This window comes from Streptomyces sp. NPDC054794, assembly GCF_053611585.1.
On the sequence record NZ_JBSHAQ010000013.1, the window covers coordinates 1 to 111,779 of the forward strand.

General features: G+C 69.5%; 109 protein-coding genes and 4 pseudogenes (1 of these 113 running past the window's edge). 60 read left to right on the forward strand and 53 right to left on the reverse strand.

All coding sequences use genetic code 11. From position 1 onward, the window contains the following. Window positions 1-182: 182 nt before the first annotated feature. The 5 genes from ACWGKT_RS15720 to ACWGKT_RS15740 all read left to right on the forward strand — a co-directional run bounded on the left by ACWGKT_RS15720 (window position 183) and on the right by ACWGKT_RS15740 (window position 4,457). The gene (locus ACWGKT_RS15720) at window positions 183-1,487 is read left to right on the forward strand and encodes a PP2C family protein-serine/threonine phosphatase (RefSeq protein ID WP_453274032.1); all 1,305 of its coding nucleotides are present in this window, start codon (window positions 183-185) and stop codon (window positions 1,485-1,487) included. 235 nt (window positions 1,488-1,722) lie between these two features. After that, window positions 1,723-2,076 carry a TraR/DksA family transcriptional regulator gene (locus ACWGKT_RS15725; RefSeq protein ID WP_453274033.1) on the forward strand — a complete coding sequence of 118 codons (354 nt, stop codon included), beginning with the start codon at window positions 1,723-1,725 and terminating at the stop codon, window positions 2,074-2,076. 61 nt (window positions 2,077-2,137) lie between these two features. Next, complete coding sequence (locus tag ACWGKT_RS15730) at window positions 2,138-2,737, forward strand: 2'-5' RNA ligase family protein (RefSeq protein WP_453274034.1); 600 nt, start codon at window positions 2,138-2,140, stop codon at window positions 2,735-2,737. Between the two features lie 101 nt (window positions 2,738-2,838). After that, window positions 2,839-3,645: a hypothetical protein gene (locus ACWGKT_RS15735; protein WP_453274035.1), complete on the forward strand. Its 807-nt coding sequence runs from the start codon at window positions 2,839-2,841 to the stop codon at window positions 3,643-3,645. A 167-nt stretch (window positions 3,646-3,812) separates the two neighbouring features. Then, complete coding sequence (locus ACWGKT_RS15740) at window positions 3,813-4,457, forward strand: hypothetical protein (RefSeq protein WP_453274036.1); 645 nt, start codon at window positions 3,813-3,815, stop codon at window positions 4,455-4,457. A gap of 8 nt (window positions 4,458-4,465) precedes the next feature. Here ACWGKT_RS15740 and ACWGKT_RS15745 read toward each other — a convergent pair whose 3' ends face one another. From ACWGKT_RS15745 to ACWGKT_RS15755, 3 genes are all read right to left on the reverse strand, one after another. After that, the gene (locus ACWGKT_RS15745) at window positions 4,466-5,389 is read right to left on the reverse strand and encodes a GNAT family N-acetyltransferase (RefSeq protein ID WP_453274037.1); all 924 of its coding nucleotides are present in this window, start codon (window positions 5,387-5,389) and stop codon (window positions 4,466-4,468) included. Window positions 5,390-5,428: 39 nt separating this feature from the next. Next, a complete protein-coding gene (locus ACWGKT_RS15750; protein ID WP_453274209.1) occupies window positions 5,429-5,692 on the reverse strand; it encodes a hypothetical protein in 264 nt (87 codons plus the stop codon). Between the two features lie 200 nt (window positions 5,693-5,892). Continuing rightward, complete coding sequence (locus ACWGKT_RS15755) at window positions 5,893-7,128, reverse strand: glycosyltransferase (RefSeq protein WP_453274038.1); 1,236 nt, start codon at window positions 7,126-7,128, stop codon at window positions 5,893-5,895. 189 nt (window positions 7,129-7,317) lie between these two features. Between ACWGKT_RS15755 and ACWGKT_RS15760 the strand changes: the two genes are divergently transcribed. The 3 genes from ACWGKT_RS15760 to ACWGKT_RS15770 all read left to right on the forward strand — a co-directional run bounded on the left by ACWGKT_RS15760 (window position 7,318) and on the right by ACWGKT_RS15770 (window position 10,090). Continuing rightward, window positions 7,318-7,752, forward strand: a complete 435-nt coding sequence (locus tag ACWGKT_RS15760) for a hypothetical protein (protein WP_453274039.1) — start codon at window positions 7,318-7,320, stop codon at window positions 7,750-7,752. A gap of 111 nt (window positions 7,753-7,863) precedes the next feature. Continuing rightward, window positions 7,864-8,460: a DUF6348 family protein gene (locus ACWGKT_RS15765; RefSeq protein ID WP_453274040.1), complete on the forward strand. Its 597-nt coding sequence runs from the start codon at window positions 7,864-7,866 to the stop codon at window positions 8,458-8,460. 94 nt (window positions 8,461-8,554) lie between these two features. Then, window positions 8,555-10,090, forward strand: a complete 1,536-nt coding sequence (locus ACWGKT_RS15770; RefSeq protein WP_453274041.1) for a PQQ-binding-like beta-propeller repeat protein — start codon at window positions 8,555-8,557, stop codon at window positions 10,088-10,090. Here the strand turns inward: ACWGKT_RS15770 and ACWGKT_RS15775 are convergent. The 3 genes from ACWGKT_RS15775 to ACWGKT_RS15785 all read right to left on the reverse strand — a co-directional run bounded on the left by ACWGKT_RS15775 (window position 10,067) and on the right by ACWGKT_RS15785 (window position 11,952). After that, window positions 10,067-10,504 (reverse strand): hypothetical protein, encoded by a 438-nt coding sequence (locus ACWGKT_RS15775; protein WP_453274042.1) that lies wholly within the window; start codon window positions 10,502-10,504, stop codon window positions 10,067-10,069. The genes ACWGKT_RS15770 and ACWGKT_RS15775 overlap by 24 nt on opposite strands. A 94-nt stretch (window positions 10,505-10,598) precedes the next feature. Then, on the reverse strand, window positions 10,599-10,955 hold the full coding sequence (locus ACWGKT_RS15780; protein ID WP_453274043.1) for a S24/S26 family peptidase: 357 nt from the start codon (window positions 10,953-10,955) through the stop codon (window positions 10,599-10,601). A gap of 430 nt (window positions 10,956-11,385) precedes the next feature. Further along, window positions 11,386-11,952, reverse strand: coding sequence for an RICIN domain-containing protein (locus ACWGKT_RS15785; protein ID WP_453274044.1), 567 nt, complete (start codon window positions 11,950-11,952; stop codon window positions 11,386-11,388). Between the two features lie 290 nt (window positions 11,953-12,242). On the opposite strand from ACWGKT_RS15785, the gene ACWGKT_RS15790 reads away from it, so the two are divergent. From ACWGKT_RS15790 to ACWGKT_RS15805, 4 genes are all read left to right on the forward strand, one after another. Then, window positions 12,243-13,043, forward strand: a complete 801-nt coding sequence (locus ACWGKT_RS15790) for a thioesterase family protein (RefSeq protein ID WP_453274045.1) — start codon at window positions 12,243-12,245, stop codon at window positions 13,041-13,043. Window positions 13,044-13,141: 98 nt separating this feature from the next. Then, on the forward strand, window positions 13,142-13,531 hold the full coding sequence (locus ACWGKT_RS15795) for a hypothetical protein (protein ID WP_453274046.1): 390 nt from the start codon (window positions 13,142-13,144) through the stop codon (window positions 13,529-13,531). A gap of 311 nt (window positions 13,532-13,842) precedes the next feature. Further along, entirely contained in the window at window positions 13,843-14,466 is a 624-nt protein-coding gene (locus ACWGKT_RS15800; protein WP_453274047.1) for a DUF6230 family protein, read from the forward strand. 118 nt (window positions 14,467-14,584) lie between these two features. After that, entirely contained in the window at window positions 14,585-15,067 is a 483-nt protein-coding gene (locus ACWGKT_RS15805) for a DUF6114 domain-containing protein (protein ID WP_453274048.1), read from the forward strand. A 148-nt stretch (window positions 15,068-15,215) separates the two neighbouring features. Here ACWGKT_RS15805 and ACWGKT_RS15810 read toward each other — a convergent pair whose 3' ends face one another. Together ACWGKT_RS15810 and ACWGKT_RS15815 are read right to left on the reverse strand one after the other, a co-directional pair. After that, complete coding sequence (locus tag ACWGKT_RS15810) at window positions 15,216-16,421, reverse strand: cytochrome P450 (RefSeq protein ID WP_453274049.1); 1,206 nt, start codon at window positions 16,419-16,421, stop codon at window positions 15,216-15,218. Window positions 16,422-16,470: 49 nt separating this feature from the next. Beyond that, a pseudogene (locus tag ACWGKT_RS15815) lies at window positions 16,471-16,674 on the reverse strand (DUF1259 domain-containing protein); the annotation flags it as partial. Between the two features lie 151 nt (window positions 16,675-16,825). On the opposite strand from ACWGKT_RS15815, the gene ACWGKT_RS15820 reads away from it, so the two are divergent. Then, window positions 16,826-17,086, forward strand: a complete 261-nt coding sequence (locus ACWGKT_RS15820) for a hypothetical protein (RefSeq protein ID WP_453274050.1) — start codon at window positions 16,826-16,828, stop codon at window positions 17,084-17,086. Between the two features lie 79 nt (window positions 17,087-17,165). Next, window positions 17,166-17,393 (forward strand): hypothetical protein, encoded by a 228-nt coding sequence (locus ACWGKT_RS15825; RefSeq protein WP_453274051.1) that lies wholly within the window; start codon window positions 17,166-17,168, stop codon window positions 17,391-17,393. Window positions 17,394-17,406: 13 nt separating this feature from the next. On the opposite strand, the gene ACWGKT_RS15830 is transcribed toward ACWGKT_RS15825, so the two are convergent. Beyond that, entirely contained in the window at window positions 17,407-17,637 is a 231-nt protein-coding gene (locus ACWGKT_RS15830) for an MmyB family transcriptional regulator (protein ID WP_453274052.1), read from the reverse strand. Here ACWGKT_RS15830 and ACWGKT_RS15835 point away from each other — a divergent pair. Next, the gene (locus ACWGKT_RS15835; RefSeq protein WP_453274053.1) at window positions 17,606-17,911 is read left to right on the forward strand and encodes a dihydrofolate reductase family protein; all 306 of its coding nucleotides are present in this window, start codon (window positions 17,606-17,608) and stop codon (window positions 17,909-17,911) included. The two genes, ACWGKT_RS15830 and ACWGKT_RS15835, sit on opposite strands and share 32 nt — an antisense overlap. Before the next feature lie 185 nt (window positions 17,912-18,096). Here the strand turns inward: ACWGKT_RS15835 and ACWGKT_RS15840 are convergent, their stop codons facing one another. Next, window positions 18,097-18,948, reverse strand: a complete 852-nt coding sequence (locus ACWGKT_RS15840) for a helix-turn-helix transcriptional regulator (protein WP_453274054.1) — start codon at window positions 18,946-18,948, stop codon at window positions 18,097-18,099. Between the two features lie 143 nt (window positions 18,949-19,091). Between ACWGKT_RS15840 and ACWGKT_RS15845 the strand changes: the two genes are divergently transcribed. Both ACWGKT_RS15845 and ACWGKT_RS15850 read left to right on the forward strand, forming a co-directional pair. Beyond that, window positions 19,092-19,985, forward strand: a complete 894-nt coding sequence (locus ACWGKT_RS15845) for an NAD-dependent epimerase/dehydratase family protein (protein WP_453274055.1) — start codon at window positions 19,092-19,094, stop codon at window positions 19,983-19,985. 200 nt (window positions 19,986-20,185) lie between these two features. Beyond that, entirely contained in the window at window positions 20,186-21,073 is an 888-nt protein-coding gene (locus ACWGKT_RS15850; protein ID WP_356146856.1) for a prohibitin family protein, read from the forward strand. 177 nt (window positions 21,074-21,250) lie between these two features. Here ACWGKT_RS15850 and ACWGKT_RS15855 read toward each other — a convergent pair whose 3' ends face one another. The 5 genes from ACWGKT_RS15855 to ACWGKT_RS15875 form a co-directional block, all read right to left on the reverse strand. Then, a complete protein-coding gene (locus ACWGKT_RS15855) occupies window positions 21,251-21,943 on the reverse strand; it encodes an ANTAR domain-containing protein (protein ID WP_453274056.1) in 693 nt (230 codons plus the stop codon). An 89-nt stretch (window positions 21,944-22,032) separates the two neighbouring features. Beyond that, window positions 22,033-22,404: a nitrile hydratase accessory protein gene (locus ACWGKT_RS15860; protein ID WP_453274057.1), complete on the reverse strand. Its 372-nt coding sequence runs from the start codon at window positions 22,402-22,404 to the stop codon at window positions 22,033-22,035. After that, a complete protein-coding gene (gene nthA, locus ACWGKT_RS15865) occupies window positions 22,401-23,003 on the reverse strand; it encodes a nitrile hydratase subunit alpha (protein WP_453274058.1) in 603 nt (200 codons plus the stop codon). The genes ACWGKT_RS15860 and nthA overlap by 4 nt, the downstream gene beginning before the upstream one ends. Continuing rightward, window positions 23,000-23,671: a nitrile hydratase subunit beta gene (gene nthB / locus ACWGKT_RS15870; protein WP_453274059.1), complete on the reverse strand. Its 672-nt coding sequence runs from the start codon at window positions 23,669-23,671 to the stop codon at window positions 23,000-23,002. Before nthB ends, nthA begins: the two co-directional genes overlap by 4 nt. 158 nt (window positions 23,672-23,829) lie before the next feature. After that, window positions 23,830-24,576 (reverse strand): hypothetical protein, encoded by a 747-nt coding sequence (locus tag ACWGKT_RS15875; RefSeq protein WP_453274060.1) that lies wholly within the window; start codon window positions 24,574-24,576, stop codon window positions 23,830-23,832. Between the two features lie 206 nt (window positions 24,577-24,782). Here ACWGKT_RS15875 and ACWGKT_RS15880 point away from each other — a divergent pair, with 206 nt between their 5' ends. From ACWGKT_RS15880 to ACWGKT_RS15895, 4 genes are all read left to right on the forward strand, one after another. After that, a complete protein-coding gene (locus ACWGKT_RS15880; protein ID WP_453274061.1) occupies window positions 24,783-25,262 on the forward strand; it encodes a MarR family winged helix-turn-helix transcriptional regulator in 480 nt (159 codons plus the stop codon). 354 nt (window positions 25,263-25,616) lie between these two features. Next, window positions 25,617-26,522: an NmrA family NAD(P)-binding protein gene (locus ACWGKT_RS15885; protein WP_453274062.1), complete on the forward strand. Its 906-nt coding sequence runs from the start codon at window positions 25,617-25,619 to the stop codon at window positions 26,520-26,522. A 185-nt stretch (window positions 26,523-26,707) separates the two neighbouring features. Further along, window positions 26,708-27,169, forward strand: a complete 462-nt coding sequence (locus ACWGKT_RS15890; protein ID WP_453274063.1) for a hypothetical protein — start codon at window positions 26,708-26,710, stop codon at window positions 27,167-27,169. 298 nt (window positions 27,170-27,467) lie between these two features. After that, window positions 27,468-27,932, forward strand: a complete 465-nt coding sequence (locus ACWGKT_RS15895; protein WP_453274064.1) for a VOC family protein — start codon at window positions 27,468-27,470, stop codon at window positions 27,930-27,932. A 47-nt stretch (window positions 27,933-27,979) separates the two neighbouring features. On the opposite strand, the pseudogene ACWGKT_RS15900 reads toward ACWGKT_RS15895, so the two are convergent. Then, window positions 27,980-28,804 (reverse strand): annotated as a pseudogene (locus ACWGKT_RS15900) (SDR family NAD(P)-dependent oxidoreductase); the annotation flags it as partial. A gap of 69 nt (window positions 28,805-28,873) precedes the next feature. On the opposite strand from ACWGKT_RS15900, the pseudogene ACWGKT_RS15905 reads away from it, so the two are divergent. Further along, a pseudogene (locus ACWGKT_RS15905) lies at window positions 28,874-29,434 on the forward strand (TetR/AcrR family transcriptional regulator); the annotation flags it as partial. 129 nt (window positions 29,435-29,563) lie between these two features. On the opposite strand, the gene ACWGKT_RS15910 reads toward ACWGKT_RS15905, so the two are convergent. Then, entirely contained in the window at window positions 29,564-30,757 is a 1,194-nt protein-coding gene (locus ACWGKT_RS15910; RefSeq protein WP_453274065.1) for a hypothetical protein, read from the reverse strand. Between the two features lie 1,113 nt (window positions 30,758-31,870). Here ACWGKT_RS15910 and ACWGKT_RS15915 point away from each other — a divergent pair. Continuing rightward, window positions 31,871-32,443 (forward strand): dihydrofolate reductase family protein, encoded by a 573-nt coding sequence (locus tag ACWGKT_RS15915; protein ID WP_356146825.1) that lies wholly within the window; start codon window positions 31,871-31,873, stop codon window positions 32,441-32,443. A gap of 69 nt (window positions 32,444-32,512) precedes the next feature. Here ACWGKT_RS15915 and ACWGKT_RS15920 read toward each other — a convergent pair whose 3' ends face one another. Beyond that, window positions 32,513-33,292 carry a DUF427 domain-containing protein gene (locus ACWGKT_RS15920; protein WP_453274066.1) on the reverse strand — a complete coding sequence of 260 codons (780 nt, stop codon included), beginning with the start codon at window positions 33,290-33,292 and terminating at the stop codon, window positions 32,513-32,515. Window positions 33,293-34,238: 946 nt separating this feature from the next. Between ACWGKT_RS15920 and ACWGKT_RS15925 the strand changes: the two genes are divergently transcribed. The 3 genes from ACWGKT_RS15925 (at window position 34,239) to ACWGKT_RS15935 (ending at window position 35,826) form a co-directional block, all read left to right on the forward strand. Continuing rightward, a complete protein-coding gene (locus tag ACWGKT_RS15925; protein WP_453274067.1) occupies window positions 34,239-35,099 on the forward strand; it encodes a D-alanyl-D-alanine carboxypeptidase family protein in 861 nt (286 codons plus the stop codon). A gap of 251 nt (window positions 35,100-35,350) precedes the next feature. Beyond that, entirely contained in the window at window positions 35,351-35,608 is a 258-nt protein-coding gene (locus ACWGKT_RS15930) for a hypothetical protein (protein WP_356146816.1), read from the forward strand. Beyond that, a complete protein-coding gene (locus tag ACWGKT_RS15935) occupies window positions 35,605-35,826 on the forward strand; it encodes a hypothetical protein (protein ID WP_453274068.1) in 222 nt (73 codons plus the stop codon). The genes ACWGKT_RS15930 and ACWGKT_RS15935 overlap by 4 nt, the downstream gene beginning before the upstream one ends. Here the strand turns inward: ACWGKT_RS15935 and ACWGKT_RS15940 are convergent. The 4 genes from ACWGKT_RS15940 to ACWGKT_RS15955 all read right to left on the reverse strand — a co-directional run bounded on the left by ACWGKT_RS15940 (window position 35,802) and on the right by ACWGKT_RS15955 (window position 39,043). Beyond that, window positions 35,802-36,263 carry a hypothetical protein gene (locus ACWGKT_RS15940; RefSeq protein WP_453274069.1) on the reverse strand — a complete coding sequence of 154 codons (462 nt, stop codon included), beginning with the start codon at window positions 36,261-36,263 and terminating at the stop codon, window positions 35,802-35,804. The two genes, ACWGKT_RS15935 and ACWGKT_RS15940, sit on opposite strands and share 25 nt — an antisense overlap. An 8-nt stretch (window positions 36,264-36,271) precedes the next feature. Then, window positions 36,272-36,802, reverse strand: coding sequence for a peroxiredoxin family protein (locus ACWGKT_RS15945; RefSeq protein WP_453274070.1), 531 nt, complete (start codon window positions 36,800-36,802; stop codon window positions 36,272-36,274). A 48-nt stretch (window positions 36,803-36,850) separates the two neighbouring features. Beyond that, window positions 36,851-37,426, reverse strand: a complete 576-nt coding sequence (locus ACWGKT_RS15950) for an RNA polymerase sigma factor (RefSeq protein WP_356146804.1) — start codon at window positions 37,424-37,426, stop codon at window positions 36,851-36,853. A 192-nt stretch (window positions 37,427-37,618) separates the two neighbouring features. Next, window positions 37,619-39,043 carry a dihydrolipoyl dehydrogenase family protein gene (locus ACWGKT_RS15955; RefSeq protein WP_453274071.1) on the reverse strand — a complete coding sequence of 475 codons (1,425 nt, stop codon included), beginning with the start codon at window positions 39,041-39,043 and terminating at the stop codon, window positions 37,619-37,621. Window positions 39,044-39,250: 207 nt separating this feature from the next. Here ACWGKT_RS15955 and ACWGKT_RS15960 point away from each other — a divergent pair, with 207 nt between their 5' ends. From ACWGKT_RS15960 to ACWGKT_RS15975, 4 genes are all read left to right on the forward strand, one after another. After that, window positions 39,251-39,685, forward strand: a complete 435-nt coding sequence (locus ACWGKT_RS15960; protein WP_453274072.1) for a glutaredoxin domain-containing protein — start codon at window positions 39,251-39,253, stop codon at window positions 39,683-39,685. A 550-nt stretch (window positions 39,686-40,235) separates the two neighbouring features. After that, window positions 40,236-40,601 (forward strand): DUF3566 domain-containing protein, encoded by a 366-nt coding sequence (locus ACWGKT_RS15965; protein WP_453274073.1) that lies wholly within the window; start codon window positions 40,236-40,238, stop codon window positions 40,599-40,601. 695 nt (window positions 40,602-41,296) lie between these two features. Further along, complete coding sequence (locus tag ACWGKT_RS15970) at window positions 41,297-42,301, forward strand: glycoside hydrolase family 3 N-terminal domain-containing protein (RefSeq protein WP_453274074.1); 1,005 nt, start codon at window positions 41,297-41,299, stop codon at window positions 42,299-42,301. A gap of 239 nt (window positions 42,302-42,540) precedes the next feature. Next, complete coding sequence (locus ACWGKT_RS15975) at window positions 42,541-43,521, forward strand: alpha/beta fold hydrolase (protein WP_453274075.1); 981 nt, start codon at window positions 42,541-42,543, stop codon at window positions 43,519-43,521. Between the two features lie 59 nt (window positions 43,522-43,580). Here ACWGKT_RS15975 and ACWGKT_RS15980 read toward each other — a convergent pair whose 3' ends face one another. Both ACWGKT_RS15980 and ACWGKT_RS15985 read right to left on the reverse strand, forming a co-directional pair. Next, window positions 43,581-43,805, reverse strand: coding sequence for a hypothetical protein (locus tag ACWGKT_RS15980; protein ID WP_453274076.1), 225 nt, complete (start codon window positions 43,803-43,805; stop codon window positions 43,581-43,583). A 203-nt stretch (window positions 43,806-44,008) separates the two neighbouring features. Next, a complete protein-coding gene (locus ACWGKT_RS15985) occupies window positions 44,009-44,812 on the reverse strand; it encodes an SDR family NAD(P)-dependent oxidoreductase (protein WP_453274077.1) in 804 nt (267 codons plus the stop codon). Window positions 44,813-44,950: 138 nt separating this feature from the next. On the opposite strand from ACWGKT_RS15985, the gene ACWGKT_RS15990 reads away from it, so the two are divergent. Further along, entirely contained in the window at window positions 44,951-45,289 is a 339-nt protein-coding gene (locus ACWGKT_RS15990) for an iron chaperone (RefSeq protein ID WP_356146781.1), read from the forward strand. A 72-nt stretch (window positions 45,290-45,361) separates the two neighbouring features. Next, on the forward strand, window positions 45,362-46,090 hold the full coding sequence (locus ACWGKT_RS15995; protein ID WP_453274078.1) for a DNA alkylation repair protein: 729 nt from the start codon (window positions 45,362-45,364) through the stop codon (window positions 46,088-46,090). A gap of 71 nt (window positions 46,091-46,161) precedes the next feature. On the opposite strand, the gene ACWGKT_RS16000 is transcribed toward ACWGKT_RS15995, so the two are convergent. Both ACWGKT_RS16000 and ACWGKT_RS16005 read right to left on the reverse strand, forming a co-directional pair. After that, window positions 46,162-46,602 (reverse strand): DUF6086 family protein, encoded by a 441-nt coding sequence (locus ACWGKT_RS16000; RefSeq protein WP_453274079.1) that lies wholly within the window; start codon window positions 46,600-46,602, stop codon window positions 46,162-46,164. A gap of 76 nt (window positions 46,603-46,678) precedes the next feature. Next, window positions 46,679-47,119, reverse strand: coding sequence for a DM13 domain-containing protein (locus tag ACWGKT_RS16005; RefSeq protein ID WP_453274080.1), 441 nt, complete (start codon window positions 47,117-47,119; stop codon window positions 46,679-46,681). A 78-nt stretch (window positions 47,120-47,197) separates the two neighbouring features. Here ACWGKT_RS16005 and ACWGKT_RS16010 point away from each other — a divergent pair, with 78 nt between their 5' ends. From ACWGKT_RS16010 to ACWGKT_RS16035, 6 genes are all read left to right on the forward strand, one after another. Next, complete coding sequence (locus ACWGKT_RS16010) at window positions 47,198-47,326, forward strand: hypothetical protein (protein ID WP_453274081.1); 129 nt, start codon at window positions 47,198-47,200, stop codon at window positions 47,324-47,326. A gap of 166 nt (window positions 47,327-47,492) precedes the next feature. Continuing rightward, window positions 47,493-49,643 (forward strand): protein kinase domain-containing protein, encoded by a 2,151-nt coding sequence (locus ACWGKT_RS16015; protein WP_453274082.1) that lies wholly within the window; start codon window positions 47,493-47,495, stop codon window positions 49,641-49,643. 253 nt (window positions 49,644-49,896) lie between these two features. Next, window positions 49,897-51,237, forward strand: a complete 1,341-nt coding sequence (gene lat, locus ACWGKT_RS16020) for an L-lysine 6-transaminase (protein ID WP_453274083.1) — start codon at window positions 49,897-49,899, stop codon at window positions 51,235-51,237. 29 nt (window positions 51,238-51,266) lie between these two features. After that, the gene (locus tag ACWGKT_RS16025) at window positions 51,267-52,820 is read left to right on the forward strand and encodes an aldehyde dehydrogenase family protein (protein ID WP_453274084.1); all 1,554 of its coding nucleotides are present in this window, start codon (window positions 51,267-51,269) and stop codon (window positions 52,818-52,820) included. After that, on the forward strand, window positions 52,817-54,997 hold the full coding sequence (locus tag ACWGKT_RS16030) for a thiamine pyrophosphate-dependent enzyme (RefSeq protein WP_453274085.1): 2,181 nt from the start codon (window positions 52,817-52,819) through the stop codon (window positions 54,995-54,997). The genes ACWGKT_RS16025 and ACWGKT_RS16030 overlap by 4 nt, the downstream gene beginning before the upstream one ends. 140 nt (window positions 54,998-55,137) lie before the next feature. Continuing rightward, window positions 55,138-55,602 carry a hypothetical protein gene (locus tag ACWGKT_RS16035; RefSeq protein ID WP_453274086.1) on the forward strand — a complete coding sequence of 155 codons (465 nt, stop codon included), beginning with the start codon at window positions 55,138-55,140 and terminating at the stop codon, window positions 55,600-55,602. Between the two features lie 113 nt (window positions 55,603-55,715). On the opposite strand, the gene ACWGKT_RS16040 is transcribed toward ACWGKT_RS16035, so the two are convergent. After that, window positions 55,716-57,383: a methyltransferase gene (locus ACWGKT_RS16040; RefSeq protein WP_453274087.1), complete on the reverse strand. Its 1,668-nt coding sequence runs from the start codon at window positions 57,381-57,383 to the stop codon at window positions 55,716-55,718. Window positions 57,384-57,436: 53 nt separating this feature from the next. Next, window positions 57,437-58,603, reverse strand: coding sequence for a 4-hydroxybenzoate 3-monooxygenase (locus ACWGKT_RS16045; RefSeq protein WP_453274203.1), 1,167 nt, complete (start codon window positions 58,601-58,603; stop codon window positions 57,437-57,439). A gap of 78 nt (window positions 58,604-58,681) precedes the next feature. Between ACWGKT_RS16045 and ACWGKT_RS16050 the strand changes: the two genes are divergently transcribed. Next, window positions 58,682-58,855, forward strand: a complete 174-nt coding sequence (locus ACWGKT_RS16050) for a hypothetical protein (protein ID WP_453274088.1) — start codon at window positions 58,682-58,684, stop codon at window positions 58,853-58,855. A gap of 17 nt (window positions 58,856-58,872) precedes the next feature. Here ACWGKT_RS16050 and ACWGKT_RS16055 read toward each other — a convergent pair whose 3' ends face one another. From ACWGKT_RS16055 to ACWGKT_RS16070, 4 genes are all read right to left on the reverse strand, one after another. Then, window positions 58,873-60,465 (reverse strand): FAD-dependent oxidoreductase, encoded by a 1,593-nt coding sequence (locus ACWGKT_RS16055; RefSeq protein WP_453274089.1) that lies wholly within the window; start codon window positions 60,463-60,465, stop codon window positions 58,873-58,875. After that, a complete protein-coding gene (locus ACWGKT_RS16060) occupies window positions 60,462-61,124 on the reverse strand; it encodes a DUF5987 family protein (protein ID WP_453274090.1) in 663 nt (220 codons plus the stop codon). Before ACWGKT_RS16060 ends, ACWGKT_RS16055 begins: the two co-directional genes overlap by 4 nt. Before the next feature lie 5 nt (window positions 61,125-61,129). After that, window positions 61,130-61,735, reverse strand: coding sequence for a hypothetical protein (locus ACWGKT_RS16065; protein ID WP_453274091.1), 606 nt, complete (start codon window positions 61,733-61,735; stop codon window positions 61,130-61,132). A gap of 134 nt (window positions 61,736-61,869) precedes the next feature. Next, window positions 61,870-62,676, reverse strand: a complete 807-nt coding sequence (locus ACWGKT_RS16070) for an AraC family transcriptional regulator (RefSeq protein ID WP_453274092.1) — start codon at window positions 62,674-62,676, stop codon at window positions 61,870-61,872. 102 nt (window positions 62,677-62,778) lie between these two features. Here ACWGKT_RS16070 and ACWGKT_RS16075 point away from each other — a divergent pair, with 102 nt between their 5' ends. Both ACWGKT_RS16075 and ACWGKT_RS16080 read left to right on the forward strand, forming a co-directional pair. Continuing rightward, complete coding sequence (locus tag ACWGKT_RS16075) at window positions 62,779-63,594, forward strand: sulfite exporter TauE/SafE family protein (RefSeq protein ID WP_453274093.1); 816 nt, start codon at window positions 62,779-62,781, stop codon at window positions 63,592-63,594. A 506-nt stretch (window positions 63,595-64,100) separates the two neighbouring features. Next, on the forward strand, window positions 64,101-64,622 hold the full coding sequence (locus ACWGKT_RS16080) for a transglycosylase SLT domain-containing protein (protein WP_453274094.1): 522 nt from the start codon (window positions 64,101-64,103) through the stop codon (window positions 64,620-64,622). A gap of 466 nt (window positions 64,623-65,088) precedes the next feature. Here the strand turns inward: ACWGKT_RS16080 and ACWGKT_RS16085 are convergent, their stop codons facing one another. Next, window positions 65,089-66,903 (reverse strand): sensor histidine kinase, encoded by a 1,815-nt coding sequence (locus ACWGKT_RS16085; protein WP_453274095.1) that lies wholly within the window; start codon window positions 66,901-66,903, stop codon window positions 65,089-65,091. Between the two features lies 1 nt (window position 66,904). Continuing rightward, window positions 66,905-67,612 carry a response regulator transcription factor gene (locus ACWGKT_RS16090; RefSeq protein WP_356146736.1) on the reverse strand — a complete coding sequence of 236 codons (708 nt, stop codon included), beginning with the start codon at window positions 67,610-67,612 and terminating at the stop codon, window positions 66,905-66,907. A gap of 330 nt (window positions 67,613-67,942) precedes the next feature. Here ACWGKT_RS16090 and ACWGKT_RS16095 point away from each other — a divergent pair, with 330 nt between their 5' ends. From ACWGKT_RS16095 to ACWGKT_RS16135, 9 genes are all read left to right on the forward strand, one after another. Continuing rightward, entirely contained in the window at window positions 67,943-69,358 is a 1,416-nt protein-coding gene (locus ACWGKT_RS16095) for a peptidoglycan-binding protein (protein WP_453274096.1), read from the forward strand. After that, window positions 69,355-70,110 carry an ABC transporter ATP-binding protein gene (locus ACWGKT_RS16100; protein WP_453274097.1) on the forward strand — a complete coding sequence of 252 codons (756 nt, stop codon included), beginning with the start codon at window positions 69,355-69,357 and terminating at the stop codon, window positions 70,108-70,110. The genes ACWGKT_RS16095 and ACWGKT_RS16100 overlap by 4 nt, the downstream gene beginning before the upstream one ends. A 59-nt stretch (window positions 70,111-70,169) precedes the next feature. Further along, on the forward strand, window positions 70,170-71,384 hold the full coding sequence (locus tag ACWGKT_RS16105; protein WP_453274098.1) for an ABC transporter permease: 1,215 nt from the start codon (window positions 70,170-70,172) through the stop codon (window positions 71,382-71,384). A 100-nt stretch (window positions 71,385-71,484) separates the two neighbouring features. Then, entirely contained in the window at window positions 71,485-72,069 is a 585-nt protein-coding gene (locus ACWGKT_RS16110) for a hypothetical protein (protein ID WP_453274099.1), read from the forward strand. 115 nt (window positions 72,070-72,184) lie between these two features. Then, window positions 72,185-73,450 carry a cytochrome P450, cyclodipeptide synthase-associated gene (locus ACWGKT_RS16115; protein ID WP_453274100.1) on the forward strand — a complete coding sequence of 422 codons (1,266 nt, stop codon included), beginning with the start codon at window positions 72,185-72,187 and terminating at the stop codon, window positions 73,448-73,450. A gap of 161 nt (window positions 73,451-73,611) precedes the next feature. Then, the gene (locus ACWGKT_RS16120; protein ID WP_453274101.1) at window positions 73,612-75,618 is read left to right on the forward strand and encodes an ATP-binding protein; all 2,007 of its coding nucleotides are present in this window, start codon (window positions 73,612-73,614) and stop codon (window positions 75,616-75,618) included. A gap of 350 nt (window positions 75,619-75,968) precedes the next feature. Continuing rightward, on the forward strand, window positions 75,969-77,462 hold the full coding sequence (locus tag ACWGKT_RS16125; protein WP_453274102.1) for an MFS transporter: 1,494 nt from the start codon (window positions 75,969-75,971) through the stop codon (window positions 77,460-77,462). 207 nt (window positions 77,463-77,669) lie between these two features. Beyond that, window positions 77,670-79,034 (forward strand): carotenoid oxygenase family protein, encoded by a 1,365-nt coding sequence (locus ACWGKT_RS16130; protein WP_453274103.1) that lies wholly within the window; start codon window positions 77,670-77,672, stop codon window positions 79,032-79,034. A gap of 180 nt (window positions 79,035-79,214) precedes the next feature. Beyond that, window positions 79,215-80,183, forward strand: a complete 969-nt coding sequence (locus ACWGKT_RS16135) for an alpha/beta fold hydrolase (RefSeq protein ID WP_453274104.1) — start codon at window positions 79,215-79,217, stop codon at window positions 80,181-80,183. Window positions 80,184-80,473: 290 nt separating this feature from the next. Here the strand turns inward: ACWGKT_RS16135 and ACWGKT_RS16140 are convergent, their stop codons facing one another. From ACWGKT_RS16140 to ACWGKT_RS16150, 3 genes are all read right to left on the reverse strand, one after another. Then, a complete protein-coding gene (locus ACWGKT_RS16140) occupies window positions 80,474-80,899 on the reverse strand; it encodes an OsmC family peroxiredoxin (protein WP_356146715.1) in 426 nt (141 codons plus the stop codon). 198 nt (window positions 80,900-81,097) lie between these two features. Beyond that, window positions 81,098-81,925 carry a class I SAM-dependent methyltransferase gene (locus ACWGKT_RS16145; RefSeq protein WP_453274105.1) on the reverse strand — a complete coding sequence of 276 codons (828 nt, stop codon included), beginning with the start codon at window positions 81,923-81,925 and terminating at the stop codon, window positions 81,098-81,100. A 392-nt stretch (window positions 81,926-82,317) separates the two neighbouring features. Beyond that, on the reverse strand, window positions 82,318-83,358 hold the full coding sequence (locus tag ACWGKT_RS16150; RefSeq protein WP_453274106.1) for an AraC family transcriptional regulator: 1,041 nt from the start codon (window positions 83,356-83,358) through the stop codon (window positions 82,318-82,320). A gap of 199 nt (window positions 83,359-83,557) precedes the next feature. On the opposite strand from ACWGKT_RS16150, the gene ACWGKT_RS16155 reads away from it, so the two are divergent. Further along, window positions 83,558-85,024, forward strand: coding sequence for an aminotransferase class V-fold PLP-dependent enzyme (locus ACWGKT_RS16155; protein WP_453274107.1), 1,467 nt, complete (start codon window positions 83,558-83,560; stop codon window positions 85,022-85,024). A gap of 38 nt (window positions 85,025-85,062) precedes the next feature. Here the strand turns inward: ACWGKT_RS16155 and ACWGKT_RS16160 are convergent, their stop codons facing one another. Continuing rightward, window positions 85,063-86,769, reverse strand: coding sequence for an ATP-binding cassette domain-containing protein (locus ACWGKT_RS16160; protein WP_453274108.1), 1,707 nt, complete (start codon window positions 86,767-86,769; stop codon window positions 85,063-85,065). Between the two features lie 135 nt (window positions 86,770-86,904). On the opposite strand from ACWGKT_RS16160, the gene ACWGKT_RS16165 reads away from it, so the two are divergent. Next, on the forward strand, window positions 86,905-87,303 hold the full coding sequence (locus ACWGKT_RS16165; RefSeq protein WP_453274109.1) for a hypothetical protein: 399 nt from the start codon (window positions 86,905-86,907) through the stop codon (window positions 87,301-87,303). Here the strand turns inward: ACWGKT_RS16165 and ACWGKT_RS16170 are convergent. The 7 genes from ACWGKT_RS16170 to ACWGKT_RS16200 all read right to left on the reverse strand — a co-directional run bounded on the left by ACWGKT_RS16170 (window position 87,290) and on the right by ACWGKT_RS16200 (window position 92,971). Beyond that, entirely contained in the window at window positions 87,290-88,021 is a 732-nt protein-coding gene (locus ACWGKT_RS16170) for a ferritin-like domain-containing protein (protein ID WP_453274110.1), read from the reverse strand. The two genes, ACWGKT_RS16165 and ACWGKT_RS16170, sit on opposite strands and share 14 nt — an antisense overlap. A 124-nt stretch (window positions 88,022-88,145) precedes the next feature. Next, window positions 88,146-88,940: an oxidoreductase gene (locus ACWGKT_RS16175; protein WP_453274111.1), complete on the reverse strand. Its 795-nt coding sequence runs from the start codon at window positions 88,938-88,940 to the stop codon at window positions 88,146-88,148. 30 nt (window positions 88,941-88,970) lie between these two features. Continuing rightward, window positions 88,971-89,591, reverse strand: coding sequence for an FMN-dependent NADH-azoreductase (locus ACWGKT_RS16180; RefSeq protein WP_453274112.1), 621 nt, complete (start codon window positions 89,589-89,591; stop codon window positions 88,971-88,973). A 190-nt stretch (window positions 89,592-89,781) separates the two neighbouring features. Then, entirely contained in the window at window positions 89,782-90,357 is a 576-nt protein-coding gene (locus tag ACWGKT_RS16185) for a TetR/AcrR family transcriptional regulator (RefSeq protein WP_453274113.1), read from the reverse strand. Window positions 90,358-90,423: 66 nt separating this feature from the next. Further along, window positions 90,424-91,275, reverse strand: a complete 852-nt coding sequence (locus tag ACWGKT_RS16190; protein ID WP_453274114.1) for an alpha/beta fold hydrolase — start codon at window positions 91,273-91,275, stop codon at window positions 90,424-90,426. Window positions 91,276-91,349: 74 nt separating this feature from the next. Further along, window positions 91,350-92,177: an alpha/beta hydrolase gene (locus tag ACWGKT_RS16195; protein ID WP_453274115.1), complete on the reverse strand. Its 828-nt coding sequence runs from the start codon at window positions 92,175-92,177 to the stop codon at window positions 91,350-91,352. 200 nt (window positions 92,178-92,377) lie between these two features. Further along, a complete protein-coding gene (locus ACWGKT_RS16200; RefSeq protein ID WP_453274116.1) occupies window positions 92,378-92,971 on the reverse strand; it encodes a TetR/AcrR family transcriptional regulator in 594 nt (197 codons plus the stop codon). Window positions 92,972-93,286: 315 nt separating this feature from the next. Here ACWGKT_RS16200 and ACWGKT_RS16205 point away from each other — a divergent pair, with 315 nt between their 5' ends. Next, window positions 93,287-93,799 (forward strand): hypothetical protein, encoded by a 513-nt coding sequence (locus ACWGKT_RS16205; RefSeq protein WP_356146687.1) that lies wholly within the window; start codon window positions 93,287-93,289, stop codon window positions 93,797-93,799. Between the two features lie 65 nt (window positions 93,800-93,864). On the opposite strand, the gene ACWGKT_RS16210 is transcribed toward ACWGKT_RS16205, so the two are convergent. Further along, window positions 93,865-94,821, reverse strand: coding sequence for a LysR family transcriptional regulator (locus tag ACWGKT_RS16210; RefSeq protein WP_453274117.1), 957 nt, complete (start codon window positions 94,819-94,821; stop codon window positions 93,865-93,867). Window positions 94,822-94,932: 111 nt separating this feature from the next. On the opposite strand from ACWGKT_RS16210, the gene ACWGKT_RS16215 reads away from it, so the two are divergent. The 3 genes from ACWGKT_RS16215 to ACWGKT_RS16225 all read left to right on the forward strand — a co-directional run bounded on the left by ACWGKT_RS16215 (window position 94,933) and on the right by ACWGKT_RS16225 (window position 98,549). Continuing rightward, window positions 94,933-95,976 (forward strand): zinc-dependent alcohol dehydrogenase family protein, encoded by a 1,044-nt coding sequence (locus ACWGKT_RS16215; RefSeq protein WP_453274118.1) that lies wholly within the window; start codon window positions 94,933-94,935, stop codon window positions 95,974-95,976. Window positions 95,977-96,041: 65 nt separating this feature from the next. After that, window positions 96,042-96,725 (forward strand): SDR family oxidoreductase, encoded by a 684-nt coding sequence (locus tag ACWGKT_RS16220; RefSeq protein WP_453274119.1) that lies wholly within the window; start codon window positions 96,042-96,044, stop codon window positions 96,723-96,725. A gap of 645 nt (window positions 96,726-97,370) precedes the next feature. Beyond that, entirely contained in the window at window positions 97,371-98,549 is a 1,179-nt protein-coding gene (locus ACWGKT_RS16225; RefSeq protein WP_453274120.1) for a hypothetical protein, read from the forward strand. Window positions 98,550-98,561: 12 nt separating this feature from the next. Here ACWGKT_RS16225 and ACWGKT_RS16230 read toward each other — a convergent pair whose 3' ends face one another. Then, window positions 98,562-100,025: an RICIN domain-containing protein gene (locus ACWGKT_RS16230; protein WP_453274121.1), complete on the reverse strand. Its 1,464-nt coding sequence runs from the start codon at window positions 100,023-100,025 to the stop codon at window positions 98,562-98,564. Between the two features lie 359 nt (window positions 100,026-100,384). On the opposite strand from ACWGKT_RS16230, the pseudogene ACWGKT_RS16235 reads away from it, so the two are divergent. Beyond that, a pseudogene (locus ACWGKT_RS16235) lies at window positions 100,385-103,200 on the forward strand (AAA family ATPase). A gap of 67 nt (window positions 103,201-103,267) precedes the next feature. On the opposite strand, the gene ACWGKT_RS16240 reads toward ACWGKT_RS16235, so the two are convergent. The 3 genes from ACWGKT_RS16240 to ACWGKT_RS16250 all read right to left on the reverse strand — a co-directional run bounded on the left by ACWGKT_RS16240 (window position 103,268) and on the right by ACWGKT_RS16250 (window position 105,015). After that, window positions 103,268-103,729, reverse strand: coding sequence for an SRPBCC domain-containing protein (locus tag ACWGKT_RS16240; RefSeq protein ID WP_453274122.1), 462 nt, complete (start codon window positions 103,727-103,729; stop codon window positions 103,268-103,270). Beyond that, complete coding sequence (locus tag ACWGKT_RS16245) at window positions 103,726-103,968, reverse strand: ArsR/SmtB family transcription factor (protein WP_453274204.1); 243 nt, start codon at window positions 103,966-103,968, stop codon at window positions 103,726-103,728. The genes ACWGKT_RS16240 and ACWGKT_RS16245 overlap by 4 nt, the downstream gene beginning before the upstream one ends. Before the next feature lie 63 nt (window positions 103,969-104,031). Further along, window positions 104,032-105,015 (reverse strand): zinc-dependent alcohol dehydrogenase family protein, encoded by a 984-nt coding sequence (locus tag ACWGKT_RS16250; protein ID WP_453274123.1) that lies wholly within the window; start codon window positions 105,013-105,015, stop codon window positions 104,032-104,034. Window positions 105,016-105,405: 390 nt separating this feature from the next. Here ACWGKT_RS16250 and ACWGKT_RS16255 point away from each other — a divergent pair, with 390 nt between their 5' ends. Next, the gene (locus tag ACWGKT_RS16255; RefSeq protein ID WP_453274124.1) at window positions 105,406-108,438 is read left to right on the forward strand and encodes a SpoIIE family protein phosphatase; all 3,033 of its coding nucleotides are present in this window, start codon (window positions 105,406-105,408) and stop codon (window positions 108,436-108,438) included. A 75-nt stretch (window positions 108,439-108,513) separates the two neighbouring features. On the opposite strand, the gene ACWGKT_RS16260 is transcribed toward ACWGKT_RS16255, so the two are convergent. Together ACWGKT_RS16260 and ACWGKT_RS16265 are read right to left on the reverse strand one after the other, a co-directional pair. Further along, entirely contained in the window at window positions 108,514-108,951 is a 438-nt protein-coding gene (locus ACWGKT_RS16260) for a class F sortase (protein WP_453274125.1), read from the reverse strand. 626 nt (window positions 108,952-109,577) lie between these two features. After that, window positions 109,578-109,961 carry a hypothetical protein gene (locus ACWGKT_RS16265; RefSeq protein WP_453274126.1) on the reverse strand — a complete coding sequence of 128 codons (384 nt, stop codon included), beginning with the start codon at window positions 109,959-109,961 and terminating at the stop codon, window positions 109,578-109,580. 283 nt (window positions 109,962-110,244) lie between these two features. On the opposite strand from ACWGKT_RS16265, the gene ACWGKT_RS16270 reads away from it, so the two are divergent. Beyond that, window positions 110,245-110,757 carry a TetR/AcrR family transcriptional regulator gene (locus ACWGKT_RS16270; RefSeq protein ID WP_453274127.1) on the forward strand — a complete coding sequence of 171 codons (513 nt, stop codon included), beginning with the start codon at window positions 110,245-110,247 and terminating at the stop codon, window positions 110,755-110,757. Beyond that, the gene (locus ACWGKT_RS16275) at window positions 110,732-111,127 is read left to right on the forward strand and encodes a hypothetical protein (protein ID WP_453274128.1); all 396 of its coding nucleotides are present in this window, start codon (window positions 110,732-110,734) and stop codon (window positions 111,125-111,127) included. The genes ACWGKT_RS16270 and ACWGKT_RS16275 overlap by 26 nt, the downstream gene beginning before the upstream one ends. 56 nt (window positions 111,128-111,183) lie before the next feature. Here ACWGKT_RS16275 and ACWGKT_RS16280 read toward each other — a convergent pair whose 3' ends face one another. After that, window positions 111,184-111,779, reverse strand: partial view of a cellulase family glycosylhydrolase gene (locus ACWGKT_RS16280; RefSeq protein WP_453274129.1) — the end only. The gene runs 811 nt beyond the window's last position; the window shows 596 of its 1,407 coding nt (coding positions 812-1,407); its start codon lies off the right edge, out of view — the gene reads right to left on this strand; its stop codon occupies window positions 111,184-111,186.

Genomic DNA, 111,779 nt, shown 5'->3' on the forward strand with positions numbered 1-111,779 from the left:
TTGTGTTGCCCCGCGCCGGGCCCCTTCCCCCCTGGGGGGCGCGGTCCCTTCGGGGCGCGCCGGGCGCCCCCCGGCGCGCCCCGGCGCGGGCCGGCGGTGTACCCCCCCCCGGGGGGCCCCCCCGGCGGACGGGTCCGGTCCGTCACCCTGCGAATCGGGGAATGTGGCCCATGGTGGATGAAATGGTGGATGAATACGACGTCGACGAGATCCTTCAGCAGGCTCTGGACCGGTTGACGGTCTTGGCCGACATCAACTCCGCCCTCGCCGGCACGATGGACGCGACCGAGGGGCTGCGCCGGGTGTGCCGGATCGTCGCCCACCGCATCGGCGACTCGTGCGTCATCGACCTGCTGAGCGAGGACAACGCGATCGATCGTATCCGCGTCATGCGCACGGCGGCGGGAGGCCAACTGCGAGAGGACGTGGCCCGGCTGCCGCGCCTCTCGGACACCGCCACCGGTCCACTGGCCCGCGTGCTGCGCGGCGCCGGCCCCCTGTTCCTCACCCGTACCGACCTGCGCCCGGGCCCCGAACCCGACGAGTGGGACGCGGCCCAGGCCCACTACTTCGCGGAGCAGGACGCCGCCAGCGCCGTCAGCGCCCCCGTGCGGGCGCGCCGGGAGGTCCTCGGCGCCCTCACCGTCTCCCGCTGCGGGAGCCATCCCCCGCTCGCCGCGGACTCCCTGCCCCTGATCGAGAACATCGTCCACCGCATCGGCCTGGCCGTCGACAACGCACGACTGCACCGGGAGATGGAACACATCGCCGAACGCCTCCAGCGCTCCCTGCTCCCCGAACTCCCCGTCGTCGACCACCTGACCATGGCCGCCCGCTACGTACCCTCGCACGCCACCGCGCAAGTGGGCGGCGACTGGTACGACAGCTTCCTGCTGCCCACGGGCGACACCACACTGATCATCGGCGACGTCACCGGACACGACCTCAAGGCCGCCGTCACCATGAGCTACCTGCGCAACATGCTCCGCGGCATCGCCAGCGACCGACAGGAACCACCGGCCAGGATCCTGCGCCGCCTGGACCTCGCCCAGCACAATCTCTACCCCGAGGCCACCGCCACCTGCATCTACGCCATCATCCACGGGCCGGAAGGCGGCCCCCGGCAACTCGACTACGCCCGCGCCGGCCACCTTCCGCCACTTCTGATCACCCACCAGGGAGACACCCACTACCTGAACGGCGGACACGGTCTTCCGCTCGGCGTCAGCACCGAGGTGCCGCGCTCCAGCGCCACGGAACCCCTCCCCGACCAGTCCGCCGTCCTGCTCTACACCGACGGGCTCGTCGAACGGCGGGGCGAACCCATGAACCGCAGCCTGACCCGCCTGCGCCAGCACGCCGCCGCCCTCGCCCGCGAAACCCCCGGGATCCTCTGCGACGAACTCCTGACCGGCCTGGCCCCCGACGGCACCGACGACGTCGCCCTGCTTGCCGTACGTCTCCCGCCGGCCGACCACCCTTCGTAGGGGCCGTGGGTCGGAGGGCTCGCGTGCGCTTTCACGGATCCCGAGGGGCCGGTCGCTCTGAGCGACACCGACTGCGACCTACCCCTGATCGACGTACGGAGCCGAAGCCTTTCTCCCGGGAATCCCGTTTGATGGGCCGGATAGCCGGAGTCGGCAGGGGTAGGCGTGTGAAGTGCATCGCTGACCTGACACCGGACAACGACCAGGAGTGAGCGATGTCGAACCCCCTGAACGAGTGACTGCCCAGGAAGCCGATCAGCAGGCAGCCCGCTTGGCGCTGACGGCGCAGGCCGACGGGCTGCGCCGCGAGCTGTCCGAACGCGACTCCGCGATGTCGGCCGTACGCGAGGAGTGCGATCCGGACCCGGCCGATGTCGGCCCGAAGGCGACCTCCCTTGAGCAGCTCCGGCTCCAGCACGACCGCGCCGGAGTGGCGCTCTCACGGATGCTCGCCGCACTGGATCGCCTCGACGGCCACGGCTTCGGCCTGTGCCTGGACTGCGGCCGCGCGATCGGCAGAGAACGCATGCGCGCCGTACCGCATGCGGAACGATGCGTGCAGTGCGAGGAGACCCGCTCCGGTCTCTGACGTCGACGGGGCCACAGAGTGTCCAGGTCGGTCTCCGGCCCCATTTTGCGACCATGGTGACGTGGAAGGGGATCCCGTGTTCGGCGGGGCCGAGCCGGTGGACGTGCTTGAGACGGCGCCGACGGCCCGGACGGCGGTGGCGTGGCTGCCGCCGCCGGACCTTTGGCCGGCGATCCAGGACATCCGCTGGGAGCACGATCCACAGGTACGACGATGGCCGCCGCACGTGAATCTGCTGTTCGGGTTCGTGCCGGAGGAGGAGTTCGCGCGGGCCGTACCGCTGCTGTCCGCCGCGGCGGCAGAGAGCACGGCGTTCACGGCGCGCCTGGCCGGGGTGCGGTACTTCCGGCACCGGCACTACGCGACCGTGTGGCTCGATCCGGCCGCGGCGGGCGCGGCGCCGTGGGCCCGTCTCCAGCGGGAGCTGGCGCTGCGGTTCCCGCTCTGCCAGGGGCGCGGCGGCCGGTTCACGCCGCATCTGTCCCTAGGCCGTACCCAGGACCCGAAGCACCTGGCAGCCGAGTGTGCCGTCCGGCTCGGCGCACCGTCGGCGGCGGTCGAAGAGGTGGTCTTGCTCTCCAGGCGCGGTGAGGGCCCCATGCGGCCCCGGGCCATGATCACGCTGGGCACGGGCGAGGTCCACGAACCCGTGCGCGCGTGACGCGCCGACTCCGGTCGGCCGGTGCATGCGGGTGAACTGGGCGGACGGTTGGGCGGCAGGGGGCAATAAACGCGGAGAAGCAGGCCGCCCATAGGAGAGACATGTCTCATCGCCAGCCGCCCGGGAGGCTCCCGCATACGCACCAGCCGGGACCCCGGCAGAACTGGTGGCGTCGTCACTGGAAAGCCATCACGGGCTTCATCTCCGCGGTGGCCGTGGCGAGTGTGAGCCCGCTGATCGTCGACGCGATCAGAGGTGCCACGAACAAGGTGGTCACGAATGTGGTGACGCACGGAGGGAAACCACCGTTCACGTTGACCACTCAAGTGGACGCGCCGGAGGACGCGGGATGCAGAACCTTCGCCTTCAGCTCCAATGCGCGGGTCTCGGTTCCTTCACCGACCGAAGAAGACCTGCACGAGTGGGCAACGCGCCAGGGCGGAGTAACGGCGGATACGACCACCATCCGACTCACCCTGCAAGGAAGATCCACGGACAGTGTCGTGCTGCACGCCATCCGGGTCGGCCTGGATGCGCGAAGGCAGGCCCGAGGCACCGCGTACTTTCCCCACGCGGTGGGCGGGGGCTGCGCAGGAATCCCGCAACGACGCTTCACCGTGAACTTGGACTCTCCCCAGCCAAGCGCGGTGCCGAGCGCCGGATATGACGGCTCCGCCGTCGACTTCCCGTACCGGATCTCATCAACGGAACCGGAAGTGATCGTGGTCCAGGTCGACACCGAAAAATGCGACTGCAGCTTCCACCTGGACCTTGACTGGACCAGCGGGGAACGCGAAGGGACGCTGCGAATCCGTGACGGGAAACAACCGTTTCGCGTGATCGGATCGCAGCAACTCCCGTTCTTTCAGTTGGACACGAACGGACGCTGGACACCGAGCGGGACCTGACAGCGGCACGTGGACGGCATGGCCGGCAACCTCGCCGGCAGCACGGCGGCGACTGTCACGGCCGCCGCCTGATTCACATACATCTGGTGCCAGTTCCTCCATTTCCCCACGGCAGCAGCTCAAAAGCGCATAACTTCCCCTCTCGTATGCATGTCACTGGGGGGTTCATGCCTGAGAGTCCGCAGCGTCCGCTGCGCCCGGATGAGGAAGATCTGGTCCGCTTCCACAGCGGCGACACGCTCGACAACATCCCGATCGTCTCCGTGTCCGCGTCGGATCCGGTGGGGCGGTGGTCCTGGCTTCCGCTGGCCGGCATGGCCGTCGCGGTCGCCGTGGTCAGCGGCTTCGCCGTGGCGGGAGCGATGCATCTCGCTGCAGACGACGGCAGTCGTACGGACGCGCAGGCACCTGTACAGCCAACCGAGGCCGGCACCGCCGATGCAAACCCCTCGTCTCCATCGGGCTCCTCGGTCAGTCCGTCGCCGAGCCTCAAAGCGGCTGCGCAGTCGCAACTCGAACAGGTCCGTGTCATCCAAGCCCCTGCCACCGGAGGCGACCCGGGCACCTCGTACTGCCTCGTGTACACCGGATCGGACGGCGGGGGCGTGAAGGATGCGATCCTCCTCGCGAATGCGCCCGCATATCAGTGCACGGATCTCCTTGCGTACGATCCTGACGGCGCGGGCTCGTTCTCTACAGATGTGCCGTCGTGCGAGCTGCCGGCCCGGGCAGCCGTGCTGAGCTTCGCTGAGAGCTCCGAATGGGCCGGCACCGTGTACTTCACCTGCCTGACCAGACATACGGGCGCGTGAGCCGACGTTCACCTCAGAAGATGAGCGGCACGGTGCACCCCAACGACTTCCGGGTCGGCCCGCGAGAAGTCGCGCAGCGTGAAGTCGTACAACGTGAAGTCGGCGACCGGGCGATACCCGATCCGCTGATAGAGGCCGTTGCTGGTGGAGTTGGCCAGGTCCGTGAACAGCAGGACCTCCGCCGCGCCCGCGTCCTGCGCGGCCCGGCTCACCTCGACCGTCGCCGCGCCCGCGTATCCGCGGCCGCGCAGGTGGGCCGGGGTGTAGACGGGTGCCACCCGGATCTGGCCGGCGACCATCGAGGTCAGGCCGGCCATGGCGACGGGTGTGCCATCTGGGGTCTCCCAGAACGTGGCGCCCCCGGAGGCGATGCGCGAGTCGGCCCAGGAGCCGGCGTCCGTGAGTGCGGCCTCTCCGATGGCGGCGGCGAACTCTGCGCGCCAGAGGATGAGTTGCTCGCGGTCCTGCGCACCCGCGACTCGCCCCCGGCCCTGCGGAAACGGTTCCGGTGGAGTGAGCGTGCCGAGGCGGTACAGGCGCTGCCGCTTATGTCGCGTCGTCGTCGCGCCCGTGTGCCGCTGCCACGCCTCGGCGAAGGCGACGGCGGTGTCGTGGTCCGCGCCGACACCGGGGAGAGGGTGGCCGAGACCGGCGAGGCGGGCGGCGAGAGCGTCGGCCTGCTCGGGGGTGAGGGGCGTGAGGTTCAGATGACGCGGCGGGGTGCGGAAGAAGGTGGCGCGCACCTCACCCCCTTGCTCCAGTCGGCCGAAGAGAGGGGCTTCGGGGCCGTACCCGTCCATCCCTCGTGTTCGCAGGGTCTCGGTGACCGTCAGATGGAGGGTGTGCAGCGCGGGGCGCGAGTGCAGGAAGTCTCGGGTACGGGCGAGGAAGTCGTCGAGGTCTTCGGTGAGGTGCCAGTCATCCGGGCGCATGCTTCATGATTTCTCAGGCTGTCCGCGTGCGCCTGCGATTTAGCGGCTGCCTCGCAGCCCCGGCTTCTCATCGATTGCGGACGCGGCCGCCGTCCCGGCATGGTGCGAGGCACCGTCCGCCCGTGCGGATCCCAACACCGACACGTCGGGATCGGCGAAGAAGTCGGCCTTCTCCGATCCGATCACTCCGCGCACGGTCTTCGTTGCCGTGCCCTTGTCCTCACCTTGTCGGCCTGCGACGACGGCGGCCACCACGCCACCGATCAGCAGAACCGCGAGGACTATTCCTGCGATACGTCTCACGCCGGGGAGCGTGCTCCCGGAATTCCACGTTCCCGGGTGTCCGGGGTGAACAGCAGGTAATCGGCCATTCCCGATATGCAACCGGAGTGGGCTGCTCCGGGAGTTGGGACCCCTTTGGGTCCCAAAGGGGTCCCAAAGGGGTCCCAAATGGGCCCGGATCGGGTGCGCTTACGGTCGTGGCCCTCGGCTCTCCGCGTGGTTCACGCCGATGCGGGCGGCCTTTCCCCGCTGACCGCGTCGATGAGCCTTTGCGCGGCCACCGTCGCCCCGTCCGTGCTCATCGCGCCGGCCGCGGCCCGCGCCCGCGCGCCGGTCTCGGGGCTCAGGACCGTGGTGAGCGCGGCCGACAGGGAGTCGAAGGTCGGCGTCGGACCGTCGTGTGCCGCGCCGATGCCCAACTCGGCCACCTGGGCGGCCCAGTACGGCTGGTCCGCGATCTGGGGCACCACCAGCTGAGGCGCGCCGGCCCGCGCGGCCGTGGTCGTGGTGCCGGCGCCGCCGTGGTGCACGACGGCGGCCACCCGGCCGAACAGCGCCTGCTGGTTGACCTCGCCGACGACGAAGCAGTCGTCCCGGTCGTCGACCAGGGCCAACTCGGCCCAGCCACGGGCGAGCAGGACGCGTCGGCCCTGCGCGCGGACCGCCTCGATGGCCACCCGGGCGACGTCCGCCGAGGTGTGCATGGCCATGCTGCCGAAGCCCACGTACACCGGCGGCGCACCGGCGTCCAGGAACGCCTCCAGTTCCTCGGGGAGCGGGCGCTCGTCCGGCAGGATCCACGGTCCGGACTGCACGAGGTCGAGGTCCGTCATGTTCTCCCACGGAACCAGGCTCGGCTCCGCCGCCAGCCACGGCCGGTCGGTGAAGACGTAGTCACGGACGTTGTCCAGCGGTGGCATGTCGAGCGCCGCTCGATGGCTGTTCTCCGCCTTGCCGTAGAGGTCGTTCACGCGCTGGGCGTCCTGCTCCCACAGCACCTTGAGGTCCGTCTCCTCCGGTGGGGACTGCCGACCCGGCCGCCGACCCGGAGGGAAATGGCTCGACGGCAGTCCGAGCGTGTGGAAGCACGCGAACACATAGCGGATGCCCAGATTCTCGGCCACCGACCGTGCGCCGGACGGCATCAGGCCGGTCGCCAGCAGCGCGTCACATCCCTCGGCGGCCGCGGTGAGCGTCTCGAACCGCGCGGCGACCAGTTCGGCCGCGAGCCGGAACGCGTACTCCGCCGACGGCGGCCTCTCCCCGGCCACCACGGAGCGCACCGTCGGGCCGAGCGGTACCAGCGGCAGGCCGACACGAGCCAGCAGCGCCACGAACTCCTCGTCCGGCGGCGCGCACACCCGCACCTGCGCACCGAGCCCGCGCAACGCCACCGCGAGTCCCACCACCGGCTCGACGTCCCCGCGCGATCCCCACGTCGACAACACCACACGCATGTCGCAAATCCCCCATATCCGCAGGTTCTGGCTTCGGTCGACCATCTTGCGGCACGACCGGGGCCTTGCCGCAAGCCCCCCGGTGCGCTATAAGTTGAGAGTGGCAAGGAGTCGGATCTCCTTGCCTTTGCTATTTGCGCACTTTGTCGCCCACTGCGGGTGGACTGTCTCCCTCCGAAGGCGCGACCTGTGAAAATCACCTCGGCCGCGGACGCCGACATGGAAATCTTCCTCGCCGTGCTGGGGGCGTACCTGGGAGAAATCGGTGCGGAAACGACGATTGATCTCTACGTAGACTTCGCTATCACTGAGCCTGAACCTCGCCGTCTCTTCGAGGAGCTGCGGGGTGTCGCCCGTGCTCAGAGCACGAACCCGGGACGCCGCCGCAAAGGCGACCTGTACATGGCCGTACCGCTGGATCTCGCCACGGAAGAGGGCGTCATCTACTTCTCACGACTCGCCCACCGCACCATCGACTGCGAGTCGGTCCTCGACAATCAGTTGATCTTCTCCACGGTGGAGAACGAGCGAATCGTGTGTCTGGAACTCCCGGAGCGGCAGATCGAAGTCCTTGAGCCGAAGGCCCGCCGAGCCGGCGCGACGACCCTGTCTCGCCTTGGCTGACGTGCACGTTGTCCAGCGCGGTTGAGGATGCGCGCGGCCGGCGCGACCTCCACCTCCACCCTGGCGATGACTCCCCGCATCGTCGTGGGGAGGCTGAGTAAGATCCACCGCATGCCCTGGATACGACGCCGTGCGCGTGCTGCCGAGCCGCCTGAGGAACGTCTGCCCGACCTTGAGTTCCTCGCCCTGGTGAAGGCGAGCCTTGAGGCGTACGCGCCGGGTGTCACAGAGGGCGCCGAGCTGAAGGGCAATTCGCTGCTCAGCCCGCGCGGATGGGCGGTGGCCGTGGCGCCGCCCCACCATGGGGGCGGCGGCCACTACGACCTCGTCGCGCTGCCGGACGTGACTGTCCAGCAGGACGTGCCGTGCTTCATGGACTGTGTCGTGGCGATGTCCGGCAATCCCCGGCAGGCGGCCGACGCGTGGGTGCAGACCGCCGGCGCGTGCCTGCTCGAACTCCTCGACCCGCGCGGCCGCTTCGCGGACCACGTGAGCCCCGTTGAGGAGCGCGGCGTTCCCGGCTGGCACTCGATCACCTCCGGTGCGGCCGGCTTCGGGCTCGAAGCCGCCGAGAACCGGCGCCTGCAGACGGCTCTGCTGCTTGCGAACGTGCTGTGCTCTCCGACGCCGGACGCCCGGAGGAGGCCGTCGCGCTCCTGGACCCGACCGTCCCGGCCCACCGGACCGCCCTCGGCACACACCTCATGAGAGCCGGCCGCATCAAAGAAGGCGTGGCCCTGTTCCACCAACCGCCAAGGCCCGTAGAGCCTTTCCGCTGGACCAGCGAGGATCCGGCGTTCCCATGACCATCTCGTTCCGCATCGGCCGAATCCTCGGTGACCGTCCCTTCGCCGAGGTCGGTGATCCCGTCCTCGCCGTCGATGACGAGGACCGTGGCCTGCTTGCAGTGGCAGGCACGTGCGTGGCTGTGGCGGGCATGCAAGAGTTCGGCAGTACAGCGCCGGTCGGCGTCTATGCCACCGATGATCTGGCGTGCCGGGCGCTTCTCCGCGCGCGCTACCCCGTGCACGCGATGGCTTTCCACCCCACGCTGCCCTTCCTTGCGGTCGGCACCGGTAATTACGACGGCGGCTACTTCTTCGAAGGGGAACTGCTGCTGCTGGACCTGGAGGCGGGCACGACCACCTCGCTCATCGAGCACGAGCTCGGACGCCAGGTCCTGGGCCTGGAATGGCTCAGCGAACAAGAACTACGGGTGCTGATGGCCCCGTCCGACGACTGGCAGGACAAAGACGCGTGGAGCGAGGGGCAGGTCGCGGTGGTGTACCGCCCCGACTGGAGGGCCGTACCGCCCCGGTCGCTCACCGGGCACGACCTGGCCGGACCACGGGTGGCTGCCCCGCGAGCCGACCGCCGAGATGATGCCCGCCAGACCGTCTCCGGTCTGAGTACGCACTGGGATCCGCGACGCAACGTCCGCGCGGTCGAGGCACTGTCCGACGGCAGGATCGTGGCGACGCTCGACGGGGTCCGGCTGGAGTCCTGGCTGCCCTCGGGGCAACGGCAGTGGGTTGTTCGTGACGACGCCGGCGGCGGCCGTGACGTGGTGATCGCCGGAGATGAGCGATCGGCTTGGGTCGGTCTGGTGCGGCCTCCGTGGGAGGAACGCGCGCAGGCCGTGCTCCGGCTCGCGCTCCAGGACGGAGCCCAGCTCGACCACCTCACTCCCTCCGGCTCGGTGTCCCTGGTGCGATGCGCTGACGGCCTGCCGGCCCTCGCACCCGCCGGGCAGAGAGGAGAGCGGAGCAGGCTGCGGATCCGGCGTGGCAGCCGGATCTACTTCCGGGAAACCGTTCGCGCGAAGGGCGAACAGCACCTTGGACCGGTTGAAACCTGGCTCGCGGCAGCGGAGTTGGAGTCCATACCGCTTGCCGAACGTCCGCGTGAGCCGACGGCAGCGGAGACCACTCGCTTGTTTCCCTACTCCTGGACGCCAGGTGAGTCCCACTTCGCCGGCCCCGGCGTGGAGACCTCGGACGGTGACCTGATTCATGCCGGCACCGTCTATCACGGCCACGGGTTGCAGCCCGGCGGCTCGTTCGTCGTACGGCGCGAGGTGACCGGCGGGCAGCCGACCTGGGTCTTTCGCGCAGACCGGAAGGCCACGGACCTCGATCACGACACGAAGACCGTCTACGTCACATACGACGACGGCGAGATCGTCGGACTCGACCTCCGGGACGGCAGCGTACGTTGGCGCCGACACCTCACTGTCGGCGCAGTCCCCGTCGTTGCGTCAGCCCTGACAGTTGCCGAGCCCGGACGACTCCTCATCGGCACCACCGATGGACGACTACTGGACTGCTCTACCGTCTAGGCGGTGCCCGCACTGTCCAGGCCCTGGCATCAGAACGCGTTGATGGCAGCAGGTGATGTCGGCAAGCTGGACGCAGAGCCTGCTGTAGTCGACGAGGGACCAGATCGCACAGCCCCATGTCAAGAGCGGTGCAACAGACGGAGGATAGTTAGGGGTTCGGCGCCGGGCCAGGTACTCCTCCAGGAGCCGACGGCTGTCGCTGAAGCTGTACGCCGTGTCGGTAAGGGACAATGCCTCACCCCAGCGACCAAACCCACCGTCAGCGACTTCGAGATACATCCGCTTGAGGAGCGGCGGCATCGGATGCCCGACGGCCTCCTCAAGTTCGGCCACAGCCTCAGGGGGCGCGGGCGGCGGCAGCTCGCCGTCCGCATCCTCTTCTCGGATCCTGTTGATGATCTCGTCGTCGGTCATACCGCCATGCGTAGCAGCTGCCACTGACAGCCTGATCATGCGAGGCGGGGTCGCGCAGCGCATCGCCTTCTGGACCGCCAGTGTGGGCCTGACGCTAGGCGGATGCCTGGTCAAGAGTCTTGTCCGTGGCGCCTGGCCTGGGGACACCGTCGACCGACACGCAGATGCCGAAGACGCGATCACGGCTGGTCCAGCCGTTGATGTGGCCCCGGTTGTTGCTGATCTGAACCCGCTTCCTGGCCGGGTCCACGGACGACACCAAGTGCAGGTACACCGTTCCGGCGACACGGGCCAGGACGATGTCTCCAACCTTCAGCTTTGACGGGTCGACGGGAGCGACGACCACCTGCTGGCGACTGTGAATCAAGGGGACCATCGAGGAGCCACTGGGCCGGAACTTCACGGTCAGTCCGCTGGAAACCCTGTCGGCCACTGCATCCAATGCGCCCATCTGTCGATCGTGGCAGACATGGCGGGCTCACCCCACCGATTTGTGTCCTGCCCTCTCATCAACGAGGCGAACGCTTCCGATGCGGAACCCGAATGTCGCCGTTCGCATGCTCGAACGGGAGCGCTTGTCTCCCGGCGTCGTGTCAGCGGCGCTGAGTGTATGGTCCGTGCGGGTCCACGGGATCAAGCGTCGGTGGAGGCGCTGGGAGGCCGAGTTCACCTGTCCGTGCTGTGGTGAGGGCTGGGCCCGGGACAGGCTGCAAGAGGCTCTGTCTCTGCTCCCGCCGAGAGCCGCCACGGACCTTCGAGTGCAGGTCGAGCGTCTGGACGTGATCCTGCTCGGGCGAACACACCATGAGCCTCTGGCTGATCCGGATTCGGCCTGGTGGCATCGTAGATGTCGACTGTGTCGCTGTCGCTGCCAGCAGCGATCACCAGGCGTCGTCGTTGTGGGCGAGCTTCCAGAGTCGGTCCGAGGACGGGTAGGCGGTGTCGAGGTAGAGCGTCTCGTATCTGTCGTTCTCGGCGTATTGCCTGATGGTCAGGGCGACGTCGCGGTTGAGGACCGGTCGCCAGATCCACCAACCGGTCTGGGTGTCACCGACTCGCTCCGCCTCAAGGCTCCACTTCTGATTGTCCGAGTCGTTGCAGGTCCTCACGGTCACGCCGCCACCGCGGGTGGGGTTCGTGTCGACCGGCTGAAGACACTTGTTCGCGGCCCGGTTCTTCAGCTTGAAGGTCCACTCGCCTTCCGCGTACGAACCGTGGCCGTCCCACGCCTCGGTGGTGAAGGCGAACGCGGGATCGCGCAAGGCGACCGGGACCGAGCCGTCGGTGACATGGTCCAGGAAGAGGGCCAGCCGACCGCCGCTCGCCTTGTTGATGAGGTCCTCGTTCGGGAAGTCGTCGGCGGCCGCAGGGGGCGCCGTTGTAAGGGTCAGCGCGGCGACGGAGATGCCAGTGGCGCAGGCGGACAGGACACGACGGCAAGCTGACATGGTGTTGTCGCCTTTCGCGGGACGTAGGGCTTGGCCAACAGGTCGTGAGGGTTCATTTCCGTTGTTGGGCCACATATCAACGTGGACGCGCCGCCGTTCACTTGAACGGAGTTGCGCCGGGCCACATGGCCTACACGAGAGTTGCACCGATCCGTGACGGCACGGGAAGCGCTGGTCCGGGGCTGCGGCAGGAGACGTCGGGGGCATGGAGCCGACCGACAGTCCTGCGGCGTGAGCAAGCGCTTAGTAGAATCACCGGCGGGTAGTCCACAGGGCAGGGAGGGGCAGTCGTGTCGACGTCAGAAGCCGAGGCCTTCTACGAGCGGGAGGCCGACGATCGGTTCCTCCCCACCGCCAACACCCGGGGACCGTGGGACGTCGGCTCCCAGCACGCGGGGCCGCCGGCCGCGCTGCTCGGTCTGGCCGTCGAGCAGCGGCCGGGCGGACGGCCGGACATGCGGGTCGCCCGGCTCACGTACGAGATCATGCGCCCGGTTCCGCTACAGCCGCTGGCCGTTGCCACGCGCGTGCTGCGCGCCGGGCGCAGCGTCGAGCTGGTGGAGGCGGCTCTGACACCCGACGGCGGGCAGGAGGTGATGCGGGTGACGGCCCTGCTGATGAAGACCGTGCCGGACTCGGTACCGCAGGTGTCACCGGGCCGGCAGGTGCCGGGACCCGGGGCCGTACTCCCGAAGGCGTTCTTCCCGGTCCCGTGGGAGCAGGGCTACCACACCGCCATGGAAGTACGCTTCGCCGCCGGTTCCTTCCTGGAGCCCGGGCCGGGCACGGCGTGGATGCGGATGCGGGTTCCCCTGGTCGCCGGAGAGGAGATCACACCGCTCAGCCGCGTGCTGACGGCAGCCGACTCGGGCAACGGTGTCAGCGCCGCTCTGGACTTCCACCGCTACGTCTTCATCAACGCCGACCTCACCGTCAGCCTGCACCGCCACCCCGAGGGCGAATGGGTCTGCCTGGACGCCCGGACCATGGTCGACGGCGCGGGCATCGGCCTCGCCGAGTCCGCCCTGCACGACGAGAAGGGCCCGCTGGGCCGCAGCACCCAGAGCCTGTACGTGGCCCCGCGTAGCTGACGCAGGCGGCCACGCACCGAGCCGGTGGCCGATGTACTCGGGTGGAACTGAGTACTTGCGCTCTCCCCGGCGACGGTACGAGCCGGAACGCTGGGGCTATGAGCCAAGGAACACTGAAGCCCGTTGCCCAGCTGTTGTCGATCCCCGTGCAGGCCGGGGTCACGGCCGCGTTGTGGGCTGCCTGGCTGGGCTGGGACCAGCATCGCGACGTGCACCCTGACGGTACGACGACCGGTCCGTACGAGGCGTGGCAGGTGATCGGGCTGGTGCTGACGCTGCTGGCACCGGTGTGCTGGGCGGCGGCTCGGCGATACTTCACGGGCGCTGTGCTCGGTACCACGGTGGGCCTGACCGTGGCGGCCTTCTACGACTGGTCGGACGACTCCAGCGGCCTGTTCGTGATCGGTGTGGGGCTGGTCGCGCTGGGAAGCCTCGTCGCGACTTCCGTGGTTACCGCGCTGATCGCCGCTGCCATGCGAGACGCATGACGGATCTGATCGCGATGGCGCGCCGCCCTTTTTTCGAAGCCAGGAGGGTGTGTTTATGGTGGGGCGAGCCAGGCAGCGGCTGGACTCGGTTCGGTTTCCGGCATTCCCCGTCACGGGACGTTGATTTCAGTCCAATGAATTTTTGCGAGACCTGTCATCCGAAGTGCCCAATAAAAGTTGCGCCACTCGAACGGCGGACGTGACATGCAACCGCTTGTCGTGTCCGGAAGCCTAGGATCCGTCACCGGACAGCGGGACATCGTCGCCTTGCCCGAGACGGGCGGGCCGATTCGAGGACCGAAGGAGACGGGATGTCGCATGGCGCAGGTAGAACTCGTTGGAAGCGCTTCGCGGCGATTCTGGTTCTCGGCGTCGCGTCCAGCGCGACGGTCGCCGTTGCCATGGCAGAGGGAGTACTCGCCGCCTCGTTCTTCATCTCCGGCCAGAAATTCCAGGTAGCCGCGGACAAGATGGTCACCCGAGGAGTCAGCATCTACGGCATGGTCGACGTGACCAGCCAGCGCGAACTCGTGCCCGTCGTCGTCACGGGAGCCCGGCACGCGAAGATCACCGGGCTGTGCCAGTCCGTTCTGATCGATGTGCCGGTGCTGGGCCCGCAGACGCTGCGGGTCACCGGCGGCAATGTACGGCCGGCACAGGCATCGAACCTGTTTCTCGACGCGACGAGCCAGACGGCCGATGAGGTGGATTTCACGAGCCTGGACATCGGCATCGCGACAGGGGAGATCACCAAGGGATTGATCAATCCCGGGGACAGGCACTCGCGGTTCTTCGACCCCAACGGTGTGGGCCAGCAGGCCGACTCGTCCACCCTGATCAATGTGCACTGGACCGCGGTCGCGGTCACCGCCGGCACGTTCAGCGTTCCCGGCCTGCGCACCCAGGTCGAGCAAGGCCGCCACGAGTGCTTCTGAGCCCACCACAGGGGCTTGTGAGCCTTGTGCGCGGAGTACGGGATGAGCGGGCCGCCGTCGGCCTCACACGCTCACACGCTCGAAGCGGACGCCGCAGTGCCGATCAGGGACGGGACACGTGATCACCAACTTCTTGGGCCGGAAACGCGAACTGCGCGTTGCGGCGGCAGACTTCCGATACAGGTTCAGAATCTGGCGAGGCGTACGACCCTTCTGGGCCGCGCTGTTCACGTTCATGGCCGGCCTGCCGATCCTGTATTGGCCTTACGCGCACCTGGACTTGAACGGCATTCCACTGGCCCTGTCGACTACGTCCGGCGCCGGATCCCTGGTGATCGGCCTGCTCTTCATGGTCCTCGGGTTCGGTCTCTGCTACCGCCCCGCACTTCGGGTATTCGCCGGCATCGCCACCCTGTTGCTCGCCCTCATTTCCTTTCCCGTGGCGAACTTCGGCGGCCTGTTCCTCGGACTGTTCTCCGGCCTGATCGGCGGCTCTCTGGCCTGTTCCTGGATGCCAGCCGTCTCCGCCGAGCCGTCGGCCACGACGACGGAATCCCTGTCCTCGGTCGACGCGGCAGCAGAGAGCCGACGAGACATCTGACAATGGCGCGACGCGCACCGTGGCCGCGCACTCGCCTCGCCTCACCCGGCCAGCGCCTGCCCGAAAAGGCGACACCGACCCTGCCCGACATCCCGGCCGCAGTGAGCGGCCCGGATGCGGCGCTGAGGTCGGTGTCGCCCCGGCGCTTCTACCAAGCCACCGGCAACTCCAGCGGAAAACGCCTGATCGTCGCCGTGTCCCACCGCAGCTCCTCCGGCGGCACGGCGAGCCGCAGCCCGGGGAACCTCTCCACGAGCCGCCCGATGGCCACTTCGAGTTCCGCCATGCCCAAAGGCATCGCGATGCACCGGTGGCCACCCCAGCCGAACGTCATGTGCGGAGCGCTGGGCCGGTCGGGGTCGATGACGTGTGGGTCTTCGTAGCGCTCGGGGTCACGGTTGGCCGTCAGGTACGACACGTGGACGAAGTCGCCCGCCCGGATGAGAGCACCGTCCAGCTCCACGTCCTCAAGGGCCACCCGGGGAATTCCGACCCCCTTGCGGAACGGGATGCAGCGGAGCATTTCATGCAGGACATCGGTCAGCGTCTCCGGCCGGCTCCTGAGGCGTTCCATCAGGCCGGGACGCGTCAGGAGCAGGTAGGTGATGTCGCTGATGTGGCAGGTCGCCGTGTCCTGGCCACTGAGCGCCAGCATCAGCGTCATGACCGCCAGTTCCCTGTCGTCGAGCTGCTCCTTGCCCTCCCGCGCCGCGGCCATGGCGCTGATGATGTCCTCGCCGGGCGAGTGGCGGCGCTGCTCGACGAGTTTGGCGAAGTAGGCCGTCAGGTCGGCCTTCGCACTCGCGGCGGCCTCCTTGTTGTCCGGGCCGACGACGAGGAGTTGGTGCACCGACTCCTGGATGCGGGGCCATTCCTCCTGCTCGATGCCGAGGAGGTCCAGGACGGTGTGCTGGGGAAGCGGGTCGGAGAGGAACTGGACCAGATCGGCCGGCGGTCCCTGTCTTTCCATGGCGTCGAGCAGGAGGTCCGTGAGCCGGGTGATCCGGGGCCGCATGGCGTCGACCTGCGGCTGAGTGAAAGCCTGTGAGGCCAGGTGGCGGACGCGGCTGCTCTGCGGCGGGTCCATCACGTTGATCGACTCGGGCGAGACGATGGGCTCCGGCGTCATGCGGGGGTAGTTGAGGCCGATGATGCCCGCCCGACTGAAGCGATGGTCGGTGGTCACCTGTTTGACGGATTCGAAGCCGGTGATCAGCCAGGCGTCCGCATCGCCGTAGGGGAGCCGGATGCGTGCGGGGGTATTGCGACCCATCAGGTCCGCGAGCACAGGGTCGAACTCCAGGGCTTCGCTGAAGTCGAATGGGCAGGTGATTGCCTCGTTGTTCGCGGTCATCGGTGGGCTCCTCCGGGATGGGTACGACGTTGGTGGCGTCCACAGCCCGGTGTATGGCCGCGGTGGGCCTGACGGGATCGCCGTCGGCCCAGTAGTGGACGAAGTGCAGGCGTGGTTCGTCGGTCGGGTTGTGTTCGGGCACCTCGACGAGTTCGACGCCGCCACACCGCAGGGCCGCGAGGACGGGCCGGAGACCTCGTTGGCGATCATCGAAGCACGAGAGACCGCATGGCTCGGTGACCAGCACCGTCACATGCGGCCAGCTGGGCTAAGCAGCTGCCGCCTTTGGAGTCGGGCGGGAGGGCAGCTCGCCGCGCGAGTCTGATCGCGTCCCTTCGGGCGGCCCAGGGTTCTGACTGGCGCTCACGCCAGAACACCTGTCCGCACGGTGCGATGATCTGCGCATGGACTTCGTGGCCGAGCTGGCGGTACTGGCGGTGACAGGAAGAATGGGATCCCTGAGCTACGGTGCTTCCCTGCCCGACCTGGTCGCCGCCTACGGCGAACCCGTGGCGTACGGGCGCGTCCACAAGCAGTCCCGCCGGCCGCACTGGTTCGGCTTCGGCAGCCTGCAGATGGTCTTCTGCCGATGCCGCCGACTGGACTCCATGATCATTCCAGCCTGGCGCGAGGAGCTGGAACTCCCCGGTCCCCGGCCCCGGTGAGCTGCGAAAGGTCGACTCCCGCATCACCGAAGGGGCCCTGGCCGCCGCGATCACCGACGTCGGCGGTCGCTGGCGGACCGTGGAGTACGAAAACCTCACGAACCAGCGGAGCCTGGAGACCGAACCGATCAACGACGTACGTGTGGGTTTCGCCTTCACCGACCGGCAAAGCTACGACTCGCCGCCGCTCGACGACTGGATCCTGAACAAGGTCGATGTCCGGGGCTTCGCCCACGGCCCATGCCCCGAACCTGATCGCAGCCTCCCCGACGACGGCTACGGCGTCCAGGAGCCGTCCGGCAGTTGATGGGCTGAGCCGGTCACAACCTGCTCTCTGACATCGCGTCCCGTTCCGGCCCGATCGTGGCGGACCAGCTGGCCAGCAACTTCAGGGCGTCCTCGGCGGCTGATTCGGGTGGCGCGCTGTAGACGACCACGCTCAGGCCGCTCTCGTCCGGCAGGCTCATGGTCTCCTGATCGAGTTCCAGGTCGCCGACGACCGTACGACGCGGGCGAGGAGTGCTGGGGCGACAACCCGCCGTTCGGGACACCGGTCTTCGTGCTCACGCACCGTCATCGGCCGACCCTGGTCAACGAGGTGGCACCACCTTCACCTTCGTCACCGACGGCATCCACAGCGCCCTCGACCAGGCGAAGGCTGCCGCCGGCGACAAGAACGTCGACATCGCGGGCGGTGCGAGCACGGTGCAGCAGTACCTCGGAGAGGGGCTCATCGACGAGCTGCCACTGCACGTGGTGCCCCCCCCTCTTGGGCGACGGGCTGCGGCTCTTCGAGGGACTGGGCGCCGGTCTGCGACGTCTTGAGCCGATCCAGATGGTCGACACACCCCTCGCCACGCACCTGAAGTACCGCTTCGTGAAGTAGCCGCTCACGGACAAGGCCCGCCACGGACCGGCCACCCGCCCCTCAGCATCCCTGCCCCCCTGGCGTTACCCCTCCCAGCAGCGTGACGTGCCAGGATCCCGATGAGAACCGCACCGGCCCGGCCTCAGGCAGGGACGTCCATGAGTTGGGTGCCGATCACCTTCAGGAGCTGCAGGTTCTGGTACGCGCTGGAGCCCGGCTCGGCGGTGAAGAGCACCACTTGTTGGTCGCGGTCCGGGACGCTGAGGATGTCGAAGTCCAGCTCGATCCGGCCCACTTGCGGATGGTGGAAGACCTGCTGCGCGTGGTGGTCGATCTGGAGTTGCTGCGAATTCCAGAGCTCGGCGAACTCCGTGCTGCCGGCCAGGAGTTCGGCGATGAGGGAGCGAAGCTCGGCGCTGTCCGGGTACTGGGTGGTGGCCACCCGGAGATAGCTGACGGCACTCGTCAACAGGCGCCCGCGGTCGGTGATCCCGTACGCGTCGCCATCGCCGTCCGTCCGCAGGAAGATACGGCGCAGGATGTTGCGGTCCGAAGCCCGAACGGCCGAGAAGTCCTCGAAGAGGTCGGCGGCCAGCGGGTTCCACGCGATGATCTGGCAGGTGTTGTCCACCACGAGAGCGGGTGTGTCGGCGAGGCGTTCCAACAGGGCGGTGGTGGAGGGGGCGACCTCGCGCGACGGCAGCCGGTCCCGATCGTGCTCCAACTCGCCGGCCAGGGAGAAGAGATGTGCCCGTTCCTGATCGGACAGGCGCAGCGCACGAGAGATCCCTTGGAGCACCTGGCGCGAGGGGTGCCGTCCACGGGCCTGCTCCAGGCGGCTGTAGTGGTCCGTGGAGATGTGAGCGAGCTGGGCGACCTCCTCCCGCCGCAGCCCCGGCGTGCGGCGCCGGGACCCCCGCGGCAGACCGACATCCTCCGGCCGAATCTGCTCTCGCCGGTTTCGCAGGAACGCGGCCAGCGCGTGCTTGTCCATGGCTCCACGGTACGGCCTCGCCTCGCCGCGGACGGCGGCCAGCCACGGACCGGCAGTCCCTGGATAAGCCCTCGCCGGCCCTGAACGCTGATCAGCGGTGGCCCCGCAACCGACGGCCGCCGTTGACAACGAAGGACATGATCATGCGGATCTTTCTGACAGGCGCGAGCGGCTACCTCGGCGGGGTCGTCACCGAGCATCTGATCGCCTCCGGTCACCAGGTGAGGGCACTGGCCCGATCTCTTGCGGCGCGCGACCGAGTCACGAAGCTGGGCGCGGAGGCGGTGCCCGGGAGCCTCGCGGACACCGACACGCTCCGCCTCGCCGCCGAGGAAGCCGATGCCGTCGTACACGCCGCGGTGGACTTCACCCATCCGGCCATGCATGAGGTGGAGCAGCCCGCGCTCGCGGCCATGCTCGCCGGACTGAAGCCGGGCAATCCATTCGTCTACACCAGCACGGGTCTCGTCTACCCCGACGGACATGGCGTGGCGGCCGACGAGGACACCCTGGTGGAACCCGAACTGTCGGCCCAGCCGTACAAAGTGCTGGGCGAGCGACAGGCACTGGCTGCCGAGGGGCCGGCGGTCACGGTGATCAGGGCCGCGCTGATCTACGGACGAGGCGGCACCGCGCTGCTCCAGGGGCTGATCGCGAACGCGCGGGAGCAGGGAGTCACCGCCTACATCGGCGACGGCAACAACGAGTGGAGCTCGGTGCACGTCGACGACCTCGCCCGCCTGTATGTCGCCGCGCTGACCAGGGCCGAGCCGCGACTTGTCGTCAACGCCGCATCCCGGAGCGGTGCCTCCATGCGGGAGATCGTCGAGGCGGTGGCCCACATCACCGAGGGCCGCGCGCTGTCCATCACCATGGAGCAGGCCCAGCAGAAGATGGGCCCCTTCGCCGGCGTGCTCACCCGCTCCTCCCTGATGGATCCCTCCCGCGCCGAGCAACTGCTCGGCTGGAAGCCGTCCGAGCCCAGTCTCCTGGACGAACTGCGCTCCGGGTCGTACGCAGCTTCCGCCGGCCGCTGACCACAATCGGCCGCGTTCCCCAACGCGTTGCCCGCACCAGGGGAGCGCGGTATCTTCCCGGCTCCGGTCGGCGGGTTGCGTGATCCGCACTGTTCCGAACGACCCACAGGGGTCGCGTACGGGATCGTCACCGGGGCTCGTTACCATGCGCTACCGGTCGCGCCCGAGGCGGAGCAGACCGTTTCCGGAGGGGGATACCTGTGTTCGTGCTGTCCATCCTGCTGCTCATAGCGGCGGTCGTGCTCTTCTTCGTCGGTCGCGCACGCTCGGCCGGGAGTTGGAAGCTCGGGGCCGTGCTCAGCGCCGTGGCGGGCGTGCTGGCCGGCGTCTTCGCGTGCGTCTATGTCGTGAGCGCCTACGAGGTCGGCGTTCCGGTTACCTTCGGCAAGGTCGGCACGCCACTCACGTCCGGCATCCACGTGAAGTCGCCGTTCACCGAGGTCACTTCGTATTCCACCCGTCCGGTGGACCTCAACCTCTATGACAAGGACGTGGTCGAGGTCCGCTCGTCGCAGGGCGGTGTGCTGTACGCGGACGTCACCATCAAGTGGGCCGTCATTCCGGGGAAGGCGGTCGAGCTGTACCGGCTGGCGGGCAGTGAGGACGCCATCCAGGCGCGCCTCGTGCTGCCGGACAGCCGCGAGATCATTCGAAACGTCTTCGCGAAGCACACCAGCGAGGAGGGGTACGCCTCTGCCCGCGAGCAGATCGGCTCGGAGATCGAACGGCTCATCAAGGAGCGCCTGGCCCCGCGCGGGATCGACGTCACGGCCGTCAACCTGCGCAATGTGAGGCCGTCAGACAAGCTGCAGGATCAGATCGACAAGAAGATCCAGCAGGAGCAGGCCACCGAGCGGGCCGTCGAGGCGTCGCGGACGGCCAAGGCTGAGGCGGAGCGCAAGCGGATCGAGGCGGAGGGCATCGCCCGCGCCAACAAGATCATCGAGAAGTCCCTGAGCGACAAGGTGTTGTACAACCAGTGCCTGGATGCCTACCGGGAGGCCGCCAAGGCCAACCCCGTGTACGCGGTGCCGTGCGGTACGGACTCGGGCGGCACGCCGGTCATCGTGAACAACAGCAAGAACTAGTCGGCACCTCGGCTACGCCCGACAGGGTCATCGAGGCGGGGGGGGGGGGGACATGTCTGAGCCGCGTGGCACGGGGGACTCTGTCGGCAGGCCGGGTCGGCGGCGGTCCCCTGGGGGCCGGCCCGGCTGAGGTTCCCCCGGTCCAGGCAACGTGCTGGGGGAACCGCTGTACGTCGGTCACAGAGCGCCGGTCTCGCATATGCGGCCGGCGACGTCGCGGAGTTTGGTGTTGGTCTCCTGCGAGTAGCGCCGCAGCACGTCGAAGGCCTGCTCCTCGGTCAGGTTCCGGCTGCCCATGAGGATGCCCATGGCTTCTCCGATGGTGTGGCGGGTGGCCACGGCCCGTTCCAACTGGGCGTGGGTGCGGGCGCTGGAGAAGGCGACCGCGGCGTGGGAGGCCAGCAGCCAGTCGGCGGTCTCGCTGGTGCCGGTGAACGCGCCGGGCCGGCGGGAGTAGATGTTGAGCGCGCCGAGGTCCTCGTCCTCGGTGAACAGCAGAAAGCCCATCATGCTGCCCAGGTGCAGCCGGCGTGCATGGGATGCGTAGTCGGGCCAGCGCGACTCCTCGGTGGTGAAGTCGGCGATCCTGAAGACGCGGTCGTCGCGATGGTCGCGGGCCGCTTCGAAGCACGGTCCCTGGCGCAGCCGCTCCTGGAGTTGGTCGCTGTCGATGACCACCTGGTCGGTCGGGGCGAGAGTCTCCACGCGTGTGCCGTGCAGGACCAGAATGCCGGCGGCATCACAGCCGTCGACCAGTTCGGTGGCGGAGTGGGTGATCCGCTCCAGAGTGGCCTGTACCGAGTCCTGTGCCAGCAGGTCACGTGCCATGGTCGCCATCTGCTCGGCGAACGTACGCCAGTCCGTGTCCATGCTGTCCTCCGCTACCGGTCCGGGCAGTCCCTTGCCTCCCTACCCGCCCTCCACCACGTCATGGCACGGTGGCGCGCTTGGGCCGTGGGTCAGTGCGGGTGATCGTGATGCTCGTCGTGGTCATGGTGGTCATGGTGGTCGTGGCCCGGGGGACGTTGTGCGAGGTCTTGGGCGCGGGTCGTGATCTCGTCCCTGGACACGGTGCGCATGTCGGCGAGTACGTCCTCCAGGGCGGCCAGCCAGAGCCGGTAGTAGTTGTACGGCTCGTCCGCCGCCGAAGCCTCCCACGCCGCGATCCGGGCGATGAGCGCGGCCTGGAAGTCCGGCCAGGTGAAGGCGCCCGCCTCGTACAGCGTGACGGCCATGCCGAAGGCACGGCTTTCCCACGGCTCGGCGAACACCAGCTCACCGTTGGAGCGAGGCGGCGCGGCCGGTCCCACGATGTCCAGCGGCGCGCTCACGGTGCCTCCACCTTGGCAACGCCGACCATCGCGTCCCGGGTCACCAGCGGCACGAGTTCTTCCTCGGCGAGGTGCTCGGTACCGGCCGGCCGCTCGGGCAGCACCAGCCAGCGCACCTCGCTGGTGGAGTCCCGGACGGTGATCTGCACGTCGTCGTCGAGTCCGAGTCCCATCTCGGACAGCACCGTGCGCGGCTCCCTCACCACCCGCGCACGGTAGGCGGGGTCCTTGTACCAGCTCGGCGGCAGGCCGAGCACAGGCCACGGGTAACAGGAGCACAGCGTGCACACCACCACGTTGTGGGTGGTCGGGGTGTTCTCCACGACGACGATGTGTTCGCCCTGCGGCCCCGAGAAGCCCAGTTCCTTGATGGCCGCGGTCCCGTCCTGGAGCAGGCGCTGCCGGTAGTCCGGGTCGGTCCACGCCTTGGCGACCACCTTTGCCCCGTTGAGCGGGCCCACGTTGGTCTCGTACTCGGTGATGATCCCGTTCATCACCTTCGGGTCGATCAGGCCCCGTTCGGTGAGCAGTTGCTCAAGCGCCTCGGTGCGCAGCGCGACGGGGACGGTCTCGTCCTGGCCGCCATGGGTGGTGGTCATGCGGTGGTCTCCAGGTAGCTCTCGTACATCTCCACGGTGAGGGCGAAGCGTTCGGCGTCGGCGCCCCACACTTCGCGGGAGTCGAACCGCACCGTGTAGACGTACTGGGGGTTCTCGCCCAGGAAGTGCGCGTTGGTGTCGGGCAGTACGTGGGCGGGCTGGATGACCTCGACGACGCCGATGTGTCCCCGGACGTAGCCCGGCAGCCGGGTGTGCCCGGGTACGGACACGTTCTTGGCGCGTACGCGCCCTCCGACGGCGAAGGCCGGAGCGGTGTCCACGGAACGCAGCGAGCCTTCCGCGGTGGGCGCGTAGTGGGGTCTGGCGGGCTCGGGGATCGGCGGTTCCGTGACGTGTTCGCCGCGCAGGTTGCGCGCACGGGCCTCGATCGCTCCCGGCGCCAGGATGGAGCGCTCGGTGAGCATCAGCTCGCCGCCGTTGAACCAGCGCCCGAAGTAGCCGTCGTCCAGGTAGGCGGCTCGGTCCAAGCGCTCCAGCGCGTGCCGGAAGGCGTCCGTGTTGACACCGCCGCAGGCGAGGCGGCTGGAGAGAATCGCCAGCGCGAACGCCTTGCGCTGCCAGTCCTCCGCGAAGACCGGTTCATCAGGTCTCGGTGGATGAACGGGCCCCCATCCCTGGGTGCCGCCCATGTCGGCAATACCATCCATGGCATAACCTCTCATTTGCCCGCAATAGCAGACATAACAACTCGAATTCTATTTGGCTCACGCCCGCGGCGTCACGGCGCGAGCGTGCTCCGATCCGCTGGTTGGGGTCTCTGTCGCCGAGGTGCCGACCCCTTGCCTCCACTGCCGAATCCGTTGGTCTACTTCACGACGCCGAGGTTCGTACCCCAGAGCTGGCTGTCGGGGACGTGGGCCGGGTTGCCCATCAGCTTGCGCACCTGGATCTGCGCAGGCAGATGCTTGTTCGAGCGTGCGTGGCTCCAATGGCCGTGATTTCCGCGACCATGGCCCCAGTGGCCGAGGCCCCGCTGGGCGTGGCTCTGGTAGGTCATCGCGAACGGGTGCCTGAAGTCCGACGTGGATCCGTTGACCAGCGGGAAGTAGTTGTCGGCCGCGGTCGCGGGCGAATCCTGGGTGTCGAGGATCCACACCGTCTTGCCCGGAAGGCCGCACGACTGCAGGGTGAGCCCCTCGTTCTGGTACGCGGTGGTGGCAAGGCCCACGCACAGGCCGCTGGCCTTGCCGAAGGGGGCGTACTGGATCTGCGCCGCGCGGAGGTCGCCGTAGTGGCGGTTCACCTCGGACGAGACCAGGTGGGCCTTGTAGAAGTCGGACACCTTGCCGACGCGGGGGAGGAAGTCCTCCGCCGGGTTGGAGCTGCTCGCGCGCTGCAGAACCGTCGGCTGGCCGACCTTCGCCACCCCCTGGTGGACGGTCTCGACGAAGCGCGGGTGGTCCGCGGTGCCGAGCTTCTTGTTGTAGATGTCGATGCAGTGTTCGCCGCACTGCGGAGTCGCCGCACTCGCGGACACCGTCCCCGCGGCGATGGCGCCGCCGACCAGCAGGACTGCCGCCGCGGCGGAGAACCCCTTGTTCTTGATGGACATGGTCGATTCCCTCTCATGAAGCGCAGCCGCACGCCACGTGCGGCTGCTGTGCTGTGGCGGGACGGCTGGGGCGTGCCCACCAGCCGATAGGAGCATATGCTCGTATTGGGATCGTCGGCAAGGGTGAGTCGCCGCGTCGACCTGTTCATGGATCACCGTAGATGCGTCTGACCTGGCGCTTTGCGATGAGAGTATGTGCTCCTATCATGAGTGGAGACGCTCGGGAGGGCATGATGGTCGCTACGCCGGCGAACGCCGAGGATTCGTGCAATAACCTGGCTCTTCGCAAGGCGGCCCGGTACATCGGCGCGACGTACGACAAGGCTCTGGCCTCGGTCGGTCTCCGTGCGACGCAGTTCAGCATCCTGCAGAAGCTCAGTGCCCATGGGGAAATGACGATCACCAATCTCGCCGAGATGATCGCCATGGACCGCACGACGATGGCTTCGAACCTCAAGCCGCTGGCGCGGGAGGGTCTGGTGACCGTCGAGCCGTCGGCGGCCGATCGTCGCGCCCGGATCGTCACGATTACGCCGGAGGGCGTCTCCCGGATGAAGGCGGCGCTGCCGCTGTGGCAGGAGATGCAGGCTCAGTTCGAGGAGCGCTTCGGGGTCGACGACGCGGCCCGCTTGCGCGCGGCCCTCGAAGCTGTTCTCCAGACCGGCTTCACACCTTGGGCTGAGTGAGATGCGCCTCCTGCGGCACCGCTGCTCGGTGTAACCCGGCTGCCGGTGGGGGCGTCGGCCGTCGTGGGCTGCCGGCTGTGATCCGGGATCCCCTCTTGCCTCCTCGTTGATACGAGCATATGCTCCTATTGAGGGTTGCGGCCCTGATCCCGCAGTGGGCCCCGTCGCCGCCATCCGCCATCCGCCATCGCTTCTCGCGAGGGCGAGGGCCCGTCAGCGCCGGCTGCGCTGCCCCCACTGGCTGTTGCTGGAATCGCCGCCCGGTGGAGCGGCATCCGTATCCCGCACACGCCTCGTACGCACACGCCCCGTGTGATCGACGTTCACCCCCCAGTCCCAGAAGGAGCTCCAGCCATGGATGCCAGCACACTCGTCCTCATCGCCAACGCGGGCGGCGTCGGCCGCACGGTCCTGGAGCAACTCCGTGCGGACGACGTGCCGGTGCGCGTGATGGTCCGACAGGAGGACGACCGTGCGGCCGGGCTGCGTGCGCTCGGCGCGGAGGTGGTCGTCGGTGATCTCACCCGGCCCGAGACTGTCGCCGCAGCCCTGGAGGACGTCGGGCGGATGTACTTCGCCATGCCTGTGTCGCCCGACCATCTGCTGGCAACAACGGTGGTGGCTTCCGTGGCCCGCGCATACGGGAAGCTGGACGGCCTGGTGGGCCTGTCGCAGATGACGGTGTCCCAGATGACCGCCACCAGCACCGGCGAGTCGCATCAACAGCGGCTGCACTGGCTGGCGGAGCAGGTCCTGAACTGGTCGGGCCTGCCGGCCATCCATATCCGGCCGACGTCGTTCCTGGACAACCCTCTGTTCACCACGCTCGCGGCACGGTCGATCCAGACCGATGGCACCATCTCACTGCCCTTCGGCACCGGGCGCACCTCGCCGGTGTCCGTGGACGACGTCGCCCGAGTAGTGGCCACCGTGCTGCGTAGCCCGGCCCCGCATGTCGGGCGCGTCTATGAACTGACGGGGCCCCGCACCGTCGACATGGCAGAGATTGCTCAGGAATTCTCGCGGGCACTGGGGCGTCCGGTGTCCTATGCGGACGTGCCGTTGGACCGGTGGCGGGAGGAGATCCTCGCGAAGGTGGGCCTGCCGCCGCACGTCGAACAACACATCGCCACCATGGGTCGTCTCCATCAGGAGAACCGCTACGACCGCACCTCCGACGATGTGGAACGTGTGACGGGCGTACCCCCTCAGACGATTGAGGCTTTCGTGGCCGCGCGCAAGGACTTCTACCTGGGCTGAGTACGAGGGGGCGGAGCCGACGGTTGCTCGGACGCCGTACCTCGGTCCCTTCCTTTGACGATGCGGCTGGCAGGGCGAGTTGCCGCCACGCAGTTGGGGACGGCAAGTGGAACGGGGGGACGCGCACGAGTGCCCCTTGCCACACTGTCCCCGATTCTGACCAAGCACGCTGTGCGGGTTGGGCGGTGAGTGTGAGGGAACGGCGGCCGACGCGATGGCGTCGTCTCGCGGCGCTCATGGTGTTGGCTGCGGTACTCCTCGCCGGGGCTGCCTGGCGTCTCACCGACCTGTACAACGCGGAGCCCGAGTTTGCTGTCGTCTCCTCCAAGTCCTCCCTCCTCGGGACCTGGAAGACAGAGGACGGCAACACCGGGCAGGTCGAGCTTGCCGCCGACGGACGGTTCTCTGCCGTTGAGCTGCCAGTCGATACCTCGTCGGGCGGGGCGCTCACCGGCGCGGGAAGTTGGTCGCTCGATGACCGTGGAGGGTCCGTGATTCTCACGCCGGATCATCGTACGGCGGGCATGAGCCAGGACGCCGACCTGGCTGTCGTCCGCGCCGACGGCCACGTGAAGCCATGTGTCACCTCTGGTTCGCCGGGAGTCCTGTGCGACGCGCTGCTGCGGCTTGCCGCGGGGCCACGGTGACGCAAGGGCTGACGGGGCACTGGCACTGCTGCTGGTTCGGCGGCCGGTCACGCTCGACATCGCGGCAACCGCGCTGCTCATTGTGGCGGCCGTCGTAGTCGGCATCGACGGCAGCGCTCGATTCCGGGCCTGGGGCCTGCGCCGGGTTGCCCGGCGCTGACACCAGTTGCCTCAGAGTTGTTGGCCGAGTTCACCGAGCAGCGGGTGTTCGTCGCCGATCGGCGCTTGACCTCAAGTCGGGTTCAGCTTCTACGTTCGTGGCCGTCGGTAGCCATCAGCCAACCCGGGAGGCATTTCCATGGCCGCGACCACCGTTCCCGAGCATTACCGCAACGCCGTGATCGCACACGTGATGATCGATGGGGCCGCGAAGGCGATCGGCTTCTACAGCAAGGCGTTCGGGGCCGAGGAACTGTTCCGTGTGGGCCGGCCGGACGGGCGCATTCTGCACGCGGAGATCAGCATTCAGGGGTCCACCATCATGCTGGGCGATGCCGAGGGTCCGATATTCGCCGCACCGACCAGCCTCGGCGGTACGACCGTGGGGTTGCACGCCTTCGTCGAGGATGTCGACGTACTTGCGCAGCGGGCCGTCGCTGCCGGCGCGGAACTTCTGCAGCCGCCGACCGATCAGTTTCACGGCGACCGCACGGCCATCCTGCGGGATCCCTACGGACACGTCTGGGTCTTCCTGACCCACGTAGAGGACCTGACCCCGGACGATATCGCTCGTCGGGCTCAGGCACTCATCGCTGAAAGCTGAGTCATCGGACTGGTGCTGGTGACGCGCGGCCGAAAGAACTCCACGCTTCACGGGAGTTGTGCGGGGTAGGGCTCGTCGAAGTCGGCCGATCGGTTCACCTTCTCCCAGGTGGTCGCCTCCCTGAGCTGGCCGTGGGAGTAGTCCAGCGCCATGGTCACGGCGTTCACGCCCAGCAGGAGATGGCTCGGGATCTCGTCGCGGCGTACGGTCCGCACGATGATCTCGGCTGCCCGGCGAAGGTCTCCGGCCGCGCCTTCCGCGGCCTGTCGCACACGGCGGTTCATCGCGCCGACCGTCTGGTCGTAGGCGTCGGGGATGTCGTGGACCGTCATGGACGAGCCGGCCCAGTCGGTGGCGAAGCCGCTGGGTTCGACGACCATGATCCGCACGCCGAACGGCGCGGTCTCCGTGGCGAGGACGCGACTGAACCCGTCGACCGCGAACTTGGCCGCTTGGTACGAGGCGATGCCCGGCGATCCGCCGACCCGCCCCCTGACGGAGGAGAACTGCACGACGGTGCCCGCCCCCTGCCGACGCAGGGTGGGGAGCGCGGCCTTCGTGACGTTGTAGACGCCCCAGAAGTTCGTCTCGAACTGGGCGCGGTAGTCGGCGTCGTCCGCGGTCTCGATGGGCGACACGTTCGCGTACCCGGCGTTGTTCGCGATCACGTCGACGCGCCCGAAGCGTGCGACGGCCGCCTCCACGGCCTCGCGGGCCGTGTCCGCACTGGTGACGTCCAGAGTGAGGGGGAGGACGCGGTCGCCGTACTCACTGAACGCTTCCGCGAGGGCCTCGGGGCGCCGGGCCGTGGCCACGACACGGTCGCCGGCCTCCAGGGCGGCGGCGACCAGCTCGCGGCCGAGGCCGCGGGCTGGTCACCGAGCACCTGAGCTGGCGCTGGGTGTGCTATGTCAACCTGCCCGTTGGCATCGTCGCCCTACGTCACCTTCACCGAAATCGCCGCGGTCGTGGGCATGCACAAGTCAGCGCTGCTGCGTTACTTCGAGACGAGAGAGCAGGTCTTCCTCGAACTGACCGCGGAGGGCTGGCGGCAGTGGTCCGCCGACCTGCGCGGCGACCTCGAACGCCGGGCGCACGCCACGCCGGCCGAGGTCGCCGAGGTCATCGCCGGCACGCTGGCGGCGCGCCCCATGTTCTGCGACCTGCTCGCCCAGGCGCCCCTGAACCTTGAGCGGAACGTGTCGATCGAGTCGGTGCGGTCCTTCAAGCTGGTGACGCTCCACGAGATCGAACTGATCGACGGCGAACTGCACCGCCCGCTGGGGCTGATCGAGCTGCAGACCGTCGACACCATCGCCACGGCGACGAGCCTGGCGGGGACGCTGTGGCAGATGGCCACTCCCGGCCCCCGCCTGCGAGAGCTCTATACCAGCGACCCCCGGCTCAGTCATGCCGTCATCGAGGTGGAACCCCGCCTGATCCGCGTCCTCGCCGCTTTTCTCACCGGCCTCGGCGTGGGGTCGCGCGCCGCGAACGCCTGAGGCGTGTGCGCCGTCTCCTCGGCTGCATCGAGGCCCAAGGAGCGACGCCGATGGGGGCTGGGGGGTGGGCGGGGTGTCGTACCGAAGTCCGTCGGGCCATTGCCTGGGCCCGACGGAGGTGAATGGTCGTCAGGTAGCCTTGCCGGGAAGGGTGTTGATGTCGATGACGGCGCGTTGAAGGTCGCTCTGCGGCCTGTGGCCCAAGTCGTCGATCGCAACGATGTTCATGTTGCGGGCCAGTTCAGCTGCTCGCCAGTCCGTCCGCAGCTTGGTGACCAGCTGAGGGTTCAGGCCATTCGCGAGGTACATGAGGTAGTTGTCCCGGACCGAGGCGGGGAAGAACGGCGACAACAGCCGGATCAGGAACAGCTGCGGTATCTGCAGATCCGGCTGGACGATGCTCGCCAGCACGAAGAACCGGCCGGCGTCCGCCCCGGGGTCGCGGGCGAGGGCAGCCTGGTTCAGGGACAGCGTCTGGTCGTAGATCGGCTGTGGCGGGCTGCCGTTGAAGAAGGCCTTGAGGATCTCCCACCAGGACGGATCGCCGGCCGGGTAGCTGCCGCGGTCGGAGATGCTGTCCGCGTGCCAGGCCCACGGCTGGTCGAGCGCCGTCGACGAGTCGACGAGTACGACGTTCTTGCCGGCCTTCACGAAGTCGCCGTAGGTGGAGGTCGGGGACAATTCGGTGCGCGTGGCCACGCGGGAGCCGAACAGGTCCCGCAACCTGGTCAGCGGCTCCTTAGCGTCGGCGCCCGCCGGGACAGCGGCAGACACGTTGATGATGACGACCTCCGAAGGGTGGTCGTCGATCCAGCGCTTGATCGAGGCCGCCTCGCCCGAAGCCTCGTCGAAGAACAGCCCTCCCATCGGGGCGCCGTGGAAGGTCCTCCACTGTCCGCCCTCGAAGCACAGCCGCAGATCGAGATAGCGGGCGCCCTCGTCGAGCTGGTCGGTGAGACTGCCACTCTGGGCCCGCGAGATGCTGGCGGCCAGGCGTGGGTCCAACTTGGCGACGTTGTAGGACCAGCCACTGGTGCACAGGCCGGGGTCGGCCGGGATGCTCCAGCTGCCGGAGTCGTGACTGCCGGGCATCGCGATCCGGTTGAGCGGCTGGTTGTCGAGATAGCCGTGCATGTCGCCCATCCAGCGCGACAGGTCCACCGTCGCGGCCGAGGCCCGACCGCCCGTGGCCCGACCGGTCGACGCGGCGGAGGCCGCCTGCGCCGGTCCGCTGCCGATCACGACGGCCGCGACAGCGACCATCAGGGCGACCAGAGCGGCCGCCGAACGCCGTAAGCCGGTGCTGTCCATTCCACGTCTCATCTTGGTACGCCCTCCTTGGGGGAAGAGGCCGAAGTCGGGCACTGAGGGTAGAGGGCGGTGGACGTCATGCCCAGAGAGTCTTCGCAACCAGTAGCTGGGCGAGCAGAAGAATGGCCAGGGCGAGTACGAGAACGGCCACGGCGGGCCCGATAACGGCCAGGGCGGGCCTATGCATCCGTGGCGGCGCCTGCTTGGCTGTCCTGTCGGTACCTTCCTGGTCGTTCGAACGAGCAAGAGCTCTCTGTGCCGTCCCTGACAGCCGACGCGGGCATGGAGAAGCTTCGGAGGTGTACGAATTTCCCATAGTTGGCAGGTTCACAGCATTCGGAGCTCGTCCGGTGCCGAGTGATCTCGGATCTGACAGACACGGAGAACCGGAACCGGGCGGGCTGTTGCACCGCCGTGACGTGCGCAGGCTTTGCCCTGAACTCCCGTATGCGTATCGCTACGACTGCCACTAGGCCGTTCTCGCGTAGTGGGTAGCGGTGCGCCGGCACTGCTTTCACCGGTTGAGGTGCTGCTCGACGGTGTTGCGTGGGCGTCTGCGGATTGCGGAGGGCGCTCGTCGGCACATGGGCCTGCTTTCGCTGGCCCCGGCGCGCTGGCGGGCGGCCCGGACCTGGGCCCACCGATGGCCCGCATCCGTCCCGTCTTGCGCCCGCCGAGCGCCCGCCGACGGGCACAGACCCCGTCAGTCCCTAGGTCGGTCACCGGCCGTCCCCCATATGGGTCCGATGGGCTCGCGGATTCCTGGGTGGACCGTCTCCACGGGGTACGGCCCGTATCTCGGGACCGTGTCAGCGGTCACCAGGTGCGCCGCATGCGGGATGGAAGCCATCAGCGTCAGCACAGACCCATCCGACAACTCAGTTTTTCTTGACAATTTTTTTTGTCGGTCCCATGCTGGGACCATGCTCGACGTCAAGGAGCCTGGCTCGGCCTGGTCGAGCGGGCCGAGGACCGACGCGAGGGCGGCGTGACCGGGCGGGTCCACCGGGCGGTGGTCGGCGCGCTCCTGGCCGGGGCCTCGCGGACAGGAGCTGCCGCCTCAAGCACGGTCGAGGCACACGACGAGCAACCGAAAACCGGACACGAGACTTCAAGGAACCCCAGATGCGTACTCTGATCAGCACCGCGTTCATATCGCTCGACGGCGTCGTGGAGTCCCCGGGTGGCGAAGCCGGCTACCGGAATGCTGGATGGACTTTCAAGGACGTCGAGTTCCTCCCCGAGGCATTCGACATCAAGGGAAGGGAACAGCAGGAAGCCGCCGCGATCTTGATGGGCCGGGTCAGCTACGAGGCGTTCAGCCCGGTGTGGCCGGACATGGAGGAGTTCGCCGACTACAAGGTGATGCCCAAGTACGTCGTCTCCACCACCCTCACCGAGGACAACCTGGTCTCGAACTGGGGCGAGACCACGATCCTGCGCTCGCTCGACGAGGTCGCGGCACTGAAGGAGACCGAGGGAGGCCCGATCATCGTCCACGGCAGTGCCTCCCTGAACCACAGCCTTTCGGACGCGGGCCTGATCGACCGCTACCACCTGCTGGTCTTTCCGCTGCTGCTCGGCGCGGGCAAGCGTCTGTTCAGCACCACGGACAAGGACACCCAGAAGCTGAAGCTGGTCGAGCACGAGGTCTACGCCAACGGGCTGCAGAAGAACGTCTTCGACGTAGTTCGTTGAAGTGCGTGCGGTGCTCAAGGCGTCGGGAGAGCCGTGCCGTCGCCTGTCGACCGTCGGCGCCGTGCGCGTTCAGTCCTTCGAGGCAGGGAAGAAGTGCGTCGTGGGACGCTCCAGGCGCTCGGAGTCCAGGACGATGTCGACCTGCTCGTTGTAGAAGGCGACCAGTCCGGCGATCGGCATCAGCTGCCGCGTGGGGAAGTCGTAGGACCAGGCCAAGTCGGGATGGATCCGGTCGCCCGTACGGACGGACCAATAGGCGCTGGTGACGCCCTTGTACGGGCAGGCGGTCACCGTGTCGGTCGCCATGAGCTGCCGGAAGTCGATCTGCCCGCGGTCCAGGTAGTACCGCGTCGGGAGCCCCGTCTCGAACACCATCACCGATGAAGGGGCCTCGGCGAGGACGACTCCTTCGAGTTCGACGCGGATGGGGCGCGTAGAACGCAGCGCGTCGACGCGTACGTACGGATTGCGGGGATGGACGAAGACCTGTTCGTCCTCCTCGTACCACGCGTCCAGCGAGTCCCAGTCGAAGCGGACGGTTCCCGCCAGGCCCTCGATGGGGGAGTCGCGCAGCAGCTTGGCCGCGCGAGGGCGGCGGATGTCGCCGAACTGAAGGGCGTGTACCTCAACCGTGCCCCGGGCGCTGTGCTGGATGCGGCCCTCGCTGACGAGTAGGTCGGGGTTGATGTCCTCAAGGGGGATGTAGTACTGCGGGTAGTTGCTCCACTCCCACACGTACCGCGCGCGGGACGTATCGATGACGGTCTCCGACGCCAGTAGCGCGCGGATTCTGCGTGGTACCGGCTCCACGTGATTGACCGGGGCGATCATCGCCGGGTAGGCGGTCATGGCTGTCTCCTCTCGCTCGCCCGGCGTCGCGCGAGCGGTGGCGGCCGGGCCTTCATGCGTGGGGTCAGGCGTGGTGAAGAGCGATCGCACCACCAGTGTCAACCTCCACAGCCGACGCCGAGCCCAGCGTCTGGTCGGGCCGGAGGTTCCGCTCAGTATGAGAGCGAAGCCGGGAGTCGGTGATACGGCCCGGAAAACGGCCGTGGCCGGGTGTCGCCCAGGCGCTCGTGACTGACGTTAGTGAGTGATGGGCGTTGTGGGCGCCGCCGACCGGCTGAGGTCAGTGTTCGGTAAGTTCCGGGCGCGATGTGCGGCGTCGCGATTACGGAACGTGTTCATCGGCACTTCGTCAGGCTGCCTGGGCACGGACGGCTCGGCTGCCGTGCGCCTGGGCGCCCGCGTCAACTCGATGACGGCTCAGATCGCACCCCTCCGTAGTCGACGGTGTCGCCCTGACGCATCCGAGGCCGGAAGGTTTCCGATCATGACGAAACCCTGACGGACTGGTCCCATTCCTGTTTTTGCTGCCCTCGATGTTGTGAGATTTCAGCGCGGTCGGCGTGAGGCGAGGCCGGGCGTGATGAAGATCGGGGGAGTTGTGCGGCGAGGCGTGAGACGGGGCCCTGGGTGTCGCAGATGCTGAGTGAGTTCGTCATCGATCTGGCATGTCTGGGCGCTGACGGGATTTCACAGGAGCAGGTGTCGCGGCCCAAGGCGCTCTATGGGCGCGGCGTTTGACCGTGCTTCGACTTCGTGTTCCCGGCCGGCGGGCGGGCGACGTCGCGGCGATCCGGCGGAGGCTCCTCGCGGCGGGGGCTTCCTGCTCGGGCCCGCCGTGTGCCGCTCTGGTGGGTCTCGCCTCCGGAGCTCCCCTTCCCGGAGTCCGACTTTTTCCATTTATGAATTCGGAGCAACGACTGTGATACGTAGCATCCGCAGCGGGCGCATGAGCCTCGCCGTCGTCGGGACGACCGGCGCCGCCCTGGCCGCCGTTCCGGTGGTCACGCTGGCTCTCACCGCCGCGGCCGTCAAGCTCCCGTCCGTCAGCGCCAAGGGTGTCTACCTCGCTGACGGCGAGAGTGGCAGTCAGTTGTTCGGGAAGGCCGCGGACATCAAGCGGCCGATGGCGTCCACCACCAAGGTCATGACCGTCGCCGTCGTCCTCGACACTCCCGGTCTGAACCTGAATCGCACGGTCACCGTCAAGCAGGCCTACCGGGACTACGTCGTTGCCCAGCACGGCAGCACCGCCGACCTGCGCACCGGCGACAAGTTGAGCGTGCGTCAGCTGTTCTACGCGGCGCTGTTGCCCTCCGGCAGCGACGCGGCGTACGCCTTGGCTGACACCTTCGGCAGCGGCTCCACAGTCTCGGCGCGCACCAAGTCGTTCATTGCGAAGATGAACCAGAAGGCCGTTTCACTCGGCATGACGAAGAGCAGGTTCGATTCGTTCGACGGCCTGTCCACGGCGGGTAACAACTACACGACGCCGAAGGACTTGACGAAACTGGCCGCGTACACGGTCAAGAACGCCACCTTCCGTACGGTCGTGAAGACCAAGGAGACCACGCAGACGGCGATCGCGAGCAACGGCCGTACCCGCACATACACTTGGTACAACAGCAACAAACTGCTCGGCTCCTACAAGGGCATCATCGGCATCAAGACCGGCACCGCCACCGCTTCGGGTCCCTGCCTGGTGTTCGCCGCGACCCGTGGCGACAGGACGCTGATCGGCACGATCCTGAACGACGCGAAGCGCTACCCCGACGCCGTGAAGCTGCTCGACTACGGCTTCAAGTCGTAGTCCGGGAACGCGATGTGCCCGCGTCCCACTACCGCCGGCGAGCGAGGCTTCGGCAAACCCAGAGTGCAGGGAGCTGTTCACGGGACCTTCGCCAACTTCAGTTCCCCTGGTCACCAGGGGTGGTGTGACTCCTCGCCCAGGTACTCGGGCTGGTGGCGGGCGGTTGTCACGCGTCTTGATCGTCGGGCGCCGGTCAGCGTTGGTCTGTTCGTTCCAAGGTCGGGGGCGGGTCGGGTCCGTAGGCTCGCGGAATGACGGAGATCAGCGAGGTCGCCGCCCGCCGGGCCGAACTCGACCAGGAGGAGAGCCTGGTCAAACGGCTGGAAGAGGTCCGTGCCGAGCGCGAGGAACTCGCGGTGGCGATGCGTGTCTGGGAACGGATGCACGCCCAGCTCGCGGCGGAGAAGCCGCCATCGCAGGCGGTGACGGCCCAGGTGGGCGGCTCATCCCGCACCGGGAGCCCGGCTCGGGCGAAGAGGCCCTGCCGCCGGACTATCAGCGGAGCATGAAGAACGTGCGGGACGCGGGCGGCGCGGTGCGGGTCAAGGACGTCGGCGCCGAGCTGGGCCTCGACGTCGCGGTGAAGGCCCGGCTGGGGAGGCGAGGTCGTCCTGATCGACGGCACTCTCATCCTCACCGACCGCCGCACCGGCGCCGACAACCGGCCCGACTCGTCGTGATCGAGCCGGGCCGGGTCGCGGCTCACGGCAACATCCGGCTCAGGTGAGCCAGCCCCACTGCACCGGCCAGGGGAAGGAAGCCGAAGGCCCCGGCCGGGACACGATGCTTCCAGCCGGGGCCTTGCGACCGGCGGATGCCGCGGACTGTGACCAGTCCTCGCAGGTCCGGTTCCGCATCCTGGGCCACCCGATGCACCTCCCGCCCGGATCGTACGGACGAGCGCCTCGCACACGCCGGGGAATCCGCGAAACCGTGATCACCGATACGGTAGACGATCTTGAGTTTCGACAACCGTCCCAGGATGCCGCCCAGGGCGTCGTCGTCGACATAGAGCCCGGCCGGCGGGACCACGGGGTCCTGCTGTCGGGTCAGGTCGTCACGGCGGCCAAAGACCGCGTAACCCTCACTCAAGGCGCACCGGGTGGCGCGAGCAGCCGCGACTGTGCGATCGCCCGCCGACGCGTCTTGATTCGCCGACGACATGAGACGTCTTACCTGTTGGGCGCAGCGCTCCCCGGTCGGGGATGCGCGGCGAGGTCATCGCCCTGCTCCATACGCCCCGGGGCGCGCAGGGCGACAAGAGCTGCGGTGATTGCTTTCCTGTCGAGGCCGCCGGTCGGCATGGTGGCGCCGTGGGCGTGGCGGACGATGCCTTGGGCGTCGATCAGGATGCTGCCGGATTGCAGCATCGAACCGAACATCTTCCTGCTCAGGCCGATCGTCTCGTGCGGGGTACCGCTGCGGCCGGTGAGAACGGTGAACGGGATCCCGTGCTTCACCTTCCACGCGGCCGCCGTCTCCCGGTCCTCGGGCACCGCCAGCAGCACATGGACACCGGAGGCCACCAACTCCTCGGCGCTCTGGGCGAGTCCGCGGACATGACGGTTGCACACGGGGCAGGACGTCGACCGCAGGAAGTAGAGCAGCACCGCGTGCTTGCCCCGGTAGTCGGAGAGGCGGACGGTCTGCCCCTCGGTGTCCTCCAGCATCATCTGCGGGGCCGGCGATCCGGATGTGAGCATGGCGAAGCTTCCTTTCGCGCTGGGGTTGTGAACAGCAGTCGGTTCGGGTCACACGCGCGTGGTTGCGGAGCCGAGGAGGTCTTCGCTGCCCTCGGCCGCACCCCGCAAGCTGAGCCGGAGCGCGGTCCGGGCCCGGTGCAGTTGGGACTTCATCGCCGGGGTACTCAGACCGAGCGCCTCGGCGACCGTCCGTCCCGGGTGGCCCAGCACGTCGCGCATGATCAGCACGCGGCGCTGGAGGTCCGGCAACGCCCGGATCGCCTGCGCGACGCGCTCGGCCTCCAACCGTGCGAGGACCTCGTCCTCGGCCGACGGCGCGGCGTCGGCACCACGCTCGACGTCGTGGTCGAGCAGCCGTTGGACACGGCGCAGGCACTCGTGCTTGACGATCCGGAACATCCAGGAGGCGAGCGCCGCCGAGGCGCGCAGAGTACCGATCCTGCGATAGAGGACGATCAGCGCTTCCTGCGCGGCGTCCTCGGCGTCCTGCGGAGACGCGCACAGATGCTGGGCGAAGCTCCGCACGTGCGGGTGTACGTCGTGCACCAGGGCGGCGATCGCGTCCGCGTCGCCGCCCTGAGCGGCCTCGATCAGCTGCTCGCTCGCCCAACCGCGGTCAACCACGGCCACCTCCGCACTGGCGCAGCGCATCCATCCCGCTTCTCCCTCCTGATGTCACGGTAATGTCCATAAGAGGGCCGGGGACCGCGAAAGGATTCACCCGGGCCCGGAGGCAACACGCCGGCAATCGCTACAGCGGATCGCAGGCACGGGCGACACCCTCGCGGACATGCTCCGCGTGACCGGGTCCGATGCTCAGCCCCTGTACGTCTCCAGCAACCGCAGCCAGACTTCGCTGACCGTCGGATAGGCCGGTACCGCGTGCCACAGCCGGTCCATCGGGACCTCACCGGCGATCGCGACCGTCGCCGCGTGGATGAGTTCGCCGACACCCGGCCCGACGAACGTGACGCCGAGCAGGATCTCCCGGTCGAGGTCGACGACCATACGGGCCCGGCCCGTATAGCCGTCGGCGTAGAGGCCGGAGCCCGCGACGTTCGCGAGGTCGTAGTCGACGGCGCGCACTCGGTGGCCCGCCGTCTGGGCCTCGGCGAGCGTGAGACCCGCGCTGGCCGCCTCCGGGTCGGTGAAGACGACCTGGGGGACGGCGCCGTGGTCGGCGGTCGCCACGTGGGCGGCCCACCGGTCCGACGCCTGGAGCGGGACTCCCGCGGCACGCGCGGTGATCGCGGCGCCCGCTGTGCGGGCCTGGTACTTGCCCTGGTGGGTGAGGAGCGCGCGGCGGTTGACGTCGCCGATGGCATAGAGCCACTCGCTGCCCTCGATGCGCAGGGTGTCGTCGACGCTCAGCCATGAGCCCGGCTCCAGGCCCACGGACTCCAGGCCGATGTCGTCGGTCCGCGGGGCGCGGCCCGTCGCGAAGAGGATCTCGTCCGCCTCCAGCGTCGAACCGTCGTCGAGGGTGACCGAGACGGTGGCGCCGTTGCGCTCGACGGCAGTCACGGACACGCTGGTGCGCACGTCGGCACCCGCCTCGCGCAGCGCGTCCGTGACCAACTCCCCGGCGAACGGCTCCATGCGGCTCAACAGGCCTTTCTCACGCACCAGGACCGTCACCTGTGACCCGAGCGCCTGCCAGGCCGTGGCCATCTCGGTGCCGACGACGCCACCGCCGACCACCACGAGGCGGGCGGGCACATGGTCGGCGCTGGTGGCCTCGCGACTGGTCCACGGCTTGGCGTCGGCGAGGCCCGGCACGTTCGGCAGGGCCGCACGAGTGCCGGTGCAGACGGCGACGGCGTGCCGGGCGCTGAGCGTGGTGACGGTGCCGTCGGCGGCGGTCACCGTGACCGTCCGCGGTCCGGCGAGCCGGCCGTGGCCGCGGTACAGGTCGGCGCCTATGGACGCGATCCAGGCGGCCTGGCCGTCGTCCTTCCAATGAGAGGCGTAGTTGTCGCGGTGGGCGAGCACGGCGGCGGTGTCGAGGGGGCCCTGGACGGCATGGCACAGGCCGGGGACGCGCCGCGCGTCCGCCCGTGCGATCACCGGGCGCAGCAGTGCCTTGCTGGGCATGCAGGCCCAGTACGAACACTCTCCGCCGGCAAGTTCGCTCTCCACGATCGCCGTGCTCAGTCCGCCGGCCCGTGCCCGGTCAGCGACGTTCTCGCCGACCGGTCCCGCTCCCAGCACCACAACGTCGTAGACAATGGCTTCAGTCATGCGGACGAGTCTGGCCGTACGGGCACACGGACTGGCGGCGGATCTCCTTACGGTTCGTGGACATCGCAGTTCCGGTGGGGGACTTGGGCCGGGCCACATCGGGGGGTGCGTCCACGGAGAACATGACGCACATGACGCCATTGACCACCACGCCACAGCCGATGCCGGCCGCGGCGCCGTGGCAACTCATCGATACCCTGCGCCTTCATGAAGCGCGCTTGGATCTCGCCGTTGCTGCTGGTGCTCTGCGGCTCAGTCGTTGCGACTGGGCTGATCCTCAGGGGAAACCTCGGTGCTGCCGTACCACTCCTTTTCGTGTTCGTGCCGCTCGCGGTCGTGAACTCGCCTCTGCTCTTCCCGAGGTCGATCGGCGCGCTGGAGGCACAAAGCCGTAGTGCCGTCGACGGCCGACCGGTCGTCTTCTGGCGGCCGGGCTGCCCGTACTGCCTGCGGCTGCGCATCCGGTTGGGCCGTAGTGCCCACCGGTTGCATTGGGTCAACATCTGGCGTGACCCTGCCGGAGCGGCAGTGGTGAGGGCCGCCAACGATGGCAATGAGACCGTGCCGACCGTCGTCGTGGCGGGCCGGCCGCACACCAACCCCGATCCTGCATGGGTGCGTGAGCAGCTCTCCTCCGCGTGAGACAGCGCCACACGCCCTTGCTACAACGGCGTCAGGGAGCTGTCTCACGCCACGCCTCACGGCCCGGCCTGGTCTGACGTTGGCCACACGGCCCCGGACGCCCCCGCTGGCCTGCATCTTCGTCCCCTGACTCACCCGTCTGAGGGTGCACGATGGCAAAAAGGTCTATACCGTCTTTTTGTGGACGGCAGGCCTCAAAGGTCGACTGCTGTGGTCGATGGAGGGCCGTTCGACGGGGGACGGTGCCACCAAGCTGCCAGGCCGACGGGAGACAGGCATGAGCCGTGCCAAGCGCATGATCCGCAGCACCGGCCGCAGACCGGCGCCACCGACGCAAGGCGGTGGCCTCCGCCGCTCTTGGGGGAAGGGGGCGGCTGAATTTCAACGGATAGTGCTGCCCCCCGATGAGGCTCGGGCCCGGCCGGCGCCCGAGGCCCGCCCTGAGGATCGGGCGGAGCGAATGGGGCAGGGCGGCGTTCGTGCGTACACGGACCCCACGCCCGGCCCGCGCACGATGCGGCTGCGCATATCCGAAGGTGAACCCTGGTCGGTGATAGTGGCGAGCTTCCTCCTCCTGGCCGGACTCGGTGTGGTCGCGATCGCCACCACGATCGTCGTCTGGATCATGCTGGAGGTCATGGCCCCGAACGCACTGCCGTCGCTGACCACCGTCCTGACCATCGTGTTCGGCATCGTCGCCCTGGAAGTCGTCCTGGGCACATGCCTGGCGGCGCTGTGCACGTTCATCTACAACCTCTCGGCGCAGCACAAAGGCGGTGTCGAAGTCGCCCTGACGACGACCTCACCGATCCGACCCCGGCCGCCGCACAGGAGCTCCTGCAACTGGGCCGGGCCCGTGTCCGCACCCGTCGCCACCTGCGAAAGCACACCCCGCCCTGGGTCTCCGACGCCGTAGGACGCCTGCCCGCAGGCCGCCGTATTCGGCATGGCGGAACCCCCTCCCCGAGGGCTCAGCAGGCGGCCGACGCGCCGGGGCAGACGGCCGACGGCCGCGACACGCCGGGGGAAGTCTCCGACACGGCCTGATCGCCATCCGCCGGCCCCCGCGCCGTCCGTCCGCCCCCTCGGTCGAAGTCGACCACTGGGGTGCGGAGTTGGAGTCCGGCTTGGCCGGGGCCGGTGGGCCGCCGGGGCGGTGCGGACGGGCGGATCTCCACACGGTGGATGCCGAATTGGCCGCAGCCGCACTGCCGGAACCCCTGTTTCAGCAGGACTTGTACCACGTCGCTGTGCCGCGCGCACCAGGTCTGCGACAGCAGAGGCGCATGCCGTCGGATGGATGTACGTTTGGAGGTACTGGCTGCGTGACCGCTGTCGACGGCCGGGCAAGGGGCGCCCGGTCGGTGGTAAACGCAGCGGAAGGGGCTCCGCATGACATCGCGGCAGGCGCCATCCCCTGGCCCGAGGGGGAAGCGGGCAGTCTGGCCCGTTCCACTGCTCACGCTCTCGCTGGCGGCCGCAGGTCTGGGCGGTGCTTATACCTCGCATGCTGCGGCCGTATCGGAAGCACCCGCTTCGGCGACCGGGAGCACGACCGCGACCACGACCTGCGTGGACAAGGTCTTCGGTGCAATGACGGGGTCGCAGCGAGTGGGTCAGCTCTTCATGGGTGCCGTCGCCGCCTCGAATCCGGACCAGACGCGGATCCAGGTTCTGCGCCAGTACCATGTCGGGTCGGTCTTCCTGGCCGGACGGAGCAAGTCCGGTACGAAGGCGACCAGGACCCTCGTCAACAGCCTTCAGGCGAAAGCCGACACCGTGTCGGGGCACCGCGCAGGCCTGTTGGTCTCCACCGACCAGGAGGGCGGCCAGGTGCAGGTGCTGTCCGGTCCTGGGTTCTCGACCATGCCGAGCGCGCTGGTGCAGGGAACCTGGTCGACCACGAAGCTTCGTACCCAGGCCGCCGCGTGGGCGAATCAACTCAAGGCGGCCGGTGTCAATTTGAACCTCGCGCCCGTCGCGGATGTCGTCCCGGCCAGCTTGGGCAGGAACAACGCTCCGATCGGTCGGTACGACCGCGAGTTCGGCCACACAGCCGCGACGGTGACGCCCCACAGCAACGCGTTCGCTGCCGGCTTCGCCCAGTCCAACGTCCTGGCCACGCTCAAGCACTTTCCTGGACTCGGCTATGTCCGCGGCAACACCGACACCACGGCGAACGTGGTGGACTCCGTGACGACGAGCAAGAGCTCGAGCATCACCCCGTTCAGCTCGGGGATCAAGGCGGGCGCACCCTTCGTCATGATCTCGCTGGCCACGTACAGCAAGATCGACCCGAAGCATCGGGCCGTGTTCTCCTCCACGGTGATCCAGGGAGTGCTCCGCAAGACACTCGGCTTCAAGGGCGTGGTGATCTCGGACGACCTCGGGAACGCGGTGGCGGTGAAGGCCGTGTCCCCGGCGAGCCGCGCCGTGAACTTCCTCTCCGCAGGCGGAGACTTGGTCCTGACCGTCGAGCCGAACCTGGTCCCGGCCATGGCCAAGGCCGTGCAGACCCGGATGGCGCAGAACGCGACCTTCCGCGCGCAGGTGAACCAGAGTGTGCACCGCATCCTGGCCGCCAAGCAGAAGGTCGGTTTGCTGTACTGCGGCTGACCTCGCCGCCTGCGGAATGCTGCAACGGGCCGCAGGACATGACGGGAACCCCACCTCGCCCTGCGGTCGGATCGGCCCCCCAACAGCAGGAAGCGCCACTGAGGGCCGAGCTTGCTGAATCGGCAAACGGCGTCGCCTCCTCGGCAGAGTCCTGCGCATGATCGGCGGTGAGCCGGCGGACCGGTGGAACGGACCCCGTCCTGGCGCACGGCAGACCCGCGGTCCTGGAGGAGGGGCACATGTCACAGAGCGTCGGCGAGATCACCCACCGGTTGGTCTCCTCGCCGGGCGGCCGGATTCACCTCGCGGAGCTGGGAACCGGGCCGCTGGTGCTGCTCGTTCACGGCTTCCCCGAATCCTGGTACTCCTGGCGCCACCAACTGCCCGTGCTCGCCGCGGCGGGATACCGTGCGGTCGCCGTCGATGTCCGGGGGTACGGCCGCTCTTCCAAGCCGGTCGCGACAGATGCGTACCGGATGCTGAACTTGGTGGAGGACAACGTCTCGGTGGTGCACGGCCTGGGCGAAGAGTCGGCGGTGGTGATCGGCCACGACTGGGGCGCGCCCATCGCCGCGACCTCCACTCTGCTCAGGCCCGATGTCTTCCGCGCGGTGGGGCTGTTGAGTGTTCCCTACACCCCGCGGGGCGGGCCCCGGCCCAGCGATGTCTTCGCTCGGATGGGTGAGGACGAGGAGTTCTACGTCTCGTACTTCCAGGAGACGGGCCGCGCAGAGGCCGAGATCGAACCCGATGTACGCGGCTGGCTCGCCGGCTTCTTCGCGGCCCTGTCCGCCGACACCATGTCCGCAACCGGCGCTCCCGCTCCGCAATTCGTCAGCAGGCAAGGGACGTTGCGTGACCGGTTCCCCGCCGGTCGGCTGCCCGCCTGGCTGAGCGAGCGGGATCTCGACGTCTACGCCGGGGAGTTCGAACGCACCGGCCTTACCGGAGCCCTCAACCGCTATCGGAACATGGACCGTGACTGGGAGGACCTCGCCGCCTTCGACGGCGCCCCCATCACCCAGCCGTCCCTGTTCATCGGCGGCAGCCTGGACGTCTCTACGACCTGGCTGGCCGACGCGATCAAGGCGTACCCGGTCACGCTGCCGGGACTGGTCTCCTCCCACATCCTCGACGGCTGCGGCCACTGGATCCAGCAGGAACGCCCCGCCGAGGTCAACCGAATCCTGACCGAGTGGCTCGCCGCCCTGCCCGTCTGACGCGTGCGCCTGCACCTCCCATGGCTGCCAGGCGTTGGTGCGGAGCCGGCAATGCGGCTTCATGCAGGCTGGTCGGTTCTTGGGCGGGATCTCCACTCGCGGCGCAGGACGAAGGCCCGCAGGACCGCGACCGCGAGAAACACGAAACCGAAGGCGGCTCTTTGCCACTCTCCGGCAACGGCGAACCCGTAAAAGGCGAGGCCGGTGAAGAAGAGGCAGACGGAGATGAGCAGAGGTTCGCGGATATAGAACGGCAGGACACGAAGAATCAGGTTGATCAACATCGGGCAAGTCGATCAGGCGCGTGACCCTCGACGCAGTGGTGGAAGCCACAGTTCCGGAGGTGAAAGCGTCGGGCTGAGAGTTGGGGCTGCCCGATGTCGCAGACTCCGGCTCCACCGATACGGGCGGCCTCATCTGCGTCGGCGGGCGCCGACGATGGAGTCGGCGCCTCCCACACCTGGGACCACAGCCATTCCGCCCTTCGTCACGCCTGGTCGGCGGTGAGTCGGCCGACGGCTCGGATGACCTGCCGGCGCGTGGCCAGACGGCGGGCGAGGACTGCCATCACCCGGTTCATGCGTCCCGCGATGACGCTGGGTGGCGGATTCCGGCGGTCGAGGGCGGCCAGGGCGGTGCGGACGACATCGGCGGGGGAGGCGAGTTTGGTCCCGCCGGCGGCCCGGTCGGTGCCCACGACGTCGAAGAACTCAGTACGGGTGGCGCCGGGGGAGAGGGCCAGCACCCGCAGGCCGGTGCCGAGGGACTCCTCCCACAGCGCCTCGGTGAGGCTAAGCACGAACGCCTTGGTCGCCCCGTAGATCGCCATCCGGGGGTTGGGCTGGTAGGCGGCCATGCTCGCCACGTTGACCAGCACCCCGCGGCCGGCCGTCCGCAGCTGTTCGATGAAGGCGCGGCTGATGTCGGCCACGGCGGTCACGTCGACGGCGATCTCGCGGCGCAGCCGCTCCGGATCCGCTTGGTGGAAGGCACCGAAGGAGGCGAACCCGGCGTTGTTGATCACGCTGGTGACGTGCAGGCCGAGTGGTTCCAGCTGCTCGATCAGCGCCTGCCCAGGGTTTCCGGTGGCCAGGTCGAGCGCCAGCACGTGCACCTCGATCCCGTGGTGCCCGCGCAGCTCGGCGGCCAGCTTCTCCAGGCGGTCCTTGCGGCGGGCTACCAGCACCAGGTCGGAGCCGCGGGCGGCGAGCTGGCGGGCGAACTCGACGCCGAGACCCGCGCTGGCGCCGGTGATCAGGGTGGTCTGGCCGTGGTAGTCGACGGCTGTCATGGCTCTCTCCTCAGTACAGTCACTGCCTACCTGGCAGTTAATGCCAAATAGGCGGCTGCTGACCAGGGGGAGGGTCTTGGGTCCGCCGGTAGGCAGGCGGTAGTGGGAAAGCGCTCAGTGGTGGGCCACACTGTGGTGGTGGACAAGGAAGTCAGGGACTACATCGACGCCATTCCCGCCGAGCACCGCCCGCTGTTCGACCGGCTGCACCGGCTGATCTTGGAGGCCCAGCCCCAAGCGGCTGTGATCATCTCCTACAAGATGCCGACCTATCAGGTCGGTAAACGCAGGCTCCACGTCGGCGCGTGGCAACACGGGGTGTCGCTCTACGGGCAAAATGGTCGCGACGCCGGTTTTGCTTCCCGCCACCCCGCGCTCATCTCGGGCAAGTCGACCATCCGGCTACGGCCGGAGGACGCCGCTTCCATCCCGGACGATGAATTCCGCGACCTGGCGCGAGCCGCCTTGGAAGCCTGAACGACGCGTGGCTTCAGTGCTCCGATTGCCGCCGAAGCGGCGCATACGACAGGGGGCCGACTTCCGTCATGGATGGAATCGCGCACGTGTGGACAGGAGGCTGAGGTGGCCGGTACGGCGCTGACCGGGACGACGGTTGCCCAGGTGATGGCCGAGCTGGCCGAGCTTGAGGACCCGAAGACACGCCAGGTGAACGAGAAACACGGCGACGATCATGGTGTGAACCTCAGCAAGCTGCGTGCGCTCGCGAAGCGGCTGAAGACGCAGCAGGAACTCGCGTGTCGGCTCTGGGAGACGGACGACACCGCGGCGAGGCTGCTGGCGATCCTGATCTGCCGCCCGAAGGCGTTCGAGCGTCACGAGTTGGACGCCATGCTGCGCGAGTCGCGCAAGCCCAAGGTGCACGACTGGCTCGTGAACTACGTGGTGAAGAAGAACCCGCATTCCGAAGACCTGCGCCTGACGTGGTCCGCCGACCCGGATCCCGTGGTGGCGAGTGCCGGCTGGGCATTGACCACCGAACGCGTGGCGAAGAAACCCGAGGGCCTCGACCTCGCAGGACTGCTCGACGTCATCGAGGCGGAGATGAAAGACGCTCCGGATCGCCTGCAGTGGGCGATGAACCATTGCCTGGCCCAGATCGGGATCGAACACGCCGAGCACCGCACCCGCGCAATCGAGATCGGTGAGCGCCTGGAGGTGCTCAAGGACTACCCGACCTCCCCGGGCTGCACGTCACCGTTCGCGCCCATCTGGATCGCCGAGATGGTGCGCCGCCAGGACGACAAGCCGGTGGCTTGAGCGGCGGCGTCCGGAGGCGGCGTCCGACAGTGCGTGGGGACAGCGATCGGGCCGTTGCACGCGGCTGCTGCTCAGCGGGGCATGCGCTGCTCCAACTCCCGTGCCTTCGCACGCAATCCCGCGCCCCAGGAGTCCCCTGCGGTCGGCGCGGACATTCCTGTGGCGGCGGAAACCTGCACGTCTTGGAGTGGGCCTGTCGGGGTGGCACCCAGTTGTGCCCAGTCCACCCTGATTCCGGCGCGCTCTGCAAGAGCGAGCACGGTGGCGGTGAAGCCTTCGGAGAGCGCGAGGATGATGGTGTGGCTCGTTCTACGATGCTGAGCCAGTAGGGCGTTGACGAAGGTCTCGAAGGCCACGGGGTCGATCTGGCACTCGTCGTTCTCCATGGGCCCGATGCCCGAAGTCAGCTCCAACTCCGCCTCGAAGACGGCCACTTGGCGCTCGAACAAACGGGCAGCCCCATTGGACGGGTTCCACAGGGTCTCGTCGCCCATGTCGAAGTACTGACTCATCGCGGCACCTTTCAGTTGATCACGACAGGTCAGCGTAGCCAGTTGGATCACCACCGTCGCCGGTATTTCGTCCCGCCTACGCGGCCGCCTTCGAGAGCTCCGCGGCGCCGAACGAGACGTCGAAGCGGTTGCACCGGATGCTGACGCTGGAGTACTTGTCCAGGTCGGCGTCCGCGGGCAGGGCGTAGTTCTGGTCGCCCTTGTTGCCCTTGAGCTTGCCGAGACTGACGTACGCGCCGTGGTCGAAGACGCGCCAGCCGCCCACTCCCTCCTTGACGGGCGCGTCGGTCAGCCAGACGCGTAGGTCGGGTCCGTTGCTGGTGTCCAGACCCTCCAGGCGGAGGGTGCGGGAGCCGTCCGCGAGCTCGATGATCTTCACCGTGCCCTTGGTGGTGTGCTCATGGCTGATGAACGTGCCGGTGGCCAAGGTCTTGAGCGCGACGGCTGAGTCCTGGGACGCCCCAGGGACGGACGGAGCCGCCGCTCCGGGCAGCTTGTCGTGAACGGTCTCATCCACCGCGACGGGCGGCGCTCTTGCCGCAGTAGCTCAGGGCCTCCGCGCTGACAGGACCGCAGGACCGGCCGTCGGAGGCCGATGACCTGCGACACCCCGGCCGCCTGCCGGCAGGTGCGCACCGAGCGCGACTCCTGCGCGGCCTCCACCCGCCCGCCCCGTGCGGCGGCCGTCAGCCGGCGCGCCTGCGAGGCCTCGATCACGGCCTGACAACGAGCATGTAATCAACCGATCCGACTCAATGACGACGTGAGCGGAGCATCTAGACTGATGGCCGGGATTGGGGAGTTTTGCGGCCGATGAGGGCCGCTTGACAGCCTTGGGGGGCCGGGGTGAGCAGTTCCCGTAGCCACGCCGCAGGTGCGATGGGGGAGTCATGAAGCCGCTCGAAGCGGGTGATCCCGCCTCTGTCGGGGACGGCAAGTACCGGCTGGTCGGACGGCTCGGCCAGGGCGGCATGGGCGTCGTGTACTTCGGCCGGTCGCGGTCGGGGCGGGCGGTGGCCGTCAAGGTCGTACGGCCCGAGCTGAGCACGGAACCGGGATTCCGGCGCAGGTTCGCCCAAGAGGTGGCCGCGGCGCGCCGCGTCGGCGGCTTCCACACCGCGCCGGTCGTGGACGCCGACCCGGAGGGCGTGCCGGCCTGGCTGGTGACGGCCTACGTACCCGGACCCACGCTGCAGGCCGTGCTCGACCAGGTGGGCCCCCTCCCGATGGACACGCTCACCGTGCTGGCCGCCGGCCTCGCCGAGGCGCTGGCGGCCATACACCAGGCCGGGGTCATCCACCGCGATCTGAAGCCCGCCAACATCATCATCGCGGAGGACGGTCCCCGGGTCATCGACTTCGGCATCGCGCGGGCCCTCGACGGTACGGCCCTCACGCAGACCGGGTTCCAGATCGGCACCCCCGGCTTCCTCGCGCCGGAGCAGCTCACCGGGGGCGCGCTCACTCCCGCGGTGGACATGTTCGCCCTGGGTGTCGTGCTCAGCCAGGCGGCCGGGGGTGCTCCCTTCGGGTACGGGGCGTCGGCGGCCCGGCACTACCGCGTCGTCCACGAACAGCCGGACCTCACGGGCGTCCCCGACCAGCTGCGCGGGCTCGTCGCGGCCTGCCTGGCCAAGGATCCGCGGCACCGCCCCGGTCCGTTGGACTTCCTCAATCTCCTGACGGTCCACCATCCGCCGGACGGCGTCTGGCTGCCCGCCGAGGCCACCGCGCTCGTACGGAGCCAAAATCCGGCGACGTACTTCGCACCGACGGATCGCCCCGCGGCCGCGCCCACCGACCCGCGTATGGCCATGTCCGCCCCGCCGACGGTCACCGAGGGGACGGCCGCGTCCCATCAACCCCGGACCGTCCAGTCGCCGCCGGGCTCCACCTTCGGATCCGCGCACGCACCCGCCGAGGCGCCGGGCTCCACCTTCGGACCCGCGCCGGGATTCGGCCCCGGCCCCGGACAGCCGCCCGGCGGCCCCGTTCCGCCCGGCGGACCCGGACCGGTGGGCGGCACGCCAGCGGTGGGCGACACCGGACCGGCAGGCGACTCCGAGTCCCGGCGCAAGCGCCGCGCGACGGTCGCCGTGGCGGTGCTGGTGGCCGTGGCGGCCGCCGCGGGACTGCTCGTGTGGCAGCCCTGGGCCGGCTCCGGCAAGGGCGGCGCCAGTGCCAGCGGCTCCTCGCCGTCGCCCCGGCACTCGACCCCCGCCGCGTTTCCCGACGCCCCGCTGCTGGTCCGGATGGACACGGATCCCGGATCGTCGACGTGCCACAGCGTGATCGGCCGCCGCGATTCCACCACGGACAACCCGAAACAGCTGATCGACGGCACCTGCGACGTCCTGCCGCAATGGGCCCCCGACCGCGAGTCGTTCGCGTTCACGCGCAACTCGTCGCAGGGATCGGCCGTATGGACGGCGAACGCGGACGGCACCGGTGTCCGCCGGATCGCCGCCATCTCGGGCGGCCGGGTGTCCTGGTCCCCGGACGGCAGGAAACTGGCCGTCCTCGGTCGGCAGGACGGAGTGCAGCAGCTGTTCGTCGTGAATGTCTCCGACCGCTCCGTGCAGCAGCTGACCACCGGCACCGGCAAGGTGGAGGACCCGGCATGGTCCCCCGACGGCAAGCACATCGCCATCTGCCTGCAGAAGACGTCGGGCTGGCAGATCCACCTCGTCGATCCCTCGAACCCGGGCAGCGAACCCTGGCAAGTGACCCACCAGTCCCGGCGGGCACTCGACCCCGTCTGGTCCCCGGACGGCAAGTACTTCGCCTACACCGCCGGTGCGCCCGGCGTGGGGACGGGGGGAGACATCCGCGTCGTCAGGACTGACGGCACGGGCGACAGACCGCTGGTGCAGACCGACGCCCAGGAGATGGACCCGGTCTGGTCGCCGGACGGCAAGTGGGTGGCCTTCGTCCGGGGGCCCTTCGACACACCTGCCATCTGGGCCATCCGCGCGGACGGTACGGGCGAGCGCAAGCTGACCACCGGGAGCGTGCCGGAGGGCCACCCCTCCTGGCGGTGAGGCGTCGGGCCGCCGTCGCGTGGAGCCGCAACGGGGAGGGTCCGCGAGATGATCACAAAGGCCGGCCGGGGCCGAGGCCGGTAGCTCCGCGTGCCCGTCGGCGGCCTCGCCATGGCGGGTCAGATTTTTCTTCGAGCATCCACCGTTGAACGAACTCTTGTGGCTACTGTTGCGACGTACCTAAAATACTTTCGCTGCTTCTCGCATTCAACGAAATTTATTCGGTGAACGATGATCGAGAGTAGGTGCCTCCATGACGGTTGCTGCGGTGTCGACGGTCCACCCGGACGAGGTGCACGAGAGGCTCGGCAGGTATGTGCTGACCGATGGTTTCAAACTTGTGCTCGACCCGCTCGTCAGTCACGGCTCGTGGATCGTCGACGCGCGTACCGGTGAGAGGTTCCTCGACCTCTACTCGTTCTTCGCGTCTGCTCCGTTGGGGCTCAACGCGCCGGGCATCGTGGACGATCCGGAGTTCATGACCCTGCTCGCCCAGGTGGCGGCGAACAAGCCCGCCAACCCCGACATCTACACCACGCACTACGCCGAGTTCGTCGAGACGTTCGCCCGGGTGCTCGGTGATCCGGAACTGCCCAGGCTGTTCTTCGTCGAGGGCGGGGCGCTGGCCGTCGAAAACGCACTGAAGGTGGCGTTCGACTGGAAGAGCCGCCGCAACGAGGCCGCGGGCCGGTCACCCGAACTCGGCACGAAGGTGCTCCACCTTCGGCGGGCGTTCCACGGCCGCAGCGGTTACACCCTCTCGCTGACCAACACCGAGCCCAACAAGACGGCTCGCTTCCCGAAGTTCGACTGGCCGCGCATCGACGTTCCCGCCGTGCGGTTCCCCCTTGAGCGCCACCTCGCCGAGGTCGAGGAGGCCGAGCGGCGGTCCCTCGCACAGGCGCGGCAGGCGTTCGAGGACAACCCGCACGACGTCGCCTGCTTCATCGCCGAGCCGATCCAGGGCGAGGGAGGCGACAACCACATGCGCCCGGAGTTCCTGCAGGCGATGCAGGCGCTCTGCCACGAGTACGACGCGCTGTTCGTGCTCGACGAGGTGCAGACCGGGGTGGGGATCACCGGCACCACCTGGGCCTACCAGCAACTCGGCCTTGCGCCGGATATCGTCGCATTCGCCAAGAAGGTCCAGCTCGGTGGCATCATGGCCGGCCGCCGGGTCGACCAGGTACCCGACAACGTCTTCCGGGTCTCCGGGCGGATCAACTCCACCTGGGGCGGCGGGCTGGTCGACATGGTCCGGGCCCGCCGCATCCTGGAGATCATCGAGAGGGACGACCTGGTGAGCAATGCCGCTGCCGTGGGATCGTGGTTCCTGGCCGAGCTACGTGATCTGGAGGTCCGACACGCACCGGTGGCCTCCAACTCGCGGGGGCGCGGACTGATGAGTGCCCTCGATCTGCCCGACAGCGGCGTCCGCGACGAGGTGGTACGCCGGTTGCGAACCGAGGAACAGGTGATCGCCTTGCCGTGCGGTGAGCGCACGGTCCGCTTCCGCCCCGCCCTGTCCATCACCAAGGACGACCTCGGGATCGCCCTGCGGGCCCTCGACCGGGTCCTGGCCGGTCTGCACTGACCCCGTACCTGCCGACAAGGAGCAAAGTCATGGCCCGTTCCGTCGCCTCGATCGTCGCCGGCCGCCTGGTCGCCGGTGCTCCCGGCGGGACTCTTCAGCGCCCCAATCCCGGCCGTACCGCCGAGCTGGTCACCGAGGTCTCGCTCGGGGACGCCGCCACGTTCGTCGAGGCCGCCAAGGCCGCGAAGGCGGCTCAGCGATCCTGGGCGGACATCCCGGCGCCGGTGCGCGGATCCGCGATCGGCAAGATCGGCCGACTGGTCGAAGCCAACAAGGAGCGGCTCGCCCGCATCGTGACCGAGGAGATCGGCAAGCCGTACGCGGAGGCGCTCGGCGAGGTCCAGGAGATCATCGACACCTGCGACTTCTTCCTGGGCGAAGGCCGCCGGCTGTACGGGCAGACGGTGCCCTCGGAGATGCCCGACAAGCAGCTGTTCACCTTCCGCAATCCCATGGGCGCGGTCGCGGTGATCACGGCGGGCAACTTCCCCGTGGCCGTGCCCGCCTGGTACCTCGTGCCGGCGCTCGTGACCGGCAACACCGTCGTGTGGAAGCCCGCCGAGTACGCCGCCGCGAGCGCCAAGGCCCTCTTCGAGCTGTTCGTGCACGGAGGCGGCCTGCCCGACGGCGTACTCAACCTCGTACTCGCCGACGGGGAGCAGACGTACGCCGGTCTGGAGGCCTCCCTGGGGGCAGGGCTGGTCGACAAGGTCGGCTTCACGGGGTCCACGCTCGTCGGCCAGAAGATCGGGGCCCTGTGCGGAAGCCATCTGCAGACCCCGTGCCTGGAGCTGGGCGGCAAGAACCCCCAGGTGGTCACCCCGAGCGCGAACCTCGACCTGGCCGCCGAGGGGGCGTTGTTCTCCGGATTCGGCACCGCGGGGCAGCGCTGCACCTCCCTCGGGACGCTCATCGTGCACGAGTCGGTGAAGGAGGATTTCCTCGCCCGCTTCGACGCCGCGAGCCGCGCGGCCCGGATCGGCGACGCGTTCGAGGACGTCCTCTACGGCCCGATGCTCGACCAGCGATTCGCGGAGCGCTACGAGACCTTCCTCGGGTGGATCAAGGACCACCACCGGACGTACGGCTCCGACGGCGTCGGGCGGATCACGGCCGACAACCCGCGCAAGGGCTTCGTCGGGGACCCCGAAGCGGGCATGTTCTACCACCCGGTGATCGTCGACGGCGTGCGCCGCGACGACGACCTGTTCCTCACCGAGACCTTCGGCCCCATCGTCGGAGTGATCACCTACCGGGACTTCGACGAGGCCCTCGACCTGGCCAACGCCCACGGATACGGCCTGTCCGCCGCGATCTACACCACCGATCCGCACGACGTGTGGACGTTCCGGCGCGGCATCTCCGCGGGCATGGTCAGCGTCAACAACACCACCTCCGGCGCCGAGGCGCACCTTCCGTTCGGCGGCAACGGCAAGTCGGGCAACGGCAGTCGCCAGTCGGGGCAGTGGGTGCTCGACCAGTTCACCCGCTGGCAGTCGATGAACTGGGACTACTCGGGCCGTCTGCAGAAGGCGCAGATGGACGTGGCCACGCTTGAACCCGACATGGCTTTCCGCCTGTGAGCGGCGTCGAGGACCTGGACCGGCACTTCCGCGAGGAAGTGGCCGGTCTTCGGTCTCCCGACCACGCGGCGGGTCCCGGCGACGGGCTGGGCACCCGCACCGCTCTGGACACCCGTACCGCCCTGGACCTGTTCTACGCCCAACTGGAGAGTCGGCACGCCGACGCCGCCGCGCGCTGGATGCAGCAACAGGGCCGTGGTTACTACACCATCGGATCGAGCGGGCATGAGGGCAACGCCGCGGTCGCCCTCGCGTTGCGCCCCACCGACCCGGCGTTGCTGCACTACCGGTCGGGCGCCTTCTACTGCGCCCGCGCCCGGCAGGCCGGTGGCGTCGACGCGGTCAGGGACATGCTGCTGGGGGTTGCCGCAGGGGCCGACGAGCCGATCGCCGGTGGACGGCACAAGGTGTACGGGCGGCGCGAACTGGCCGTCGTCCCGCAGACGTCGACCATCTCCTCCCACCTGCCCCGGGCGGTCGGGGTGGCGTGGAGCATCGCCCGGGCCAAGCGGCTCGGAACAGAGTGCGCCTGGCCCGACGACGCCGTCGTCTGCTGTTCCTTCGGCGACGCCTCGGTCAACCACTCCACGGCGGCCGGCGCCATCAACAGCGCATGCCACGCGGCCTACCAGGGCCTTCCGATGCCGGTGCTGTTCGTCTGCGAGGACAACGGCCTGGGGATCAGCGTGCCGACACCGCACGACTGGGTGCGGCGCGCCTACGGCAACCGGCCCGGCCTCGCCTACTTCGCCGCGGACGGGTGTGATCCGTCAGCCGCTTTCGACGCCGCGTGCGAGGCTGCGGCCCACGTCCGCAAGCACCGGCAACCCGCGTTCCTGCACCTGTCGATGGTGCGCTTCCTCGGCCACGCGGGTTCGGACGCCGAAGCCGCCTACCGGCTGCCCTCCGAAGTCGACGCGGATCTGCGACGCGACCCGCTGCTCGCCACCGCCCGGCTGCTCACAACTGCCGGCGTCCTCACCCAGCAGCAGGTTCTCGAGCGATACGACGAGGTGGGCGGACGGGTGTTCGCCCTTGCCAAGGAGGCCCTCGACAGCGAACCCCTGACCACCGCCGCGGAGATCGCCGCCCCCATCGCACCCCGCCGTCCCGACCGCGTGGCGGCCGCGGCACGCCGTACGAGCGAACCACCCACCGTGCCCGTCGGCGAGCCCGTCACCGTCGCCCAGGCCATCACCCACACACTCGCCGACCTGCTCGGCAGCCACCCGGAGATGGTCGTCTTCGGCGAGGACGTCGGCCGCAAGGGCGGGGTCTACGGACTGACTCGGGGGCTGCAGCGGCGTTTCGGTACGGCCCGGGTCTTCGACACCCTGCTCGACGAGCAGGCCATCCTCGGTCTCGCGCTGGGGGCGGGGCTGTCCGGGCTGCTGCCGGTGGCGGAGATCCAGTACCTCGCGTACCTGCACAACGCCGAGGACCAACTGCGCGGCGAGGCCGCCACGATTCAGTTCTTCTCCCAGGGCCAGTACCGCAACCCCCTGGTGGTCCGCGTCGCCGGCTACGGCTACCAGCGGGGGTTCGGCGGTCACTTCCACAACGACAACGCGCTGGGCGTCCTGCGTGACATTCCCGGTCTGGTCATCGCCTCCCCGTCCCGCCCCGACGACGCCGCCGCGATGCTCCGCACGTGCGTGGCGGCCGGGAAGGTGGACGGAACGGTCAGCGCCTTCCTGGAGCCGATCGCGCTCTACCACACGCGAGACCTCCACGCGGAGGGGGACAACGCCTGGCTCGCGGCATACCCGCCACCCGCGGACCACGTGCCGATCGGTCGGGCACGCACCTACGGCACAGGCACGGACCTGACCCTCGTGACGTTCGGCAACGGCCTGCCCATCTCGCTTCGAGCCGCCCGCCGGCTGGAGCGGCAGGGCATCGCGTGCCGGGTCGTCGACCTGCGCTGGCTGGCACCCCTGCCGGTCGACGACCTGCTACGGGAGGCTCGTGCGACGGGACGCGTCCTCGTGGTCGACGAGACCCGCCGTACGGGAGGCGTGTCCGAGGGAGTCGTCACCGCCCTGGTCGATGCCGGATTCACCGGCGCCGTCCGACGTGTCGCCAGTGCCGACAGCTTCATCCCGCTGGGGAACGCGGCGCAGTTGGTCCTCGTGTCCGAGGCCGACGTCGAGCACGCCGCCGGCGAACTGCTCTGAGCGCGCCCGCATGCGCCGCGCCGCACATAGCTGTGCCTGTGCCTGTGCCTGTCCCTGAGCCTGTGCAGACAGCGGACGGCCCGGCACAGCAGGGGGAGTTCGCGGACCCAGACCCGTGTCGGACCTCCGTGCTTTCACGGATGCCCTCGACCGGTGGGGCGGGCCAGTGCGACGGCTATGCCTCGACCACTTTCTGCGGGACGTGGGGGAGGGGCAGCGAAGACCCCGGCAAGGTGTCGGCCCATTCGACGGCGCTGCGTCCGTGGTTCTACACCTGGAGTCTGCTGACCCGGTACCTGCCCACCGGGTCCACCATCCACGCGCCGGCCCAGCCGACGGGTGTGCGCGTGCTGGCCGCTCAACTGCCCGGCGGTGGTTGGACGTTCGCCCTGGTCAACCGCACGTCCGTCGCCCAGACCGTGAGGTTGAGCGAGCCGACCGGGTCCATCACTGTCAACAAGTACCTCTACACGGACGGAGCCACCCCGAGCACCGACGCCAACGGCTTCCCCACGAAGGTCGGCACACTGACGACGAACTTCACCAGCGGACACGCGCTGACCGTGGGCGCCGACTCCGTCGTGGTGTTCACCACCGCGTCGTAGCCCCGTCGGCTGGTGCAAGCCTGCGGCATCCCCCGCGCCTCGCCATAGGGGAACGGCCCGCCCGGATGATCCGGGCGGGCCGTGCGTGCCTGACAAGCTTCGGCCCTGGCCGCCTACTTGCGGGCGTGCAGCACGCTGCCGTCCAGGGGCAGTGGCGAGGAGCCGACAAGGGTGAGTTGGGCGTCGCCGAGCAGCTGGGCATAGTGGTCGGCGCGGCGTTCGCGGCCGCCGACGTTGCACATCATGTGGAGGTCCCACGAGGTGGCGAGCGAGGCCGAACCGTCGGCGGGCAGTACGCGCTCGACGATGAGGAGGTCGGCATGGGCGGGCATCGCGTGCGAGATGTGGCGCAGGATCTCGCGGCAGCGCTCGTCGTCCCAGTCGTGCAGCACGCGGGAAAGAATGTAGATGTCCCCGCCGGGCGGTACGTCCGAGAAATCGCCGGCCTGGTACGTGCACCGGTCGCCGTAGCCGCCGGCGTCGAGCAGTTGACGGGCGGCTTCGATGACGTGGGGGCGTTCGAGCAGAACGCCGCGCAGGCCTGGGTGCGCGGCGAGGATGCGGCCGAGCAGTTCCCCGTTGCCGCCCGCGACGTCGACCACCGTCCGAGGGGTGGGTGCCTGGTTCGCGGCCAGGACGACGGGGTGGACGGGCAGCGGTTCGAACATGCGCGAGCCGGCGGCCATGGACTGGTCGAACGGTTCCGCGAGTTCGGGGTGTCGGGCGAAGTAGTCGAAGTGGTTCTCGCCGAAGTGGTGGTCGAAGGCGACCTGCCCCGTCCGCACCGTGTGTCCGAGCCCGGCGAAGGACTGGTAAAACGGTCCGCCGTACATCAGTGCCAGGGGCCGCATCGAACCCGGCACGTCCGCGCGCAGCAGCGCGCCGAGCCCGGAGAGCCGGAAACCGTCCGCGTCTTCCGTGACCACGCCCAGCATCGCGAGATACCGCAGGAGCGTCGCCAGATTCATGGGGTCGGCGCCCACCACCTGCGCCAGGGCCTCGACACCGACCCCGCGATCCGTGTCCATGGCGTCGGGCACCCGCAGTTGAGCGAAGGCCGCCAGGGCCTGGGTCGTCCACGCTCCGGTCATCAGACGCAAGAGTGCCTCGGCGGGCTGCCGCGCACGGTGCTCGTCGAGGTGGGCGGCGAACACATCCCGGTGATCGCCGTGTGCGTACAGCTCCACGCGCTGGTACCCGGCCTTCGAGTCGGCCGGGGCGGCGAAGTAGAACACCGTGCCGTCCTCGTGCGGGTTGTAACCCCCGCCGTCGGGGATCGCGCCGTGCCGCGCGAAGACCGCGCACAGGCCGCGCAACACCAGCGGATCCGGACGTACGACCTCGAAGGCGAGGTGCGCCTCGTGCTGCAGGGCGCGCTCATGTTCGGCGATGTCGGCCAGTGGCGAGCCGGGCGCTACGGTCAGCGAGAACACCTCGACCGTGCGGTGTTCCCCGTCCGGACCGGTCACCGCGGGGCGCAGAATCCTTACCTCCAGTTCCGCCGCGTCGCGTGTGTGCCGGGTGGCCAGCCGATCCCGGACGACGACGCTCGGCAGCGAGGGCGCATCCGCGGCCAGCCCGCAGTCGGTCAGCACAGCATGGAGCGCTTGCGGATCGGGAGGGAAGACGAGCAGCGCGGCGTGCGCGAAGCGGCATCGGTCCACCAGCGCCCGCAGTTCCACGCCGTCAAGGCCAGGAAGTAGCAGCGAGAGCAGGCCTGCGGTGTCCTGTTCCCTGACGAACTCGACCGCCGTGCGCAAGCGGGTCGCATCGCCCGGCATCGTCGTCATCATCGTGAAGGGTTCCCCATTCCCGTACTTGGGTGGTGCGGTTCTCATACGCCGACGTAGTGCTCGGCGAACCAGTCCTGCTGGCTGCGCGAGGTGCGCAGCGATTCCATACGCGCACGCCGCAGGCAGGCGTCGAACTGCGCGGCACCGTCCGAGGTGGGCACGCTGTGCAGCAGCCGGATCATCCACTGAGAGAAGTCCTGCGCACGCCAGATGTGCTCCAGGCACCGTGCCGAGTAGTCGGCGAGCCCCTCGCCGTCGCCGTGCGCGAGGTCGTCGACGAGGGCGCGGGCGAGGATCTCCGCCTCCAGCACCGCGAGGTTGGCGCCCTTGGCGGCGGACGGGCTGATCACGCTCGCGGCATCGCCCACCAGGAACAGCGATCCGTGACGCAGCGGTTCGAGTACGTCCGACTCCAGGGCGACGACTCCGCGTTGGACGATCCGCCCCCGCCGTAGCGGCCCGTACTCCGACGCGCGCATCCGCAGCTCCAGTTCGTCCCAGAGCCGCTCCTGGGACCATTCGCCGGCCGGACGGTCCCGGTCCCACTGCAGGTAGTACCGCGTGACGTCGTCGGTACGCGCCATGTGCCCGGCAAAACCTCGGCTGTTGACCGCATAGCCCACGGCGTCCAGGCTCGGCGGCGCCTCGGCGAGCAGGCCCAGCCAGGACACACCGTGGTCGCGGTGATGGCGGCGCACCGCATCGGGCGGGAGCGAACGCCGGGCCGCACCGTGCCGGCCGTCGCAGCCGGCGACGTATCTGGCCCGCCACCGGTCGGGGCGTCCGTCCGCCTCTCTCACCGTGACCGAAGGCTGAGCGCCGTACGCTCCGAGTACGGCCAACGCCTCGGTTTCGAAGCGGATCCGTCCGCCGGCGTTCACGAACTGCGTCAACAGATCGGTGACCAGGTCCTGTTGCGGATAGACGGTGTGCCGCTCACCCCGGCCCAGGCTGCCGTAGTCGAGGCGGAAACGGCCGTTCTCGGTACGGAATTCACAGGTGCTGTGCTCGTGTCCGTGCCGGTGCAGGCCCTCGGCCAAACCGTGTCGGTCCAGGAGCCGCACCGTGTTCGCGGCGAGGAAGCCGGCACGCGCCCGGGTCTGGATGTGCGCGCGGCCGGCACGCTCCAGGATGACGCAATCGATGCCGCTCGCGTGGAGGAGGTTGCCGAGCACCAGCCCGGCCGGTCCGGCGCCGAGGATGATCACATCTGCTGTGTCCTCGGCCACTCGGATGCTCTGACTTTCTGTCACAGAAGCGGATCTTAACCACGGAAAAATGCATCGATGGGCGAAGATCACCCGAATGTATGCAACGCATCTGAATCAGCGGATTCGGAGCTGCGTGAGGTGGTTGACTTCGCGGATGAGGTCGAGTGGTTGGTGGAGCTCGACGCGGCGGGCGCCGACGCCGATGAGCACGTCGGGATCACAGTCGCCGGGGCCCGCCCCCAGCACTGAGGCGGGCCTGGACGGTCTCAGGGCACGGGAACCGGTGCCCCGTAGTGGACCGGGACTCCCATCTGGGCCGTGCGCTCGGTGATGGTGGGGGTTGCTCGTTCGGCGAGGGCGGCGATGGTGAGGGACGGGTTGACGGTCAGGCAGGTCGGGACCGCGGAGCCATCGGTGATGAACAGGCCCGGGTGGCCACGGAGTTCGTTGGTGTCGGTGAGGGCGCTGCTGGAAGGGACGTCACCCATGCGGGCCGAGCCGATGGGGTGGGCGGTCACGGTTCCGGCGATGTCCTCCTGCCAGGGCCGGACCCGGGACAGCCCGTCCTTTTCGAGAATGCCGCGCAGAGCCTCGTCGGCCCGTTGCCAGCCGCCGCGGGTGCGGTCGGTGGGGCGGTAGGTCATCGTGCCCAGTCCGAGCCCGGGAGCGAGACGGGTGAAGCTGCCCGTGAGCGGGGGAGTGGCCTGGAAGACGCCTTCGTTGTTGTCCTCGGTCATGGCGAGAAGCGTGAGCCAGGACCTCCAGCGGGAGCGGAGGGTACGACCCGGGATCCCGAACCAGTACGGCGGATCGGTGGTCCGGGACAGCACGTTGGTGAGGGGCGGGAAGTAGATCTGCTGGAGCATGAAGCGGCTGAACTCGGGGAGCGACGCGTCCAGAAAGTCGTACGTCGCCGCCGTGATGGGGCGGCCGATCGGCAGCCCCTCGTACGGGACGCCGTCCGGACGGGACAGTCCCAGAAGTGAGCGCACCTTGGTCTCGTCCACCTCCGCGACGCTCACACGGTCGCCGTTGCCGGAGAAGTAGCGTCCCACCGCCGTCGGGATGCCGCCGAGCAGCGGGGCGGAGCGCTGGAGGACGACCGGAGTGCCGACGGCTCCGGCGGCCAGGACGACGGTCCTGGCATGGATGGTGCCGCTCTCCAGGGTGCATGTGTAGTCGTCGGGATCGAGCACCGTATAGGTGACCGCGTACCGGTAGCCCGGTACGAGCGAGGGTGCGACGGTCTGTACTTCGTGCAGCGGCCGGATCGTCGCGCCGTGAGCCTCCGCCGCCGGCAGGTAGTTGAGCAGCATCGAGCGTTTGGCGTCGAAGCGACAACCGGACAGCATCCAGTTGCAGTTGGTGCACCGCTCGGTGTCGACGGCCACGGGTACGGGATTGCACGTGTGGCCGGCGCGCTGGCAGGCAGCGGCCAGTACACCACCTGCGTAGGAGACGTCCGTCCAGCCGGTGCGGGTCACCGGGAGCGCCTCCTCGACGCGGTCGTACCAGGGGTCGAGCGCGGCGCGGGTGAGTGCGGCCGGCCAGATGCGTCGGCCGAGGCTGCCGTGGCGCTCGAAGGCGAACGCGGGCGCGCGCAGCGAGGCGGCGAAGTAGACGACACTGCCGCCGCCGACGCAGTTGCCGGCGACAACGGCGATGCCGTCGCCGCGAACGACGTCGACGATCCGGTTGTAGGTGCCGAGTCGCATCGAGTGGACGAAGTCGCCCGCCGCGAGGCGTGGGCCCCGTTCCAGGACGGTGACCCTCGCGCCGCCGGCGGCGAGGTAGTAGGCGGGGATCGCTCCGCCGAAGCCGCTTCCGACCACGAGGACGTCCGTGGTCTGCGCGCTCATGCGGGGCTCCCCGACGCGGTCGTCGCGGGGTGCGTGGTGGCGAGGGCCTTGCCGTAGGAGTAGTCGGCGAAACGCCACAGCCCGTCGGCATCGGGCTGGGGGAACCTCAGCCAGGCCAGTCCGGGATGGCCTGTCGTTACGGCCTGGCGTGTGTCGAGGTGGGCGGCGGTGTCGAAGGCGAGGCCGGTCAGCAGGCTGAGCACCTGCCAGATGGCGCGGTCGGGGTCCTCGGGCCCGAACAGCCCGCGTAGGAGCGCGGTGCGGTCGCGGAAGGACAGACCCACGAAGGCGGGGCTGGTGATGGGAAGCAGGATGAGGTGGGTGGCCGCGTAGGCGATCGCCCGGGCGTTGAGCAGGGCCGCGATCTCCGGCAGCACCGGGGCGAGTGGCAGTTCGGGCGAGTTGAGCGTGCTGATCACACCGGCCTGCACGGCGCCCGGTCCTTTGACGACGCCCGCGATGGCGAGGTCTCCGGCGAAACGGCGTTCACCGGGGATCAGGGTGTCGGCGAACGCCTCCATCGTCTGTACGGTCCACCCCGCGGGCCCGGTCTCGGTCGCCGCCGCGCGGGTGGCGACGCCCGGGAACTGCAGCGCGGACAGGGTGCCGGCGGTGGCGGCCAGCGCCCTGAGTACCGCTCTTCGATCGATCGAGGACACGGTGCTCACCCGGCCGTCGAGCAGAGTGGGGAGTATGGGATGGCCGTGGTCAGGCCCGTCTCTCCGGCCGCGCTGCCATATTTCTCCAGCGCGTCGGCCAGTTCCGGGTACACCGGGCGCAGCGCGGCGACGGCGTCACCGATGCCGACGCTCGTACCGTGGATACGGAAACCGCTCAGCCGTGCTCCGGCCCGCTGCCCGGACTTGTCCCACCAGTACTGGCCGTCCCACGTCACCCAGGGTGTGGCGCCGGTGGTGGTCTGCACACTCCAGTGGTCCTTCTGGTAGTAGCGGCAGGTGACCATGGCCAGGGCGAACCGGGAGGGTTCGGCGACGAGGAAACGCAGGGCGCCGCCGTTGTCGAAGGTGATGTCGCGTTTGCTGTACTCCACGCACAGCGGGTCGCGGAACATCAGCCACCACGGGGGGATCTCGCCTTCGCCGAACCGGTGCCAGTCACAAGTGGCGGCGAAGGCCGGTTCGGTGAACGGTCCGATCTGGGATTCGGTGTTCGCGAGGCCTGCGGAGGCCGTGTGCGAACGCGGAACCGCCGAGGCGGTTCCCGGAACGAGAGCGGTGGCGCACAGTGCTCCCGCGATTGCCAAGTACATGCCAACCCTGTGAAGGCGAGGCGAACCGGACAAGGTGTTCCGCCTTTCTCGCGGCGACGGCCGTCAACCGGTCCGCGACGCGAACCGGCCCACCCAAAGAGTGGGGCATGACTACCCTTCAGTAAAGAGGTGGGTCAGTGACTCATCCACTGGCCCAGTGCGCGACGGTCCCGAGTGCTGAAGTTCCGGTACGCCGTGGGTGGTTGCCCCAGGAGTTTCCTGAACGCGGATGTGTAGGCGGCGGGGTTGTCGTAGCCCAGCGTGGTCGCGATGCGGGTGATGGGCGTGCCGGTGGCGAGATGCTGCAGGGAGTGCAGGACGCAGGCGCGTTGTCGCCACTGGGAGAAGCTCAGGCCCGTGCCGCGCTGGAACAGTCGGGCGAGGGTGCGTTCGCTGATGTTCAGGGCCGCGCACCAGCGTGCCGGTGGGTCGTGGATGTCGGGCCTTTGCAGGAATGCCTCGCACAGGCCGCGCAGTCGGGGATCGGACGGCAGGGGCACGTCGAGCGGTAGCGGGGCGAGGTTCTTGAGTTCGTGGAGGAGGAGAGCGGCGACCGCGGCGTCCCGGCCGTGCTCGGGGTAGCGCGGCTCCATCTCGACGGCTTCCAGGATCAGTTCCCGGAGCAGGGCGGAGACGTCGACGGCCTGGCAGCGTGCGGGAAACCACGGCACGGCAGCGGGTTCTAGGTAGAGGCTGCGGGTGCTGACCCCGGTCATCGTGACCTGGTGCCTGGTCAGCGGCGGGATCAGGACCGCACGGGCGGTGGGAATCGTCCAGCTGCCGTCCGCCGTCTCGACTCGCATGACGCCGGTGGCCGCGTACAGGACCTGGGCGCGGCGGTGCTCGTGCCAGACGAGCAGGTGGTCATGGGGGTAGTCGGTGCCGATGGCCAGCACGGCACGATCGAGGTCGTCCACCTTCGCCACCGGGATGTTGCGCATGCCGCGAGGCTACGCGGGATCGGGCCCGTCTGTCTGCTGCGCGTAGGAAGCTGGCAAATCATCGATTGCCCGCCAGTCTGCTTGATCCCTAGCGTCGTACCAGTGCTGACCTCCTTCTCCACCCTCGTCTTCTTCGGCTGCCTGACCGGCATCACGACCGTGCTCTTCGGTTTCGGCGGCGGCTTCGTCACGGTCCCCGTCGTCTGCGGAGTCCTGACCGCCACCTCCCACCCGGCCGCGGAGGCGGACGCCATGCACATCGCGGTGGCGACCTCGGCGGCGGTCATGGTCGTGAACGCCACGACGGCGACCCTGGCCCAGTGGCGGCAGGGCCGACTGCGGCGGACGTACGTCTGGCCGCTGGCGGCGTTCATCATGGTCGGCGCTGTCGTCGGATCCTTCGCGGCCGCGCGGATCGGCGATACGGCGCTGCGGCTGCTGTTCGCCGTGTATCTCCTGGTGACGATCGCCGACAGTGTGCTGCGGAAGGGCTTCCTGGTGGTGGCGCGCCAGGCGCGGCCGCGGCCCTTGGGGCGGGGCACCGTCACCCTCGGTGGAGCGGGCATCGGCCTGCTGGCAGCGGCCCTGGGCGTGGGCGGCAGCGTCATGACGGTGCCCCTCCTGCGCCGCAGGGGCCTGCCCATGAACGAGGCGACCGCCATGGCCAACCCGCTCAGCGTTCCCGTCGCCGTGGCCGGCACCCTCGTTTACGCCCTCGCCCCCACCACACCCGCCAGTACGGGACAGCTCGGCTACGTCGATCTCCCCGCGGCCGCCGCCCTGCTCATCGGATCCCTGCCTACCATCGCCGTCACAAGACGAGTCACCGGCCGAGTCCCGGACCACGTCCACTCCGCGGCCTACGTCGGCCTGCTCGTGGTCGTCCTGATCGTGATGCTGAGGGGGCTGATGTGGTGATCCCGTCTGGTCGTGTCCTTCTATACGTCTCCCTTCTATACGTCTCCTTTCACCACCTCCGCAGCGTGTGCCGATACCGCGGTCGGTGATTCCTCCGTGGCGCAGTGTGACGCGATCCGTGCTCTCGGTCTGGCCCGTTCGAGGGTCCGTTCAGGGGGCGGGAGGGGGTCGAATGGGGGGCCGGGGCGTGACGCCCCCCATAGGAGCCAGATCACGTCCTACCGCGGATCGTAGAGCGACCCCGCCGCGAGCAGGCCATAAAGCTCCGAAGCGACAGATTTCGGACATTGCTCCGTAGTCGGGTAGTACGTCACATTCTTGCGCCCACTTCTACCCGCCGCTAACCATGTTTCTCGTTGCCGCAAGCCGCAGGACGGACCGGACCCGCATCCGGAAAGCCCGCCCTCGTCTCGCACCGCAACACGGGGCCCTCGCCCCGACGCCCGACAGGCCGCGACCGAAAATCGGCCGGCGCCTCAAGACGTCCCACAGGAGAGTCCCGCATCATGACCGCGATCACCGCCACCCGCCGCCTTGCCCGCCTTCGCACCATCGCCCTGACCGGCATCGCCACCACTGGTGCCGCGACCGTCGCTCTCACGCTGATGCCGGCTTCCGCCCAGGCCGCCGAAGCCCCGCAGGTCGCCCACAGCGTCGCCGCTGTCTCCAGCGACAGCCGCGCCGACTCCAGCAGCGCCACCGGCGCCACGGGGAGCCTCGACGGCTGGATCAAGAAGTCGCTGGCCGTCATGAAGGAGAAGGGCATCCCCGGTAGCTACGAGGGCCTGCGTCGCAACATCATGCGCGAGTCCGGTGGCAACCCCAACGCCCAGAACAACTGGGACGTCAACGCGCAGAAGGGCACCCCGTCCAAGGGCCTCCTGCAGGTGATCGAGCCCACCTTCAACGCCTACCACGTCGCGGGCACCCCGCAGAGCGTCACCGACCCGGTCGCGAACATCACCGCCGCCGCCAACTACGCCGCTCAGCGCTACGGCTCCATCGACAACGTCAACTCCGCGTACTGATCCCCGCGCAGGCTTCTGCACAGCGGCGGCGCCGCGAGTGGCGGTGCCATTGAGGGGAAGGGCCGGTGAGACGGCCAGAGCACGAGCGCGGGCACGTGACCGCAGCCGAAGCAGGCTACCGGCGACTCAGCCGGCGTTCATGACCTGAGCCTGAGCTCCTGAGGATCGTCTTGGAACGCCGACCGGATCTCACACAGGGCGAGGACGATGTCTCGCCGTGGTGCTCCTCGTCGGACTGCTCCCAGCCGTTCAGTGAGACCTGGGGCCCTCCGGTGAGGTAGCCGTGAAGGACGCCGGCCGTGGTGTCTACGAACTCCCCATCGGATGTCTTTCGTGGGCGGCGGCCTCCCCGAAGACGCAGGCGCTGGAAGTCGGCGGCGCGCCGGTCCCGTTCGATCTTCCCGCACCACCGCCGCCGGAAGCCGTTGACGGGTCGTGGGGCAAAGGACCAGGTCACCGTCTGGCCCTACGAGGTCTGACTGCCGGCGCAGGGACGCCACGGAAGTCGGACGGTGAACACCGAGCCGATGCCGGGCGTGCTGATGACCGAGATCGTGCCGTCGTGTGCCTCGGTGAGTTTCCGGGTGATGGCCAGGCCGAGGCCGCTGCCGCCGGTCTGGCGGTTGCGGGACTTGTCCGCGCGCCAGAAGCGGTCGAAGACATGGGGCAGGTCGGCCGGTTGGATACCGCAGCCGGTGTCGATGACCTCCAGGATCAGTTCGTGGCCCTCTCTGCGGGATCGCAGGACGACCCGGCCTCCGCTCGGTGTGTGTCTGATCGCGTTGGAGACGAGGTTGCCGATCACCTGACGCAGTCGCACCGGATCGGCGTGCACCGCCAGTTCGTCGGTGGCCTGGATGGACAGTTCGACGCCCGCCGGTCCGGCGGCCCCGTGGTGCGCCACGGCCACCTGTTCCAGTACGTGCCGTACGGACAGCGCTTCACGGTGCAGTACCAGGTTTCCTGCCTCGGCCGCGGCGAGGTCGCGCAGGTCCTCGATGATGTGCTGGAGCAGCATCGCCTCGTCCAGGAGCAGGGCGAGCAACTGCTGATCGGTCGGTGTCAGGCCGTCCTGGGCGGCCTCCAGCCAGCTGCGGATGTTGGTCAGCGGGGTACGCAGTTCGTGTGCCACATCGCTGACCATGGCGCGGCGTTGACGCTCCAGGCTCTCCCTGCGCTCCGCGAGGTCGTTGAAGGCCACGGCGACGCGGCCGATCTCGTCCTTGGTGAGCACCGGGACGCGAGCCGCCTCGTCGGCCGGGCGTTGGGCCGCGGTGATCAGGGCACGCAACGGTCGGACCAGTCGGCTGCCCAGCATGATGGTCACGGCGCAGGTGACGGTGAGGACGATGCCCGCGGCGCCGGCGATCCGCACGGTGTTCTCCGACGAGAGCCGCACGGTCTCGGTGGTCGGATGGCCTCGGTCGGAGACGAAGAGGAGGACCGGGGGCGAGACGTAGGGCCGCAGTTGTTGGCGGCGGCCTTCGTACACGCACTCCTGCGCGGCGCGGTCCGAGTTCTCCTGATGCTTGGTGTGGCCGGTGAAGTGCCAGGAGAAGTCCGCGAATATCTCGACGGACGGCCTGCCTTGCTGATTCAGGCATTCCGAGGCCAGTTCAGAGGCCTGGCGGAGCGGCACGACCTCCGACGGCACGGGCGCCTTGAGCTCGTCGAAGTCGCATGTCCGTTGCGCCGTGAGGAGTTCATCGGCGTTGGACGTGTGGCCCGTGAACCGGATCGAGTAGCGCCCGGTGGGCAGGGGGAGGACCTCGGTGGCGATCCGTGGTCCGGCGAGACACTCGGTGATCTTGTGCACGATCGCCCGTACTCGGTCCCGGTCCTCGCCTTCGAGGAGGAACGGGCCCACCGCACGGGGGTCGATCGGGCCCACGGTGCTCTCGTGGGACAGAACGGGGTCGAGGCGCAGGGGATCGACGGAGGCGGCCGGCCGCTGCCGAATGCGCATGGTCGGTTCGGAGCTGGCGAGGGGTGTGCGCGCGGGGGTGGTGAGGGTGATCGCCCGGCCCGTTCGGGCCGCGAGATCACGGACCAGCGGCTGCACCCCGCCCCAGTCGGTGTGGGTGGCCGAGTATCCGATCAAGGCGTCGTAGATACGGGCGTCGGCCTGTGACGACCGGCCCTGTTCCGTGCTGATCGCCTGTGTTGTGGTGGTGACGGCGACCCAGGTGGTCGCGGCCACCGAGCAGAGCGCGACCAGTAGGGACGCGGCGAGGAGACGGACGAACAGGCTGGTGCGCAGCGGAACACCGGAGCGGCGCACGTCAGTTGCCCGCCGGGGAGGTTCCCGGGCTCAGCTTGTAGCCGACGCCGTACACGGTGAGCAGGTGGGTGGGGCGACGCGGGTCGAGTTCCAGCTTCTTGCGCAGGTTCATCACGTGCATGTCGACGGTGCGAACGGTCGAGGCGACGTCCCAGCCCCGGGTGCGTTCCAGGAGCTGTTGACGGGTGAACACCCGGCCGGGCTCGGCGGCCATGGCGGACAGGATGGTGAACTCCCCGCGGGTGCAGGTGACCAGCTGACCGGATGCACTTCGTACCTCGTGGCGAAGCGGGTCGACCGTGATCGTGCCCACCCGCAGGACTCCGTCGTCCGGCGGCGCGACCCGCTCGACGCGGCGCAGCAGGGTTCGGACCCGGGCCATCAACTCCCGTGGGCTGTAGGGCTTGGTCATGTAGTCGTCGGCGCCGAGGTCGAGTCCGAGGAGCAGGTCGTCCTCGCTGGAGCTGGCGGTCAGCATCAGCACCGGCACGGCGGATTCCTGGCGCAGGATCCGGCACACACTCAGTCCGTCGACCTTCGGCATCATCACGTCGAGCACCAGCAGGTCCGGCCGGAGCCGGCGGACGGCGTCGATCGCCGAGCGCCCGTCGTGCACGATCACCGTGCCGTAGCCCTCGGACTCCAAATACATCCGCAGCACCTGCGCCTGTTTGATGTCGTCCTCGGCGACCAGGATCCGTGCATTCATGACGGTGACTATAGGCAGCGCTTTGGGTCAATTCGCCTTTCTGACAATCCCGATACATCTTGCTGAACGCATCTTGATACCGGTTCGGCAAGGTCGGCAGCGCATCCGAAGTCGAGCTCCGGCTCACTTCCGAACGCCGGGTGCCTTCGTGTCCGCGGCGGTTGTCCGCGTCATTCTGGGAGTCGTCTGCATGAACCGCGTCATAGCCCGAGCCAGCGCGCTCGCCGTACGGGGGTCCGTCAGGGAGCGCGCACGCGTTGCAGGAGCCGGCCGCCGTTCCGGCGGCGCGCCGTCCGTGGTCCGCCGCCTGTCCGCGACGAGGTTCGCGCGGTGACCCGCCGGCCGAAGGGCGATGCCGCCACCGGCATGGACGACCATCCCACGGTCACTCTCAAGGCGGTCACCGCACCCCGCAGGCGTCATGTCCGCATCGTCGCCGCCGTGCTGGCGGTGGGGCTCGCCGGGGCCGGCGCCGCGGTGACGGTGCCATGGGGGAAGGGCGGCACTCACGCGGCGTCCGAGCCGGAGCCGGAAGCGGGCACGGCCGAGGTCGAGCGGAAGAACCTGTCCGACAGCCGGTCCCTGGACGGCACCCTCGGCTATGCCAGGCCGCAGACCGTCAAGGGATACGGGGACGGCATCGTGACCTGGCTGGCCCCCACCGGGAGCACGGTGACCCGGGGCAAGGAGCTGTACCGCGTCGACGACCGCAAAGTGCCGCTCCTGTACGGCGCGGTGCCGCTCTACCGGCGCCTGGAAGGCCAGAACCTGGTCGGGCGGGACGTGCGGGTGATCGCCGACAACCTGCGGGCCCTCGGGTACGACGTCGGAGTCCAGCCCTCACCGGGACAGGTCGTCACCATGATCACTGAGGCGGACGACACGGCATCGCGGGGTGACGAGAAGGGCTCGGGATCGGCGGGCGGCGCGGAGAAGGGCGCGGCATCGGCCGGGTCCTCCGCGACCCAGCCCTCGCCCGCGGTCGGCACCGGCGAGGGAGCGGCCGGGAGCGCAAGCCCGGCACCCCGCGCTTCCGCGCCGGCGGGAAGCGGTACGGCGGGAAGCGGTACGGCCGGTAGCGGTACGGCCTCAAGTGGCCGCGTGGTCACGCGGATGACGGTCCGTTCCGGCGACGGCGTCCTCACGCCCGCGCTGGTGAACGCGATCAAACGCTGGCAGACCCACAACGGGGTGCCGTCCACCGGCGTGCTCGGCCCCGGTGACGTGGTGGTCCTCAGCGGCCCGGTCCGGGTGGACAGCGCCGGCGCGCAGATGGGCGACGCGGTCGCGGCACCGCTGCTGAAAGTGACGTCGACCGACAAGTCCGTGACCGTGTCGGTGGACGCCTCCGACGTGGGCAGCATCAGGCGCGGCGACGCGGTGACCGTACAACTGCCCAACGGCACTGCGGTCGCCGCGAAAGTGGCCGGCGTCGGCAGCGACGCCGAGGCGCCGGACAGCGGGAACGGACAGCCGAAGGTGACCGTCACGGTCACCTTCACCGACCCGGACAAGGTGAGGAAGCTTGATTCGGCGCCGGTCCAGGTGGCGTTCGTCTCCGAGACCCGGCGTGGAGTGCTCGTGGTCCCGGTGACCGCGCTCCTCGCACTCCGCGAGGGCGGCTACGGACTTCGGACCGCCGCGGGACGGATCGTCGCGGTGAAGACCGGCCTGATCGCCAAGGGGTTGGTCGAGGTATCGGGCGCCGGGATCGCCGAGGGCTCCCGGGTGGTGACCTCGTCGTGACGGTCGTACCCACCCCGGTGCTGTCGGTGCGCGACGCCGCCGTCCGCTACGTCGGTGGAGTCAGCGCGCTGGCCGGGGTCTCGCTGGAGATACACAGCGGCGAACTCCTGGCCATCGTCGGCCCGTCCGGCTCCGGCAAGTCCACCCTGCTCAACATCATGGGCACCCTCGACCGGCCGACCAGCGGGACCGTGGTGATCGGCGGCCAGGACGTGACCACCCTCCCGGACCGTCAACTGTCCGCGCTACGAGGACGCTGGCTCGGCTTCGTCTTCCAGCAGTTCCACCTGTCCGAGGGCCTGACCGCGACCGAGAACGTGACCACCGGCCTGCTCTACGCCGGGGTCCCCAGGAGGCAACGCAGCCCTCTCGCGCTCACCGCGCTGGAGCGGGTCGGCCTGGCCCACCGGGCGGGCCACCTGCCGCACCAGCTCTCCGGCGGCGAGCGGCAGCGAGTCGCCATCGCGCGGGCTCTCGTCCACGAACCGACGCTGGTGCTCGCGGACGAGCCGACCGGTGCGTTGGACACCGCGAACGGACGCGCCGTACTGGAACTGCTCACCCAACTCAACGCGGAGGGAACCACCATCGCGCTCATCACCCACGACCGGGACATCGCCGCGCAACTGCCGCGGCGAGTGGAGATCCAGGACGGCCGTATCGTCAGGGACACCGCGATCACCGCTGCCGCCGACACCCCGCTGGGCAAGGGCACCGCCGCCGGGGCCCCGGGAACCGGGGGCGCCCCGTGAAGCGGACAACGCGGCTCCGTGGCACACGGAAGACGGTCATCGGTTCGCGACGGCGGTCCGTGACCACCACCCCGCTGCACCGGCCGGTCCGGCTCTCCCCGGCCGACCTCCTGCGCCTTGGACTGATGGGCATCCGCACCCGACGGACGCGGGCGGCGCTGTCCGCACTCGGCATTTCCATCGGTATCGCCACCATGATCGTGGTCACCGGGATCCCGGCCTCCAGCCAGAAGGCCCTGAACGCGGAGCTCACCGCGTTGGGCACCGACCGGCTGCAGGCGATCGCCGACAAGGACCAGGAAGGCAACGCGGGCTCGTTCCCGCCCGAATCGGTCGCCATGGTCAAGAACATCGGCCCGGTCAAGGCCGTGACCGCGGTCGCCAACACCCATGCCCGGCTACGGCGCTCCGACCGGCAAAGCCCCGACGACGTCTCCGGGCTGACGGTGCTGGCGGCCCAGCCGAACCTTCTCGGCATCGTCAACGCCCGTATCCGCTCCGGCCGTTACCTCACCACGGCCACCGAGCGGCTCCCCACCGCCGTGCTCGGCTCGGTCGCGGCGGCCCGTCTGGGCTTTCCCGATCCGCGCCCCGGCGATCCGGCGCCACTCGTACTGATCAACGACCGGTGGTTCAGCGTCATCGGCATCCTGCACTCCGTCCGGCTGGCCCCGGACATCGACCGCTCCGTGCTGGTCGGCTGGCAGACCGCGCACCGCACACTCGGCTTCGACCTCCGCCCCACCCAGCTGTTCCTGCGCGCGGACGAGCCGGCGATCGAGGACGTCCACGCGGTCCTGCCCGCCGCCATCAACCCGCAGTCCCCGAGTCAGGTGATGGTCAGCCGGCCCTCGGACGCCCTGGCCGCGAAGCGCTCCACCGAGGCCACCTTCTCGTCACTGTTCATCGGGCTCGCCGGTGTCGCACTCCTGGTCGGCGGCATCGGTGTCGCCAACACCATGGTGATCTCGGTCCTGGAACGCCGCCGCGAGATCGGACTGCGTCGCGCACTGGGGGCCAACCGCGGCCAGATCCGGGGCCAGTTCCTCACCGAATCGATCGCGCTGTCCGGCCTCGGCGGTCTGGCCGGAACCATCCTCGGCGTTCTCGGCACCGTCGGCTACGCGGCCTACAAGGACTGGCCGCCCGTCATCCCCCTCCCCGCGGTGACCAGCGGACTCGCCGGCGCGGTTGTCGTCGGCATCGCGGCCGGCGTCTACCCGGCCGTCCGCGCCTCCCGGCTCTCCCCGACCGCAGCCCTGGCCTCGGCATGACGCAGCCGTTGCGGACAGCCGACTCCGGCGGCCGCCCCACCGTCACCTGACCCCCGAGCTCACCCCAACCAGTCTTTGCACCACGGAGAAAGGCTCACCCATGCCGAAGACCGACACCCTCCGTCCACCGAATACCTGGCATTGGCGTGCGGCATGCGCCGCGCTTGTCGCGATCTTCTTCCTCGCAGCCTGCGGAGGGTCCTCCGACCCGGAATCGGCCAAGGACCAGGGCGACAACGGAGTCGCGAGCGTGACGGACGGCGACAAGGACGCGAAGGCGACGCAACCGCAGCAGTCGCAGGACGTACGGCCTCTCATCAGGCCGGACACCTCCGACGAGGAGAGCGACAGGGTGTTCAACGTGTACTACGAATGCCTGCAGCGCAACGGCGTCAAGATGCTCAAGCAAGGCGACCGGTTGAAGCCCATCGACACGGGCAGCAAAACCGAGGAGGCGCGGAAGAAGTGCTGGCAGAAGGAACCTGAATACCTCACGGAACGGGCGGCCAGGGAGGACCCGGAATTCCACGAGAAGATGGACCGCTGGGTGAACTGCCTGCGCGACCACGGCATCAAGGCGATCGCCCTGGACGACGGCACACTCAATCTGCCCAACAACCTTCCGCCCTACCCGCAGAGCCAATGGCTCGACAAGTGCGAGCTCAAGGCATTCGTCGCGAAGTAGCTCCGTGGGCCATACCGGGCTCGGCGTGCACTCCATGCTTCCCAAGCCCGCTGGACGTCCCCCTCAGGACCTCCCGCTCTTGCTCTTTCCGTAGATTTTGAGAGGGTTCTGCGCCATGCAGATGATCAACCCCGACTTCAGCGTCCTCTCCGACTACTTCGCGGCCGATCCATACCGCTACTTCGCCTCCCTGAGGGAGCAGTCGCCGGTGCACTACGAGCCCGCGATCGACAGCTACTTCCTCTCCCGCTACCAGGACGTGAAGCGGGTACTGACCGACCACACCGCGTTCACCACCGAGACCCTGCAGGTGCGCGCCGAGCCGGTGATGCGCGGGCCGGTCCTCGCGCAGATGACGGGGGCCGAGCACACCGCCAAGCGAAAGATCGTCGTCCGTGGCTTCTCCGGGCAGGCCCTGCGAGATCAGATACGCGCCGTCCACACCAATGCCGCCGAGCTCATCGCACCCTTCCTCCCCCGGGGCAGGGTGGACCTCGTCAACGAGTTCGGCAGACCTCTCGCCGTCTACGTGACGCTCGACGTCCTCGGCCTGGACAAGAAGGACTGGCAGCAGATCGCCGCCTGGCACAGCGGGGTCGCCGAGTTCATCACGAGCCTGAGCCTCACCCCCGAACGCCGTCGGCACTGCCTGGAATGCGCCGAGCAACTGGAGGCGTACCTCGTCCCCGTCATCGAAGAGCGCCGCCGCCACCCCGGCGAGGACCTCATATCGATGCTGTGCACCGCCGAGTTCGACGGCATCGCCATGAGCAACCGCGACGTCACCGCGCTGATCATCAACGTCCTGGCCGCCGCGACCGAGCCCGCCGACAAGACCCTCGCCCTGCTCTTCAAGCACTTGATCGACCAGCCCGAGCAGTTGGCCCAGGTCTGTCAGGACCCGGCCCTGCTGCCCGCCGCGATCGCCGAGACACTGCGCTACACCCCGCCGGTCCAGCTCATTCCCCGCCAGGCGGATCAAGAGGCCGTGTTCGCCGGCATCACCGTCCCGGCGGGTGCCACCGTCTTCTGCGTGATCGGCGCGGCCAACCGCGACCCCGACGTCTTCACCGCCCCGGACACCTTCGACATCCACCGGCCGGACCTGGGTACCGCCCGCTCCTTCACCGCCGCCGCCCAGCACCTGGCCTTCGGTACGGGACTTCACCAGTGCGTCGGTACGGCCTTCGCGCGCGCCGAGATCGAGACCGTCGCCGCGCTGCTCCTGCCCCTGCTGGAACAGGCCCGCTACAGCCCCGGCTTCCACTACCGGGAGACCGGCCTGTACACCCGCGGTCCGGTCGCACTGTCCCTGGACTTCACGCCTGTCCATGACAGGTCTCTGCACCCCGGAGCTTCCCGAGGCCAATCCACCCACTGACGCAACCGACACCCTCGTCACGATCTCTAACCGAGTAGCGTGGCGTGAAAGGGGCTGGACCATCGCCCCACGCGCGTCGTAATGATGCCTGACTCCGCGAGGCCCGGCGGGTGTCTCCGAGCATGGTCGCCCGGTGCTGGGACGAGGAGAGGGGAGCCGCCATGGCGTCCGTGGGAGCGAGACTGAGCAGCGCGCGCGAACGGGCCTTCATCGGCCGGGACGAGGAACTCGGCCACTTCGGCAAGGCGTTGGCCGACGATCCGCAGGCGCCGTTCGCGTTCTACCTGTTCGGGCCGGGTGGCATCGGCAAGTCGACGCTGCTGCGGCGCCTGGCCGACGACGCTCGCGCCGCGGGCCGACTGCTCATCGAACTCGACGGCCGTTTCGTCAGCCGGGACCCGGCCGACTTCGAGCGCGCGGTCGGCCCCTTCCTGGACGTTGCCGGCACGGTACTGGTCGTCGACTCCTTCGAGCACTGCCAGTGGCTGGAGAGCTGGCTGTGGCAGCACTTCCTGCCCCGCGCCGCCGACGGCACCCTGGTCGTCCTGGCCGGACGGCTCGCGCCACAGCCGCAGTGGACCGCCGACCCCGCCTGGACCGGGCTCCTGCACGTCACCGAACTGCAGCCGTTCTCCGAGGACCAGGCCCGAAGCCTGCTGGCCGCGGCGCAGATCCGGCCCGAACTGCGGGACCGTGTGCTCCGCTTCGCCGCGGGCAACCCGCTGGCGCTGTCCCTCGCGGCGGCCGCGGGATCGACGGGCTGCGGCAGGGAGGAGATCTGGGCCCCCTCGGCGGACGTCCTGCGCACCCTGTTGGCGGGACTGATCGGCGAGGTGCCCACGGCGGCCCACCGGCGCGCCCTGGAGGTGGCGGCACAGGCCCACTCGACCTCCGAGGAACTGCTCACCGCCGTACTGCCCGAGCACGACGCCCATGTGCTCTTCTCCTGGCTGCGGGACCTGCCCTTCATGGAGTCCACGCATCGAGGGCTCCACCCGCACGACGCCGCACGCGAGACCCTGGCCGCCGACCTGCGCTGGCGAGCGCCCAACGCCTTCGTGGCGATGCGCGAGCGTCTGGCGGACGAGTACCTCCACCTCCTGCGCGAGGCACCCGAGGAGCGGGTCTGGACCGTCACCGACGAGCTCTTCTACCTCTTCCGAGAGGGCGAGACCCTGGCCCGGCTCCGCACCTGGTCCCGCGAGGACGAGGTACACGACCGTCCGCTGCACCCGGAAGACCTCGACGTCATCCTCCGCATGGCGGAGGAGACCGAGGGACCCGCCTCCGCGGAACTGGTCCGCTACTGGGCGCAGCGACAGCCGCAGGCCTTCAGCGTCTACCGTCTCGTGAGCACGGGCCGGACCGTCGCGTTCACGGCCCGACTGGCCCTGCCGGCCCCTCCCGACCCCCAGGACCTGGCCACGGATCCCGTCGTCGCCGCGGCCTGGGAGTACACGAACGCCGCCGAGCCGGTACGCCCCGGCGAGCACATCGGCATCAGCCGCTTCACCGTATACCCGGAGCGTTACCAGGTTCCGTCCCGCGTCATCGACCTGAGCAGTTCCCGCGCCCAGGCGGAGTCGGCCCGTGCCCGCGGCCGCGCCTACGGTTTCGCCGTCTTCCAGGATGCCGAGACATGGGCCGAGCGCGTCAAGGGCACCCTCAGCGACACCGGGGCGCGACCGCGAGTCGGTGAGTACACCTACGGGGTGTTCGGCGTCGACTGGCGCCAGGAACCCGTGGAGACCTGGCTTCACCGCTTCATATCGGCCACCGCGGCGCCGGTCCAGTCCGGACCGGCGCCCGTTTCGCGTACCGTGTTCGACCAGGCCGTGCGGGAAGCGCTGACGCACTGGCGCGACGCGGGCACCTTCGCCGCCTGCGCCCTGATGCGCGCCCGGCTCGCGGCCGACCTCCGCGATCCTGTCGAGGAGTTGCGCGCCCTGCTGCGCCAGGCCGTCGACGAACTCGCCCACGACCCGCGCGGAGCGCGGGCCCGCGAGGCCCTGACGGCGGGCTACTTCTCCGGCGCACCCACCCAGGAGGCCGCCGCCCGGCGCCTCGGCCTGCCGTACGGCACCTACCGTCGCCACCTGCGTCAGGGGCTGGACCTGCTCTGCGAGGCCCTGTGGCAGCAGGAGCTGCATGGCCCTCAACAGCCCTAGGGCCTGTCGTCCAATTTCCGTCTGCCCCGCGACGCCTGGCACGCTCCCCCAAGCTCTTCGAGCAGGGGGGACCCCACTCGCCGCACCGGGCGAAAGCCCAAGTACGTCCAGTACGAGGACTTCCGCCCGGCACGCCGAGAGCACGCTCCCCCGAGCTCTCGGCTGCGCTCCAGCAGGGGGACCCCCATGACGCCGCAGGGCCGCCCTTCGGGCGACGACGGGAATGTGACGACAGGCCCTGGCGGACGCACCACTCGGCAGGAGAGGTGGACAGGCGCGGACAGGACTGGACAGTGTCCGCGCCTGATGAGCCTGGAGAGTGGACAGCGCCCCGCACGAAGCTGTGCGCCATGAACCTCCAACGCACACAGCTGGATCTGGCGCCGCCCGCTCCTCGGCACCCGGCCGCGCTCGCGGCGCTCGCCGCGGCCCAGTTCACGGTCATGCTGGCCACCTCGATCGTGAACGTGGCGCTTCCGCAGATCCGTGCCGGGGTGGGCCTGTCCGACGGCGGAACCACCTGGGTGGTCAACGCCTACGGACTGACGTTCGGGGCGCTGCTGTTGGCCGGCGGGCGGGCGGCCGACCTGCTCGGCCGCCGCCGGGTGCTGATGGCCGGCCTCACGCTCTTCGCGGTGGCCTCGCTGGCAGCGGGACTGGCCGGCTCCTCGACGGTACTCATCGCGGCCCGGGCCGCTCAGGGCCTCGGTGCCGCCGCCATCGCCCCGGCCGCGCTCGCCGTGACGATGGGCCTGTTCCCCTCCGGCCCGGGGCGCGGCAAAGCGCTGGGGGTGTGGGGAGCGGTCTCCGGCGCGGGAGGAGCGGGCGGCGTCCTGCTGGGCGGTGTGCTCACCCAGGCATGGGGATGGCCCTGGATCTTCCACGCCGTCGCGTTCGGGACGGTGCTTGTCCTGGTCGCCGTGGCGGCCTTCGTGCCACGGGCGACCGGCCGCGAGGCCGGGGAGTTCGACCTGCTGGGCACCGTCACCGTGACCCTTTCCCTGACCTGCCTGGTCTGGGGCCTGACCACCGCACGGGGCCCCGGCTGGACGGACACCCGGGTGGTGGGCGCCCTCCTCGGCGCCGCAGCGCTGCTCGCGGCCTTCGTCGTGATCGAGCGCCGCCGACCGAACGCGCTGATCCCACCGAGACTGTTCACCACCGGCCAGATCGCGGCAGGCAACCTGTTGATGGCGCTGCTGGGGTCCGTCTGGATCGCCCTGTTCTTCTTCTTGCCCCTGTACCAGCAACAAGTCCTCAAGATGTCCCCCTTGGCCACCGGAGCGGGGCAACTCCCGCTGGCCGCGGCCAATATGCTCGGCGCCGCCGCGGCACCCCGCATCTCCCGGCGCATCGGTGCCGGCGTCGCCGTGACCTCGGCCCTGTTCACCACGGCCCTCGGCCTGTTGTGGCTGTCCCGGATCAGCGCCGACGGAAGCTACCTCGGCCACGTCCTCGGCCCGAGCATCCTGATCGGCCTTGGTTTGAGCGTCGCCTTCGTTCAACTCACCGCATTGTCCGTGGACGGAGTCCCGGGACAGAACGCGGGCCTGGCCGGCGGTCTGGTGAACACCACCCGCCAGGTCGGCGGTGCGATCGGCCTCGCCGCCCTGGCCACCCTGGCCGGCTCCGTCACCACCCACGCGTCTCCCAGACGGCCTCACCTGGAAGCCCTCACCGCCGGATACCGAGCCGCCTTCATGGTCTCGGCCGCCATCCTGGCCGTCGCCGCACTCCTCGCGTTGCTCCTCACCCGTCGTGCCGGTCGGCCGCGGACCGCGACCGCCCTCGCCACCGGCCCCACCGGCCCGGCCTCCGAGCCGCGAACCGCCGGCATCTCCTGAGACCCCCTGGCGACGACGTCGTCGTCCGCACCGAGGAGTCCTGGAGAGGCGCTCCGGTCGACGCCGCGGCCGACCACCTCGCCAAGGCCCTCCACGCCTCCCTGGACAGCCGGCTCCACCACGTCAAGTCCCCCGCCGAGCAGTCCGTCTGACCGCGCGCATCACACCCATCACATCCATCACATCCATTGAGAAGAGGTTCCCGAAATGACCGCTGAGAAGCCTTACCTGATCGGCCACTACGCCCCGGTCGCGGACGAGATCACCGCCACCGAACTCACCGTCGAGGGCCACCTGCCAACCGAGCTGACCGGCCGTCTGCTCCGCAACAGCCACAACCCCAAGCCCGGCGTGACCCCCACCCACTGGTTCAAGGGCAGCGGCATGGTCCACGGCATCCGGCTTCGTGAGGGGCGCGCGGAGTGGTACCGCAACCGCTGGGTGAAGAGCCCCGCCCTGGACGGCGCGCCGTACCTGACCGAGAAGGGCCCGGACCTGGCGGCGAGCGTCGCCGGCACCCACATCATCGAGCACGGCGGACGGTTGCTCGCGCTGTGCGAGGCGAACTTCCCCTTCGAGCTCACCCGTGAGCTGGAGACGGTCGGCGCGTACGACTTCGGCGGCAAGCTGCGCAGCGCGATGACCGCGCACCCCAAGGAGGACCCGGTCACGGGCGAGCTCCACCTCTTCGGGTCGTCGCCCTTCCCGCCGTACCTGATGTACTACGTCGCCGACGCCAAGGGCGACATCGTCCACAGCGCCGAGATCCCGGGCGCGAGCGCCTCCCTCAAGCACGACTTCGCCATCACCCGTCACCACGTGGTCTTCATCGAGGGCAACGTCACCTTCGACCCCACCGAGCACTCCGGCATCCCCTACGGCTGGAGCGACGAGCAGCCCGCCCGCATCGGTGTCATGCCCCGTGGAAAGGACGGCACCCAGAACATCCGCTGGTTCTCCATCGAACCGGGCAACATGCTGCACGTCTCCAACGCCTACGAGGACGGCCGGGGGCGCATCGTCCTGGAAGGCCCCACCGTGGACCGCGAAGGCTTCCGGCTCTCCTGGAACTGGTGGGTCGGCGCCCCCGGCCGCGGCGCCGAGCCCAACGCCCGCTCCTACACGCGCCGTTGGGTCATCGACCTGGCCGCCGGCAGTGTCGACGAGCAGATCATCGACGACCTCGCGGTGGAGTTCCCGACCCTCAACGAGGAGTACCTGGGCCGCGAGAACCGCTACCAGTACGCCATCTCCTTCCCGGACTCGAAGGGTTTCGGCAGCTACGGCATCGTCAAGTACGACCGCACCACCGGAGCCCGCCGCATTCACCAGGTGGGCGACGCCAGGCTGCCCAGCGAGGCCGTGTTCGTCCCCGCCGCCGGTGCCACCGGCGAGGACGACGGCTACCTGCTCACCGTCGTCTCCGACCTCAAGCAGGACGCCTCGCAACTGCTGGTCCTCGACGCCTCCGGCCTCGACCGGGTCGCCACCGTCCATCTGCCCCGACGGGTGACCGCCGGAATCCACGGTTCCTGGGTCCCGGACTCCGACCTGGACGACGCCCAGGCCTGACCTCCCGCCAGAACAGCCGCACCACAAGTCGGCCGCCGGCCCGCGAGACGTTCGCGGGCCGGCCCCGCCACCGCTCCGCAAGCACCGCCGTTCCCACCGGCCCCCTCCGCGCGCAGCACACCTGGAACAGGGCCTCGAATCCCCTGAGGCCGGAGCACGTGAGAACCAAGGAATAACGACATGAGAAGAAGCCTGAACCGGAGGTACGCAGCCGGGATCGCCGCCGCCCTTTCCGCGGTGGCGACCACCGTGGCCGTACCCGCACTCGCGGAGTCGGCGGAGGGAAACCACCGAACCCCCGTCGGCGGCATCGACTGGCACGCCTGCGCCGACCCCGACTTCAAGGACATGCAGTGCGGATCGATCCGGGTGCCGGTGAACTGGTCCCGCCCCCGCGCCGGCAGCCTCAGCCTCGCCCTGGTCCGCCGCCCCGCGGATGACCCGGCCCACCGTCAAGGCACGCTGCTCCTGAACGACGGAGCGGGCGGATCCTCGATCGAACAGCTGCGACTGGCCATCACGAAGGTCCACCTGTCCACCTACGCCGGCGCCATGACGCACAATTTCGACCTCGTCGCGGTCGACCCGCGCGGCGTCGGCCACAGCACGCCGATCCGCTGCGAGAAGCCGCTCAAGCCCGCCGGAGTCAGCCACTTCCCACGGAACAAGGCCGGCCTCGACGGACTCGTGGCCCACAACCGGGCCTTCGCAAAGGACTGTCTGCGCCGCAACGGCCCGCTCGCCGCCCACGTCGACCTGACCAGCACCGCGCGGGACTTCGAGGCGGTCCGGATCGGGCTGGGGGAGCGGCAGCTGAACTGGTACGGCATCCACTACAGCACCCTCGTCGGGCGCACCTACGCCAAGCTCTACCGCGGCAGGCTGCGCACGATGGTCCTCGACACCGCGCTGGACGACACCGGCTCGGCCCGCTCACGGCTCCTCCAGGAGGCCGCCACCGCCGAGACGGCGTTCAACCGCTTCACCGCCTGGTGCGCCACGTCGACCGATTGCGCCCTGCACGGCAAGGACGCCGCAGCCGAGTACGACGCCCTCGTCGCCCAGGCAGACCGCACGCCCGTACGGACGGCGAGGTTGAGCAAGGGTCTCCGTAGATGGGTCGGCTCGGCTTACGGGCGACGACGCTGATCCAGCGTCCGGGGGAGTGGTCCGTAAGCCGAGCCGGGTCATGGGGCGGCGCCATGGTGAGGAGCCGGAATCGCGGGGACACGAGTGACTGACACACCCGGGGTCACGACGAGGGGGACGAAACAGGCGGTGACGCTGGATGCGCTTCCCCACCGGGAGAAGGGTCGGTGGGGAAGCGCGGACCAGGAACGAGGGGACAGCGCCGGCCGGTGAGCGGCCCGTGACGAACGGCTCCTGACGGTGTCAGCCTCAACCGGCCTGCTGGGCCCACTCGTTGAGCTGACGCGTGGTCAGGCGAGCGATGCGTTCAAGGTGATCACCGTGCCCGCGAGGGCGCTGCTGACGGGGCAGTTCGTCTTGGCGTGCTCGGCCGCCTTGATGAACGCGTCCCTGTCCAGGCCGGGGACCTCGCCCTGCACGGCCAGGTGGATCTCAGTGATTCCCTCACCGGGCTGGAAGGTGACCTCGGCCAGGGCGGTCAGGCGGACCGGCGGTGTGCCGGCCTCGGAGAGCCCGTGGGACAGGGCCATGCAGAAGCAGCTCGAGTGAGCCGCGGCGATCAGTTCCTCCGGGCTGGTCGTCCGGTTCGGCTCCTCCGCCCTGGCGGGCCAGGAGACGGCGAAGGTTGCGAGGCCGGAGGAGTCCAACGCGACCTGGCCGGATCCCTGGAGCAGATTGCCGTCCCACACGGTGTGGGCGCGACGGGTTGTGGCCATGACGGTCCTTTCTGAAGGGGTACGGCTTGAGCCTAGGGCGATCAAGGCCCTGACCAGCCGTTGAGCAGCCGAACACCCCCAAATTCTCGGTGGGCGGCGGAAGCGTTTCGGTGACGTCGGCCGAGCGGCCCCGCGCCCCGGGACGGCGGACGCAACACAGTCGGCCGGCTGCTGGATGCCTCGACGCAGGCTCGCGGGTCAACGCGGGGTCTGCTCGGGTTTCCATCCCCAGGCGGTGAGCATGCCCGCCGACAGCGCGGCGCATTCGTCGGAGCCCAGGTACCGGACCGCCCCGTCGACGTCCGCGTCGTCGACCTGGCCGGTGGCGAGCATCGCCGCTCGGCTCCGCTCCCAGGTGTCCGCCCAGAAACGGCTGATGGGACTGCGCGGCAGCAGGGGCGGCACATGGATCTCGGCGGCGACGCGCGAGAGACCCGCCCTGCGCAGCAGATGCGGGTACGACGGCACCCAGGAGACATCGGTGCCGATGGTGGCCCGCAGCCCCTGCCACATCGCCCGCATCACCGCGGTGTACGGCGTGCTGGGCGTCCGGTCGCTCGTCAGGTCGACCGCGTCGCTGAGCATCAGCACACCGCCCGGCTCGACGAGTTCGGCCAACGCGGTGATCAGGCGGTCGCGCTCGGGCAGGTGCATCAGCACGAAGCGCGCGTGGACGAGCCGGTACCGGCCGTGCACGAAGTCCGGGGCAGTGATGTCCGCCTCCAGCACGTCGAGCCCGGGCGCGGGCCGCTCGGTGAGGAAACGTACGTCGCGGTCCACGGCGAGCACGCTCGTCACCCTGGCCTCGTCCAACAACCGGCGGGAGACCGTGCCTGTGCCGGCCCCCACGTCGAGGCAGCGCCACCCCGGGCCGACGCCGAGTGCCCGCAGCCGCGCCATGGTGACGTCGTCGTAGGCGAGGGCGCCGAAGTCGATGCGCTCGCCCTCGCCCACCTGTTCGGGACGGAAGACGGCCTCGCCGTAGCGGCCCTCACTCGACGCGTCCCCGCGCGGAGCCGCGGTCACGTCGCCGCCGGCATGACGCCGGAAATCTCGTCGAACAGGTTCATGGCCGGACCTCTTCACGCGGTAGGGCGGTGCCTGGCGGCCCGTTCCGAGGTCGCCGCCCGATCGATCCTCCATCGGCGGCCGCCCGCACGACCGAGGCGCGCCGTGCCTGAGTCAATCGGCCCAAGGGCACGGCACACGAAGCAGCCGAGTGGGGGAGCGGTGCCAACTCGGACGCTGAGTCACATCGACGGTCTCGGCGCGCGGGTCAGTGGTACGGCAGTCGGCGGCGTCGGTCCAGGGGCGGACCGACGCCGCCGGACCGGGGCGCCGTCGTGCACTGGGCGTGTCAGGACACCCCCGTGATCCTGACACGCTGTCGGGCACTCGGGCCGGGTGAGCGACCCGGATCAATGATGCGTGAGTGCGTCGAGGGCTGTCGTTCGCACAGCGTCCACGTCCATGTGCGCACCGTCCACGGCCGTTCGGTTCAGCGCCTGGTCCCGCAGCTCACTGGGCGCCATGCCGTGCGCGGTGCGGAAGGCCCGGGTGAAGTCGCCGGGGCGGGAGTAGCCCCAGCGGGCGGCCACCGCGTGAATGGGGAGCGCCCTCAGGCCGGGGTCGGTGAGGTCCCGCCGCGCGTGCGCCAGCCGCTGGTCGCGGATGTACGAGGCCACCGTCAGGCCCTCGTCCTGGAACAGGCGGTAGAGGTAGCTGCGCGAGATGTGGTGGGCCTCGGCGATCTTCGCGGGGGTCAGCTCCGGGTCGCCCAGATGCCGCCGGACGAAGGACTTGATGCGCAGGGTCATGGTGCGGGCGTGCGTCTCGGGCGGCAATCCCGACTCGGCGTCGAGGGCGTGGGCGAAGACGGCGCTGACGAGATCGGTGACGACCGTACCCAGCCGCTCCGCGTCGGCCGCACGGTAGGCGGAGGTGTCGGAGGTCAGCTGCACGAGCAGCCCCGCGAGCAGCGCGCCCATGCCCTCCCGGCCGGATATCCGGCTGCCGACCACCCGGCTCGCCCGGTCGGCCGGGAGATCCAGGGCGGCCCGAGGGATCTCCACCCCGACGATGGTGACCGGGTCGGGCCCGGTGGATATCTCGTAGGCCCGGGACGAGGAATTCACATGGAAGTCGTCGATCCGGTACGCCACCTGCTCCCTGCCCCAGCTCGCCGCGCCGTCGCCGTGCCGCAGCAGGGACAGGTGGAACACCTCAGGGTCGGACTGGCGCACGAGCCTGGGCGTCCGGCGGAAAACCAGGTGGTCGAAGGTCGCGGGCCACACCGTGACGTCGCCGAGCCCGATCAGGCGCTGATGACCCCGGTAGTCCGCGGTGCGCTCGCTGCTCAGCTGCATCGGCGCGTGGGTACGCCCCAGTTGCTCCGTCCAAGCCTCGAAACGGTCGCTCGCCGGCAGGTCCTGGGTAGTGAAGACAATTTCGGGCAACACGGCGATAGTCAATCACAGGGCTGATCACGACCTGCGAGGCGTGGAGGCGTCAAGCGCGCCGAGTCACGGTCGGAACGGCTCTCCTCGTGCGTGAGTTGAGGTGTGCCGAGCCGATGTGGGCGCCGCTCGCCGTCGTGCCGCCGCGGTCGATCCGCCGTACGCGGATACCGTTGTCAAAGTTCTATGCGAGGGGGCTGTCATGGAAACGGCAGACACCACCGGAAGCATATGCGGCGGGGAACGGGGTGGTCGCGAAGGTTTCACAGAGCTGCGGGCGCGCGAATTCGGCTTCCTCGACGAGGCCGGACACACCTACCTCGACCACACGGGCGCCGGACTTCCCCCGCGGTCCCTCGTCGCGGGGAGCGCGGAGCGCATCACCGGCGGGCTGTTCGGCAACCCGCACTCGGAGAGCCCGGCCTCGTGCGCCTCCGGATTTCTGCTCGCCGAAGCGCGCGAGGCGGTTCTGCGGTATTTCAACGCCGATCCCGCGGAATACGCCGTGATTTTCACCCCGAACGCAACGGGCGCGCTGCGACTGGTCGGTGAGGCATATCCCTTCGCGCGAGGCGACCGGCTCGTCATGTCGCTCGACAACCACAACTCGGTCAACGGATTGCGGGAGTACGCGCGGGCACGGGGAGCCGCAACCGCCTATGTGCCGGTGAGCGCGCCAGGCCTGCAGTTGGACGAGACGCGACTGCGGGCGGCGCTGTCCCCACGGAGTCGGCGAATCGATCGTCTGCGAAGGGGCGACGCCGGCCGCACGCGCGGACTGCTGGCCTTTCCGGCACAGAGCAACTTCACCGGCGTCCAGCACTCGCTCGACTGGATCGCGGCCGCGCAGGAGCAGGGTTACGACGTGCTGCTCGACGCGGCAGCCTTCGTACCGACCAATACCCTGGACCTGAGTCGGTACCACCCCGACTTCACCGTGGTCAGCTGGTACAAGGTCTTCGGACATCCGACCGGCATCGGCAGCCTGATCGCTCGCCGGTCGGCCCTCGCCAGGCTGCGCCGCCCCTGGTTCTCCGGCGGCACGATCTACGCGGTGAGTGCCCAGGCTCAGTGGCACGTCCTCGCCGAGGGCGAGGCCGCCTTCGAGGACGGTACGGTCAACTTCCTGTCCATACCGGACGTCACCGCCGGACTGGCCTGGATCGAGCACATCGGGATGGACCGCGTGCACGCCCACGTCAGCGCGCTGACCGACCAACTCCTCACGGGGTTGCGGACGTTGCGGCACAGCGACGGCGCTCCAATGGTCCGGGTGTACGGTCCCGACCGCGCCGACGCGGCCCGCGGCGGCACGGTCGCGCTGAACCTGCTCGGGGCGGACGGCCGGATAGTCGACGAACGCGTCGTCACGCGCGACAGTGCCGCGCGCGGCATATCCCTGCGCACGGGATGCTTCTGCAATCCGGGCGCCGGTGAAGCGGCCTTCGCCCTGCCGCTGACCCGGCTCCGCTCAGCGGCCCGCACGCAATTGACCTCGCTGGAGGACTACTTGGAGCTGCTTCGGCTGCCCTCGGCGGGGGCCGTTCGTATTTCCTTCGGAGTGTCGTCCCTGCCCAAGGACATCGAGACATTCTTGGCGTTCGTGACGCAGACCTACCGGGACCAAGTGCCGGGGGTGGCAGGGCTGGCCCCGCGGGAAGGTTGTTGAGCCGACCCATGCTCAACGAGCGCTCCATGGACCAGGGTTCATCGCCCGGCGCGGCTCCTCGTCGCCCCTTGCCGACACTTTCGTACGAGAATCAGCCATGTCCAGGCCAAGAACGCCAGCGCGAAGGCCGCCAGGATCAACCACCCTCGGCTCGCCGGATGGCCGAACGAGTCACCGTACGAATCCAGCAGGGGCGGACCCAGCGGCGAGCCGCCCGCACGCCACAGTGACTCCAGGCCCACCCCGCTGCCCAGTGCCTCGAACGCCCAGCGATTGGTCATCGCCCAGCTGATCGCCTGTCCGGCGCCGGTCATCCGGGGCACCGGCACGAATGCTCCCGAGAACAGCACCTGGGGAAAGCAGAGCAGCGGAAGCATGAGCGTCGCCTGCCCCGGCTCCGACACCGCCGCCGACGCGAGCAGCCCCAGCGCGAGAGCGGCGGCCGAGGCCAGCACGCACGACGCGAACAGCGACCCGTACGTGCCCCAGCCCGCGGCGGGCAGTCGGTCCCCGGCGCGCAGGACTGTCAACAACAGCGCGTCGGCGGCCGCGAGAACGGGCAGCATGGTCGTGAGCTTCGAGAGGACGTACGGGCCGATCCGCAGGCCTGCGAGCCATTCGCGACGCAGTACGGGCAGCTCGGTGCAGATTTGCAGCAGTCCGTACGTCAGGCCGAAGAAGAACGCGCCGAACGCGATCCAGAACATGATCATCGCCGTGGACCCCGGAACCGGTGTCCCGGGATCGAACGCGCCGGCGCGGAACAGCAGGGCGAACATCGCCACGATCATCACCGGCGACCCGGCCAGGACGGCGACCGACAGCCGACTGTGCAGCAGCAGGGCCGTGCCGCGACGCGTCAGGAGCGCCCACTGGCGCAGGGCGCCGACGCGCTCGACTTTCCGGGACCGTGGCTCGCCGGGTAGATGGATGTCGTCGGGGGGTGTGGCACGCTCGACTCGCGTGCCCTTGGCAACCGCCTGATACACCTCTTCGACGGTGCCCACCCCGAAGGCCGCGCACAGAGCGGCCGGTTCACCCGCGTACGCGACCTCGCCGCCGGGCGAGAGGAACACGACCTGGTCGCAGCTGAGCAGATCGGCGAGGACGTGGGTGGTCAGCACGACGGTGGTGCCGTCCTCGGCCAGCGCGCGCAGGGTCCGCAGCAGCTCCGCCCCCGTGACCGGATCGAGCCCGGATGTCGGCTCGTCGAGGAAGAGCACCCTCGGCCGGGTCAGCAACTCGACCGCGATGCCGGCCCGTTTGCGTTCCCCTCCGCTGAGCGCGCGCACGGGCGTCCCCGCCCGCTCGGAGAGGCCGAGGGTGTCCAGAACCCGGTCAACCGTCGCTGTGACGGTCTGTGGTCGCGTCCCCGGAGGCATGCGCAGGCCCGCCGCGTACACCAGCGTTCGGTGCAGGGCCAGCTCGCGGTGGATGATGTCTTCCTGCGGAACGAACCCGAACTCCCGCCCCGGCGACCCGGGTTGCTCCCCGTCGTGCAGTACCTCGCCCTCGGTCGGCGCGCTCAACCCCGCCAGAATCTCCAACAGCACTGTCTTCCCCGCGCCGCTGCTTCCGGCGATCACGGTGAGCTGCCCGGGAGCGATGTCGAGCGTGATGCCGTTCAGTACCCGACCGGCCCCGCGAACGTCCCGACTCATCCGACGTGCCTGCAGGCACAGGCCGTTGACCGGCTGGGGAGACAACTCCGCGGCGGCACCCGGGCGTATCGGCGAGGTCGACATGGGTGCAGCATGCCAGGGGACTCTTCTCGGCGTCGCCCCGAAGAGGCATTTGAACACCGTCGTGATCGAGGCGAGGGCAAGGGCCGGCCGCTGCGACTGCGGCAGGCCTCGCCTCGATGGCTCTAGAGTGCGGCCATGAGCAGGCGCAGGGTCCGTCGGATGGTCGTGGGCGGCACGGTGTACGGCTGGTGTTTCGGGCACCGGCACGATCGAGTACGGGGCTACCCCGGGTGCAGCAGCACGGTGACGCTGTGGCGTGCCGGAACCCGGGCCCGTCTGCGTCTGGTGTTCAAGCCGGCATCCGACCGCGCCATCGCCGACGGCTACTTCGACGAGGGCGCGGCGGTGCGTCTGCCGGACCGGGAGTATCTGAATCTCCACGAACGCGGCAGCGTGCGGGCGTTGCTCGACGAGGCCCTGGTCCGTGAGCTGTTTCCCGCAACGGGTTCGGTGGAAGTGGACGGCTGGCCACTGTTCGACGCCGTGAGACCATCAGGCCCGCCGGACAGGAAGTCTGTTGTCAGCCCGCGCTAGTCCATGCGTCGGGGCGGGGAGCCAGCACCGCGGAGACGACCGCGCGGGACGAGCCGACGACGTCGGCCACGAAGCGCAGGCGTCCGACGGCGAGTTGTCGCAGAGCCGATCCGTGATCGACGGCAACGACCAGGGACACCGCGAGCAGAAGGAGCCGCCACAGAGCCATGACCGGACGGCGCGTTGCGCGCGGCAACTCCGCCAACGAGGTGTGCAGTCGCTCGCAGTGGAACGGGACGTGGCGCTGCTCGTCGGACAGGATTCGCCCGGCCACATCCGAGGTGAGCGGGTCGTCGGTGCCATCCCGCAAGGCCCGGTAATAGCGCAGTGCCACCACTTCCGCGATCATCAGCACCAGCAGCTCCATGCGCAGGCCCATGAGACGCCGCAGCCGAACGAAGACGGTGTCGCTCCAGTGGCCGGTCAGCGTCGGCATGCCACCTGCGGCCAGCAGCCGAGCGAGTAGACGGGCGTGGTTCTGTTCCTCGGCGACGAAGAGCCGGACCGCCTGCGCGTAATCGCCGTCGCCGGCCTCGTCCGCCTTGCCGACGAGGTTGGCGCCGTCACCGTCCTCGCCGACCTGAAAGCGCTGAATGCCGCCCCACACCGCCGGATGCAGCGTCGCACCTTGCCTCCAGTCGGGGTCACCCTGGACGCGTCTGCGCTCGCGCTCCTCCTCGAACCGCCTTGTCCACTTGGCGAATCCGTCCGTATGCACCCGGTCTCCCCTCTCCGTGGCACAGCCACCGTGCCCGGAAAAGGGACGACGCCGGCGGACCCCAAACAGTTCCGCTTTCGACTGCTCCAAGAACGACTGCGAACCGGCGGCGCGGAAGTGGGCATCACAAGGTCTTGATGAGGCCACCGTCGATGACGAAGTCGGCACCGGTGATGTTGGACGTGCGCCCGCCGGCCAGCATCACGATGAGGTCTGCGACCTCGTCGGGGCGGGTGAAGCGGCCCGTGGCGAAGCCGCCGAGGCTGCCGACGATCTGCTCGCGCGCCGTCTCCTTGTCGACGCCCATCGCGTCGCCCACGGTGGCGGCCATGCCGCCCTCGGCGAGCCACATGTCGGTTTCGACCGGTCCGGGACTGATGGTGTTGACCCGGACGCCCTGGGGGCCGACCTCCTTGGACAAGGCCTTGGAGAAGTTGGTGAGTGCCGCCTTGGAGACGGTGTAGTCGATGATGCCCGGGTCGGGCAGGAAGGCGTTCACCGAGCTGACCGTGACGATCGCGCCCTTGCGCTCGATCAGCGACGGCAGTGCGGCGCGTACCGCGCGAATCGCACTGAAGAGGTTGGCGTTCAGCGTCGCCGTCCAGTCCTCGTCGGTGACCGAGAGGACGCCGCCGAGCCGCGGAGTGAGGACGCCGACGTTGTTGACGAGGATGTCGACGCCGCCGAAGCGCTCGTGGGCGGCGGCCACCAGGTCCTCCACGCTCTGCGCTTCGGAGAGGTCGCCGGTGACCGCGAGCACGTCGTACTGTGCGACCAGCCTGTCCAGCCCGGCACTGCCCTTGCGTGAGCCGGCGACCACTTTGACGCCTTCCTCGGCCAGGGCGCGGACCGCGGCAAGTCCGATGCCGCGACTCGCTCCGGTGACCACGGCGACCTTGTTCTGCAGCTGCATGTCCATGGATTTGTCCTTTCTGCGGAAGTAGACGATTCAGGCGACTGCGCCTACGGCGTTCGCGATGGTGGCGGTGGCCTTCTCGAAGTGGGGAGCGAGCTGCTCCTCGGACATCCCGTTGACCGAGATGAATTCGACGTCGGTGATACCGAGGAAGCCGAGAACGCCGCGGATGTACGGCTCGTGGAAGTCCAGCGGCGCGAAGCGCGGGTCACTGAAGTCGCTGCCGGAGGAGCGCAGGACGACCGCCTTCTTGCCGATCAGCAGCCCCTGCGGGCCCTGTGCCGTGTAGCTGAAGGTGCGGCCCGCCATGCAGATCTGGTCGATCCATGCCTTGAACGACGCCGGTACGCTGAAGTTGTAGACCGGGACGCCCAGGGCCAGGACATCGGCCGCCTCGACCTCGGCGATCAGCTCCCCGGCGGCGCTCACCGCCGCGTGGGAACGGGCGTCGTGGATCTCGGCCGGGCCGAAGACGCCGCGCACCCAGTGCTCGCTGACCAGGTTCGGTACGTCCGCCGTCACATCACGGTAGGTGACGGTGCCGTCGGGGTTCTGGGCCCGCCACGCCTCGGCGTACTGGGCGGAGAGGCGACGGCTGACGGAGCCGAAGCCGGTGCTGCGGGCACTGGAGTCGATGTGCAGCAAGTGAGCCATGGGGGGTTCCGTTCTCAGGTTTATGGATTGATCAATCCAATATTGAGGCGCACCGAGCGGTGGCACCTTCACATCCAGCACGATACTAGTTCTGGATTGAACTATCAAGTATGCGGATGAGCGCCTGACGAGGGGTGTCAGTGCTTGGCGCGGGTCAGTGGTTCACGGTGCCGCCCGGGGGCGGTGACCCCTAGTCCAGGGTGCGCATCGCGGCGTCGACGGCCGACTCGACGAACTCTCGGCCGGCTCGGGCCTTGCCCATGACGCGCAGCCCCTGGATGAAGGTGGTCAGAAGACGTGCCAACTCGGTCGGGTTCTTGTCCGCCGTGAGTTCGCCGCGGACCTGGGCCCGTTCAAGCGCTCCGGCAATGGTCGACTCGACCAGTTTCAAGGTGGCGGAGACGTGTTCGGCCGTGTCCGGGTCGTCGGCGCGCTCGGTGGCGGCGTTGACCGTCATGCAGCCCCGGTCCGGGTCGCACAGGTCGGCCTCGGCCATGGCCATCAGTACGGCCCGCAGGGCGGGCCGTACCTCTTTGGCGCTCTCCAGCTGCGCCACCAGCTGGGCGGCGTTGCGCGACGTGTACCGGGCCAGCGCGAGCCCGTACAGCTTCTCCTTGGAGCCGAACGCGGCGTACAGGCTGCCGCTGCCGATGCCGAGCGCCGAGGTCAGATCCTGCAGCGAGGTCGCGGCGTAGCCGCGCCGCCAGAACACGTCCATCGCGCGGTCGACAGCCTGGTCGATGTCGAACTCTCGTTTGCGGGCCACGCCGACAACGTAATCGTTGTGGATTGAATACTCAAATATGCGTACGGGTTGCTTGTGCTTCCCGGGTCATCGGCCGGTGCTTTGCGCGGCCCTCTCGATCAGGTGGCTGACGGCACGGGGGTCGGTGAGCTGGGCGTCGTGGGGTGCGTCGGTCTCGACCGTGTGCGCGTGTGCGCGGTGCGCCATGAAGCGTTCGGCGGCGGGTGCGATGGCGTGGTCGTTCTTGGCGACGAGATACCAGGACGGGATCGTCCGCCACGCCGGAGCGCCCGTGGGTTCGCCGAAGGCCTGGGCGGCGATCGGTCGCTGCGTGGCGGCGAGCGCGGCGGCGTCCGCCGACGTGCCCCGGCCGCTGAGGAAAACGTCGCGGAACTTGTCCGGCTTGAGATAGAAGTCGACGCCCGACGTTCCGTCGGCCTGGGGGAAGGGAACGGCGTTCAGGGCGGTGGGGATCGGCGCCGTGAGGTCGTCCGTGAGGTGGCTGCCGGGGAACTTGGCGCTGAGAGCGGCGACGGTCTCGTCACGGTCGGGCGCGAACGCGGCTATATAGACCAGCGCCTTGACGTTGGGGTTGTCCGTCGCCGCGTTGGTGATGACCGCGCCGCCATAGGAGTGGCCGACCAGCACGATGGGGCCACTGATCGTCTTGAGATACGCGGCGAGGTAGGCGGAGTCGGTGGACAGGCTGCGGAGCGGGTTCGGCGGGGCCACGACCGGATAGCCGTCCTTCTGCAGGCGCTTGACCACATTGCTCCAACCGGAGGTATCGGCCCAGGCGCCGTGCACCAGCACCACGGTCGGCTTGGGTGCGTGGGGACGTTCGGGGGTGTCGGCGGATGCGGTCGGGATGAGCGCCGCGCTCAGTCCGAGGCCGGCAGCGGTGAGGGCGAGGGAGGTCAGCAAGCGGGTGCGGGGCATGGGTGACTCCAGGAGGATCGGGTTTGCGCGGGGCGCAGGGAGGGGGGAATGGGGGAGGGGCGGGGGGTGGGTGGTCAGGGACCGGGTCGGCGGTGGTCGACGGCCCAGGCGAGTGCGTAGTCGGCGACCTCCTCCCAGCCGTCCTGGCCCACGATGTAGTGGGAGCGGCCGGGAAACTCCTGGTAGGCGGTGACGGCCGTGGACCTGCGGTACAGGCGGACATTCGCCTTGTTCACCTTCGGCGGGACGATGCGGTCGGCTCCGCCGGCGACGAACAGCAGGGGCGCGCGGTCGTTGTTGCGAAAGTCGACGCGGGTGATCGCACGGGGGTTGAAGTTGGCGAAGGCGCCCTGGAAGAGGACGCGTGCCGAACCCGGGACGTGGTGGCGGTCGTAGACCGCCTGCGACGCGGTGCTGTCCAGGGTGTTGGTGAAGGCGTAGTGGAACTGACGCGGGGTCAACCCCACCGCCTTGTTCCTGTTGGCCGGATTGCCCAGCACCGGCCACGCCGATCGGAGCGTGGACAGCGGCAGCGGCAGTACGCCCTTGACCGGTGCCGAGTCGATGGCCACGCCCGCTGAGCCCAGGCCGCGGTCCAGCAGCATCTGCACGATCGCGCCGCCGAAGGAATGGCCCATGAGGATCGGGGGCTCGTCCAGGCCGCGGATGAACCGCTCGTAGTGGTCGACGATCTCGCCCAGCCCGACGCCCGCGATCGGGCTCGGGTCCCGCTGGAGCTGTTCGACGTCGCCGTCCACTCCGGGCCAGGCGGGTGCGAACACCCGGTGGCCGGACGCGGTGTAACGGTCGATCCACTGCTCCCAGCTGCGCGGAGTCATCCACAGGCCATGGATGAGAACGATGGTGCCGGTGCCGGTCTGCGGCCTCGTTGAAGGGGTCACGGTTCCTCAATCGAGATAGAACGTTCTGTCTACCCCGACGCTAGAGGCGCCTTGGTTGCCCTGTCAACAGAGAGAAGGAACGTTCCGTAGGTGCGGACGGATGTCACACGCCGGTGCGGGTGCGGCGCCCACGGGCATGCGAACGGAGGGGGCGCGCCGAATCCCGACGACGATCGGTGAGATGGCGCCCCGCGCCCAGGTCAGCGGGCTGCGGCCAGCAGTGCCTCGGTGCCGCGGGCCAGTGTGCTGCGAGCGGCCTCGGGGTCGCCGAGGTAGCCGGCCACCATGGCGCCGTCACGCAGGGCGACCGCGATGTCCGCGGCCTGTTCGGGGTCGGGATGGCCTTCGGCGTCGAACGCGTCGACGAGGGTCTGGCGGAACCATGCCCGATGGGTGAGGACGGCCTGGTGAACGGGGCTGTCCGGGTCGGGGTATTCCGCGGCGGCGTTGATGAAGGGGCAGCCGCGGAACCCCGGGCTGCACACCTCCTGGCCGATGCCCTCCACGAGCAGCGTGAGCAGACCGTGGGAACCGGCGGCCTGCCGGACGCCGGCCGCGACGCCTGCCCTGATGGCGTTGTCCCTGCCGGTGAGGTAGGCGGTGACCAGGTCCTCCTTGCCGGGGAAATGCCGGTAGAAGGTCGCGCGGGTCACCTGCGCCTCGGCGATCACCTTGTCGACGCCCACGGCGCGGATGCCCTCGCCGTAGAACAACCGCTCCGCCGTGGCCAGCAGACGGTCACGTGCCTCGGACGGCCGCGCGGGCTCATTCGGGGCGGAGGGTGTCGCAGACATGCCCTGAGCATACAGAACGGTCCGTCCACCTCGAAGAACGTCAGTCCGACGCCGTGTGAAGGTCACGAACACTCCTCCCTCTCAGGCCGCCGGCGCGGCATCGAGGTACAACCACCGGGTACCCCGGCCCCACGACGACCATGGCGCGGGCCGCGGGCGACCTCGGCACCCGCACGCCGTGACGTGAGTCATTCCGCTTTCCGGATGAGCTGCCTACGCTGGTACGTCACGAGCGGGGCAACGCGGCTCCGCGCAACAGCTCGCGGAACCGATCAGCCGGACACAGGCGAGCACGCTCCCGAGGGACTGATCGCCGTGCGCCACACGCTGACACCTGTCATAGCCGCCTCCACTCGCTGGCTCCTGGCCGCCTACCCCGCGCCCACGGGTGCGCTCAGCCAGGGGCTGGCCGAGGCCCAGGCCCGGCAGGCCGCGACCCTCGCCGCCGTCCTGCGCTACCCCACCCCCCTTGATGTGGAGCTGCTTCATCTGCTCGCACCGAGCGGGTCCCACCGGCTGGACTGGCTCGTCGGCAGCGCCCCGTACCCAGAGGACGCCGACTGGCGGACCTGGGTCGACGAAACCGTGGTCAGCTGGGCGGCCTGCTTCCTGGCCGACCCCTCCCTTGCCGCCCGCGCCCACCAGGCCCTCACCGCCACCGAGCACCACGCCGAAGTCGGCAGTCCGCGGCGGCTCATCGATCCCGGCGACCGGGACACCGAAGCCGCCGCCTTGCTCCGCCACCCCGACCTGCTGAAAGGCGTCGCCGACCTGCACCGGCCCCAGCTTGAGGAGTTGCTGAGCGCCGACAGCGCGGGGCTGCGATGACGCCTCTACGGTGTCGGCGGAGCCGAGGCTGAGCTCGGTGATCGAGGGTGAGTGTCGGCAGACGGTCATCCATCGGCACTGCTGCCGGCCGCGCCGCCCGCGATGCCGTCGTCTCGGATGCTTGCGGTCAGGGTCCGCAGCGCTCTGAGACAGGCGGCGATCGGGGGTTCCCGCGTCGCGCTGGGCCGGGTGGCGATCTCGATCGTGCGGGCGAGCGTGTCGTCGGCGACCGGACGCGTCGTGAGCGTGGGCGGTACGTGGGCTGCGGCCATGCGGGGGAGGAGGACAGGGTGGCCGCCACTTGCGGCCAGGGCGATCATGGCGGTGAAGTCGGAGCAGGTGTGCCATATCTGCGGCGTGAATCCCGCCGCCCGGCAGGCCTGAAGGACGGCTGCCCCGCACGAGGTGTGCGCGGGGGCCGTGATCCACGGCGCCCGCGCGAGCTCTCGTAGCTCGACGGGAGATCCGTCCGCGCGAGCCGCTGCGTGGTCGCGTGGCAGTACGGCGACCAGCGGGTCGACGTGCAGGACGCGGGTCTCGACGCCCGGGGGCGGGGGCGTGGCCAGATTCGTGTAGCGGTAGATCAGCGCGAGGTCGGCACGGCGCTGGAGCAGCAGACGCGCGGCGGGTTCGGGTTCGGCTTCGGTGATGTGCAGCCGCAGACCTGGGTGAGCGAGTTCCAGTGCGTTGCTGAGGGGAGCGGCCAGCGGGGCGAGGGCGCTGGGGAAGCAGGCGAGGTGCAGGGGTCCGGCGGGCTCTTCGGCACCGCTGCGCAGGCGACTCTGTGCCCGTTCGAGAGCGGCGAGGACGCGCTCGGTGTCCTCGGCCAGGCGGTGCGCGGCGGCGGTGAGGTGGATGGAACGGCCTGTGCGTTCCAGCAGGGGGGTGCGGGTCTCCTCTTCCAGGAGCCGCAGCTGCTGCGAGACGGCGGAGGGCGTGACGCCGTGCAGTTCGGCCACGGCGGTCACCGTGCCATGGGAGGCCAGATCGCGCAGGAGGACGAGGCGTCGAACATCGAGCATTAGCTCATCTTAAAAGATGGCTGTAGGTGATGTAGCTGGACGGGAGGGGCCCGCGGCAGGGAGGCTGAGCAGCCCCCACCGCCCGCGTCCAGCAGTGTCAGGAGCTCTTTCGTGCGCGCCACCGTGATCCACGGCCCGAACGACATCCGGATCGAGGAAGTCCCCGATCCCCGAATACAGCACCCCACCGACGCGGTGGTGCGCGTGATCAACGCCTGTATCTGCGGCAGTGATCTCTGGGCCTACCGCGGCGTTGCCTCGCGCGTGCCCGGGCAGCGCATCGGTCATGAGTTCCTCGGGATCGTCGAGGAGACCGGCTCCGCGGTCAGCGGCTTCGCGCCCGGCGATTTCGTGGTCGCGCCCTTCGTCTGGTCCGACGGCACGTGCGACTACTGCCGGGAGGGCCTGCAGACCTCGTGTCCGCACGGCGGGTTCTGGGGTGAGGTCGGCTCCGACGGCGGCCAGGGCGAGGCCGTCCGCGTGCCGTACGCCGACGGGACTCTGGTCCAGCTGCCGAAGGACGCGGCCACCGACACCAAGCTGCTTCCGGGCCTGCTGGCGCTCTCCGACGTGATGAGCACCGGACACCACGCCGCCGTCTCCGCCGGGGTCCGGCCCGGGGCCACCGTCGCCGTGGTGGGCGACGGCGCGGTCGGCCTGTGCGGCGTGCTCGCCGCCCACCGTCTTGGCGCGGACCGGATCATCGCGCTCGGCCGCCACGAAGCCCGCACGGCCATCGCCCGCTCGTTCGGCGCCACCGACGTCGTCGCCGAACGCGGCCAGGCGGCGATCGAGGCGGTCAGGGAACTGACCGGCGGCCAGGGCGCACACGCCGTCCTGGAAGCCGTCGGCACCGAGGAATCGATGCGTACCGCGATCTCCATCGCCCGCGACGGCGGCGCGGTCGGCTATGTCGGCGTCCCGCACGGCGGCAGCGCCGGCGTGGAGATCAGCCAGATGTTCGATCGCAACATCACGCTCGCGGGTGGCGTCGCCCCGGCCCGCGCCTACATCCCCGAGCTGCTCGCCGGCGTGCTCGCGGGCGTCATCGACCCGGGACCGGTCTTCGACCGCACCGTCGACCTGGACGGCGTGCCGGACGGCTACCGCGCGATGGACGACCGATCGGCGCTGAAGGTTCGCATCATCTTCTGAACAGCCCCGAGGCCCGAACAGCCAGGACCGTACAGCCAGGATCGAACAGCCCCAAGGAGAAGTCTGTGAGGATCGTCATCGCCGGCGGCCACGGCCAGATCGCTCGACGTCTGGGCCGACTGCTCACCGCCCGGGGCGACAGCGCCGCCGGCCTCATCCGCAACCCGGCCCACAGCGACGACCTGCTGGCCGACGGCATACAACCGATCGTCTGCGACCTGGAGGCGGCAGCACACGACGAAGTCGTCGCGGCCTTGTCCGGGGCGGACGCCGTGATCTTCGCGGCCGGCGCCGGGCCCGGCAGCGGCGCGGCCCGCAAGCACACCGTCGACCATCGAGCCGCCGTCCTGGTGACCGAGGCCGCCGTGCGCGCCGGGATCCGGCGGTACGTGATGGTCTCCACCCGGGGCGCGGGCAGCCCACCTCCCGCCCACGCCGACGAGGTCTGGGCGGCCTACGTGCACGCCAAGACCGCCGCCGACGAGCACCTCATGGCACAGGACCTCGACTGGACCGTCCTGCGCCCGGCGGCCCTCACCAACGAGCCCGGCGCCGGCCTGGTGCGCCTCACCGCGGAGCGGAGCGTCGGGGAGATCACCCGGGACGACGTCGCCCAGGTGCTGCTCGCCCTCCTGGACACGCCCGCCGGCGCGGGACTCGTCCTGGAACTCGCCGCGGGACCGGACCCTGTCGTCGAAGCCGTGGCACGCGCGGCAAGCGCCCGCACAGGCGAGGTGGCCGACGCCTGATGGGTCCGCTCGACGATGGCGGCCTGGGCGACACCCCCTCCGGGCCGGTCGGCTTACGACCCCGATCCAAGCCGGCGGGCGAGGGCGCGGATGGCCAAGGCGAGCCTGCCCAGGAACCGGCCGAGTTCCCGTCCACCCGCAGCGGGCGCGCCGGGCTCACCTCGTAGCGGACATCCTCGACGGTGCGGGCCTGCGGGGCGTCGGGCTGGGCTCCGAACGCCTGCCGCGCCCGCACCCGCGCACGCAGAATGCCCCCGTTCCCGCCGAAGTCGACGCCGCGGACGCCAAGGGGCTACGTGACCGACGCCGCCTACGGCACCAACGCGCCCTGCGGGCCGCCCTGTCCGACCGCAGGATCGACCACGTGCCGGCCGTCCGCGCGGATCGTCCCTTCACGGCCCTTCTCCTCTGCCGCCGACATGAAGGCCTACCCCACCCCGAACTCCGGGCCGGGGTCACACATTTGTTCGGCATGCCGCTCCGTTGTGCACTACGGTCTTGACCGACGGCCCGCCACTCAGGCGCCCCTCGCCACGCGTGCCCCACGCGGAGCGCCACGGAGTCCCGAATCGACCGTTCGCGTCCTCGCACAGCAGCTCGGATTGCCGGGCGTTCCGCACGAGACGGAACCAGAGGAAGGCACTTGTGAGCAATCAGCACCCCTCGGCCCACCGACGCCCGAGGCGCGCCCCGTCCCGGACACAGGTCCTGTTGGTCGCGCTCCCCGTGGTGGTGGCAACTGCCGGCGGGGCGTACGCGTTCAGCGCGTTCGGCAGCGAGGCTCCCGGCGGCAAGCAGCGCTCGGTCGCCGTCGGCGCGGAGTCCACGCCCACCCTCGTACCCTCGACGGCCAAGCCCTCGGCGAAGCCGAGCACCGGCCCGTCCACGGCCGAGCCGCGAGCGACCAGGTCCGCCGCCACCAAGCCGAAGAGCGCCGCCACGCCGCAGGTGAGCAACGGCAGTTGCGCGGTCGCGTCCGCCGACAGCATCTGGCGCAGGAAGGTGAACTCCCTTCCGGTGCACCCGAAGTCCAGCGCGTACGTGATGAGCATCGGCGCGAGCAGCCACGTCCACCCGGACTTCGGCTCCGGTGAATGGGACGGCAAGCCCTTCGGCATCCCGATCACCGAGCTGAAGTCGGGCCAGGCCCCGGTGTCGGTCTCCTTCCACTATGCCGACGAGAGCGACAGGGGCCCGTACCCGATCCCGCCGAACGCCAGGATCGAGGGCGGCCCGCGGGGTGGCGGCGACCGTCACGTCATCGCGTGGGACAAGTCGGCCTGCAAGGTGTACGAGCTCTACGACGCCCACCGTCGCAGCAACCGTCACTGGACCGCCCAGTCCGGAGCCATCTTCAACCTGTGGTCCGACAAGCTCCGTCCGCAGGGCTGGACGTCGGCGGACGCCGCCGGCCTGCCGATCCTTCCCGGCCTGGCCCGTTACGACGAGGCCAGTACCGGCACGATCACCCACGCCCTGCGCATCACCGTGCCGCGCAGCCAGAGCGCGCACCTGTGGCCGGCCCGTCACGACGCGTCGGACAGCTCCAACAGGTCCCTGCCGCCCATGGGGCTCCGGCTGCGCCTCAAGGCGAGCACGAACATCTCCGGCCTGCCGCCGCAGGCCCGCGCGGTGGCCCAGGCCCTCAAGACGTACGGCGCGATCGTCGCCGACAACGGCTCGGCCTGGTACATCAGCGGTACGCAGGACACCCGGTGGAACAACGAGCAGCTGAACGCGCTGAAGAACCTCCGCGGTTCGGACTTCGAGGCCGTCGACGTCTCACGACTCCAGATCTCCCCGAACTCAGGAGCCGCGCGCTGAGCGAGAGTTGTCTCAGGGGTGGACGATCTGCCAGTCCGGTTCCGTGGGGTTGACGATCTGCCACCTCTGGGCCTCGCCGTCCGCGCATTCGTGAATCACGAGCCGGGCGGGATCGCCGCCCCCGCTTCCGGCCATGTCGAGACACGCGCTGTTGCTGGAGTAGTTGCGGATCCAGTAGGTGTCCCTGTCCTGGGCGTCGAGCCACCACAGCTGGTTGTCGCCGGTGGTGCCGTTGCAGCCGTACGTGGACAGTGCGGTGCCGGCGGGTTTGGCGCCCAACCCCGGCAGGTCGATGCACTGTCTGCCCCTGACCTGACGGATCTGGAACAGGGCGGAGCCACCCGGACCCATGGTCGGGTACACCACCTCCAGGTTCCAGCGTTCGTTGTCCTCGGTGCTCGGATTGCAGGTGGACGCGTTGGCCGGACCGCCCCGCTGACCCGGGTCGCGGCCCGGGGTGTCGACGCACTTCCTGACGGCCCTGAGTCTCAGCAGGACGTTGCTCACCGACCGCTGCTGGGGCTTCTTCTTGGCCGTCGGGGGCTTCGCGCCCCCTCCGCCGCCCGAACCCTTGGGAGCCTCTGATGCCTTCGGTTCGGCAGCCGGGTCCGGGGCCGAGGAGGGCACCGCGGCCTCGCTGGGTGCCGTGGCCGCGCTGGGCGCGGCACGCTCGCTCGAACTGGGCTGCGGGAGCGTGCTCGCGGCGGCTTCCTTGAGCTGCTCCGCGGCGGAGCTGCGGACTTGGGGTTTGTACGCGATCCAGAGCATCACGAACGCGATGCTGAGAGCCAGGAGAACGCCGAGTGCGGTCGCGAGCCGGCCGGGCAGGAATCCGCGCTGGATGTACGTGCCGTCGACCTCCAGCGGCGCCACCCCCGACCGTTGCACGGCCAGCTTGTACGGTCGCTGTTGCTTCGAGCCGAACCAGATGATCTTGCGTGGCTTGAGCGTGGTGTTCACGAACGCGGCGCGGCCCGGCTTGATCTGCACGTTGCTCGGAAGGATGTCGTACGACAGCTCGTCGCCGTTGTCACCGCCACTGAGGGACGCCGTGAGCGTGGTGTTGCCGATGTTGTCGATGGCGAGCCTGGGACGTGCGCGGAAGCGGCCCTTGACGGTGGGCGGCACCAACTCCGCGCGTACCTCGCTGAACGGCGTGATGGTGAGGTTGCCCTCGGGAACGGTGACCGCCTCGGGATGCTCGGTCGGCGTGATGCGCACGGCGTACGGGTTCGGGCCGGCCGTCGCGTCGGGCGTACGCGGCGGCGCGAACGTCAGCTCCACCGTCCCCGTCGTCCCCGGATACAGCCGGAGCATGGCCGGTTCCACGGTGGTCCACGGTGCGATGTCGCCGACCGGCTCGATGCGGTACTCGTCGACCACATCAGCGGTGTTGCGCAACCGCAGCCGAACGGTGGTACTGCCACCCGGATCCACGGTCGCGGAGGCAGGTTCCAGAGAAGTCCAAAGGCTCACGCGACGAAGCTACGACGACACCCTCCCGCCGGTCAGGGCCCCTGGGGCAGGCTTCCCTGCCCGAACGGGTACGGTCGGCGACCGCGTCGGTGTGCGGACGGCCAGGAGTCCCGGTGCGTGGACCACGGCCCAATCCGCCGACCCGGATGCGCCGTTCCTCTGTCTATGTGCACCCATGTCCACGTACCACCCGCCTTACGGATCCATGACGTACAGACACGCATCGCCTTTCCGTACCGGTGATACGCCCACAATCGTGTCGAACCACGAGCCACATGACAGGGCCGACCACGGCACAACCACGACAGCAGGAGGCAGTCTTGTCCGGACCGGGACCGATCCACGAGCGTCAGGAGGCCATGGCGATGGTCGCCGCCGAGGCCGAGCGCGCCCGGTCCGGCTCCGGTGGCCTGGTGTTGCTGAAGGGGGCCACCGGCACCGGCCGCACCGCGCTCCTGGAGGCGGTCGCCGACGACGCCGCGGCACACGGCATGCGGGTGCTGCGGGTCCGTTGCACGCCCGAGCCTCTCGCGCCGTTGACCGCCGTATGCCAACTCCTCGGCGATGGGCTGGAGTTGGCGTACCCCGTCCTCGGACCACCGGACGACGCCGCTGCCGACTCCGCCTTCCACCGCGACCGCGCCGCACGGCTGTGGCGCGCACTGCTGAAATGGACGGCCGAGGCCCCGCTGTTCATGGCCGTGGACGACGTCCACCTCGCGGACAAACCCTCGTGCGGCTGGCTCATCGAGGCAGCCCGGCTGGCGGAACGCCTGCCGGTGCTGCTGGTGGCGACCGAGCGCAGCCAGTACGACGTCGAGCCGCCCGCGTCCGGCCTGGCCCACGCGCTCTCGCCCGGCCTCGTCCGCACCCACACCCTGACCCCGCTCAGCCCGCACGCGGCGGCGGAACTGGTCCGTTCGGTCGTCGGCGCGGCACCGACCCAGGCATGGGTCGACGACGTCGTACGCGCCGGCGCGGGCAGTCCGTTGCTCCTGAAGGCCCTGCTGGACGATCTGCGCGCACAGTCCCCGGGCCGCACCGGCACCATGACCGTGCCGGACACCTGCGCCGCGCTGTATCCGGGCGCCTACCCGGCCGCCGTCTCCTGGTGGCTGGACTGCGCGGGGACCGGCACCGCCGAGGTCGCCCGCGCGTTCGCCGTCGTCAACGGCGGGCGGGACGCAGACGGCGACCACCACCGGGACACCCACGACGACGATGATGCCCGGCTGCTCGCCGACATGACGGGCACCGATCCCGCCCGGGTGCACGGCTGGCTCACCGCCATGAGCCGTCTCGGGCTGCTGCGCCCAGGCCCGGCCGGCCGCCCCCGCTACGCCCATCCGCTGCTGCGGGACGCCGTACTGAGCGGCTGGTCCGGTGCCCGGAAGGGCGCTGCCCACGCCAGGGCGGCCGAGGTGATGCTGCGCCGCGGCGAGAGCGCCGAGGCGGTGGCCGGACAGCTGCTGCGGGCGCCCGCGCCCAGCGGGGCATGGGCCGTCGACATCCTGCTGGACGCCGCGGCCAGCGCGGTCACGGAGAGCCGTACCGACGACGCCGTCGCCTTCCTGCGCCGCGCGCTGGACGAAGCGTTGACACCGGCCCGCCGAGCGGCGGTCCTCACCGAACTGGGCTCCCTGGAATTCGCCGCTGTCGGGTCGGCGGCCGGCATACCCCGGCTCGCCGAGGCCGTACGGCTGGCGGACACGCCCAGGGACCGGGTGCGTTCGGCGCTGGCGCTCGGTACGGCACTGGCCGGACGGGGCGAGCAACGGGCAGCCGTCGCCGTACTGGACTCCTTGGACGAGCAGTTGACGGGCCATCAGGATCTGACCCGCACGCTGCGGACCGCCTCGGTGCTGCTGTCGGACCACGACCAGGCCGCACGGCGCGAGGCGTACGGGCGGCTGCGCGACATGGCCGCGCGCTCGCCCCATCTGGTCGGTACGGCCGGGCTGGCGTTGCTGGTGCGGTACGAGTCGCAAGCCGGTCTGCTCTCGGCCCGGACGGCGATGGAACGCATCCGGGCCCTGCTGCACGAACCCGCGGACCCCCTCGCGGAGCCGATTCTGCTCGGTGCGGCCGCGGCCGTCGCCCAGTGGGCGACGAACTGGACGAGGCCGCGCGCCTGGTCGAACGGGGCCTGGCCGGGCAGCGCACCTCGCTGCTGCACCCCATGCACGCGGCCCTGCTGAACGTACGGGGGGACATCGCGGCCGCACGCGGCAGCTACGCCGAACTGCTCGCCGAGCCCGACTTGCGGCAGGCTATCGAGGCGCCCGACAACCGACGCCCCCCGACGAACACACATGCCCTCGCCGTCGTCGCGCTGGTCGAGACGGGCCGTACGCGACAGGCCGCGGCGCTCGTGGACCGCTGCGACCCGCGCGACGCGCCCGACTCCGTGGAGCCGTCCCCCTTCCTCTACGCACGCGGCCATCTGCGCGCCGCGTGCGGCGATCCGGCCGGCGCGCTCGACGACTTCCTGGAGTGCGGGCGACGCCAGTCGGCGCGGGATGTGGTCAGTCCGGTCGTCACTCCCTGGCGGACCGTCGCAGCCGAATGCCGGCTGGCCCTTGGCCGGCCGGACGAGGCCCTTGCCCTGGCCCAGGAGGAGCTACGGCAGGCCACGGTCTGGAACACGCCACGGCTGCTGGGGCGTGGCCTGCGCGTCCTGGGCACGGCGACCGGCGGTCTGCGCGGCCTGGAACTGGCCGAGCAGGCCGTACGACTGCTGCGGGACACGCCGGCCGAGACGGAACTGATCCTGGCGCTGACCGCTCAGGGGCGGCAGTTCGCCGCCGCCGGAGAGCGGACCAGGGCCCGCGATCCGCTGCGGGAAGCGGCCGAGCGCGCCGAACGCCTCGGCGCGGTCCGTCTTCGGTCCGTGGCCGAACACGTTCTGCGGGAGAGCGGCGCCCGCCGCACCGCGAAGCCGTACACCGGACCGGCTGCGCTGACCGACAGCGAGCGCCGCATCGCCGAACTCGCCGCCGGTGGCCGGACGAACGCCGAGATCGGTGAACTCCTGCACCTCGCCCGTCGTACCGTCGAGACCCACCTGACCAACGTCTACCGCAAGCTCAGCATCCGCCGCCGCGCGGAACTCCCCACCGCCCTGGACCGACTGCCGGCCGACGGGAAATTAGGCGCGTGCCGTTGTGCTCAGTGACGCGGTGGTCCAACAACCCTTCCGCTGCGCGTGGTTGTGGGTCGGGGCTTGGCAAGGTGCACAAACATCAGCGCGCCCCCGCCTTCTCGGCGTAGAAGCCCAGGAGTTCGGCCCAGCCGTGGCCGTAGCCCTCGGCCATGCCGGTACCGGCGGAGGGGACACGGTCCCAGCCGCCATGCTCGACGGTCACCCGAGTGCCTCCGTCGACGCTCTCGAAGCGGACCTCGACGTCGGTGGTGGCGGATGCGTCCCAGTCGCCCTGCCGCCAGGTGAACACCAGCCGCCGATCGGGCTCCCGGACCAGCACCCGGCCGATCTCGAAGCCCTCGCCGGAATCAAGATCGTGGACCTCGACGAGGCGGCCGCCGACCTGCGGCTCGAAGCGCAGTTCCTGGGCCTTGTCGGGCTCGTTCCAGTAGCGGGTGCCGCGCTTCCACCACCTACCGATGTCGGCGGTGAACACGTCGAAGGCCGTGGCCGGGTCGCAGGCCACCTCGACCGTGGCGGTGGCCGTTGCGGGCGTACTCATTGGGCGGTTCCTTTGTTCATGCGCTCGGCGTGCTCCTTGAACGCGCCGAGCTGACCGGTCCAGAACGCCTGCACCTGGTCCAGCCAGGCCTGCAGGCCGATGAATGGTTCGTGCCGCAGCTGATAGACCCGGACCCGGGCGTCGTTCTCCAGGCTGTGCTCGACGACCAGCCCACTGCGCCGCAGTACCCGCAGGTGCCGGCTTATCGCCGGGGCGCTCACCTCGAACGCGGCCACCAGCTCACCGGAACAGCTAGTGCACGCATGTCAATCACCGGCGCCGAACAGCACGGGGAGGGGGTGTCAGTCGACGTCGATCACGATCTTGCCTCGGGCGGTGCCGCTCTCCACGGCCGCGTGGGCGTCGGCGACATCGGCGAGCGAGAAGCGCCGGGGGTCGAGTAGCGGTTCGAGCGCGCCCGCGTCGGCGAGGGCGGCCGCCTCGCGCATGATCTCGCCGTGGTGCTCCCGCCCGCGCCCGGTCAGCAGGGGCAGCAGCGTGAACACACCGGAGTAGGTCGCCCCGCGGAAGCTGAGGGGCGCGATGCTGTGGGTCCCCCAGCCAAGGGCGCTCACGACGTGACCGGTGTACGTGCGGACCGCCGCGAAGGAGGCGTCGAGCACGGGCCCGCCGACGGTGTCGAAGATGACGTCGAAGCCCTCACCGCCGGTGTGCTCGGCGACGTACTCGTCCACGGACGTGCTGGTGTAGTCGATCGGAGTGGCACCCAGGAGCTCGACGGCCTCCAGCCGCGAGGGCGAGGCGGTGGCGAAGACGTCCGCACCGCGGGCACGGGCGATCTGCACGGCGACATGGCCGATACCGCCGGCTCCGCCGTGGACGAGGACCTTCTGCCCCGCGTGGACCCGCGCCCGGTCGATCAGCCCCTCCCAAGCGGTGATGACGACCAGCGGCAGGGCCGCGGCCTCCCGCATGGTGAGCGAGGTCGGCTTACGGGCGAGAAGGCGGGCGTCGACGGCCGCGTACTCGGCGAGTGAGCCCTGCAGATCACCGACGCCACCGGTCATGCCGAACACCTCGTCGCCGGGCGCGAAGTCGTCGACGCCCGCGCCGACCTCCTCGACCACGCCGGCCAGGTCCAGGCCGAGGACGGCCGGCAGCGTGCGCCTGGCATGGGCGGCCTTGCCGGCCCGGATCTTGGCGTCCAGCGGGTTGACGCCGCTGGCCTTGACCTTGACCAGCACCTGGCCCGGACCCGCGTCGGGCCTCTCGATCTCGCTGAGCACCAGCGGAGTGTCGAACTCCCGCAGAACAACCGCGCGCATGCCTGCGCCTCTTTCCCGTCGCGTCACCATTCGGCGGGCGGCCCATTCGGCCGCCCATCCACCGACGCCGAACCGAACCGCAAGCCCGACCACACCATTCCCGAGGGGCCCGACCGGGCGATCGCGACCGAGGCGGAGGCGGAGGAACTCATCAGCGCCCGCTTCCCCGTGTCCCCTTACTGGACCTTCCCGGGTCGGCCCGCTAGTAGCTAAGCGCGAGTAAACGCTACGTAAAGTGATCGTATGTTAAAGGTTACCGATGAGAGATGAAATCGCCTAGGTTGTTCCAATTAGGATGGGCTCCACGGATGTAGATCGCTGCGGGTCCACATCCGCTCGCATGCGGTCCAGCGGGTACCCGAGCGGTGAGAGAGGCGAGGGTCGGCAGTGGTGAATACCAGAGATGGCGATCCGGACAACACCGGCCCGTCCATACCCCACGTCCCCCATCCGCTGCATCAGCCGCAGGGCCTGCGGACCATGCAGGCCGTGCGGCCCATGGAGCGACACCGCATGCGGATGCTGCTGCTCGACGCCGTCGACGAGGACCGGCGCGATGTCGACGTGCTGCTGACCGCGCTCCAGCAGGCGGTGGCCGAGGTGCACGGCCTGGGCGGCATGGTGCATCTGCCGGGCGGCGGCATGAGTGGCATCCTCTACCTGGTCGCCGACAGTGGCCTGCCGGAATCGGTGACCCGACCCTGGCTGATCATCCCGGCACGGGGTGCGGCGCCACCCAGCAGGGCCGCCCGCAACGACACCATCACCTGGCAGCCCGACCTGGCCCCGCCCGACCCCGTGCCGGGCCGGGACCCCGCCTCCCTGTGGCCTTCCGAGCTCCCCGTCGGTATCGGTCACCTGGCCGTCCCCCTCGCCGGCGGTGGCTGGCGACGCGGTGCGATCTCCGTCCTCTTCGCCCCGGGCACCGAGCCCGGCGCGGCGGAGCTCGCGTTTCTGAACGAGGTGGCGGCCTGGATGTCCGTCAGGCTCAGGTCGTCCGGGATCCTCAATCCGTCTCCCACTCTGCTGCGCGCCCTGGACAACGGGCCGGGACCGCAGGAGGCCGGCTCCCCGTGGGACGCGGAGGGGGTGCCCGCCATCACGTACACCTGGGACCTGCGCACCGGCGAGCTGACCTCCGACCTGCCCGTCGAGGAGATACTGGCCGGCATAGATCCGGAGGTGATGAGCGGCGGTATCGAGGCATGGGCGGAGCTGATCCACCCGGACGACCTGCCGGGGGCGGTGGCCGGCTTCGACACGGGCATCCAGCTGCGCGGCGGCTTCGAGAACGAGTACCGGATCCGGCGCCAGGACGGCACATACGTCTGGATCGAGGCCAGCGCCCGGACGATCACGGACGAAGAGGGAACGCCGGTGAAGGTGATCGGCAGCCTCCGGGACAGCAGCGAGACGCATGCCGCCGCCGAGTCGGTGGGGCGGGCCCTGCGCCACATGAGCGACGGCTTCGTCTCCCTGGACACGGACTGGCGCATCGGATTTCTCAACCAGGCCGCCGAGCGGCTCCTCGGCGCCGCGGGAGACGTGGCCGGAACGCTGCTCTGGAACATTCCCGCCGTGCGTGCCGTGCCGGGCCTGGAGGAGCGGTGCCGGGCCACGGTGGCCGAGGGCCAGCCGGGCGGGTTCGACGTGCCGGGGCCGGACGGGACGTCCTGGTACCACCTGCGGCTGGTGCCGGTGCCGGAAGGCCTCACGCTCTACATCACCGACACCACCGAGCGGCATCTGCGGGAGGCCGAGCGGGCCGCCGCGGAGCGGGCGGGCGCGGAGCGGGCAGCCCTGGTGCAGCGGATCACGCGGGAGCTGGCCGAGGCCGTCACGGCCCAGGACGTGATGACGGCGGTGGCGGACGGCGTGATGACGCCCCTCGGGGCCACCGGACTCATCATCGTCGGCGTGGTCGGCGACCGGATGACCGTGGTCGGCTCCAGGGGACATTCGGAGCACTTCACCCGACTACTGAACGCGCAGTGGACCGCGGGGGACAACGCGGACCCGGTGGGGGACGCCCTGAAGGCCCGCGCTCCCCTCTACATCTCCTCCCCGGAGGAGTTCCTGAAGCGTTACCCCGAGACCGAGATCGTGGTCCGAGAGAGCGGCACGCAGGCGTGGGCCATTCTGCCGCTGGCGGTATCGGGGCGCGGTATCGGCGCGGCCGTGATCTGCTTCGGCCGACCGCGGGTGCTGGACGATGACGAACGAACCCTGCTGACCGCGCTCAGCGGACTGATCGCACAGGCCCTGGAGCGGGCCGGACTCTACGACGAGGCGACGACCCGGGCCCGTACCCTCCAGCGCAGCCTGCTGCCGCAGGCACTGCCCAAGCTGCCCGAGGTCACGGCGGCGGCGCGCTACCAGCCGGCCAAGCAGGGAGCCGACGTCGGCGGCGACTGGTACGACGTGATCCCGCTCTCCGCGGCCCGGGTGGCGTTCGTGATCGGCGACGTCATGGGCCACGGCATGGCCGAGGCCGCCACCATGGGCGCGCTCCGCACGGCCGTCCGCACCCTCTCGGAGCTGGAACTCCCGCCCGACGAAATCCTGGGCCACCTCAACGACATCGTCGGCGAGCTGGGCACCGATGCCTTCGCCACCTGCCTGTACGGCATCTACGACCCGGTGACCCGGCGTCTGTCGTACGCCAGCGCCGGTCAGCCGCCCCCGGCGGTCGCCCACCCCGACGGGACCGTCACCTTCCTGTCCATGACCCCGGACCCGCCGCTCGGGGTGGCCGCGCCGCCCTTCGAGACCCGCGAGACCCTGCTGCCCGCCGAGAGCCTGCTCGCCCTCTACAGCGACGGCCTGGTCGAGAGCAAGGACAGGGATGTCACCACCGGCATGAACCGCCTCGCCGAGCTCCTCTTCGAGTCCGTGAACGCCATGCCGACCTCACCGGCGGACGCGTCCGACCTGGACGCCCTCTGCGCCGGCCTCACCTCCGCTCTCCTCCCCGACCACGGCGAGCTGGTGGACGACGCCGCCCTGTTGCTGGTCCGCACCCACCCGCTGGACCCGGAGAACGTCGCCGAGTGGCCGCTGCCGGAGGACCCGGTGGCGGCGGGCCAGGCCCGCGAGCTGGTCCGCGCCCAGCTCACCGACTGGGACCTGGCCGACGAGGACCTGATGATGACCACCGAACTCCTGGTCAGCGAGCTGGTCGGAAACGTCGTCCGACACGCCGTCGGCCCGATGCGGCTGCGCATGCTCCGCAGCCGCGCACTGATCTGCGAGGTCTCCGACGCCAGCCTGACCACGCCGCACATCCGCCACACCTCCGCCACCGATGAGGGCGGCCGCGGCCTGCAGCTCATCTCCGCACTCTGCCAGCGCTGGGGCACCCGGCACACCCGCACCGGCAAGGCCATCTGGACCGAACAGCCCTTGCCCAGCCCCCCAGTTTGACCCTCGACCTCGCAGGTCCGGTGCCGGATACCCGGTCAGGAGCGGCCCCGTTGCGCGCCGCCGCCTGCTCCGATGTCAGCCGACGAGGTCGCCGTGGACGATGATGTTGTCGGGGTGGTGACCGTTCTCGACCGGCCCGCCGCAGGTGATCAGCCTCAACTCGGGCCGCGTGGTGTTGCCGTAGACCCGCTGGGTGGGGAAGTCTTTCTCGGCGACCTGTTGCACCGTGCGTACGGCGAAGACCGCCCGGGTGACGACGATCCGGTCGCCGGTCCTGATCCGGCCGACATTCTTCATCACCGCTGGTCCGTCGACCGTGTCGAAGTGCCCGATGAGCACGGCCGGACCGGTCTCACCGGGGGTGACCGACTTGCTGTACCAGCCGATCCGATCGGCCTGTGCGACGGAAGGGACCTCGACCGTACCGTCGCCGTTCAGCCTCAGCCGCAGCAGCGGCCCGGTGTCGACCCCGGCGGACGCGATCGTGATGTGGACGGGCTCGGAACGCGACATGGCGGCTGCGGACTTCCTTGGTGGCCTTGGAGGGGTAACCACCGCCCGCTCTGAGGCTGCCCAGTTCTTTGGTGCCCTAGAAGACCTCGGCGGTGTACCAGATGTGCCGGTCGCCGTGGCGGTAGACCTTCGCGGTCAGACCGCCCTTGAGCTGGTTGGTGGAGACGAGGGTGCCGTCCGGGGCCGGAGCGGACTCCGAAGCGGAGGGTGTGAAGGGCTGTCGGGAGTGGCTGTGACGGTGATACTGGGCTGCGGGCTGAGCGAACCGGTGGCGGCGACGGCGGCGGTCGGCGCGAGAAGCCCGCCCACGGTGGCTACGACGATGGCCGTGCAGCGAGCAGCACGGCGGTATGAAGCGAGAAGCGGCATGAAGCACTCCATGACCAAGCGGCGCGAGAGCCGGGGCGGACAGGAAGTCGCAGCCATTTGCTCGGCGGGCGGGGGCCGCAGCGGGGCGCCCGCTGCCCATTCAGGCTAAAAATCAGGCTTGCGGAAGGGTGAGTTCCCTGTCACTGCCGAGTCGCAGGCCGCACCTGAACAGCCCTGTCCTCGGCGCGCGTTGGGATGCGGGCGGGGGTACGCGTCCCAGTCGAGACCTCACCCGGACTGAGCCTCCACACGACGCATCAGTCACCAGTGGTGGAACAGTCCTCCGGCTTCGTGCCGGTGAGATCGCACAGGGCGGCGTCGGCTTGGCCCTCCGAAGGGTGTTCATGAAGCAGGGTGGCTGCCGCACGAGCGCCGACGCCGAAGCATGTGGGGTTCTGCTGCACGATCAGGCCGAGGATCTTCGCTCGCGATTCGTCGATGGTGATCTGGTGGGAGTCGATCTCCTCCGCTTGGGACCCTCGACGCAGTTGCTCGCGAATCTGATCGGCTCGTAGATCAAACTCGTGCTTGGTCTGTTCACACGCGGCGGACCGCTCGGAGGTGCCGTCCTGTTGCCCAGCCCCGACGGCGTAACCGCCCGTGGCGAGAGCGATTGCCGCTGCGCCGACCAGCGCGATCAACGAAGGTCTCATGGCGAGGGATGTTATCTGCCCAGGTCAGGAAGCCAGTAGGCAGGTCCGCATCACGGATACCGTCACAGCATGGACCCCGGGTGCTGTCACCACATCCCGGGGTCATGCATCCACTTTCCTTGACCATGCGATTCAACGACTGGCAGGGACAAGGGTTACGCCCAAGGCCCCACCCACACACCGCGCTCCTCCGTCGAACTCGGCGGGCAAACTCATCCGTTTAGGAACGATCGTCTTAACTGGTCGTTCTTTAACGTCGTAGGGTCGGGGCATGGGACGACCACGTGCCTTCGACACGGATCAGGCCGTGACGACCGCGGCCGCCCTCTTCGCCGCTCGCGGCTATGAGGGCACCTCGGTGGACGACCTGGTCACTGCCACCGGCATCCACCGGGGCAGCCTGTACAAGGTCTTCGGCTCCAAACGGAGCCTGCACCTGACGGCGTTGCGCAATCACCTCGACCGCGAGATCCTCCCGACCACCGCCGCCGTCGCCACCCTCACCGACCCCGCGCAGGCCCTGACCACGGCCATCGCCTCGTACGACAACGGCCCGGCCGCCGGCCTCCTGCTCATGGCCGCCGTCGAACGGGCGCCCCAGGACCCGGAGGTCGCCACGCTGGTCACGAACGCGATCACCGCACTCGAAGACGCGCTGCGCCCCTCCCACGGCGAGGCCGCCCCTCACATCGCCTCCACCGTCCTCGGAGCCCGACTGCGCCTGCGCGCCCAGCCCAGCACCCCCAAGGAGCACTGGCATGGCCCGGATCTCCATCGATCGTGAACACGGCCTCCTGGCCGCCGAATTCCAGGGCCTCGACAAGCTCTGGACCTTCAAGAGCCGCCTCGAAGTCCCCCTTGCCCACGTGCGAGGCGCCACCCACGACCCCGGCATCGCCCGCGAGCCGAAGGGCATCCGCGTCGGCGGCACCCACTTCCCCGGAGTGATCACCGCCGGCCGGTTCCGCCACGACGGCGAACGCATCTTCTGGCAGGTGAAGAACCCGGACAAGGCGATCGTCATCCAACTCGCCGACGCCGAGACCTACGACCGCCTCGTGATCGAGGTCGATGACCCTCGCGCCACTGTCGCCCTCATCGAGCATTCATCGCCCAGAGTTGACGATTCAGGGGCGGGGCTTGTCCGGGAATGATGGGCCGGAACCCTTGTCGACTTCAGTACCAAGGTCCTGGCTCTCCGACCCGGCCATCAGCGCTTGGGTGTCACAACCACCGTCACATCGCGGTCCGCGGTGGCGCTTGTGGTGAGCCGGACCGTTGCCGCCGTCTCCGCAGGTACCGCGGAGGGTTGGGCAGTCGCCGGGCCGTCGACGGCGATCCGCCAGCCCACCGGGCTTGCCGGCAAGGACAGTTCGGTCATTCCGCCGAGCCGCGGTTCGTAGCTGAGCCGGTAGGTTCGTGTGGCCGGGGTGTAGGTGTCGACGTGGACCGAGCCCGCGACAGCTCGGGCGTACGGCCGTACGGTTCGCTCTTTGTTGGGGCGCAGCCGACCGTTCGCGTCCACGGCGCAGTAGCCGCCGCCATAGCACCACTCCCAGCCTGCCCAGCCGCCGCTGTAGCGGTCCATGGATGCCAGGACGTCGTCGTAGAAACGGTGCATGTTGGGCAGGTCGCCGTTCAGCGGCCCCCACTCACCCACGACGACCGGGGTGCCGTACCGGCGCGGATAGCCGACCACGGCGGCCTCGTACGCTTCCAACCAGCCTCCGTCCGGGTCGTAGTCTCCGCCCGCCTCCATCACGGCGTTGTACAGGTGAGGGGCGTACACCACCTTGGGGTCGTCGA

Bases quoted from the DNA above. Each gene is read 5' to 3' on its own strand.
- ACWGKT_RS15720 (WP_453274032.1), top strand. From the start codon at position 183: ATGGTGGATGAATACGACGTCGACGAGATCCTTCAGCAGGCTCTGGAC.
- ACWGKT_RS15735 (WP_453274035.1), top strand. From the start codon at position 2,839: ATGTCTCATCGCCAGCCGCCCGGGAGGCTCCCGCATACGCACCAGCCG.
- ACWGKT_RS15740 (WP_453274036.1), top strand. From the start codon at position 3,813: ATGCCTGAGAGTCCGCAGCGTCCGCTGCGCCCGGATGAGGAAGATCTG.
- ACWGKT_RS15745 (WP_453274037.1), bottom strand. From the start codon at position 5,389: ATGCGCCCGGATGACTGGCACCTCACCGAAGACCTCGACGACTTCCTC.
- ACWGKT_RS15755 (WP_453274038.1), bottom strand. From the start codon at position 7,128: ATGCGTGTGGTGTTGTCGACGTGGGGATCGCGCGGGGACGTCGAGCCG.
- ACWGKT_RS15765 (WP_453274040.1), top strand. From the start codon at position 7,864: ATGCCCTGGATACGACGCCGTGCGCGTGCTGCCGAGCCGCCTGAGGAA.
- ACWGKT_RS15770 (WP_453274041.1), top strand. From the start codon at position 8,555: ATGACCATCTCGTTCCGCATCGGCCGAATCCTCGGTGACCGTCCCTTC.
- ACWGKT_RS15775 (WP_453274042.1), bottom strand. From the start codon at position 10,504: ATGACCGACGACGAGATCATCAACAGGATCCGAGAAGAGGATGCGGAC.
- ACWGKT_RS15780 (WP_453274043.1), bottom strand. From the start codon at position 10,955: ATGGGCGCATTGGATGCAGTGGCCGACAGGGTTTCCAGCGGACTGACC.
- ACWGKT_RS15785 (WP_453274044.1), bottom strand. From the start codon at position 11,952: ATGTCAGCTTGCCGTCGTGTCCTGTCCGCCTGCGCCACTGGCATCTCC.
- ACWGKT_RS15795 (WP_453274046.1), top strand. From the start codon at position 13,142: ATGAGCCAAGGAACACTGAAGCCCGTTGCCCAGCTGTTGTCGATCCCC.
- ACWGKT_RS15800 (WP_453274047.1), top strand. From the start codon at position 13,843: ATGTCGCATGGCGCAGGTAGAACTCGTTGGAAGCGCTTCGCGGCGATT.
- ACWGKT_RS15810 (WP_453274049.1), bottom strand. From the start codon at position 16,421: ATGACCGCGAACAACGAGGCAATCACCTGCCCATTCGACTTCAGCGAA.
- ACWGKT_RS15820 (WP_453274050.1), top strand. From the start codon at position 16,826: ATGGACTTCGTGGCCGAGCTGGCGGTACTGGCGGTGACAGGAAGAATG.
- ACWGKT_RS15840 (WP_453274054.1), bottom strand. From the start codon at position 18,948: ATGGACAAGCACGCGCTGGCCGCGTTCCTGCGAAACCGGCGAGAGCAG.
- ACWGKT_RS15845 (WP_453274055.1), top strand. From the start codon at position 19,092: ATGCGGATCTTTCTGACAGGCGCGAGCGGCTACCTCGGCGGGGTCGTC.
- ACWGKT_RS15855 (WP_453274056.1), bottom strand. From the start codon at position 21,943: ATGGACACGGACTGGCGTACGTTCGCCGAGCAGATGGCGACCATGGCA.
- nthA (WP_453274058.1), bottom strand. From the start codon at position 23,003: ATGACCACCACCCATGGCGGCCAGGACGAGACCGTCCCCGTCGCGCTG.
- nthB (WP_453274059.1), bottom strand. From the start codon at position 23,671: ATGGATGGTATTGCCGACATGGGCGGCACCCAGGGATGGGGGCCCGTT.
- ACWGKT_RS15875 (WP_453274060.1), bottom strand. From the start codon at position 24,576: ATGTCCATCAAGAACAAGGGGTTCTCCGCCGCGGCGGCAGTCCTGCTG.
- ACWGKT_RS15880 (WP_453274061.1), top strand. From the start codon at position 24,783: ATGAGTGGAGACGCTCGGGAGGGCATGATGGTCGCTACGCCGGCGAAC.
- ACWGKT_RS15885 (WP_453274062.1), top strand. From the start codon at position 25,617: ATGGATGCCAGCACACTCGTCCTCATCGCCAACGCGGGCGGCGTCGGC.
- ACWGKT_RS15895 (WP_453274064.1), top strand. From the start codon at position 27,468: ATGGCCGCGACCACCGTTCCCGAGCATTACCGCAACGCCGTGATCGCA.
- ACWGKT_RS15910 (WP_453274065.1), bottom strand. From the start codon at position 30,757: ATGAGACGTGGAATGGACAGCACCGGCTTACGGCGTTCGGCGGCCGCT.
- ACWGKT_RS15915 (WP_356146825.1), top strand. From the start codon at position 31,871: ATGCGTACTCTGATCAGCACCGCGTTCATATCGCTCGACGGCGTCGTG.
- ACWGKT_RS15920 (WP_453274066.1), bottom strand. From the start codon at position 33,292: ATGACCGCCTACCCGGCGATGATCGCCCCGGTCAATCACGTGGAGCCG.
- ACWGKT_RS15925 (WP_453274067.1), top strand. From the start codon at position 34,239: ATGAGCCTCGCCGTCGTCGGGACGACCGGCGCCGCCCTGGCCGCCGTT.
- ACWGKT_RS15930 (WP_356146816.1), top strand. From the start codon at position 35,351: ATGACGGAGATCAGCGAGGTCGCCGCCCGCCGGGCCGAACTCGACCAG.
- ACWGKT_RS15935 (WP_453274068.1), top strand. From the start codon at position 35,605: ATGAAGAACGTGCGGGACGCGGGCGGCGCGGTGCGGGTCAAGGACGTC.
- ACWGKT_RS15940 (WP_453274069.1), bottom strand. From the start codon at position 36,263: ATGTCGTCGGCGAATCAAGACGCGTCGGCGGGCGATCGCACAGTCGCG.
- ACWGKT_RS15945 (WP_453274070.1), bottom strand. From the start codon at position 36,802: ATGCTCACATCCGGATCGCCGGCCCCGCAGATGATGCTGGAGGACACC.
- ACWGKT_RS15955 (WP_453274071.1), bottom strand. From the start codon at position 39,043: ATGACTGAAGCCATTGTCTACGACGTTGTGGTGCTGGGAGCGGGACCG.
- ACWGKT_RS15960 (WP_453274072.1), top strand. From the start codon at position 39,251: ATGAAGCGCGCTTGGATCTCGCCGTTGCTGCTGGTGCTCTGCGGCTCA.
- ACWGKT_RS15975 (WP_453274075.1), top strand. From the start codon at position 42,541: ATGTCACAGAGCGTCGGCGAGATCACCCACCGGTTGGTCTCCTCGCCG.
- ACWGKT_RS15980 (WP_453274076.1), bottom strand. From the start codon at position 43,805: ATGTTGATCAACCTGATTCTTCGTGTCCTGCCGTTCTATATCCGCGAA.
- ACWGKT_RS15985 (WP_453274077.1), bottom strand. From the start codon at position 44,812: ATGACAGCCGTCGACTACCACGGCCAGACCACCCTGATCACCGGCGCC.
- ACWGKT_RS15995 (WP_453274078.1), top strand. From the start codon at position 45,362: ATGGAATCGCGCACGTGTGGACAGGAGGCTGAGGTGGCCGGTACGGCG.
- ACWGKT_RS16000 (WP_453274079.1), bottom strand. From the start codon at position 46,602: ATGAGTCAGTACTTCGACATGGGCGACGAGACCCTGTGGAACCCGTCC.
- ACWGKT_RS16010 (WP_453274081.1), top strand. From the start codon at position 47,198: ATGACCTGCGACACCCCGGCCGCCTGCCGGCAGGTGCGCACCGAGCGC.
- ACWGKT_RS16015 (WP_453274082.1), top strand. From the start codon at position 47,493: ATGAAGCCGCTCGAAGCGGGTGATCCCGCCTCTGTCGGGGACGGCAAG.
- lat (WP_453274083.1), top strand. From the start codon at position 49,897: ATGACGGTTGCTGCGGTGTCGACGGTCCACCCGGACGAGGTGCACGAG.
- ACWGKT_RS16025 (WP_453274084.1), top strand. From the start codon at position 51,267: ATGGCCCGTTCCGTCGCCTCGATCGTCGCCGGCCGCCTGGTCGCCGGT.
- ACWGKT_RS16035 (WP_453274086.1), top strand. From the start codon at position 55,138: ATGCCCTCGACCGGTGGGGCGGGCCAGTGCGACGGCTATGCCTCGACC.
- ACWGKT_RS16040 (WP_453274087.1), bottom strand. From the start codon at position 57,383: ATGCCGGGCGATGCGACCCGCTTGCGCACGGCGGTCGAGTTCGTCAGG.
- ACWGKT_RS16050 (WP_453274088.1), top strand. From the start codon at position 58,682: ATGGGCGAAGATCACCCGAATGTATGCAACGCATCTGAATCAGCGGAT.
- ACWGKT_RS16055 (WP_453274089.1), bottom strand. From the start codon at position 60,465: ATGAGCGCGCAGACCACGGACGTCCTCGTGGTCGGAAGCGGCTTCGGC.
- ACWGKT_RS16065 (WP_453274091.1), bottom strand. From the start codon at position 61,735: ATGTACTTGGCAATCGCGGGAGCACTGTGCGCCACCGCTCTCGTTCCG.
- ACWGKT_RS16070 (WP_453274092.1), bottom strand. From the start codon at position 62,676: ATGCGCAACATCCCGGTGGCGAAGGTGGACGACCTCGATCGTGCCGTG.
- ACWGKT_RS16080 (WP_453274094.1), top strand. From the start codon at position 64,101: ATGACCGCGATCACCGCCACCCGCCGCCTTGCCCGCCTTCGCACCATC.
- ACWGKT_RS16090 (WP_356146736.1), bottom strand. From the start codon at position 67,612: ATGAATGCACGGATCCTGGTCGCCGAGGACGACATCAAACAGGCGCAG.
- ACWGKT_RS16110 (WP_453274099.1), top strand. From the start codon at position 71,485: ATGCCGAAGACCGACACCCTCCGTCCACCGAATACCTGGCATTGGCGT.
- ACWGKT_RS16115 (WP_453274100.1), top strand. From the start codon at position 72,185: ATGCAGATGATCAACCCCGACTTCAGCGTCCTCTCCGACTACTTCGCG.
- ACWGKT_RS16120 (WP_453274101.1), top strand. From the start codon at position 73,612: ATGGCGTCCGTGGGAGCGAGACTGAGCAGCGCGCGCGAACGGGCCTTC.
- ACWGKT_RS16125 (WP_453274102.1), top strand. From the start codon at position 75,969: ATGAACCTCCAACGCACACAGCTGGATCTGGCGCCGCCCGCTCCTCGG.
- ACWGKT_RS16130 (WP_453274103.1), top strand. From the start codon at position 77,670: ATGACCGCTGAGAAGCCTTACCTGATCGGCCACTACGCCCCGGTCGCG.
- ACWGKT_RS16135 (WP_453274104.1), top strand. From the start codon at position 79,215: ATGAGAAGAAGCCTGAACCGGAGGTACGCAGCCGGGATCGCCGCCGCC.
- ACWGKT_RS16140 (WP_356146715.1), bottom strand. From the start codon at position 80,899: ATGGCCACAACCCGTCGCGCCCACACCGTGTGGGACGGCAATCTGCTC.
- ACWGKT_RS16155 (WP_453274107.1), top strand. From the start codon at position 83,558: ATGGAAACGGCAGACACCACCGGAAGCATATGCGGCGGGGAACGGGGT.
- ACWGKT_RS16160 (WP_453274108.1), bottom strand. From the start codon at position 86,769: ATGTCGACCTCGCCGATACGCCCGGGTGCCGCCGCGGAGTTGTCTCCC.
- ACWGKT_RS16165 (WP_453274109.1), top strand. From the start codon at position 86,905: ATGAGCAGGCGCAGGGTCCGTCGGATGGTCGTGGGCGGCACGGTGTAC.
- ACWGKT_RS16175 (WP_453274111.1), bottom strand. From the start codon at position 88,940: ATGGACATGCAGCTGCAGAACAAGGTCGCCGTGGTCACCGGAGCGAGT.
- ACWGKT_RS16180 (WP_453274112.1), bottom strand. From the start codon at position 89,591: ATGGCTCACTTGCTGCACATCGACTCCAGTGCCCGCAGCACCGGCTTC.
- ACWGKT_RS16190 (WP_453274114.1), bottom strand. From the start codon at position 91,275: ATGCCCCGCACCCGCTTGCTGACCTCCCTCGCCCTCACCGCTGCCGGC.
- ACWGKT_RS16200 (WP_453274116.1), bottom strand. From the start codon at position 92,971: ATGTCTGCGACACCCTCCGCCCCGAATGAGCCCGCGCGGCCGTCCGAG.
- ACWGKT_RS16210 (WP_453274117.1), bottom strand. From the start codon at position 94,821: ATGCTCGATGTTCGACGCCTCGTCCTCCTGCGCGATCTGGCCTCCCAT.
- ACWGKT_RS16240 (WP_453274122.1), bottom strand. From the start codon at position 103,729: ATGAGTACGCCCGCAACGGCCACCGCCACGGTCGAGGTGGCCTGCGAC.
- ACWGKT_RS16250 (WP_453274123.1), bottom strand. From the start codon at position 105,015: ATGCGCGCGGTTGTTCTGCGGGAGTTCGACACTCCGCTGGTGCTCAGC.
- ACWGKT_RS16260 (WP_453274125.1), bottom strand. From the start codon at position 108,951: ATGTCGCGTTCCGAGCCCGTCCACATCACGATCGCGTCCGCCGGGGTC.
- ACWGKT_RS16270 (WP_453274127.1), top strand. From the start codon at position 110,245: ATGGGACGACCACGTGCCTTCGACACGGATCAGGCCGTGACGACCGCG.
- ACWGKT_RS16275 (WP_453274128.1), top strand. From the start codon at position 110,732: ATGGCCCGGATCTCCATCGATCGTGAACACGGCCTCCTGGCCGCCGAA.